Origin of the sequence: Pandoraea sp. (assembly GCF_041919235.1) — a bacterium.
GTDB lineage: Bacteria > Pseudomonadota > Gammaproteobacteria > Burkholderiales > Burkholderiaceae > Pandoraea.
The window spans coordinates 1-115,343 of sequence record NZ_JAYRUC010000019.1; the positions used below are offsets into that span (position 1 = coordinate 1).

At 64.7% G+C, this 115,343-nt stretch carries 93 protein-coding genes and 2 pseudogenes (1 of these 95 running past the window's edge); 49 read left to right on the forward strand and 46 right to left on the reverse strand.

The features are described from left to right. The 7 genes and pseudogenes from ACE3UG_RS15765 to ACE3UG_RS15795 form a co-directional block, all read right to left on the reverse strand. A pseudogene (locus tag ACE3UG_RS15765) lies at nucleotides 1–180 on the reverse strand (electron transfer flavoprotein subunit alpha/FixB family protein); the annotation flags it as partial. Between the two features lie 13 nt (nucleotides 181–193). Next, nucleotides 194–943 carry an electron transfer flavoprotein subunit beta/FixA family protein gene (locus ACE3UG_RS15770; RefSeq protein WP_374625505.1) on the reverse strand — a complete coding sequence of 250 codons (750 nt, stop codon included), beginning with the start codon at nucleotides 941–943 and terminating at the stop codon, nucleotides 194–196. Between the two features lie 78 nt (nucleotides 944–1,021). Next, nucleotides 1,022–2,251 (reverse strand): MFS transporter, encoded by a 1,230-nt coding sequence (locus ACE3UG_RS15775; RefSeq protein WP_374625507.1) that lies wholly within the window; start codon nucleotides 2,249–2,251, stop codon nucleotides 1,022–1,024. 80 nt (nucleotides 2,252–2,331) lie between these two features. Further along, nucleotides 2,332–3,222 carry an amidohydrolase gene (locus ACE3UG_RS15780; protein WP_374625509.1) on the reverse strand — a complete coding sequence of 297 codons (891 nt, stop codon included), beginning with the start codon at nucleotides 3,220–3,222 and terminating at the stop codon, nucleotides 2,332–2,334. A gap of 107 nt (nucleotides 3,223–3,329) precedes the next feature. Beyond that, nucleotides 3,330–4,742: an FAD-binding oxidoreductase gene (locus ACE3UG_RS15785; RefSeq protein WP_374625511.1), complete on the reverse strand. Its 1,413-nt coding sequence runs from the start codon at nucleotides 4,740–4,742 to the stop codon at nucleotides 3,330–3,332. Nucleotides 4,743–4,793: 51 nt separating this feature from the next. Continuing rightward, a complete protein-coding gene (locus ACE3UG_RS15790; RefSeq protein ID WP_374625513.1) occupies nucleotides 4,794–5,525 on the reverse strand; it encodes a FadR/GntR family transcriptional regulator in 732 nt (243 codons plus the stop codon). A gap of 172 nt (nucleotides 5,526–5,697) precedes the next feature. Further along, nucleotides 5,698–5,997, reverse strand: coding sequence for an antibiotic biosynthesis monooxygenase (locus tag ACE3UG_RS15795; RefSeq protein ID WP_374625515.1), 300 nt, complete (start codon nucleotides 5,995–5,997; stop codon nucleotides 5,698–5,700). Between the two features lie 382 nt (nucleotides 5,998–6,379). Here ACE3UG_RS15795 and ACE3UG_RS15800 point away from each other — a divergent pair, with 382 nt between their 5' ends. Then, nucleotides 6,380–7,582 carry an ammonium transporter gene (locus tag ACE3UG_RS15800; protein ID WP_374625517.1) on the forward strand — a complete coding sequence of 401 codons (1,203 nt, stop codon included), beginning with the start codon at nucleotides 6,380–6,382 and terminating at the stop codon, nucleotides 7,580–7,582. An 18-nt stretch (nucleotides 7,583–7,600) separates the two neighbouring features. On the opposite strand, the gene ACE3UG_RS15805 is transcribed toward ACE3UG_RS15800, so the two are convergent. Then, nucleotides 7,601–9,007: a hypothetical protein gene (locus ACE3UG_RS15805; protein ID WP_374625519.1), complete on the reverse strand. Its 1,407-nt coding sequence runs from the start codon at nucleotides 9,005–9,007 to the stop codon at nucleotides 7,601–7,603. Nucleotides 9,008–9,720: 713 nt separating this feature from the next. Here ACE3UG_RS15805 and ACE3UG_RS15810 point away from each other — a divergent pair. After that, nucleotides 9,721–10,665: a flagellar brake protein gene (locus ACE3UG_RS15810; RefSeq protein ID WP_374625521.1), complete on the forward strand. Its 945-nt coding sequence runs from the start codon at nucleotides 9,721–9,723 to the stop codon at nucleotides 10,663–10,665. After that, nucleotides 10,665–11,459, forward strand: a complete 795-nt coding sequence (locus tag ACE3UG_RS15815) for an IclR family transcriptional regulator (RefSeq protein WP_374625523.1) — start codon at nucleotides 10,665–10,667, stop codon at nucleotides 11,457–11,459. Before ACE3UG_RS15810 ends, ACE3UG_RS15815 begins: the two co-directional genes overlap by 1 nt. 221 nt (nucleotides 11,460–11,680) lie before the next feature. On the opposite strand, the gene dmpG is transcribed toward ACE3UG_RS15815, so the two are convergent. Both dmpG and ACE3UG_RS15825 read right to left on the reverse strand, forming a co-directional pair. Next, nucleotides 11,681–12,700 carry a 4-hydroxy-2-oxovalerate aldolase gene (gene dmpG, locus ACE3UG_RS15820; RefSeq protein ID WP_374625525.1) on the reverse strand — a complete coding sequence of 340 codons (1,020 nt, stop codon included), beginning with the start codon at nucleotides 12,698–12,700 and terminating at the stop codon, nucleotides 11,681–11,683. A gap of 34 nt (nucleotides 12,701–12,734) precedes the next feature. Beyond that, nucleotides 12,735–13,679, reverse strand: coding sequence for an acetaldehyde dehydrogenase (acetylating) (locus tag ACE3UG_RS15825; protein WP_374625527.1), 945 nt, complete (start codon nucleotides 13,677–13,679; stop codon nucleotides 12,735–12,737). Between the two features lie 779 nt (nucleotides 13,680–14,458). On the opposite strand from ACE3UG_RS15825, the gene pagP reads away from it, so the two are divergent. Further along, the gene (gene pagP / locus ACE3UG_RS15830) at nucleotides 14,459–15,121 is read left to right on the forward strand and encodes a lipid IV(A) palmitoyltransferase PagP (RefSeq protein WP_374625529.1); all 663 of its coding nucleotides are present in this window, start codon (nucleotides 14,459–14,461) and stop codon (nucleotides 15,119–15,121) included. 78 nt (nucleotides 15,122–15,199) lie between these two features. Here the strand turns inward: pagP and ACE3UG_RS15835 are convergent, their stop codons facing one another. Next, nucleotides 15,200–16,420 carry a sugar MFS transporter gene (locus tag ACE3UG_RS15835; RefSeq protein WP_374625531.1) on the reverse strand — a complete coding sequence of 407 codons (1,221 nt, stop codon included), beginning with the start codon at nucleotides 16,418–16,420 and terminating at the stop codon, nucleotides 15,200–15,202. Nucleotides 16,421–16,890: 470 nt separating this feature from the next. Between ACE3UG_RS15835 and ACE3UG_RS15840 the strand changes: the two genes are divergently transcribed. The 7 genes from ACE3UG_RS15840 to ACE3UG_RS15870 all read left to right on the forward strand — a co-directional run bounded on the left by ACE3UG_RS15840 (nucleotide 16,891) and on the right by ACE3UG_RS15870 (nucleotide 22,743). Next, entirely contained in the window at nucleotides 16,891–17,799 is a 909-nt protein-coding gene (locus ACE3UG_RS15840) for a hypothetical protein (RefSeq protein ID WP_374625533.1), read from the forward strand. Between the two features lie 309 nt (nucleotides 17,800–18,108). Further along, nucleotides 18,109–18,555, forward strand: coding sequence for an HU family DNA-binding protein (locus tag ACE3UG_RS15845; protein WP_374625535.1), 447 nt, complete (start codon nucleotides 18,109–18,111; stop codon nucleotides 18,553–18,555). Nucleotides 18,556–19,026: 471 nt separating this feature from the next. Beyond that, nucleotides 19,027–19,824, forward strand: a complete 798-nt coding sequence (locus ACE3UG_RS15850) for a transporter substrate-binding domain-containing protein (RefSeq protein WP_374625697.1) — start codon at nucleotides 19,027–19,029, stop codon at nucleotides 19,822–19,824. A 526-nt stretch (nucleotides 19,825–20,350) separates the two neighbouring features. Next, on the forward strand, nucleotides 20,351–20,989 hold the full coding sequence (locus tag ACE3UG_RS15855; RefSeq protein WP_374625537.1) for a PadR family transcriptional regulator: 639 nt from the start codon (nucleotides 20,351–20,353) through the stop codon (nucleotides 20,987–20,989). Continuing rightward, nucleotides 20,989–21,828 carry a siderophore-interacting protein gene (locus ACE3UG_RS15860; protein ID WP_374625540.1) on the forward strand — a complete coding sequence of 280 codons (840 nt, stop codon included), beginning with the start codon at nucleotides 20,989–20,991 and terminating at the stop codon, nucleotides 21,826–21,828. The genes ACE3UG_RS15855 and ACE3UG_RS15860 overlap by 1 nt, the downstream gene beginning before the upstream one ends. Nucleotides 21,829–21,887: 59 nt before the next feature. Next, nucleotides 21,888–22,238 (forward strand): cupin, encoded by a 351-nt coding sequence (locus ACE3UG_RS15865; RefSeq protein ID WP_374625542.1) that lies wholly within the window; start codon nucleotides 21,888–21,890, stop codon nucleotides 22,236–22,238. Nucleotides 22,239–22,395: 157 nt separating this feature from the next. Next, nucleotides 22,396–22,743: a hypothetical protein gene (locus tag ACE3UG_RS15870; protein ID WP_017233744.1), complete on the forward strand. Its 348-nt coding sequence runs from the start codon at nucleotides 22,396–22,398 to the stop codon at nucleotides 22,741–22,743. 125 nt (nucleotides 22,744–22,868) lie between these two features. On the opposite strand, the gene ACE3UG_RS15875 is transcribed toward ACE3UG_RS15870, so the two are convergent. Further along, the gene (locus ACE3UG_RS15875; RefSeq protein WP_374625544.1) at nucleotides 22,869–23,624 is read right to left on the reverse strand and encodes an SDR family oxidoreductase; all 756 of its coding nucleotides are present in this window, start codon (nucleotides 23,622–23,624) and stop codon (nucleotides 22,869–22,871) included. Between the two features lie 419 nt (nucleotides 23,625–24,043). On the opposite strand from ACE3UG_RS15875, the pseudogene ACE3UG_RS15880 reads away from it, so the two are divergent. The 8 genes and pseudogenes from ACE3UG_RS15880 to dxs form a co-directional block, all read left to right on the forward strand. Beyond that, nucleotides 24,044–24,544: pseudogene (locus ACE3UG_RS15880) on the forward strand (CDP-alcohol phosphatidyltransferase family protein); the annotation flags it as partial. A gap of 174 nt (nucleotides 24,545–24,718) precedes the next feature. After that, complete coding sequence (locus ACE3UG_RS15885; RefSeq protein ID WP_374625699.1) at nucleotides 24,719–25,552, forward strand: 2OG-Fe(II) oxygenase; 834 nt, start codon at nucleotides 24,719–24,721, stop codon at nucleotides 25,550–25,552. Further along, nucleotides 25,553–26,575, forward strand: coding sequence for a flippase-like domain-containing protein (locus ACE3UG_RS15890; protein ID WP_374625546.1), 1,023 nt, complete (start codon nucleotides 25,553–25,555; stop codon nucleotides 26,573–26,575). Nucleotides 26,576–26,590: 15 nt separating this feature from the next. Beyond that, nucleotides 26,591–27,355, forward strand: coding sequence for an NTP transferase domain-containing protein (locus ACE3UG_RS15895; protein ID WP_374625548.1), 765 nt, complete (start codon nucleotides 26,591–26,593; stop codon nucleotides 27,353–27,355). Next, the gene (gene aepX, locus ACE3UG_RS15900; RefSeq protein WP_374625550.1) at nucleotides 27,352–29,052 is read left to right on the forward strand and encodes a phosphoenolpyruvate mutase; all 1,701 of its coding nucleotides are present in this window, start codon (nucleotides 27,352–27,354) and stop codon (nucleotides 29,050–29,052) included. The genes ACE3UG_RS15895 and aepX overlap by 4 nt, the downstream gene beginning before the upstream one ends. Further along, complete coding sequence (aepY, locus tag ACE3UG_RS15905) at nucleotides 29,045–30,238, forward strand: phosphonopyruvate decarboxylase (protein ID WP_374625553.1); 1,194 nt, start codon at nucleotides 29,045–29,047, stop codon at nucleotides 30,236–30,238. The genes aepX and aepY overlap by 8 nt, the downstream gene beginning before the upstream one ends. Nucleotides 30,239–30,279: 41 nt before the next feature. Then, a complete protein-coding gene (locus ACE3UG_RS15910; RefSeq protein WP_374625555.1) occupies nucleotides 30,280–31,353 on the forward strand; it encodes a 2-aminoethylphosphonate aminotransferase in 1,074 nt (357 codons plus the stop codon). A gap of 22 nt (nucleotides 31,354–31,375) precedes the next feature. Beyond that, on the forward strand, nucleotides 31,376–33,292 hold the full coding sequence (dxs, locus tag ACE3UG_RS15915; protein ID WP_374625557.1) for a 1-deoxy-D-xylulose-5-phosphate synthase: 1,917 nt from the start codon (nucleotides 31,376–31,378) through the stop codon (nucleotides 33,290–33,292). 80 nt (nucleotides 33,293–33,372) lie between these two features. Here dxs and ACE3UG_RS15920 read toward each other — a convergent pair whose 3' ends face one another. Continuing rightward, nucleotides 33,373–36,015: an MMPL family transporter gene (locus tag ACE3UG_RS15920; RefSeq protein ID WP_374625559.1), complete on the reverse strand. Its 2,643-nt coding sequence runs from the start codon at nucleotides 36,013–36,015 to the stop codon at nucleotides 33,373–33,375. A gap of 238 nt (nucleotides 36,016–36,253) precedes the next feature. On the opposite strand from ACE3UG_RS15920, the gene ACE3UG_RS15925 reads away from it, so the two are divergent. The 5 genes from ACE3UG_RS15925 (at nucleotide 36,254) to ACE3UG_RS15945 (ending at nucleotide 41,486) form a co-directional block, all read left to right on the forward strand. Next, the gene (locus tag ACE3UG_RS15925) at nucleotides 36,254–36,901 is read left to right on the forward strand and encodes a phospholipid-binding protein MlaC (protein WP_374625561.1); all 648 of its coding nucleotides are present in this window, start codon (nucleotides 36,254–36,256) and stop codon (nucleotides 36,899–36,901) included. 285 nt (nucleotides 36,902–37,186) lie between these two features. Next, entirely contained in the window at nucleotides 37,187–38,146 is a 960-nt protein-coding gene (gene ispH / locus ACE3UG_RS15930; RefSeq protein WP_374625563.1) for a 4-hydroxy-3-methylbut-2-enyl diphosphate reductase, read from the forward strand. Nucleotides 38,147–38,169: 23 nt separating this feature from the next. Continuing rightward, nucleotides 38,170–39,291, forward strand: coding sequence for an adenosyl-hopene transferase HpnH (gene hpnH / locus ACE3UG_RS15935; protein ID WP_374625565.1), 1,122 nt, complete (start codon nucleotides 38,170–38,172; stop codon nucleotides 39,289–39,291). Next, entirely contained in the window at nucleotides 39,292–40,287 is a 996-nt protein-coding gene (gene hpnA / locus ACE3UG_RS15940; protein WP_374625567.1) for a hopanoid-associated sugar epimerase, read from the forward strand. Then, nucleotides 40,284–41,486 carry a glycosyltransferase gene (locus tag ACE3UG_RS15945; protein WP_374625569.1) on the forward strand — a complete coding sequence of 401 codons (1,203 nt, stop codon included), beginning with the start codon at nucleotides 40,284–40,286 and terminating at the stop codon, nucleotides 41,484–41,486. Before hpnA ends, ACE3UG_RS15945 begins: the two co-directional genes overlap by 4 nt. A gap of 123 nt (nucleotides 41,487–41,609) precedes the next feature. On the opposite strand, the gene ACE3UG_RS15950 is transcribed toward ACE3UG_RS15945, so the two are convergent. From ACE3UG_RS15950 to hpnD, 4 genes are all read right to left on the reverse strand, one after another. Beyond that, a complete protein-coding gene (locus ACE3UG_RS15950; RefSeq protein ID WP_374625571.1) occupies nucleotides 41,610–42,305 on the reverse strand; it encodes a hypothetical protein in 696 nt (231 codons plus the stop codon). Nucleotides 42,306–42,321: 16 nt separating this feature from the next. Beyond that, nucleotides 42,322–44,394: a squalene--hopene cyclase gene (shc, locus tag ACE3UG_RS15955; RefSeq protein WP_374625573.1), complete on the reverse strand. Its 2,073-nt coding sequence runs from the start codon at nucleotides 44,392–44,394 to the stop codon at nucleotides 42,322–42,324. Nucleotides 44,395–44,573: 179 nt separating this feature from the next. Next, nucleotides 44,574–45,827, reverse strand: coding sequence for a hydroxysqualene dehydroxylase HpnE (gene hpnE, locus ACE3UG_RS15960; RefSeq protein WP_374625575.1), 1,254 nt, complete (start codon nucleotides 45,825–45,827; stop codon nucleotides 44,574–44,576). After that, nucleotides 45,827–46,675, reverse strand: a complete 849-nt coding sequence (hpnD, locus tag ACE3UG_RS15965; protein WP_374625577.1) for a presqualene diphosphate synthase HpnD — start codon at nucleotides 46,673–46,675, stop codon at nucleotides 45,827–45,829. Before hpnD ends, hpnE begins: the two co-directional genes overlap by 1 nt. A gap of 336 nt (nucleotides 46,676–47,011) precedes the next feature. Between hpnD and hpnC the strand changes: the two genes are divergently transcribed. After that, nucleotides 47,012–47,875: a squalene synthase HpnC gene (hpnC, locus tag ACE3UG_RS15970; RefSeq protein ID WP_374625579.1), complete on the forward strand. Its 864-nt coding sequence runs from the start codon at nucleotides 47,012–47,014 to the stop codon at nucleotides 47,873–47,875. A 213-nt stretch (nucleotides 47,876–48,088) separates the two neighbouring features. After that, nucleotides 48,089–49,255 (forward strand): NAD(P)H-dependent flavin oxidoreductase, encoded by a 1,167-nt coding sequence (locus ACE3UG_RS15975; protein ID WP_374625582.1) that lies wholly within the window; start codon nucleotides 48,089–48,091, stop codon nucleotides 49,253–49,255. A 6-nt stretch (nucleotides 49,256–49,261) separates the two neighbouring features. Here ACE3UG_RS15975 and ACE3UG_RS15980 read toward each other — a convergent pair whose 3' ends face one another. Beyond that, on the reverse strand, nucleotides 49,262–49,921 hold the full coding sequence (locus ACE3UG_RS15980) for a hypothetical protein (RefSeq protein WP_374625584.1): 660 nt from the start codon (nucleotides 49,919–49,921) through the stop codon (nucleotides 49,262–49,264). A 574-nt stretch (nucleotides 49,922–50,495) separates the two neighbouring features. Here ACE3UG_RS15980 and ACE3UG_RS15985 point away from each other — a divergent pair. Next, the gene (locus ACE3UG_RS15985) at nucleotides 50,496–51,131 is read left to right on the forward strand and encodes a trimeric intracellular cation channel family protein (RefSeq protein WP_374625588.1); all 636 of its coding nucleotides are present in this window, start codon (nucleotides 50,496–50,498) and stop codon (nucleotides 51,129–51,131) included. 115 nt (nucleotides 51,132–51,246) lie between these two features. On the opposite strand, the gene ACE3UG_RS15990 is transcribed toward ACE3UG_RS15985, so the two are convergent. Next, the gene (locus tag ACE3UG_RS15990) at nucleotides 51,247–51,966 is read right to left on the reverse strand and encodes an SDR family oxidoreductase (RefSeq protein ID WP_374625590.1); all 720 of its coding nucleotides are present in this window, start codon (nucleotides 51,964–51,966) and stop codon (nucleotides 51,247–51,249) included. Between the two features lie 169 nt (nucleotides 51,967–52,135). On the opposite strand from ACE3UG_RS15990, the gene ACE3UG_RS15995 reads away from it, so the two are divergent. Next, nucleotides 52,136–53,089: a LysR family transcriptional regulator gene (locus ACE3UG_RS15995; RefSeq protein ID WP_374625592.1), complete on the forward strand. Its 954-nt coding sequence runs from the start codon at nucleotides 52,136–52,138 to the stop codon at nucleotides 53,087–53,089. 21 nt (nucleotides 53,090–53,110) lie between these two features. Here ACE3UG_RS15995 and ACE3UG_RS16000 read toward each other — a convergent pair whose 3' ends face one another. After that, nucleotides 53,111–53,539, reverse strand: a complete 429-nt coding sequence (locus tag ACE3UG_RS16000; RefSeq protein WP_374625594.1) for a hypothetical protein — start codon at nucleotides 53,537–53,539, stop codon at nucleotides 53,111–53,113. Nucleotides 53,540–53,840: 301 nt separating this feature from the next. On the opposite strand from ACE3UG_RS16000, the gene ACE3UG_RS16005 reads away from it, so the two are divergent. Further along, the gene (locus tag ACE3UG_RS16005; RefSeq protein WP_374625596.1) at nucleotides 53,841–54,566 is read left to right on the forward strand and encodes an ABC transporter substrate-binding protein; all 726 of its coding nucleotides are present in this window, start codon (nucleotides 53,841–53,843) and stop codon (nucleotides 54,564–54,566) included. A gap of 72 nt (nucleotides 54,567–54,638) precedes the next feature. Here the strand turns inward: ACE3UG_RS16005 and ACE3UG_RS16010 are convergent, their stop codons facing one another. Further along, nucleotides 54,639–55,565, reverse strand: coding sequence for a PhzF family phenazine biosynthesis protein (locus ACE3UG_RS16010; RefSeq protein ID WP_374625598.1), 927 nt, complete (start codon nucleotides 55,563–55,565; stop codon nucleotides 54,639–54,641). Between the two features lie 309 nt (nucleotides 55,566–55,874). On the opposite strand from ACE3UG_RS16010, the gene ACE3UG_RS16015 reads away from it, so the two are divergent. Both ACE3UG_RS16015 and ACE3UG_RS16020 read left to right on the forward strand, forming a co-directional pair. After that, nucleotides 55,875–56,747: a helix-turn-helix domain-containing protein gene (locus tag ACE3UG_RS16015; RefSeq protein ID WP_374625600.1), complete on the forward strand. Its 873-nt coding sequence runs from the start codon at nucleotides 55,875–55,877 to the stop codon at nucleotides 56,745–56,747. 130 nt (nucleotides 56,748–56,877) lie between these two features. After that, nucleotides 56,878–57,969: a diguanylate cyclase gene (locus ACE3UG_RS16020; RefSeq protein ID WP_374625602.1), complete on the forward strand. Its 1,092-nt coding sequence runs from the start codon at nucleotides 56,878–56,880 to the stop codon at nucleotides 57,967–57,969. Nucleotides 57,970–58,112: 143 nt separating this feature from the next. On the opposite strand, the gene ACE3UG_RS16025 is transcribed toward ACE3UG_RS16020, so the two are convergent. From ACE3UG_RS16025 to ACE3UG_RS16045, 5 genes are all read right to left on the reverse strand, one after another. Continuing rightward, nucleotides 58,113–59,585, reverse strand: coding sequence for an NAD-dependent succinate-semialdehyde dehydrogenase (locus tag ACE3UG_RS16025; RefSeq protein ID WP_374625604.1), 1,473 nt, complete (start codon nucleotides 59,583–59,585; stop codon nucleotides 58,113–58,115). An 84-nt stretch (nucleotides 59,586–59,669) separates the two neighbouring features. Beyond that, the gene (locus ACE3UG_RS16030) at nucleotides 59,670–60,164 is read right to left on the reverse strand and encodes an Lrp/AsnC family transcriptional regulator (protein WP_374625606.1); all 495 of its coding nucleotides are present in this window, start codon (nucleotides 60,162–60,164) and stop codon (nucleotides 59,670–59,672) included. Nucleotides 60,165–60,283: 119 nt separating this feature from the next. Next, a complete protein-coding gene (locus tag ACE3UG_RS16035; RefSeq protein ID WP_374625608.1) occupies nucleotides 60,284–61,690 on the reverse strand; it encodes an aminotransferase class III-fold pyridoxal phosphate-dependent enzyme in 1,407 nt (468 codons plus the stop codon). Between the two features lie 161 nt (nucleotides 61,691–61,851). Beyond that, nucleotides 61,852–62,778: a 2-hydroxyacid dehydrogenase gene (locus tag ACE3UG_RS16040; protein WP_374625610.1), complete on the reverse strand. Its 927-nt coding sequence runs from the start codon at nucleotides 62,776–62,778 to the stop codon at nucleotides 61,852–61,854. Between the two features lie 15 nt (nucleotides 62,779–62,793). Next, the gene (locus ACE3UG_RS16045) at nucleotides 62,794–63,675 is read right to left on the reverse strand and encodes a GNAT family N-acetyltransferase (RefSeq protein ID WP_374625612.1); all 882 of its coding nucleotides are present in this window, start codon (nucleotides 63,673–63,675) and stop codon (nucleotides 62,794–62,796) included. Between the two features lie 338 nt (nucleotides 63,676–64,013). On the opposite strand from ACE3UG_RS16045, the gene ACE3UG_RS16050 reads away from it, so the two are divergent. From ACE3UG_RS16050 to ACE3UG_RS16100, 11 genes are all read left to right on the forward strand, one after another. Further along, nucleotides 64,014–65,492 (forward strand): aldehyde dehydrogenase, encoded by a 1,479-nt coding sequence (locus tag ACE3UG_RS16050; protein WP_374625614.1) that lies wholly within the window; start codon nucleotides 64,014–64,016, stop codon nucleotides 65,490–65,492. A gap of 312 nt (nucleotides 65,493–65,804) precedes the next feature. After that, entirely contained in the window at nucleotides 65,805–66,473 is a 669-nt protein-coding gene (locus tag ACE3UG_RS16055) for a haloacid dehalogenase type II (protein WP_374625616.1), read from the forward strand. Nucleotides 66,474–66,521: 48 nt separating this feature from the next. Beyond that, nucleotides 66,522–67,799: an NAD(P)/FAD-dependent oxidoreductase gene (locus ACE3UG_RS16060; protein WP_374625618.1), complete on the forward strand. Its 1,278-nt coding sequence runs from the start codon at nucleotides 66,522–66,524 to the stop codon at nucleotides 67,797–67,799. Between the two features lie 74 nt (nucleotides 67,800–67,873). Further along, the gene (locus tag ACE3UG_RS16065) at nucleotides 67,874–69,487 is read left to right on the forward strand and encodes an ABC transporter substrate-binding protein (RefSeq protein ID WP_374625620.1); all 1,614 of its coding nucleotides are present in this window, start codon (nucleotides 67,874–67,876) and stop codon (nucleotides 69,485–69,487) included. Nucleotides 69,488–69,641: 154 nt separating this feature from the next. Next, nucleotides 69,642–70,598 (forward strand): ABC transporter permease, encoded by a 957-nt coding sequence (locus ACE3UG_RS16070; RefSeq protein WP_374625622.1) that lies wholly within the window; start codon nucleotides 69,642–69,644, stop codon nucleotides 70,596–70,598. Beyond that, entirely contained in the window at nucleotides 70,595–71,539 is a 945-nt protein-coding gene (locus tag ACE3UG_RS16075; RefSeq protein WP_374625624.1) for an ABC transporter permease, read from the forward strand. Before ACE3UG_RS16070 ends, ACE3UG_RS16075 begins: the two co-directional genes overlap by 4 nt. Then, nucleotides 71,536–73,422, forward strand: coding sequence for an ABC transporter ATP-binding protein (locus tag ACE3UG_RS16080; RefSeq protein WP_374625626.1), 1,887 nt, complete (start codon nucleotides 71,536–71,538; stop codon nucleotides 73,420–73,422). Before ACE3UG_RS16075 ends, ACE3UG_RS16080 begins: the two co-directional genes overlap by 4 nt. Next, the gene (locus ACE3UG_RS16085) at nucleotides 73,419–73,808 is read left to right on the forward strand and encodes a (2Fe-2S)-binding protein (protein WP_374625628.1); all 390 of its coding nucleotides are present in this window, start codon (nucleotides 73,419–73,421) and stop codon (nucleotides 73,806–73,808) included. The genes ACE3UG_RS16080 and ACE3UG_RS16085 overlap by 4 nt, the downstream gene beginning before the upstream one ends. Then, nucleotides 73,793–75,232, forward strand: coding sequence for an FAD-dependent oxidoreductase (locus ACE3UG_RS16090; RefSeq protein ID WP_374625630.1), 1,440 nt, complete (start codon nucleotides 73,793–73,795; stop codon nucleotides 75,230–75,232). The genes ACE3UG_RS16085 and ACE3UG_RS16090 overlap by 16 nt, the downstream gene beginning before the upstream one ends. Next, entirely contained in the window at nucleotides 75,229–76,446 is a 1,218-nt protein-coding gene (locus ACE3UG_RS16095; RefSeq protein ID WP_374625632.1) for an NAD(P)/FAD-dependent oxidoreductase, read from the forward strand. The genes ACE3UG_RS16090 and ACE3UG_RS16095 overlap by 4 nt, the downstream gene beginning before the upstream one ends. Before the next feature lie 92 nt (nucleotides 76,447–76,538). Continuing rightward, complete coding sequence (locus tag ACE3UG_RS16100; protein ID WP_374625701.1) at nucleotides 76,539–76,901, forward strand: helix-turn-helix transcriptional regulator; 363 nt, start codon at nucleotides 76,539–76,541, stop codon at nucleotides 76,899–76,901. A 112-nt stretch (nucleotides 76,902–77,013) separates the two neighbouring features. Here the strand turns inward: ACE3UG_RS16100 and ACE3UG_RS16105 are convergent, their stop codons facing one another. From ACE3UG_RS16105 to ACE3UG_RS16115, 3 genes are all read right to left on the reverse strand, one after another. Further along, entirely contained in the window at nucleotides 77,014–78,390 is a 1,377-nt protein-coding gene (locus ACE3UG_RS16105; RefSeq protein WP_374625634.1) for an MFS transporter, read from the reverse strand. 112 nt (nucleotides 78,391–78,502) lie between these two features. Beyond that, nucleotides 78,503–80,161 carry an AMP-binding protein gene (locus tag ACE3UG_RS16110; RefSeq protein ID WP_374625636.1) on the reverse strand — a complete coding sequence of 553 codons (1,659 nt, stop codon included), beginning with the start codon at nucleotides 80,159–80,161 and terminating at the stop codon, nucleotides 78,503–78,505. 8 nt (nucleotides 80,162–80,169) lie between these two features. Next, the gene (locus ACE3UG_RS16115) at nucleotides 80,170–81,630 is read right to left on the reverse strand and encodes an aldehyde dehydrogenase family protein (RefSeq protein WP_374625638.1); all 1,461 of its coding nucleotides are present in this window, start codon (nucleotides 81,628–81,630) and stop codon (nucleotides 80,170–80,172) included. 284 nt (nucleotides 81,631–81,914) lie between these two features. Between ACE3UG_RS16115 and ACE3UG_RS16120 the strand changes: the two genes are divergently transcribed. Beyond that, on the forward strand, nucleotides 81,915–82,679 hold the full coding sequence (locus ACE3UG_RS16120; protein WP_374625641.1) for an IclR family transcriptional regulator: 765 nt from the start codon (nucleotides 81,915–81,917) through the stop codon (nucleotides 82,677–82,679). Between the two features lie 16 nt (nucleotides 82,680–82,695). Here the strand turns inward: ACE3UG_RS16120 and ACE3UG_RS16125 are convergent, their stop codons facing one another. From ACE3UG_RS16125 to ACE3UG_RS16150, 6 genes are all read right to left on the reverse strand, one after another. After that, on the reverse strand, nucleotides 82,696–84,033 hold the full coding sequence (locus tag ACE3UG_RS16125) for a four-carbon acid sugar kinase family protein (protein ID WP_374625643.1): 1,338 nt from the start codon (nucleotides 84,031–84,033) through the stop codon (nucleotides 82,696–82,698). 35 nt (nucleotides 84,034–84,068) lie between these two features. Next, nucleotides 84,069–85,349: a ribulose-bisphosphate carboxylase large subunit family protein gene (locus tag ACE3UG_RS16130; protein ID WP_374625645.1), complete on the reverse strand. Its 1,281-nt coding sequence runs from the start codon at nucleotides 85,347–85,349 to the stop codon at nucleotides 84,069–84,071. After that, nucleotides 85,346–85,900, reverse strand: a complete 555-nt coding sequence (locus tag ACE3UG_RS16135) for a VOC family protein (protein ID WP_374625647.1) — start codon at nucleotides 85,898–85,900, stop codon at nucleotides 85,346–85,348. Before ACE3UG_RS16135 ends, ACE3UG_RS16130 begins: the two co-directional genes overlap by 4 nt. Nucleotides 85,901–86,065: 165 nt before the next feature. Then, nucleotides 86,066–87,910 carry a TRAP transporter large permease subunit gene (locus tag ACE3UG_RS16140; protein ID WP_374625703.1) on the reverse strand — a complete coding sequence of 615 codons (1,845 nt, stop codon included), beginning with the start codon at nucleotides 87,908–87,910 and terminating at the stop codon, nucleotides 86,066–86,068. Nucleotides 87,911–87,986: 76 nt separating this feature from the next. Next, entirely contained in the window at nucleotides 87,987–89,048 is a 1,062-nt protein-coding gene (locus ACE3UG_RS16145) for a TRAP transporter substrate-binding protein (RefSeq protein WP_374625649.1), read from the reverse strand. Nucleotides 89,049–89,160: 112 nt separating this feature from the next. Continuing rightward, on the reverse strand, nucleotides 89,161–89,976 hold the full coding sequence (locus ACE3UG_RS16150) for an SDR family NAD(P)-dependent oxidoreductase (protein ID WP_374625651.1): 816 nt from the start codon (nucleotides 89,974–89,976) through the stop codon (nucleotides 89,161–89,163). 216 nt (nucleotides 89,977–90,192) lie between these two features. On the opposite strand from ACE3UG_RS16150, the gene ACE3UG_RS16155 reads away from it, so the two are divergent. Continuing rightward, nucleotides 90,193–91,215: a LacI family DNA-binding transcriptional regulator gene (locus tag ACE3UG_RS16155; protein WP_374625653.1), complete on the forward strand. Its 1,023-nt coding sequence runs from the start codon at nucleotides 90,193–90,195 to the stop codon at nucleotides 91,213–91,215. A 157-nt stretch (nucleotides 91,216–91,372) separates the two neighbouring features. Here the strand turns inward: ACE3UG_RS16155 and galE are convergent, their stop codons facing one another. From galE to ACE3UG_RS16210, 11 genes are all read right to left on the reverse strand, one after another. Further along, entirely contained in the window at nucleotides 91,373–92,395 is a 1,023-nt protein-coding gene (galE, locus tag ACE3UG_RS16160; RefSeq protein ID WP_374625655.1) for a UDP-glucose 4-epimerase GalE, read from the reverse strand. A 30-nt stretch (nucleotides 92,396–92,425) separates the two neighbouring features. Then, the gene (glmS, locus tag ACE3UG_RS16165; protein WP_374625657.1) at nucleotides 92,426–94,258 is read right to left on the reverse strand and encodes a glutamine--fructose-6-phosphate transaminase (isomerizing); all 1,833 of its coding nucleotides are present in this window, start codon (nucleotides 94,256–94,258) and stop codon (nucleotides 92,426–92,428) included. 162 nt (nucleotides 94,259–94,420) lie between these two features. Further along, a complete protein-coding gene (locus ACE3UG_RS16170; protein WP_374625659.1) occupies nucleotides 94,421–95,323 on the reverse strand; it encodes an endo alpha-1,4 polygalactosaminidase in 903 nt (300 codons plus the stop codon). A gap of 20 nt (nucleotides 95,324–95,343) precedes the next feature. Next, nucleotides 95,344–96,723, reverse strand: coding sequence for an exopolysaccharide Pel transporter PelG (gene pelG / locus ACE3UG_RS16175; RefSeq protein WP_374625661.1), 1,380 nt, complete (start codon nucleotides 96,721–96,723; stop codon nucleotides 95,344–95,346). Continuing rightward, entirely contained in the window at nucleotides 96,723–98,270 is a 1,548-nt protein-coding gene (gene pelF / locus ACE3UG_RS16180) for a GT4 family glycosyltransferase PelF (protein WP_374625663.1), read from the reverse strand. Before pelF ends, pelG begins: the two co-directional genes overlap by 1 nt. Further along, nucleotides 98,270–99,271, reverse strand: a complete 1,002-nt coding sequence (locus ACE3UG_RS16185) for a hypothetical protein (RefSeq protein ID WP_374625665.1) — start codon at nucleotides 99,269–99,271, stop codon at nucleotides 98,270–98,272. Before ACE3UG_RS16185 ends, pelF begins: the two co-directional genes overlap by 1 nt. Then, nucleotides 99,264–100,676, reverse strand: coding sequence for a PelD GGDEF domain-containing protein (locus ACE3UG_RS16190; RefSeq protein ID WP_374625668.1), 1,413 nt, complete (start codon nucleotides 100,674–100,676; stop codon nucleotides 99,264–99,266). The genes ACE3UG_RS16185 and ACE3UG_RS16190 overlap by 8 nt, the downstream gene beginning before the upstream one ends. Nucleotides 100,677–100,686: 10 nt before the next feature. After that, nucleotides 100,687–101,232 (reverse strand): penicillin-binding protein activator LpoB, encoded by a 546-nt coding sequence (locus ACE3UG_RS16195; RefSeq protein WP_374625672.1) that lies wholly within the window; start codon nucleotides 101,230–101,232, stop codon nucleotides 100,687–100,689. A gap of 30 nt (nucleotides 101,233–101,262) precedes the next feature. Then, the gene (locus tag ACE3UG_RS16200) at nucleotides 101,263–105,399 is read right to left on the reverse strand and encodes a tetratricopeptide repeat protein (protein WP_374625674.1); all 4,137 of its coding nucleotides are present in this window, start codon (nucleotides 105,397–105,399) and stop codon (nucleotides 101,263–101,265) included. A gap of 22 nt (nucleotides 105,400–105,421) precedes the next feature. Beyond that, nucleotides 105,422–108,334, reverse strand: a complete 2,913-nt coding sequence (locus ACE3UG_RS16205; RefSeq protein ID WP_374625677.1) for a sugar ABC transporter — start codon at nucleotides 108,332–108,334, stop codon at nucleotides 105,422–105,424. A gap of 996 nt (nucleotides 108,335–109,330) precedes the next feature. Further along, nucleotides 109,331–109,633, reverse strand: coding sequence for a hypothetical protein (locus ACE3UG_RS16210; protein WP_374625679.1), 303 nt, complete (start codon nucleotides 109,631–109,633; stop codon nucleotides 109,331–109,333). A 1,061-nt stretch (nucleotides 109,634–110,694) separates the two neighbouring features. Between ACE3UG_RS16210 and ACE3UG_RS16215 the strand changes: the two genes are divergently transcribed. The 5 genes from ACE3UG_RS16215 to ACE3UG_RS16235 all read left to right on the forward strand — a co-directional run. After that, entirely contained in the window at nucleotides 110,695–112,080 is a 1,386-nt protein-coding gene (locus ACE3UG_RS16215; protein WP_374625681.1) for an outer membrane beta-barrel protein, read from the forward strand. Nucleotides 112,081–112,286: 206 nt separating this feature from the next. Next, on the forward strand, nucleotides 112,287–113,195 hold the full coding sequence (locus ACE3UG_RS16220) for a hypothetical protein (protein WP_374625683.1): 909 nt from the start codon (nucleotides 112,287–112,289) through the stop codon (nucleotides 113,193–113,195). Between the two features lie 68 nt (nucleotides 113,196–113,263). Beyond that, entirely contained in the window at nucleotides 113,264–114,259 is a 996-nt protein-coding gene (locus ACE3UG_RS16225; RefSeq protein WP_374625685.1) for a hypothetical protein, read from the forward strand. A 2-nt stretch (nucleotides 114,260–114,261) separates the two neighbouring features. Further along, complete coding sequence (locus ACE3UG_RS16230) at nucleotides 114,262–115,023, forward strand: hypothetical protein (protein ID WP_374625687.1); 762 nt, start codon at nucleotides 114,262–114,264, stop codon at nucleotides 115,021–115,023. Nucleotides 115,024–115,095: 72 nt separating this feature from the next. Continuing rightward, a protein-coding gene (locus tag ACE3UG_RS16235) for a hypothetical protein (RefSeq protein WP_374625689.1) crosses the window boundary here: on the forward strand, nucleotides 115,096–115,343 show its start. Its footprint extends 295 nt past the window's final position; the window shows 248 of its 543 coding nt (coding positions 1–248); it begins with the start codon at nucleotides 115,096–115,098; the stop codon falls past the right edge of the window.

The window sequence follows — 115,343 nt, forward strand, 5'->3', positions numbered from 1 at the left end:
GGCCAGCAACACCTTCTTCACACCCGCGATCTGCGCGGCCGCATCGGCCGCTGCCTTCGCGTTGCTGCCCGCAACCAGCACATGCACGTCGTCGCCGCATTGCAGCGCCGCCGCCACCGTGCTGAGCGTTGCCGCCTTGATCGATTGGTTGTCGTGTTCTGCAATTACCAGAATGCTCATCTCGTCGTCTCCCTTAGATGACCTTCGCCTCAAGCTTGAGCTTCTCGACGAGCGCTGCCACGTCCGCCACCTTCACCCCTGCGCTGCGCTTGGGCGGCTCGGCCACCTTCAGCGTCTTCAGACGCGGGCTCACATCCACCCCAAGATCCGCAGGCTTGACGCTCTCCAGCGGCTTCTTCTTCGCCTTCATGATGTTGGGCAGCGTCACGTAACGCGGCTCGTTCAGACGCAAATCCGTCGTGATCACCGCCGGCAGCGACAGCGATACCGTCTCGAGCCCCCCATCCACCTCTCGCGTGACCTGCGCCCGGTTGTCCGCCACCGTCACCTTCGAGGCGAACGTCGCCTGCGGCAGCTTCGCCAGCGCCGCGAGCATCTGACCGGTCTGATTGGCGTCGTCGTCGATCGCCTGCTTGCCCAGGATCACCAGTTGCGGCTGCTCCTTGTCGACGATCGCCTTGAGCAGCTTGGCTACCGCCAGCGGCTGCAGCTCTTCGTCCGACTCGATCAGGATCGCGCGATCCGCGCCAATGGCCAGCGCCGTGCGCAGTGTCTCCTGCGATTGCGCCACCCCCGCAGACACCACCACCACTTCCGTCGCCACGCCCGCTTCCTTCAGGCGCACCGCCTCTTCCACCGCGATTTCGTCGAACGGATTCATCGACATCTTCACGTTCGCAATGTCGACGCCACTGCCGTCGCTCTTCACACGAACCTTTACGTTGTAATCCACTACCCGTTTGACCGGTACAAGGATCTTCATGCAGCACTCCCTCGATTCAGAAAAGCCAAGGGGGCGAGCCACGACTTCGGCGCTCGCCCCCTCGGTGAACGTACGAACTTACTCGATCTCGCGCCCTTTCGTCTCAGGCAACAAGAGGGCGGTGATCAGCACGACAAGATAGGCCCCCCCGGCAAACATGCCGATGGCGGCGCCAAGACCACTGGATTTGGCCAGATACCCGACCAGACTCGGGAACAGCGCACCGAAGCCGCGCCCGAAGTTGTACGTGAAGCCTTGCCCGTTGGCACGCACCGCCGACGGAAACAGTTCGGTCAGATAGGCCCCCATGCCGCTGAAAATGCCCGAAGCCGCGAAGCCCAGCGGGAAGCCAAGGATCAGCATCTGGTCGTTGCTAAGCTGGAGTTGCGTATAAGCGAAGATGGTCACGCCCGACAGCACCGCAAAAATCAGCAGGTTGGCGCGACGCCCCAGACGATCGGTCAGATACGCGCCCGTCAGATAGCCGATGAACGAGCCCAGAATGATCACGAGCAGATAACCGCCGGTTCCGATGACCGACAGATGACGCTCGGTCTTGAGGAACGTCGGCAGCCAGGTCGTCACGGCATAGTACCCACCCTGCACGCCGGTGCACAGCAGTGCCGCGAGCGCGGTGGTCTTGATGAGCGACGGCGAGAAAATCGCCCACGCCGACGTGCGCGTGGCGGCTGCGGCCTCCTGTTTGCGCGTGCGCTCGAACAGCGCCGGCTCAGGCACGTGCTTACGAATGAAGAGCACGAACAGCGCCGGGATCACGCCGATCCAGAACAACGCACGCCAGGCATACGCCTCCGGCAGGAACGAGAACGAAACCGTGTAGGCCAGCGCCGCCACCGCCCAACCGATCGCCCAGCCGCTTTGTACCGTGCCGACGGCACGTCCGCGATACTCGGTGCGAACGATCTCGCCCATGAGCACCGATCCCACGGCCCACTCGCCGCCGAAGCCCAGCCCCTGCAAGGCACGCAGCACGAAGATCTGCTCGAAGTTCTGCGCGAAGCCGATCAGGATCGTGCAGACGGAGAACCACAGAATCGTTCCTTGCAGGATGCGCACCCGTCCAAAGCGATCGGCGAGTATGCCCGCGAGCCAACCGCCAATGGCCGAGAACAACAACGTCACCGTGGCCAGCATGCCGGCCTGCGCCTTGTCGATGTTGAATACAGTAATCAGGGTGGTGATCACGAACGTGAACACCATGAAGTCGAGCGCGTCGAGCGCCCAGCCGCCGAACGCCGCAATAAACGTGCGCCGCTCGGTCTTGTTCATTTGGCGATACCAGTCCATCTTGTCTCCTCTTGTCGTCTTGAAGTGTGAGTCACGCTAGCGTGCATCGCGCGCCCGAAAGGGGCGACGATGCCGGGGCATCACGTCGTTGCCGGAAAACCATAGAGACGCGCCGGGTTGTCCACGAGAATGCGGCGGCGCGTGTCGGCGTCGGGTGCCCACAGCGGCAGCAGATTGCGCAGCGCGCCGGTGTTCGGCATACGCGTGAGCGATACATGCGGCCAGTCGCTGCCCCACACCATGCGCTCGGGTGCGTCTTCGATCAGCGTCTGCGCGAAGGGTGTCACGTCGTCGAAGGTCGGGAAACGCTCGCTGATACGATAGGCGCCCGAGAGCTTGACCCAGTAGCCGTGGTCGCGCACGAGCGAGCGCAGCGCGGAGAAGCCGGGGGCTTCGAGCCCCTGTGCCACCGGCGTGTGCCCCATGTGATCGACGATGCCGGGCACCGGCAGCTTCGTCATGCGCGGCATGAGTTCGGGCAACGCGTTCACGTCCATCAGGAACTGCATATGCCAGCCCATATCCTTGATGCGATGCGCGAGTGTTTCCATCGCGGTGAAGCCGATGCCGCCGCCGAACAGCACGTTGATACGCAACCCGCGAACACCCGCCGCGTGCATCGCCTCGAGTTCTGCATCGGTCACCTCGGGCGAGACCACGGCGATGCCGCGCAGACGATCGGGATGACGGCGCAGCGTCTCGAGCATGTAGCGGTTATCCGTTCCGTAGACGCTGATCTGCACCAGCACGCCATAGGTCATGCCGGTCGCATCGAGCATGGCGAGGTATCGGTCTTCCGGGGCCGGCGGCGGCGTGTAGCTGCGCTCGCGCACCATGGGGTACGCGTCGCTGGCGGCCACCACGTGCGCGTGAGTGTCGACAGCGCCGAACGGCACCTCGAACGTCGGCGGATCGATCTCCGGCAGCGGGCCAAGGCACAGCGGCGCTGCGGCGGCGGGGGGTGCGGTCATGTGGACTCCTCAGGTGGCGCGAGGTCGAGCGTTGCAACGTCAGGCTCGCACCATGGCAGAACAGATCGGGCCCCAGCCATGCTGGTGCCCGTCAAGAAGGCAGGCGCTTAGAGCAGCTTGCCCGGATTCATGATGCCGGCCGGATCGAACACGGCCTTGATCTCGCGCATCAGGCGCAATTCCAGCGGCGACTTGTACTTCGCGAAGGACGCGCGCTTGAGCTGCCCGATGCCATGCTCGGCGCTGATGCTGCCCCCGTAACGCACCACTTCGTCGAGCACTTCGGCGGTGATCGCCTCGCCATGCTTCGCCATGAAGTCGGTTGCCTCTCCGGCCGGGCGCGACAGGTTGTAATGCAGATTGCCGTCGCCAAAATGCCCGAAGATGAAGGGACGCACCTGCGGACACACGCGCCGCACGCGCGCCTCGGCGCTCGTCATGAAATCCGGAATGGCCTCGATGGGCAGCGAGATGTCGTGCTTCAGATGCGGTCCGTCTGCGCGTTGCGCCTCGGAAATCTCTTCGCGCAACTTCCACATGTCTTCGACCTGACCGAGGGTGGACGACACCACCGCGTCGGCGCACAGATCGCGCTCGATGGCCGCTTCGATCACGCGTTCGAGCAAGGCAGTCAACGCGGGTTCGTCGTCGGTGTCGGCAAGTTCGACCAGCACATAGCCGGGGTGGCGCTCGCCAAACGGCGCGCGCACGCCGGGCACGTGGGCCATCACCAGATCGACGCACTCGCCTGTGAAGAATTCGAATGCCTGCATGCGCGGGCCGCACGCCGCGAACAGCAATTCATAAAGCGCCAGCGCCTGACGCGGCGACGTCACGGCGGCAATCACCACCTGACGCACCGGCGTCGGCGCATAAAGGCGCAACGCCGCCGCGGTGATGACGCCCAGCGTGCCCTCCGAGCCGATGAGCAACTGCTTGAGGTCGTAACCGGTGTTGTCCTTGCGCAGTGTGCGCAGGGCATGCAGGATTTCTCCGTTCGGCAGCACTGCTTCGACCCCGAGCACCAGTTCGCGCGTCATGCCGTAACGCACGACGTTCACACCGCCGGCATTCGTCGCGAGGTTGCCGCCGAGCTGACACGAGCCCTCGGCGGCCAGACTGAGCGGCAGCAGCCGATTCGCGTCACGCGCGGCGCGTTGCAGGTCTTCGAGAATGCAGCCGGCCTCGGCCACCAGGGTGTTGGCAATGGTGTCCAGACCGCGCACGGCATTCATGCGATCGAGACTGAGCACCACGTTCTGCGCGCAGGCATCGGGCGTTGCACCGCCGCACAGGCCCGTGTTGCCGCCACGCGGCACGACCGGCGTGGCCGTGCCCTGGCATAGCGCGAGTATCGTTGCGACATCCGCCGTCGTACGCGGACGCACGACCGCCTGGGCATTGCCGCGATACATGCCACGCCAGTCGGCGAGCCACGGCGCGATGTCGTCGGGCGAAGTGAAGACGCTGTCGGCACCGACGGCGTCGATGAGGCGTTGCGCAAAAGCGGTGATGGTCATAGGTTTACGCGTCGGGGGTTACGGTGCGGGCGGTGGTGCCTTTCGACGGGCTTACGCGCCGGTCGGCGCGATGGCGCCGGTGATGATGTCTCGCCCGGGCAGCGTCAGCCCGAGACGCGCCGAAGCCCGCAGCAGATGCGAGAGCGAGGCCGCACGCGCGAGCAGCGGATCGCGCGCCTTGATGGCGTTGAATACGGCCACATGCTCCTGATGCACCTGCGCGGCGAGGCCTTCGTGACGCAACGTGTTCGTGCGCGCTGCCTGCACGACCTGCCGAATTTGCAGGTTCAGATATTGCAGCAGATCGGCGTAGTAGCGATTGTGCGTCGCGCGCGCAATCGCGGCGTGGAACGCCGTGTCGTACTCCACGCCGTTTTCCGCGTGATAAAGATTCGTCTCGAGCTTCTCGAGAATTTCGGCGAGTCGGCGAATATCCTCGTCGGTGTGCCGAACGGCGGCCAGCGCAGCGGCCGTGCTCTCCAGATCGAGACGTAGCTCGTAGACGCTGGCCAGATCGGCAGCGTCTTGACCGACCGGCACCTGAAAACCGCTCGATGGCGTGCGCGCCTTCACCGTCACACCTGCCCCCTGCCGGCTGTCGATCAGCCCCTGCGCGCGCAGTCGCTCAGTCACTTCGCGGATCACCGCCTGACTCACGCCGTACGTCTCGGAAAGCTGCTTGCCCGTCGGCAGCTTGGTGCCAATGGGATAGACACCCTGCCGGATCGCGTCCTGTAGCTGTTGCGCGACCTGCTCGGTCAAGGTCTTGGGTTTGGTCGTCATCCGCTCACGCCGTCTCAAATTTTTCTGGTTTGCATGTTATATGAAAACTTAGATCCTTCTACTCCGAGTTAACCCTTGGTAATGGCGTTCTTTTCCGTCGAATGAAAAAGCGAAGGCGGTGGGGGAGACTCGCTCCGCCACCGCCTGATTTGCTACGTTGTCTGTGTCGAGTTCAGAAGCCGATCAGCGCTTCCGTGACGTGGCCCACATTCGGCGGCACCGCAAAGCAGTCGCTCACCAAGGCGCGCCATTGCTGGAACGCGTCCGAGTTGCGGAAGTGAACGGTGTGGTCTTCCAGCGTTTCCCACGTCACGACAAGGCTGTAATGCGTCGGCTGTTCGATGGACTTGAGCAAGCGCATGCCGTGGCAGCCTTTCGAGGCCTTGAACAGCGACGCCGCCTTTGCGACACCTTGTTCGAACGCGGCTTCGGTGCCGGGCTTCACTTCGATCTGGGCAATTTCAAAGATCATCGGGTTTCCTCAGTGATTGACGTGTGGTTGCGCTGTTGTCGATTCGGTCGTCGTCACGCGATGGCGCTGCGCGCGAAGCGGGATCGCCGGTGCCGGGCGATCGGCACGACACCGCGAAAACGCTCGATTCTATACCGCGCATCCGCGTGACGCATCGTGCGCAACGGCACCTCGCCTTTCAGTACTTTTCAGCCGCTTCGGCTCGCGCTCATGCACGGACTTCGCTCACGCTTGCGCCTCCCAGCACCAGGAACGTGCAACACGATGGGGGCATATCGGATCACCAGACGAAACGTCGATAAAAATCAATGTATTGAAAAATGCTGGCATTGCTCTTGCATATCATCGTTCTTCCTCACGTTTGCACCAAAAGAGCACATTCATGCCCAATTCCAATACACCCGGCGACGTGCTGTTCCTTCTGCTCGGCGCGATCCTGGTGCTTGCCATGCATGCGGGGTTTGCGTTTCTCGAACTCGGCACCGTGCGCAAGAAGAATCAGGTCAACGCCCTCGTCAAGATCCTGACGGATTTCGCCGTCTCGGGGCTCGCTTACTTTTTCATTGGCTATCCGCTCGCCTATGGCGTCGATTTCTGGTCGAGCGCCACGGTGCTCGCCGAGCACAATGGCTACGCGCTGATTCGCTTTTTCTTCCTGCTCACGTTCGCGGCGGCCATTCCCGCCATCGTCTCGGGCGGCATCGCGGAGCGTGCCAAGTTTCATCCGCAGTCGGTCGCGACGTTCTTCCTCGTCGGCGTGATCTATCCGTTCTTCGAGGGCATCGCCTGGAACGGTCATCTCGGCGTTCAGGATTGGCTCACTCGTGTGTTCGGCGCCCCGTTTCACGATTTCGCAGGCTCGGTGGTCGTGCACGCGGTCGGGGGCTGGATCGGGCTGGCCGCAGTGCTGCACCTCGGCGCACGCCGGGGTCGCTACAACGGACAGGGTCAGGTTGCCGCGCATCCGCCGTCATCGATTCCGTTCCTTGCACTCGGCGCATGGATTCTGATCGTGGGCTGGTTCGGCTTCAACGTGATGAGCGCGCAGCGGGTGGGGGGCATCTCGGGGCTGGTCGCCGTCAACTCGCTCATGGCCATGGTCGGCGGGACGCTGGTCGCCATGTGGGTGGGCAAGGACGACCCGGGCTTCATCCACAACGGTCCGCTCGCGGGGCTGGTTGCCGTGTGTGCGGGTTCGGATGTCATGCACCCGCTCGGCGCACTTGTCGTGGGCGCCGTCGCGGGGGGGCTGTTCGTATGGCTCTTCACGGTGACGCAGAACCGTTTGCGCATCGACGATGTGCTTGGCGTGTGGCCGTTACACGGTGTTTGCGGTGTCTGGGGCGGCTTGGCGGCAGGCCTCTTCGGGCAGAAGGCACTCGGCGGATTGGGCGGTGTGAGCTTCATCTCACAAACCCTTGGAACGGTCATGGGCGTAGCGATCGCTTTCGCCGGGGGCTATCTCGTCTACGGCGTCATCAAACGCTTCGTCGGCCTGCGGCTCGACGACGAACAGGAATACTACGGCGCCGACCTCTCGATCCATAAGATCACCGCGACGCCGGAACGTGAGACGAATTGGTGACGACGCCGCAGCGCAGGTTCACACCCGCGTCGACTCGATATCGACATGCACCGCGCCGGAGCGTGTGCGCGCCATGCCCAGCGGCTCGTTCGGCGCGGGCGCGGGCGTCGGGCTTGTGCAGGGCGACGACACCACGCGCTCGAGCAATGCCGCGCTCCAATGCTGATACAGCAACAGCAGACGATACGACGCGCGCACCGGCGTTGCGCCGCCGCATTGCCACGCGTCTGCCGTCCATCGATGCCCCCACGGACTCTCCGCCGGATTCAGGCTCAGATAGTGGTGCCCGTCAACGCACGACGCGTTGCAAGGTACTTGAAGTTGCTCGCAAGCATCGGCAATCTCGCTCGCCGTCAACGAATCGGTTGAAGCAAGCAAGCGTTCGCGCAAAACGTCATGCGACGCGATTGCGCCGAGCAGCGGCGTATCGCAATGCGTGGAGAGTTGCGTCACCCGCTCGACCCGATCCAGTACCCTGGCCCGGTCGTCCGCGGACACACTCGCGAGCTTCTCGCATAGCGTCTGCCATCGCTGCGTCAAGTCTCGCGCGTCGAGTGTGAACGCGGCGTTGCGCGCCCATGTGCCGAGCAAACTCGTCACCGCACGGCAGGAGTCGAGCATGAGACCCGCCACCCGCAATATGCCGCGATAGCCATCGGTGTCGATTGACGGACTCGTGAACCACGATGGCGCCCAGAGACCCAGCCGAGCGGGCGGTACCGCCGTATTGGCGAACGTAAAGACGGTGGCGACGTCGCGCGAGCGCGTGAGCGTGCCCAGCACGCTGCGCCTCAACGACGGCGCCGCAGGCGCTTGAGCCTCTTGAGGCGTTTGAGGCGTTTGAGACATTACGCAAGCTTCGAGTAGCCGGCATCCTGCGTCCATGCGTTTGAGCACCTCATCGACCGCATGATGACGAATCAACGTCGGCGAGCCGAGCGACTGCGTTATCACCCCCTTCACGCCCTCGAACGCCAGCAGCGTCCAGTCGGCCCAGGGCACCCCAAATGGGGTGTTCGCCGCCGCAGCACCGCGAGCGCCGTCAGCCTCCCCGTCCTCCCCCGTTGCCCCCTCCTGATGGAAGCAAGCCGCAATGATCGCAAGTAGCGATAAATTGCCCACAAGCGACATGGCGTCGCGCGCCGCACGGAAGTGCCATCCCCGGTCGCCGGTTGCGGCAATCGTTTCGAGCCACCGCGCAATGTCGTGGGATACCGGATCGGTGAAGACATCGGCGGGCCAAGGGACACCCCCACCTTGCGTGGTCACCAACATCGTCTCGACCTGCGTCAGGTTATGGGCCAGACGCGTATCGCGCTTGTGCGCAAGGTCGAACTCCTTGCGATAGAAGTGCTGGCACGGCCCGGTCATCACCCACAATCCTGCCCACGCGTTGGCAAACGCCCGCGCAAGTTCAGGGTCCACGCGGCGCGCCATCTCCTGCGCATTGCGCCGTGCATCGGACGCTGAGTTTGGGGCTGAGTCGGACGCCACGTCGGACGCTGCGTTTGCCGCTGCGTTTGCCGCTGCGTTCGGTGCTGCGTTCGGTGCTGCGTTGGGGGCTGCGTGACACGCTGAGTTCGACGCCACGTTCGAGGCCTGAGCAAGGCCTTCGCCCAAATCGGCGCGCGCAGTGCGGCGCAATGCCAACGCCTCGGGCATGCCCTCCACCTCGACGCCCCGTGCCGCGCCCCCACCTGCGCCCCAGCCGATAGCGCCTGCACACTGTTGGTACCACATCGCTCCCCCCACATGTTCGTCGCCGGGCGCGCCGGCAAACCGTCGACTATAAGCAGACGGCCTCGAACACGCGGCACCTCGTCGAGCGGACACGCACGCATGCCACGCAACTCGGTGCCGACGGCAATCGACGTCGCGCCCACGGCATCCCCCAGCGAGTGCCCACTTACGCAGCTTGCGATAAAAAGAGAATATGTCTCCTCTCGCCAAGTGCCGATGCGTCGCGGTAGACTTTCGGACACCTGATGTCTGCGGTCGTCCCCAGCGCGCAGGCGAGCGCCCACTTCGCTGCCATGGCGGCGAAGTGGGTTTGTCATCGCCGCGCCTGCCGGACGACCAACGATCCACGCCCTTTCGACGCCGAACGCGAGCGCGCACGCTGCGCGCACCGAACCCATATGTCCACCACCCCATCTCCGGCGTCTGCCGCGCCCCTCACCGCGCTTGTCGTTGTCCCGCTCACGCCCGACGAGATTCCCCTGGGCGAAGCCCTGCCCTGGGCGGTCGTCGACCGCAATGGCGAGCTGCTGCTGGCCGCCGGCGATATCGTCCCCACGCAAGCCGGACGCGACTGGTTGTTCTCGTCCTTCGAGCCCCACCGGGTCGCCGATCTCGGCGCAGACGATGCCGCACTGCAGAACGTTACCGCCCCATCGCCCACCGATCGCGCAGCGCCAGACGGCGCCGGCGCACCCCAACCGCAGTACGGACTCACTGACCTGAATCTGCGCCCCGGTGACTGGCTGCAGATCCAGTTGCCGCCGGGCGCCGGGTCGCAACGGGTGCGCACGCGCGTGATCGGTCACGCACCGAATCAGATGCTGTTCGTCACCGCCCCGACAGGCCGTGCCGCACCGCCGACCCTGCAACCCAGCGAGCGGCTTGAACTTTGGACATTTTCCGGCGAAGACATCTACCACTTCGTTTGTACGGTGGAGCGTGTCGAGCGCGTGCCGATCGATTACGCCGTGCTCTCGGCACCCGCGCAGATTCGCCGCAAAGTGCTGCGCCGATCGCAGCGTGTGCCCGCCAGGCTGGTCGTGTCGGTGAGTGTGGGCGACGCGTGGCACCTTGCGCTGCTGCAAGACGTGAGCGCCGAGGGCGTCTCGCTGCTGGCAGACACCGTGCTCGGCGCGATCGGCGACAGCATGCATCTGGCGTTCCGCGTACGGGTCGGTGACATCGACATGCCCATCGAAGCCACTGGCACGATCCGCAGCGTGCAGACGGGCGACGACGGCAACCATCTGCACGGCATCGAATTGCCCGTGCTCGCCCCCGCCCACTACGTCGCGCTCAAGTGCTACGTGTACGAGCGCCTGCTCGCCATCGGAGGGGCCTGATGGCAAAGCCGAAACCGTCAGAGGCCGAGCGCCCCCGCACGCTCGCCAGTCAAACCCTCTTCCGTGGCCTCGATATCGTGGAAGCCGTTGCCGCCGGCATCGACACCGTGCCGGCACTCTCGGCGCACACCGGCATCACCCCGTCGACCACGCATCGCATTGCATCGGCGCTCGTCCACGCCGGGTATTTGCGATTCGAGCCACGCCGCGGCTATCGGCTGGGCAACAAGCTCATCGAACTGGGGTTTCTCGCCTATCGCCAGATCGACTTGCCACGCGTTGCACGGCCGACGCTGGAAACGCTGGCCAACGAGACGCAGGACACCGTGCATCTGGCAGTGGCCGACGGCTGGGAAGTGATGTACCTCGACAAGCTGCCCGGACAGCGCGCCGTGGAAATCAGCTCGCGTATCGGCGGGCGCAAGCCGATCTGCGTCACCGGCGTGGGCAAGGCACTGCTGCTCGATCAGGATGAAACGCAATGGCGGGCGCAGCTCGACCACTATCTGGCGCGAGCGGCCTCACATCCCATCGATGCGGCAACGTGGCTCGCGCGCATGCATGACTATGCCCGGCTCGGTTACGCCTTCGACCTGGAAGACGACACGCCGCAGATTCGCTGCGTGGCCGCACCGATCTATGACGCAAGCCAACGTATCGTGGCCGCCATCAGCGTATCGAGCACGACCAAGTACATGAACCGCGAGCGCATGCAGGAACTCGTGCCCCGCGTGAAGGACGCCGCTGCACAGATCAGTCGCCAACTCGGCTGGTCTGGCAATGGACGTGGATGAACCGCATCGACACACGAAAAAATGCCGGCCCTTTCTGCAAATTCAGCGAATTCTGCGAAAGCGGCCGGCATCGGCATAGCGGCAGAGAAGCCGCAGCCGGGGAGATGCGTCGGGTGATGCGTCGAAGGATGCGTTGAATGGTGCGTTGACGAGCGCGTCGACGAGTGGGCCGGGCGGTGCCTGGGGCGTGCTCCCGGTGGGCGCGTCGACGCGTCGGTACGTTATGCGGCGCGACGCTTGAGCAGATCGAGTGCGACGTCGACGATCATGTCCTCCTGACCACCCACCATGCGGCGCTGCCCCAGCTCGACAAGAATATCGACGGTCTTGAGGTCGTAGCGCGCCGCTGCGGCCTCGGCGTGACGCAGGAAGCTCGAATACACCCCGGCGTAGCCGAGTGCCAGCGTCTCGCGATCCACGCGCACGGCACGATCCTGCAACGGTCGCACGATGTCGTCGGCAGCATCCATCAGCGTGTACAGGTCGCAACCATGATGCCAGCCCAAGCGCGACGCCGCTGCGATGAACACTTCCAGCGGCGCATTGCCTGCGCCTGCGCCCATGCCCGCCAGACTCGCGTCGATGCGGTCGCAGCCCTCCTCCACCGCGACGATGGAGTTCGCCACGCCAAGGCTGAGGTTGTGGTGCGCGTGCATGCCGGTGAGCGTCTCGGGCTTGAGCACGTCCTTGAACGCACGAAAGCGCTCGCGCACGTCGTTCATGCCCAGTGCCCCGCCCGAATCCACCACATAAATACATGTCGCGCCGTACGACTCCATCAACTTGGCCTGCTCGGCGAGATGCTGCGGCGTGGTCATGTGGCTCATCATCAGAAAGCCGACAGTATCCATGCCCAGTTCCCGCGCATAGGCGATGTGCTGACGGGAAACATCGGCCTCCGTGCAGTGCGTCGCGATGCGCACCACACGAGCCCCCGCGTCATAGGCTTCACGCAGGTCGTGAACGGTGCCCACTCCCGGCAGAAGCAGCGTGGCCACCTTGGCGTGCGTGACGGTTTCGGCCACGGCGGCGATCCACTCGAGATCGGTATGCGCGCCGAACCCATAGTTGAAGCTCGAACCGGCAAGGCCGTCGCCGTGGGCGACTTCAATGGAGTCGACGTGTGCGGCGTCAAGCGCTGCGGCAATCGCCTTCACGTTGGCGATGCTGTACTGGTGACGAATCGCGTGGCTGCCGTCGCGCAGCGTCACGTCGGAGATATAGAGCTTTTTCTGCGTCATGATGAGATGTGTCTCGTGATAGCGCGTGCGACGCTCAGGCGGCGAGCGCCAGGCGGGTGGCGGCGATACGGTCGGCGCACGCGAGCGCGGCGCTGGTCATGATGTCGAGGTTGCCCGCATAGGCCGGAAGATAGTGCGCGGCGCCTTCGACCTCGAGGAAGACCGACGTCTTCAGGCCCGTGAGCTTGCCCAGCCCCGGCACATTGAGCGGGCGCGACGCGTCGAACAGCTCGAACTGCACCTGTTGCTTGAGCCGATAGCCCGGCACGTAGGCATGCACCTTGTCGACCATCGCCTGAATGCTCGCCGAGATGGCCGCCTGATCGCCCGGCTCGGAGAGCACAAACACCGTGTCGCGCATGATGAGCGGCGGCTCCGCCGGGTTCAGCACGATGATCGCCTTGCCTCGCGATGCGCCACCCAGCACTTCGATCGCCTTCGATGTGGTTTCCGTGAACTCGTCGATATTGGCGCGTGTGCCCGGGCCGGCAGACTTGCTCGAGATCGACGCCACGATCTCCGCGTAATGCACCTTCGCCACCTGCGAGATGGCCGCGACCATGGGAATCGTCGCCTGACCGCCGCACGTCACCATGTTGATGTTGCGCGCGTCCAGATGCGCGTCGAGGTTGATCGACGGAATGACGTACGGGCCGATGGCGGCCGGCGTCAGATCGATCACCTGTACGCCGCGCGCTTGCAGCAGTTCATTGTGATGCGCGTGCGCTTTGGCCGACGTGGCATCGAACGCAATGCGAATGTCTTCGAAACCCGGCATCGCCAGCAAACCGTCGATACCTTCGGCAGTCACCGGCACCCCCAGGCGCTGCGCGCGGGCCAGTCCGTCGGAGGCCGGATCGATGCCGACCATCGCGCCCATTTCCAGATGCTCGCTATTGCGCATCACCTTGATCATCAGGTCGGTGCCGATGTTGCCCGAGCCAATGATCGCTACCTTCTGTTTGCGTCGTTCCGTCACCGTCGTCTCCTGTACGTGTCCGTCCACCGGTATGAGGCGCATCGTAATTCCGCGACGACTTAAATGTCAATATGTAAACATTGGTCCCATATATTGAGATTAACGAGAGCACGCCGCTTATCCACACATTTTGTTCACAAGCCGGTTGATAACTTGCGGAAAAGCATGGCAAGTGACTGATTCGAAGGGAAACAATGGTCGCGCGCGAAAGTTGTGCCCGGTGCGGGAAAACGAGGCGTAGTGCGGGGCTTCTGGGAAGTTCGTTATCCACAGAATCTGTTTGCAAGCCGGTGGACAACTCGCGCATAGCTGCCTCAAGCCCTTGATCGGATGGAGAAAAAATGTGGCGCGCAATTCCTGCGCCATGGCAGCGTCTCGTGAACGGCCCATGCGCATGTGGCAAGTGCCGGGCACTGCCCGTCGGCCGCGTCGCCGTGTTATCCACAGAAAATGTTCACAACCCGGTGAATAACACGTCGATATCCGCGATATCCCCTTGACGCAGAAGGACTTCTTCGTCGCGCAGCGCGTTTGATCGACCGATGCTTCGCCCGTGGGCAATCGCGTAAAAAGCCCACCGTTCGAACTTTCTCGACGCGCGCGCGGTCTAGAAAGACGGGAATGCCCTTCGCTCGGCGCGTCAGCGATCCGTCTCGTGTTCGCGACGCCCCTGTTTGTCGGCACAACGAAGGCGCAACGCAGATACAACGCCGACACAACGCCGACACAACGCCGGCCATCACGATAGACCCGTTTCTCGCAACAAGACGCACTCAACCATGATTACGACCCCCCAAATCACCGGGCGGCTCGCGCCATCGATTCGACTCGCACCGCTTGCCCCGCCCGCCCGGATTTCACCGTTCTCGCGCCGCTGCGCCGTTCTCGCGATGAGTGCCGCATTGACATTCGTGTTGCCACAGGCCGCGCTTGCCGACGATGCCCCAGGCGGTATATCGACGTGGACCGGCGCTATCGTCGACGAAGTTCGCGATGTTGCCACGCAGGGTGCGAGCGAACTCTACGTGCCACTGCATACGCATCATCTGCGCTTCGCGTACCCGCGGGAAAAGATCGATCAATACAACGAGAACCCATGGGGCCTGGGCTATGGACGTGTGCTGTCCGATGGCAGGAACGGCTCGCGCATGCTCTACGCAATGGCGTTCAAGGACTCGCATAACGACTGGTCGCCGATGGCGGGCTACGGACGTATCTGGAACATTGCGAACGCCGGCCCCGTGCGGCTCGGTCTGGGCTATACCGTCTTTCTCATGTCACGCTCCGACACGCTCGGTGGCGTGCCCTTCCCCGGCGCGCTGCCCCTCGCCGAAATCGGCGTCGGGCGCGCATCGGTGGCGACCGCGTACGTGCCCGGCGGCAAGGGCAACGGCAACGTGCTGTTCATCTTCGGACGCTATACCTTCGGCAAGCCGGGCTGATCGCCGGACGTTACCCCGCCGCGCCCCTTCCGAGACTGGGCCGCCGTCGCTTTACTGTCGCCTGCTTATCGCCTACGCCTATTTGTCGCGGACATCGAACGCTGGTTCGGTGCGTGCGCACCACGCACCGAACCCGGCGATATAGCCATAGGCGAGCGCGGGTACGAGAAATGACAGCACGATGCCAGCCCCGTCCGCCAGCGCCCCCTGCAGGTAAGGCAGCACGGCACCGCCCACGATCGCCATGCAGATCAACCCTCCGCCCTCACTCACGCGCGCGCCCAGACCGCCCACCGAAAGCGAGAAAATCGTCGGAAACATGATCGCGTTGCCAAGGCCGCACGCCAGCAGCAACCACATCGCGAACGATACGGGCAACGTGAACGACACGAGAATCAGCGTCAGGTTGTAGAGCGCGCACAGGCTCAGCATCCGTCCCGGCGACACCTTGCGCAGCAGCCACGCGCCAACGAATCTCCCCACCATCGCCCCGCCCCAGTAAAGCGCCAGATAACGGCTCGCATGCGCGTGATCGACGATCCCCGTGCCCGGATTCGTTAGATAAACAATCAGAAAACTCCCGATACTGACTTCCGCGCCGACATAAAGAAACAGCGCCACGATGCCGTAGCGCAAGGGCCGATGGGCCAGCAGACTGCGTACGTTGCCGAGCACACCGGGGGGTGATGCGGTGCTTGCGCGTTGTTCCGGTAACGTCAGGCGCCAAAGCACCACGCCCCCGATGGCCAGCGCCGCCGCGAGCAGACCGTAGGGGCCGCGCACGCTATCCACGGCGTGCCCGGTGCCCGTCACCGCCTGAGGCGCGAGAATCCAGAGCGCGGCGAGCGGCGGCCCGACGGTCGTGCCCAACGAATTGAACGCTTGCACCAGCGTGAGACGACTTGCCGCGGCCCCTCGCGTGCCCAACGTCTCGACGTAGGCGTTCACCGCCACTTGCAGCAACGTAATGCCGCTCGCCAGGACGAAGAGCGCTGCGAGAAAGCAGGGATAAGACATGAGCGCTGCGGCGGGAAAGAACAACGCGCAGCCGACGCCGGCCAGCCACAGCGAACTCGCGAGCGCTCGACGGTATCCCATGCGCGCGGTGTATTGCCCCGCCGGGTACGACACCACGAAATACGCGGCGAAGAAACTCGATTGGATGAGTGCCGCATCGCGATAGGTCAGGTCGAACGCGGCCTTGAAGTGAGGCACCAGAATATCGTTCAGCGACGTAATCAGCCCCATGGCGAAGAAGAGCGTCGCGAGCATCGCGAGTATGCGATTGGCGGAAGGCATGGGAGACGCCGGGGCATCGTTGGGCATGGAACAATCGGAACGGCCGGGGGCATTCGTGCGGTCGACGAGCATGCATGTCTCCAGTGGACAACGGGCGTTTGCGCGCTGAAAGAGGGGCCAGAACTCGCAGTGTAGAACGCGCTATCGATATCGGGATACGGGCGAAATCTCATAATTGCGTGACGCTCAGACGCCCTGCGACGCATCGTCGACCGCCGCTTTCCCGTCGCGTGCTTGCCGCCTACCTCGCCCCTCTCGCCCCTCTCGCCCCTCTCGCCCCTCTCGCCTCCCTCGCCTCCCTCGTCTCCCTCGTCTCCCTCGTCTCCTCGCCTCCCTCACCTCCCTCGCCACTCCCCCGTCCTCGGCGATTTCTACGCTCGTGGCTTTCGTGGCTTCCGGAGCTTGTCAGCCGACGTCTTTTCATTGACTATCCGCAGCATAGGATAGACCGTCAATTTCGGGGAAACATCATGCGGAATTTCAGTTCGTTGCGAATCGCGGCGGGATGGCTCGTCGCGAGCATGCTCAGCATCGCCGGACACGCACAGGCACAGACCGGCGGCGGCTGCAATTGCGCGCAGATCGTCGCCGATTGTTCTGCATCGGTGTCGGTGCTTCCGATACACGCGGACAACGGCGCCTTCTCTGCCGACGTCACGTTGCAAACCAATGCCTCCGCGTGCGCGAAGGTCGCGTACGCGCTCGACGACACGCCATACGTCACGGTGCTGCACGATGGCGTCGGGCGTGGACAGCGTCTGTACGGTACGCGCGCGCTAACGCGCAACAGCCTGTCGCATATGTCGTGTCAGGTGTGCGCGGCGGCAACGGCCCCCGTGCCGAATGATGGTCTGCCCGCCGACCTGGCCCCTGTCGACGGCGCCCCTGGCACCTACAGCGCCGTGCCCGCCGGCGCGGCCGAAGCCCCGGTTGCAAGCCCGGGAGCCTACACGCCACCGGCATCCGCGGTCCCAACGTCGGCCATCGTCGCCGCAGCACCGCAGGCAAGTACACGGCCCGATGCGCCAGGCGCCACCGCGCCCGCAGGCGCACCCGCTGCGTTGCGCGTGTTCAACCCCTCGGGACGCTGGCGCGGTTTGTGCACGAACGCGCCGCCGTGGTGGGGTTTTTCCGGCTCGCCGATGACGCGACTCATGGCGCTCGCGCTCAATGGCGCACAGGTTACCGGCAGCGTCGACGACGTCGAACCCAACGTTCACACCACCGTGCAAGGCACGCTTGCAGGCGCGCGTTTGCAACTCGCAGGCAGCTACGGCGCGAAGCATGACATCACGCTCAGCGCCGACGGCACCACGCTTACCGACGCCTGGTGCAATGGCGATGGCCGTTGCGAGACCTGCAAAATGCAGCGCTTTTGAGGGTTCCGGACGATCGCGCCGGCGAGCCGGGGGCGCGCGCATGTAAAGTTCGCGCAATCGGCAGCGACGAGCGCGACGCATGAACCAAGAAGACGATTCTTGACGGCGGGGGCAAATCGGCGCGGCGCGAATGAAACGAATCGAAATGCAGCGCGATCGCCGCTCAGCCTTATGCGGCAAGCGCGCAACATAATTGGCGCACGACTCGCACAAAGCGATTTCTTAGGTAGAATCGTCGGCGCAGCAAGACGTATCATTCGGGTGGCCGTTCTCCGACGGCACTTTCTTATTCTCATCGATTGGATCGATATGGCAACGGCAAAGAAAGCAGCAGCAAAGAAGGCCCCTGTGGCGAAAAAAGCTCCGGCAGCTAAGAAGGCTCCGGTCGCGAAAAAGGCGGCTCCGAAGGCCGCGCCGAAGGCAGCCGCCAGCGGCAAGGTTTCGCCGATCAAGGAATCGCTCAACAAGACCCAGCTCGCAGCACACCTCGCCGAACATTCGGCGGTCGCCGTGAAGGAAGTCAAGGCAGTGCTGGCCGCGCTCGAGAACACCATCATCAGCTCGCTGCACAAGAAGGGTGCCGGCGAATTCACGCTGCATGGTCTGTTCAAGGTCACGTCGCAACAAATCGCCGCCAAGGCGAAGCGTTTCGGCAAAGACCCGTTCACGGGTCAGGAGCGTTGGTTCCCGGCCAAGCCGGCTTCGGTGCGCGTGAAGGTTCGCCCGCTGAAGAAGGTGAAGGACGCCGCCCAGTAAGTCTTGCCGTCGCACCGCCGTGGCATCTCACGGCAACGCGATTTGCAAGCGAGTGGCAGGCAGTGCCTGGAGACGGTGCCGATTTTCGGCACCGTTTTTTTTCCCCTTTTTCCAGTTCGCGCGCCCTGCCTGCGACTGACTTCGTCGTCCTCATCACTTTCGCGTTGCCGTCAGACGTCCAAAACCTAGGGTTTTCGCTGGGGTTTGTGCGGAGTGGACGCGTTCGGTGCCGACCGCTACCATCGCTCGGGTTAGCCGTCGGCCAGCGCCAAGACGCGCGCCTTGCGCCCTGCACTGGCAGTTTGACGATGTCGTCGCGGCCTCAGGAGACCTAACATGACTCGCAAGTTTTCGCGTCACCCTGCGCCCGTTCGGCACGCAACGTCACATCCGGCGAGCCGGCAAATCGCTCCTGGCGCACTGGACCTAAGCTCGCGTCGCGGTTTTCTCGCAACGCTCGGCGTTGCGGCCATGCCAGCCGGCTTCGTCGGATCGCTCGGCGGCACGCTCGGCAGTGTGCTCACCAGTACCCTGACGCTGTTTTCCACACCCGCCCACGCGCAGACCGTTGCCGAGATCAGGAAAAAAGGCACGCTCAACGTCGGTATGCTCATCGACTTTCCGCCCTACGGCACGACGAACGCGCAGATGCAGCCCGACGGCTACGACGCCGACGTCGCCAAGCTGCTGGCACAGGATCTTGGCGTGAAGGCCCACCTGATGCCGGTGACGGGACCGAACCGCATTCCGTACCTGCTCAGCGGCAAGGTCGATGTACTCGTCGCCTCTCTCGCGATTACGCCGGAGCGCGCCAAACAGGTGCAGTTCTCCAAACCCTATGCCGCCGCGACCATCGTGCTGCTCGGCAAAACCGGGACCTCCATCAAGTCCGCCGCAGATCTGAAAGGGCTGCGTGTGAGCGTTGCCCGCGCCAGCACGCAGGACATGGCCGTGACGAAGACAGCCCCCGAGGGCACCGAAATCCGTCGCTTCGACGATGACGCCTCCGCCATGCAGGCACTGCTCACCGGACAGGTCGACACCATCGGTTGCTCGGTGACGGTCGCGAATGCGATTCGTCAGCGTGCACCGGGCCAGTTCGAACCGAAATTCAATCTGCTGCAGCAGGCAATGGGCATCGCATTGCGCCCCAATCAGCCGGAGCTGCTCGCGGCGGTCAACGACTTCGTCACGCGCAATACCGCCAACGGCGAGTTGAACAAGCGCTATCGCAAGTGGCTCGGAACCGACCTGCCGAAGCTGTCTTGAGTGCTGCGTGCCGCCGTCCGGATGGCACGCATACCCCGCGCCGATGCGTGCGGCCACGCATCGATGACGCCTTGACCCGGCGTTAGGCAACGCCAGTCGCGTGGCGTGGCGTGGCGTCGCGATTCGATTCGATTCGATTCCGGCGACTCGCACAGCCCATGCGTGGCCCCTCTGCGCGTGCGTGTCTCATGCCGCCGCACCTGCCTCCTCTGCCTCTGCCTCTGCCTCTGCCTCTGCCTCTGCCTCTGCCTCTGCCTCTGCCTCTGCCTCTGCCTCCGGGATTCTAGATTTTCCGGGGCTGGGGGGGCGGAACCGCGTGTGCCCGGCGCCACGTCGACCTATCGAAATGTTCACTCGCCATCCCCCGCACATCGCGCGACAGGCCTCCCTTGCCCCCGCCGCCTCCCCCCGGTTCCGCGCTAGTTCTCTCCGCCCAACTCAGGAATGTCGCAAAAATAATTTTGCTTTCGATGTAATTTAGATATATCGTAAACATGTCTCAACTACATCGAAGAGGAGTCGCATCATGCGTGGATCACGTGGCGATTTCATGGGCCGAGGCCCGCTGGACCTGGACAAAATAGATTTTGGCGACGAACGGCGCGGTGGGCGTCATGGTCGGCGCGGCATGGGCGAAGGGCTGGGTGACGGCCGCTTCGGGCGCGGCGACGAAGGACGCGGTGAACGCGGCGGGCGCGGTGGCGGCCGACTCTTCAGCCACGGCGGCCTGCGGCTCGTGCTGCTGCATCTGATCGCGCAACAACCGCGTCACGGTTACGAACTCATCAAAGCCATCGAAGCGAGTGTGAACGGAACGTACAGCCCAAGCGCGGGCGTGGTCTACCCAACGCTCACGCTGCTGGAGGAAATGGGCTACATCCGTGTGCAGGAAGGCACCGGCGACAGCCAACGCAAGTCTTACGAAATCACGGACACCGGCCGCGAATATCTGGCTGAAAACGAAGACGCGGTCACGGAACTGCTCGCTCGGCTCGCTACTCGCCGCGAGCGTTCCGAAGACATGCCGCCGCAGGTCATGCGTGCGCTGCACAACTTCAAATACGCCGTGCATTTGCGTCTGGGCGGCGAGCCGCTCACGAGCGAACAAGCCAATGCGTTCGCGGCCATTCTCGACGCGGCCGCGCAACAACTGGAGCGACTCTGATGCAAGGCAACGCTACACCGACCGTCGTGCCCGATCGTACGCCGCAACGGGTGCGCCACGCCCTTCGCCTGCGCGTGCTGGAAGTGCGCAACGTCGAGCCGCTCACACCGCACATGCTGCGCGTGACGCTGGGTGACGACGACCTCGAAGGCTTCACCAGCCCCGGCTTCGACGATCACGTCAAATTGTTCTTTCCCAACCCCGAGACCGGCGAGTTGGCACTGCCACAGCTCGATGCGCAAGGTGTCGCAAATCCGGCGCCCGGCGATTCGCCGCGACGCATGCGCGATTACACACCGCGCCGCTACGATGAAGCGTCGAACACGCTCGTGATCGATTTCGCGATGCACGACGCCGGCCCTGCCACGCAATGGGCACGCGAGGCCAAACCAGGCGACCGGATCGGCGTTGGCGGCCCGCGCGGCTCGTTCGTCATTCCCATGAACTTCGACGGCTACGTGTTGATCGGCGACGATACCGCGCTGCCCGCCATCTCCCGGCGTCTGGCCGAACTGCCGGCAGGCGCGCCGGCATTCGTCTTTGCGGAAATCGACAGTCCCGCCGGCCGACTTCGCTTCGCGAGCGATGCCGATGTCGTGGTCGAATGGATCTTCCGCGAGGGCACCCCCGCAGGCGAGAGCACCGCGCTGCTGGACGCGCTTCAGGTCGCCACCCTGCCCGCTGGCGATGTCCACGCATGGATCGCCGCCGAAGCGGGCGTTGCCAAGGCCGTGCGCCGCCATCTCGTCGAAACCCGTGGCCTCAACCCGAAATGGGTGAAGGCGGCCGCCTACTGGCGACGCGGCGACCCGGCCGTGCACGAAAATCTCGACGATTGAGTGCGGAGCGGCGCGTGTATGCTTTCTATCCCTCACCGCAAATAGACCGCACAGTACGTATGGACACACCGCCGCTTCCCGACACGAATCTGTTTGCCGGCCTGCCTTCGTATCCCGATCCGGAGGCCGCCGAGCAATTCACTACGTTACTTGCGCGCCCCGGCATCCGCGTCGAGCGTATCGTCTCGTCCGGACAGGCGTCTCCCCCAGGTTTTTGGTACGACCAGCCGCAGCACGAGTGGGTGGTGTTGCTCAGGGGCAACGCGGGCTTGGCCTTCGCCGACACCCCAGGTTTGATACTCACGCTGAACCCGGGCGACGCCGTCACGATCGCGGCGCACCGGCGGCACCGCGTGGAATGGACCACACAGGCTGAAACCACCGTCTGGCTTGCGATTCACTACGATTGACGACGTGTGACGCCGCCCCCTTTGGAGAAATTCCCTGCCGTCTTTCGGAATTGCCTGATAGAAATGCCAGGAACAAATTCCGACTATGAAAACGCGTCCCGGGGATGTCGAATCTCGGCACCCGAAGGGCGGTTCACCCAAAAGGGGGTACGACGACATGGAGCAACGCAAACGACACGACGGCTTCGAGCGTTGGGCAGCGGGCGCAACTGCGCGTCAGGCGGCTCGAGACGACGCCCGCTGGCGCGTGTTTCGCGCACCGGAGCAGGCAGACTTTCACGGATTCGTCGTCTGGTGTTACACGCAGGGCGTATTTCTCGGTCAGGAATTCGACCGGCGCACCGACACCATCACGCACTGTTACGTGCGCAACGGTGCTTGGGCCGTGCAGTTCGATTCCTACGGAGAGGCTTGTGAGCGCGCCTTCGACATTCACGCGCCAACGCTGATCTTGTACGCACCGGAACGCAACGGCAGCGTATTCATCACCAGCACCGAGCAGTAGGCGGCAGGTCGCACCCCCGTGTGCGGCCAGAGGACGGCACCGGCCGGCAACACGCCGGCCGGTGCCGCTTTTCCTTGAACGTGCGCCAAGCAGCAACCTCGGACGGTTGCCGCCCCCGGCCCGGATCAGGCGTAATTGCGAATGTCGTCGATCTCGGTCTGGCCGAAATCGTCACGCTCGGTCAGCGCCAGGATGCGTTGCGCCACATCCGCAGGCGACGCAAGCTTGCCGCTCGTCTTGAGATCCTGGAAACGGGCGAGTCCCGGGAAGCTCTCCACGCCGCTGCTGCGGATGGTTTCCTGCATGCCGGTATCGACCACGCCAGGCGCCAACGACACGGCCTGCACACCGTGCTCGCGATGCTCCGCGTTGACCACCCGCGTGTACATATCGAGCGCCGCCTTGGTGGCGCAGTACACCGCCCAGCCGGCGGTCGGCTGACGGCCCGCTCCCGACGAAATGTTCACGATCTGGCGCTTGGCGGCGAGTCCCTGCGTGGTCGCGAGAAAGCGTGCCGTGAGCAGCATGACCGATGTGACGTTCAGCGCAAATGCCGCGCCGATGGCAGCCGGGTCCGTGAGGCCCGAGGCGTTGGCCACCGGATTGACCGTGCCGGCGTTATTGATCAGCAGATATCGGGCGGCGTCGCGTGGCAGCGCGGCACAAACGCGCTCGGCCACCTGTGCGGCCGCATTCGCGTCGGCCAGATCCACGGAAATTTGTTCGAGCTTGACGCCCTGTGCGCTGGCGAGCGCCGTGAGCTCGTCGTCGGTGCGTCGGGCCAGGGTCACGAGTTGGGTGCCGGGGGCAAGCAGCGCGCGTGCGAGCGCCGCACCGAGGCCGCGGGATGCACCGGTCAGGATGGCAATGGTTTGGGACATGAGCGAAGTGCGGCCGCGGAAGACCGCAAAGAGGACCAACGGGACCGTCATTATCCGCGTATCCCCCGTAGGCTGCTATCCAGACCGCCTATCGGTTCCAACGGCCTCCAACGGCCCAAAAGTGCACACGAACGCTTGCCCCCTGCCCCGCCTGCGCCGCCGCTGCGACAACGCAATGCCGGACACCTCGAAAGCGAAATGGCGTGCTGCGGAATATACTTGCGAACTTCAGGGCGCTTATAACCTAAGGTAGTAACGACGCATGTGGCGAGACGCCTGGGAAAGCTCGACACATCGGCGCGGCGCACGGATTGTCGCGCGCCAACGTCCTGAGTCGTCAAGGGTGCAGCCGTCTGTCCCGGCGTTCCGGGTGCACTGCACACTACCGCCGTATGGGTATATATTCCCCCCTCATGGAAATGATACCGAGAACTATTTCGACGCCTGACGCGGCGTCGGGCACCCACCCAACCGAACGCCCCGTGCCACCCCGTCCGCGTCAATACGATGCGCGGCTCGCGCGTTGGCTGGTCACACCGCTGGTCGACACACGCGTTACGCCGAACCATCTCACCACGCTCCGATTGATTGTCGGGCTGGCCTGCGCCTGGGCGTTCGCGCAAGGGGGCTATGCCATGGCGAACCTCGGGGCCGTGCTGCTCGTGCTGTCGAACTTCATCGACCACACCGATGGCGAGCTGGCGCGCATCAGCGGGAAGACCAGCCGCATCGGTCACTTTTACGATCTCGCCTCGGACGCCTTCGTCACCGTGCTGTTGTTCGGCGGCATTGGCATGGGCGTGGCGGCCGTCTCCCGTGAGCCATTCCCGCTGCCCGTGGCGGTGTCGGCATCGGTGCTCGGATGGATGGCCGGCATTGCCGTAGCCCTGATTTTCTTTCTGCGCATGCGCATCGAAGCGCGCGTCGGCAAGGTCGGCACGAAGCAAGCGTCTGTCGGCGGCTTCGAGACCGAAGACGTGCTTTATCTGATGCCGCTCGTCACATTGTTCGACGGCACGCGCGGATTTCTGATCGCCGCCGCCATCGGCGCACCGCTCTTTGCCCTGCTGGTCGTGGCCGACTACATCCGTGTGATGCGCCGCCCGCTTCCGGCCGAGACGCGCGAGCCGGGCGCTTCGGCGGGCGCGCCAAGTGCGGGGGATGCCTCGGTCGAGCCGCTGGCGCCCGCCGCATTCGCGGCAGACGCCGAAATCGAGCGTGCGTTGGGCGCCCTCGACCTCGACGCCGTCACGCGCGAATTCAAATCGCAGGACGCCTTCATCTATCTCGAGACGTTTCTGCCGCCGAGCGTGACGCAGCAGTTGATCGACGCGGCGCGTGCGGTGACGCCAGACGTGAACCGTAACTATCTGCCGGGTCACAAGCAGGGCGGGAGCGTCAGCCGTCATACGCTCGACGAGCGTGCCCCATTTGTGGCGGACTTGTACCGCTCGCCCGCGCTGATGCGTTTTCTGGCGCGCCTGGCGGGTGAAAAGCTGCTCCCGTCGCCCCAGGACGACCCGCACGCCTACGCCCTTTATTACTACACGCGTCCGGGCGATCACATTGGCTGGCACTACGACACGTCGTACTACAAGGGTCGCCGCTACACGCTGCTGCTTGGCGTGGTCGACCGATCGAGCTGCAAGCTCGAATACCGGCTTCACACGCGCAATCCCGGCGTGCCGCAGGTCGACGGCGCGGTGGCGTATCCGCCCGGCGCGCTGGTGTTCTTCGACGGGGACAAACTGCATCACCGGATCACGCCGCTTGGAGAGAACGAGGAGCGGATTTCGCTGACGTTCGAGTATGTGACCGACCCGCGCATGGGCCCGTGGCAGCGCTTCATTTCGAACATGAAGGACGCGATCGCCTATTTCGGTTTCCGCCAGGTGTTTCGTCAGCTATCGGGACGGGCGAAACGCTAAATGAATCGGGCCGCCATCGTATCTCTCACTCTTGGTTTCGCCCTCTTCGTCGCCTTGCTGATCTGGCAGGGCGCGGGATCGGTGATGTCCACCCTGGCGGTCGCCGGATGGGGGCTGCTGCCCATCGCTGCGTTCCATCTCGTGCCGTTGGTGCTCGACGCCGCAGCCATCCAGGTGCTGGTGGCCAAATCCTGTTCGCTGCGCCGCGCCACCCTCACGCGCTGGGTCGGCGAATCGGTCAACAGCCTGCTGCCGGCCGGCCAGATCGGCGGGCCGATCGCGATGGTGCGTCAAATGAAACAACGCGGGATGGCCGGCCGCGAAGCCGCAGCGGCCATTACCGTCAGCACGACGCTGCAAGCCGTGGCGCAGATCGTGTTTGCGTTGCTCGGACTCGCCGTCTTCGGCATCAGTGCCACGCAGCACGCCAATGACAGCCTGTGGCTGCCCATGCTGCTCGCCACAGCGCTCATTTCAGTCTTGCTCTATGCGTTCTACGTGGCGCAGCGGCGCGGTCTCTTCGGCTGGGCGTTCCGCAGGCTCGCCGGCATGTCGTCCAAGCGCGACTGGTCGTCGCTGCTCGAGCGGGCCGACGCCGTCGACGAGATCGTGCAACACATGTACGGCCAGCGCCGTCAGGTCCTCGCGAGCTTCATGCTCAGCCTGGTAGGGTGGATTGTCGGCACCGCCGAAGTCTGGCTGATTCTGCAATGCATTGGGTACCCGGTGAGCTGGGTCGACGCGCTGCTGCTCGAAAGTCTCGGCCAGGCGATTCGCGGTGCTGCGTTCTTCGTGCCGGGTTCGCTCGGCGTGCAGGAAGGCGGCTACCTGCTGCTCGCCCCGCTCGTGGGTCTGCCGGCCGACGCCGCTCTGGCCGTGTCGCTCGCCAAACGTACGCGCGAGTTGCTGCTCGGCGTGCCGGGCCTCGTCTATCTGCATTTCTCCGAACGTGGCTGGCGCCGCCGGCGCGCAGCGCAACAAAGTGCGCCCGTGCCTGCCGCCACGGATACTGCACCGCTCTAAAGAAGGATATCGACCATGCGGGCCATTATTCTCGCAGCAGGCATGGGCCTGCGTTTGCTCCAGCCCGAAGACAAGCAGTCGCCCAAGTGCCTGCTCGAGTTCGACGGCATGTCGTTGCTGGAGCGTCACCTGCGCATGCTGGCGGCGGCCGGCATCACCGACGTCGTCCTGGCGCTCGGCTTCCATCACGAGCAAGTGAGCGAGGCCATCGAGCGTCTTGACTGGACGCCACGTCCGCAGATCCGTCTCAATCCGGCGTTCCATCTGGGCAGCGTGCTCACATTGCACACGGCCGCCGACGCGATGACCGCGGGCGGCGACGTCCTCGTCATGGACGCCGACGTGCTCTACGACCAGCGTATCTTCAACGCCCTGGTCGCAGGCGAGACGGCGAACCGCCTGCTCATCGACCGCGACTTCGAAGCGGGCGACGAGCCGGTCAAGCTGTGCCTGCGCAATGGCGTACCGGTCGAGCTGCGCAAGCAGGTCATGGCCGGACTCGACTACGACACCGTTGGCGAATCGGTTGGCTTCTTCCGCTTCAATGAAGCGACGGCCACGCGCCTCGCGCAAATCTCGCGCCACTACGTCGAATCGGACCGCGCCAAGCTGCCTCACGAGGAAGCCGTGCGCGATCTGCTGCTCGAGCGCGGCGCGCAATTCGAGACGGCCGACGTCACCGGCTTCCCGTGGATCGAAATCGACTACCCTGAAGATGTGAAATGCGCCGCCGATCAGGTGTTGCCGCAACTTGAACCGCTCACGATGGTGCCCGCATGAACGCCCCCGACACATTCACGCTTCCGCCGACCGCCACGCGCGCGTCGCAACTGCGCGCCATGTTGCACAGCCACGCCCTCGAATTCCTGATGGAAGCGCACAACGGCCTGTCGGCACGCATTGTGCGCGAGGCCGGCTTCAAGGGCATCTGGGCGTCCGGACTTGCCATTTCGGCGCAGTTCGGCGTGCGCGACAACAATGAGGCGAGCTGGACGCAGGTTGTCGACAATCTCGAATTCATGGCCGATGCGAGCGACCTGCCGATCCTGCTCGACGGCGACACCGGCTACGGCAACTTCAACAACATGCGACGCCTCGTGCGCAAGCTCGAGCAGCGCGGCGTGGCGGGCGTGTGCATCGAAGACAAGGTGTTCCCGAAGACCAACAGCTTCATCGGCGGCGAACGTCAGCCGCTTGCGGATATCGACGAGTTCTGCGGCAAGATCAAGGCCGGCAAGGACTCCCAGGCCGACGACGATTTCTCCATCGTGGCGCGGGTCGAAGCGCTGATCGCCGGCTGGGGCATGGAAGAAGCACTGCGTCGTGCCGAGGCCTATCGCCAGGCCGGCGCGGACGCCATCCTGATTCACAGCAAGCTCGGGCGGGCCGACGAGATCGTACAGTTCGCGCGCGAGTGGAACCGGCGCTGCCCGCTGGTGATCGTGCCCACCAAGTACTACAGCACGCCGACCGACGTGTTCCGCGAAGCGGGCATCAGCGTCGTGATCTGGGCGAACCATCTGATTCGCTCGGCCACGTCCGCCATGCAGGCCGTCGCGGCCGAGATCCACCGCAGCGAGACGCTCGTCAATGTCGAAGACCGAATCGCGACCGTCGACGAGATCTTCCGTCTGCAAGACGCGAACGAATACGCCGAAGCCGAAGACCGTTACCTGTCGGCGGCGAACGCACCGCGCTCGGCCATCGTGCTGGCCGCGAGCCGTGGCAAGAACCTCGAGAGCGTGACGACCGACCGCCCGAAGGTGATGCTGCCCGTTGCGGGCAAGCCGTTGCTGCGCTGGCTGGTCGATGGCTTCAAGAAGCAGAACGTGAACGACATCACGGTCGTGGGCGGCTATCGCGCCGATGCGATCGACATGGCGGGCATCACGCTCGCCATCAACGAGCGACACGCCGAGACCGGCGAACTTGCCTCGCTCGCCCGCGTGGCCAACGCCTTCGCGCACGACACGGTGATCTCCTACGGCGATCTGCTGTTTCGCAGCTACATCGTGCGCGATCTGGTCGAGAGCGACGCCGCGTTCACCGTCGTGGTCGATTCGACCGCGACCGACACCGCCAATGCCAGCGTGCGCGACTTCGCGTATTGCTCGGCCGGCGACGACCGTGGTCTGTTTGGCCAGCAGGTGTTGCTCGAGAAGATCAGCAGCGACGCCACGCTCGGCGGACGTGCCCCGAACGGCCGCTGGATCGGCTTGCTGGGCGTGCGCACCGACGAAGGCCGCGCACAGGCGCAGCGAGTCTTCACGGCCCTGCAGGCGCGTTCCGACTTCGACCAGCTCGGCGTGCCCGAACTGATCAACGCCCTCGCGGCGGATGGGGCAAAGATCGAAGTGCAGTACGTTCATGGTCACTGGCGCGGCGTGAACGACATGGACGAGTTCCGCCGTGCGGCAGACTTCGCCCATGGTCAGACCCCATTCAGCGGCGCCGCCCCGGAGGCCCAAGGTGATTGAGGCTGGACAGTTTGTCGAAGCCGCGCGCAAGCACGGCTTCGCGTGGTACACGGGCGTGCCGTGTTCGTTCCTCACGCCGTTCATCAACTACGTGCTGCAGGACCCGACGCTGCACTATCTGTCGGCGGCCAACGAAGGCGATGCGGTCGCCATCGCGGCGGGGGCAACGCTCGGTGAAGGCGCGGGCGCGGGCGCACGCGCGGTCACGATGATGCAGAACTCGGGACTCGGCAACGCCGTGAGCCCGCTGACGTCGCTCACGTGGACCTTCCGTCTGCCGCAGTTGTTGATCGTGACCTGGCGTGGCCAGCCGGGCATCACCGACGAGCCGCAACACGCCCTCATGGGCCCGATCACGCCGGCGATGCTCGATCTGATGGAAGTGCCCTGGGAATTGTTCCCGACCGAACCCGAAGCCATTGCCCCGGCGCTGGCGCGCGCGGTGCGTCACATGGACGAGACCGGACGCCCCTACGCCCTCGTGATGCAAAAGGGCAGCGTTGCGCCCTACCCCTTGCAACCGGCCGAGCGCCCCATGCGGCCGGCACAACCCGCGCCGGTGGCGCTCACGCGAGGTGTGGCGCCGTCGGCGCTGCCCACACGCCGCGACGCCCTGGCGCGCGTTATTGCGCACACGCCGCTCGAAGGCACGGTCGTGCTGGCGTCGACCGGCTTCTGCGGGCGCGAACTGTACGCGCTCGATGACCGCGCCAACCAGCTTTACATGGTCGGTTCGATGGGGTGCGTGACGACGCTGGCGCTGGGCCTTGCGTTGGCACGCCCCGACCTGCGCGTGGTGGCGCTCGACGGGGATGGCGCCGCCCTGATGCGCATGGGAGCGTTCGCAACCCTCGGCGCCTACGGGCCATCGAATCTCCTGCATCTGCTGCTCGACAACGCGTCGCATGACTCCACCGGCGCGCAGGCCACGGTCTCGCCGACGGTCTCGTTCGCGGGCGTCGCGGCCGCCAGCGGTTACGCGCTCGCGCTCGAAGGGGACACCCTCGAAGTCGTCGAGCAACTGTTCGACGGGCGCACCGCCAGCCTGAACGACGGCCCGCGCTTCGCGTGCCTCACGACGCGCCCCGGAACGCCCGACGGACTGCCGCGCCCGAAGGTCACCCCAGAAGCGGTCAAGTCGCGCCTCATGGACCACATCGCACAACGCGAGCGGGCTTCTGCCTGAGCGTTTCTCCCATTCACGAAATCTGCCGAGGAAGCTTCGCCATGCTGTTACTGAATCCAGGCCCCGTCACCCTGACCGAGCGCGTCCGCAATAGCTTGCTGCAACCCGATCTGTGCCATCGCGAGCCCGAATTCTTCGACCTGCAGGATGAAGCCCGCGCACGCCTCACCGCTGTGTATGGCCTCGATCCGGCCGTTTGGACGCCGGTGCTGATGACCGGCTCGGGCACCGCCGCCGTCGAGAGCATGATCGCGGGCCTCGTGCCGGAAGGGGGTCGCCTGTTGATCGTCGAGAACGGTGTCTATGGCGAGCGCATCTCGCAGATTGCGAAGCAGTACCGCATCGATCACGACGTCGTTCATTTCGAGTGGATGCAGGCACCCGATCTCGCGCAGATCGTCGACAGGCTCGACACGGCGGGTGATCGTCCGTACACGAACGTGGCGATCATCCACCACGAGACGACGACGGGCCGTCTGAACGATCTGGCCGGTCTTGCCCGCGCGTGCCGGGAGCGCGGCATCGGCCTGCTGGTCGACGGCGTGAGCAGCTTTGCCGCCGAAGCCATCGACTTCGACGACGCCGGTATCGTGGCCGTGGCCGCTACCGCGAACAAGTGCGTGCACGGCGTGCCGGGCGTGTCGTTCGTGATGGTGCGCAAGCATGCCCTCGCCACGGCGGCGAGCCGCACGTACTACCTCGACATCGCGCGCCTGGCGAAGCTGCAGGCCGAGCGCAACACGCCGTTCACGCCGTCCGTACATGCCTACTATGCGCTTGTCGAAGCGCTGCGCGAACTCCACGACGCCGGGGGCTGGCAAGCGCGCCATGCGCACTACGGCGCACTCGCCGAGCAGGCGCGTGCCGGTCTGGCCGCGCTGGGCATCGACAGCGTACTGCCGCCGGGCGAGTCGTCGGTGGTGCTGCGATCCTACAAGTTGCCCATCGGGGTCGACTATGCGCGTTTGCACGACGGGCTCAAGGCTGACGGCTTTGTGATCTACGCGGGTCAGGGCGGCTTGTCCAAGGAACTGTTCCGCATCTCGACGATGGGCAACCTCACGGCCGCCGACATCGACCGCCTGCTGGCCGCGTTCGCACGGCTGGCGAAGTGAGCGCGGGAACGCACGTGCAGCCATGACCGATTTGCTAGCCGGCATCCACTCACCGACCGACCTGCGCGCCCTCTCGCGTGCCGATTTGCCGCGCCTGGCCGACGCGTTGCGCGCCTGCATACTCGATAACGTCTCGCGCACGGGCGGCCATTTGTCGTCGAATCTGGGCACGGTCGAACTCACGATCGCGCTGCACTATGTCTTCGACACGCCCAACGACCGGATCGTGTGGGACGTCGGTCATCAAACCTACGCGCACAAGATCCTGACGGGGCGTCGCGAAGCGATGCCCACGCTGCGGCAATGGCACGGACTGTCGGGCTTTCCGAAGCGCGACGAGTCGCCGTACGATACCTTCGGCACGGCCCATTCGAGCACGTCGATTTCGGCCGCCCTCGGCATGGCGCTGGCCAGCAAGGTCAAGGGCGAGAAGCGGCACGCCATTGCCGTGATCGGCGACGGCGCGATGACCGCCGGCGAAGCGTTCGAGGCGCTCAACAATGCAGGCGTCCACGACGACCTGCCGTTCCTCGTCGTACTCAACGACAACGACATGTCGATCTCGCCGCCGGTCGGCGCACTCAATCGCTACCTCACGCGGCTGATGTCCGGGCGGTTCTACTCGGCCGGCAAGGAGAGCGTGCGGCATCTGCTGCGCAACGCACCCGCGCCGATGCGCGAGCTGGCACACCGGATCGAGGAGCACGCCAAGGCCATCGTCTCGCCAACGGGCACGATGTTCGAGGAATTCGGCTTCAACTACCTGGGCCCTATCGACGGCCACGATCTTGACGCGCTGATCCCCGCGCTGGAGAACATCAAGGCACTCCGAGGCCCGCAGTTCCTGCACGTCGTCACCCGCAAGGGACGCGGCTACAAGCTCGCCGAGGCCGATCCGGTGCTGTATCACGGCCCCGGCAAGTTCAATCCGAGCGAAGGGATTCGCCCCGCCGCACCGGACGCCGTGTCGGCCAAAACCTATACGCAGGTCTTCGGCGAATGGCTGTGCGACGCGGCGGCCGCCGACAAGCGCGTGATCGGCATCACGCCGGCCATGCGCGAAGGCTCCGGACTCGTGGCGTTCGAGAAGCGCTTCCCAGAGCGCTACTACGACGTCGGCATTGCCGAACAGCATGCCGTGACTTTCGCGGGCGGCTTGGCCACCGAGGGGCTCAAGCCTGTCGTGGCCATCTATTCGACGTTCCTGCAACGCGGTTACGACCAGTTGATCCACGACGTGGCGTTGCAGAACCTGCCAGTCGTCTTCGCGATCGATCGCGGCGGGTTGGTCGGCGCGGATGGGGCGACCCATGCGGGCGCCTACGACCTCGCCTTCCTGCGCTGCATTCCGAACATGGTCGTGATGGCCCCCGCCGACGAGAACGAATGCCGTCGGATGCTGCAAACCGCGCTCGCGATCGATGGCCCCAGCGCCGTGCGATATCCCCGTGGCGCCGGCCCTGGCGTGACGCCTGAGGCCGGTTTGGCAACACTGCCCGTGGGGCGTGCCCAGACGCGTCGCCGGAGCGCCGCCCCTGCGGGTCGTCGCGTGGCGATTCTGGCCTTCGGCGCGATGGTCGCACCGGCCGAACAGGTTGCCGTCGAGTTCGACGCGAGCGTCGTCAACATGCGCTTCGTCAAGCCGCTCGACGACGCGACGCTGCTCGACATGGCGCGCACGCACGACCTCGTCGTCACGCTCGAAGAAGGCGCGACGATGGGCGGCGCGGGATCGGCTTGTGTCGAAGCGCTCAACGCGCACGGCGTCCAAATCCCGGTACTGCAATTAGGCTTGCCCGACACGTACATCGATCAGGGCACCCCCGTGCAGCAGCTTGCGTCGGTCGGGCTCGATGCACCGGGTATCGCGGCGTCGATTCGCCGGGCGCTCGCCGAGCGTCTCGGCGGCAAGGTCGAGGCGGTGCCGCCAGCGCCCTGAGCGCAGCGTGTCCCCAGGTCTCCATGGAAAAACGGCACCTGCTCGGTGCCGTTTTTTCATGTTTCATTGCCCCAGTGCCATCAGGTTCGGGGCGGCGGCACACCCTTCTCGCGGGGCTTGCCCATGAGCACCGGCTGGAAGAACACGGCGCCGATCAGCGTACATACGAGCGAGAGCGCCAGCAGTTTGCCCATGCTCGACGTGCCAGGGTGATGCGAAAGCCACAGACTGCCGAACGCGATGCCCGTGGTCGCCGCCGAGAGCACGATGGCCTGCGTCAGCCCCGAGGCCAACAGGCGAGTCTGCCCGTGACGCCACGCGATCACGTAGTAGATCTTGAACGCCACGCCTACGCCCAGCAGCAACGGCAGCGCGATGATGTTCGCAAAATTCAGCGGCAGACCGATCAGGACGGTAACTTCGAGCGTGACGGCTGCCGAGACCAGCAGCGGCACCAGCGTGCGCAGCACGTCGCCAAAGTTGCGCAGCGCGAGCCACAACAACACGGCGATCGAGAGCAACGCGAGAATTCCCGCTTCGATGAACGCACGGATGATCGTGTCCGCCGAGCGCAGAATCGAGATCGGACCGCCAACGGCGTCCGGCGTGGTGGCAAGCACGGCTGCGCTGAACTTGCGCAACATGGCGTCGTCGCTCGGATCGGCGCCCTTCGCCACGCGCGGGGAGATGTTCACGAGCGCGCGCCCGTTGGCGGCGACCCATTGCGAGACGAGGTCCTTGGGGAGCGATTCGCGCGTGATGGCATGCGGCTGGAGGGCGTCGCGCAACTGGCCGAGCGCAAGCTTCAACGGCTCGGCAATCGCCCGGTCGGCGCGATCACGGGTTGCCGCATCGGCCGCCGCCAGCTTGCGCAATGCAGCCGCCAGGCGCTGCGCTTGGGGTGCGCCAGCGCCTGGATGGTCGAGCGCGGCGTCTTCCAATTGGCCGGCAGCCGTCTTGAGCGCCGACACGCGCGCCGCGTCGGCCACTGGCGCCAACGGCGTTTGGGAGAGCGCCGGGAGCAGCGATGCGGCGGCCGCGCCGATCTGCGCGAGCTTGGCGGGCTGCTCCGCCGGCAGGAAGGTCGTGAGCGTCACCACGCGCCCGACCTCCGGCACGGCACGCAGCCTGGCGGCTTCGGCGTCGGCAGCGTCGAGGTTCGGAGCGAGCCACTGCACATCGTTGACGCCCGCTTCCGGCGAATTGGCCAGATCCGTGAGCGTCGCCATCGACTCCGTGTTCGGGTCCTTCAAATGCAACGGGTTGAAATCGAAGTGCAGATGCGTGAGCAGCGGCAGGCCCGCGACCACGAGCGCGATCGTGCCGTAGAGCAACGGCTTGCGGTACTTCTCGGTGAAATCGTCAACCGGACCGAGGCTGCGAAAGCCCGGCGGGCTCGGTTCGCCCTTCGGCTTGAACACGCTGATGAGCGCCGGCAGCAACGTAATGGCCGACGGAAATGCCACGCACAAAATGCCCACGCCCGCAATAAGTCCCAGCTCGGACACACCGCGATAATCGGTCGGCAGGAACGAGAAGAAGCTCGCGGCCGTTGCCGCAGCGGCGAGCGACAGCGGCATCGCAATGGCCTTGCCGGCGTTCGCGAGCGCGCCGTGGAGCGCCGCATCGCGCATGGCGGCATCGGCCGCGCCGCCATCGAGACGATAGCGCTCCTCGCGGTAGCGCACGCCGAACTGAATGCCGAAGTCAACGCCAATACCGACGAACAGCACCGCGAACGCCACCGAGATCATATTCAGCGCGCCGACCATCATCAGTCCGAGCGCAAACGTGACGGCCAGACCGGCAAGCAGGGTGATGAACACGGCAAGAATCATCTTGCCCGAGCGCACCGCCAGCCACAGCACCACGAGCACGGCCAGCAACGTGATGACGGCGTTCGGCCCGGCGTCCTGACGCACCGACGCGAACTCCTCGTCGGAGAGCGGGCGCGGCCCCGTCAAACGTACGGTCGCGCCGTAGCGCTCACCGAGCTTCAGATCGGCCACTGCCGCCCGAATGCGCGTCGCGGCGTTCGCCCCGGCTTCGAGCGCTGCGTAATCCAGCACGGGCTGCACCTGAACGAAGCTGCGTGCCACGGTGTCCGGCGCGACGAGCGCACGCCACGACATCGCCGCCGGACGGCCTGCCAGCACCGCCTCGGTCGTATCGGCGGCGGCGCCGAGCAATCGCGCCATGTCCGGCAGCTTCACCTGGCCCGTGAGCAATGGCGTCTGCAATGTGACCGACAACAGGTTCGACAAACCCGTCAGGCTTGGGTCCTGGGCCAGACGATTGACGAGGGGTTTCGCGTCTTCGAGCCGGCGCGTGAGCGACGTGACGTCGTCGAGCGACGCGAAGAGCAGCGCGTTATGGGCAAAAAACTCGCCCGAGCCCGGACGGCTCACCGCACGAAATACGTCCGTCTCGGTCGCCAGCTTCGCGGCCAACTCGGCGGCGGCCTGGTCGGCGAACTCTGCGGCCGGGGCCTGCACCACGGCCAGCGTGAGGTCGGACTTCTGCGGGAAGGCACGATCGATGTCGCGGCCACGCTCGGCGGCGGGCGTGTTGGCGTCGATCAGGCTCGAGATATCGGTGTTGATCGCAAAGTGCTTCGCGACATACACGCAGCTCGCTATCACGAGCAGTAGCGAAGCGAAGATGACCGGGTACGCGTGCTTCGCCGAAAATCGGACGATGCGCACCACGAGCGAAGTCAGCATGTAGCGGTTCCGGAACAGAGTAGAGATCTCCCCGCCCCGGCCGCCGCAGCCCCAAAGGGCGCGAAACGTCATGTCACAGGCGCTGCCGGGGAACCAATCGGGGACGATATCCGTCGATCAGTCCATGGAAAACGAGGAAACGGTGAATTTAGGAAATCGCAGCAGTATACAAGGCCACGTGCACTACACTACCGCCTACCCGATTTAAACCGACGCAGACGAGCTGGGTTTTTTACGTATGAACAAATTTCTCGTGACGGCGTTCGCCGCCGTCGCATTGAGCGGCATCAGTGGCGCAACGAGCGCCTGGGCACAGGCAGGCAGCGCCAATCCGAACGACATGGTGAAGACGGCGGTCGAGACGGTCGTCAAGGCGGCCAAGGCCGACGCGGCCGCGCGCGACGGCGACGTCACGGCGACGGCCCGTGTCGTGGCCCGCGATTTCCTGCCTTATACCGATTTCCATCGAACCACGCGCTACGCCGTCGGTCCGAAGGCTTTCGACGCCGCCACACCGGCCCAGCAGCAGCAGGTCTTCGAGCAGTTTCAACAATTGCTCGTGAACACTTTCGCGTTGCAACTCTCGCAGGTGCGCGGCACCCAGATCTCGTTCAGGTTCACCCCGGCCAAACTCACGGCGAACAGCACCGACGTGGTGGTGGGCGCCTCGGTCGTCGGCACGGGCGACAATCTGTCGGTGGCCTATCGTCTGGCCAGGACCGACAAGGGCTGGAAGATCTACGACATCAACATGATGGGCGAGAACGTGGCCGACGCGTGGCTCATTCAGTTGTATCAGCCGCAGTTCAAAGCACGCATCGCTCAGGGGGGCATCGACGGCCTGATCGCCTATTTGCGTGACAAGAACGCGCGTTTCGGCAAATGAAATCACCCACTTGACGGCGGAATCGGCGCAGATCCCAGCCGGATACCCACCGATTCATTCAGATTTTCGCAACATCCGCTGGCATCTTCCCACCGGGGGTCGTCAGCAATATTTGGCGGCGGCGGTTACAATCGTCGCTTGTCAAAAGACCGGACGGCGGTCCCCCTGCGGGTGCGCGCGAATTGCCATCGAAACTGGCGCCGCGCGGTCCATGAGGCCATGGTTTCACGACATGGACACCCGAATTGAAACCGCCATCCCGGCCGACCCAAGCCGGAGAGCTGAATGCAAGTCTTCCTTGCCCAACCCCGTGGTTTTTGCGCCGGTGTCATACGCGCCATCGAGATTGTCGAGCGTGCCCTGGAAAAGTACGGCGCCCCGGTCTACGTGCGCCACGAGATTGTCCACAACAAGCATGTGGTCGATTCGCTCAAGGCCAAGGGTGCGCGTTTTATCGACGAGTTGTCCGAAGCCCCTGCGGGCGCGGTCACCATTTTCAGCGCCCATGGCGTCGCACGCGTCGTCGAACAGGAAGCGCAGACGCGCGGTTTGAAGGTGCTCAATGCCACCTGCCCGCTCGTCACCAAAGTGCACATTCAGGGCAAGAATTATGTGTCCGCGGGCCGTGAAGTCATTCTGATCGGGCACGCCGGTCACCCGGAAGTCGAGGGGACGATGGGCCAGATCGACGGCCCCGTGCATCTCGTGCAGACCGAGGACGATGTCGACGCACTTCCGCTTGCCATCGACACGCCGGTATCGTATGTAACGCAGACCACGCTCTCGGTCGACGAGACTCGCGGTATCATTGCTGCGCTGCAACGTCGCTTTACCGATATCGTCGGCCCGGACACCAAGGACATTTGCTACGCCACGCAGAACCGGCAGACCGCCGTGCGCGAGCTGTGCGAGCGTGTGGACGTGCTGCTCGTGGTGGGCGCGACGAACAGCTCGAACTCGAACCGGCTGCGTGAAATTGGCTCTGAAATGGGGCTGCCGAGTTATCTCGTGGCCGATGGCTCCGAGGTCAATCCGGAATGGGTGCGCACACAGGCGCGCATCGGCATTACCGCAGGGGCGTCCGCGCCCGAACGCATGGTCGAAGACGTGATCGACGCGCTGCGTCGCATCGACACCGTCGAAGTGACTCTCATGGACGGCATCGAGGAAACTATCCAGTTCCGCTTGCCGTCGGAATTGATCAAAATCGAGCCGGTCGCCGCACATTGCGCGGTCGCTGGCTAACGCAACACGAACAGGAGCCGAACTTGGCCATCCCCTTCCTGCAACAGGCGTATGTTGGCGCCTACTTGATGAAGCAACGTCTCAAGGGCAACAAGCGCTACCCGCTGGTGCTGATGCTCGAACCGTTGTTCCGCTGCAATCTCGCATGCTCGGGCTGCGGCAAGATCGACTATCCGGACCCCATTCTGAACCAGCGCGTCTCGCTCAAGGACTCGCTCGACGCCGTGGACGAATGCGGCGCGCCGGTGGTCTCGATCGCCGGTGGCGAGCCGCTGCTGCACAAGGAAATGCCGCAGATCGTCAAAGGCATCATCGCGCGCAAGAAGTTCGTCTATCTGTGCACGAACGCGCTGCTGCTCGAGAAAAAGATCGACGACTACGAGCCGAGTCCGTTCTTCGTATGGTCGATTCACCTCGACGGCGATCGTGAAATGCACGACGCGGCCGTGTCGCAGGAAGGTGTGTACGAGCGCGCCGTGGCCGCCATCAAGTTGGCCAAGTCACGCGGCTTCCGTGTGAACATCAACTGCACGCTGTTCAACAATGCCGATCCGGAAAAGGTCGCCAGATTCTTCGATTCGACGAAGGAAATGGGCCTTGACGGCATTACCGTCTCGCCCGGCTATGCCTACGAACGCGCCCCGGATCAGCAACACTTCCTGAACCGCTCGAAGACCAAGCAACTGTTTCGCGACATTCTCAAGCGCGGCGACGGCGGCAAGCGCTGGACATTCAGCCAGTCGAGCCTGTTCCTGGACTTCCTCGCCGGGAATCGCTCGTACCACTGCACGCCGTGGGGCAACCCGACGCGCACCGTGTTCGGCTGGCAGCGTCCGTGCTATCTGCTGGGCGAAGGCTATGCCAAGTCGTACACCGAGTTGATGGAAACCACCGACTGGGACAAGTACGGTGTGGGCAACTACGAGAAGTGCGCCGACTGCATGGTGCACAGCGGTTTCGAAGCCACGGCCGTGAACGAGACGCTCACGCGTCCGCTGCGCGCGCTGGGTGTGGCGCTCAAGGGCGTGCGCACCGACGGCCCGATGGCCGAGGACGTCTCGTTCGCCAAGCAGCGTCCGGCCGAGTTCGTGTTCTCGAAGCACGTCGAGATCAAGCTCGACGAGCTGCGCCGGGCCAAGGCGTAAATGCCGTCGCGTGTGCTGGTCACCGGCGCCTCCGGGTTCGTCGGTTCTGCGGTCGCACGCACGGCGCTCGCGCGCGGTCATGAGGTTCGCCTGCTGGTGCGCGGCACCAGCCCGCGCGCGAACCTCGCCGATCTGCCCGTCGAAGTCGTGGAGGGCGACATGCGCGACGCCGCGTCGATGCAGCGCGCGCTCGCCGGGGTAGACGCCCTGCTCCACGTCGCCGCCGACTACCGGCTCTGGGCGAAAGATCCCAACGACATCATGCGAGCCAACATCGATGGCACGCGCACGGTGATGCAAGCCGCGCTGCGTGCAGGCGTCGAGCGAGTGGTATACACCAGCAGCGTCGCCACGCTGCGGGTGCACGACGCCGCCGGCCCGGTCGACGAAAGCGCACCGAACGAGGAAGCCACGACCATCGGCGTGTACAAGCGCAGCAAGGTCGCGGCCGAACGCCTGGTCGAGCAGATGATTGCACGCGACGGCCTGCCCGCCGTGATCGTCAATCCGTCCACCCCCATCGGTCCGCGCGACATCAAGCCCACGCCCACGGGTCGCATCATCGTCGAGGCGGCGCAGGGCAAGATTCCCGCGTTCGTCGACACGGGCCTGAACCTGGTGCACGTCGACGACTGCGCCGAAGGCCATCTGCTCGCACTCGAGCGCGGCCGCATCGGTGAGCGCTACATTCTCGGCGGCGACGACGTGCTGCTGCGCGACATGCTCGCGGCCATCACAGGCATGGCGGGTCGCCGCGCCCCGAAGATTGCGCTGCCGCGCTGGCCGCTCTACCCGCTGGCCATGGCGGCGCAAGGCGTCGCGCGCTTCACCGGCAAGGAGCCGTTCGTGACAGTCGATGGCCTGAAGATGTCGCGCTATCGCATGTTCTTCTCCTCAGAGAAGGCCAGGCGCGAACTCGGCTACACCGCCCGCCCCTATGCCGAAGGCCTGCGCGACGCGCTCGCCTGGTTCGGTTCTGCCGGATATTTGTCATGACGGTTTTGGCCTGGATCGCCGCGTTGTCGCTGGCCATCTGGATCTATCTGCTGAGTTCGCAGGGGGGCTTCTGGCGTGCGCGCGAGCGCGACGATCGAGACGAAGATCGTCTGCCTGCGCCCGACGTCTGGCCCGCAGTGGCCGTCGTCATTCCCGCGCGCAACGAGGCGGAATCGATCGGGCAGGTCGTCGCGTCGTTGTGCCGTCAGGACTATGCCGGACGCCTGCGCATCGTGGTCGTCGACGACCAAAGCAGCGACGGCACGGCCGGCCTTGCCCGCGAAGCGGCTGCCCAGGCTGCCGCCGACGGCTTCACGCGTCGCGTGGACGTGCTCGGCGGCCAGCCGCTGCCCGGCGGCTGGACCGGCAAGATGTGGGCGGTTCACCAGGGCGTCGCGTTCGCGAGCGACCCCGGCACGAACGACGATGGCATCGCCCCCGACTATCTGCTGCACACCGATGCCGACATCGCGCATTCGCCTGAGAACGTACGCCGTCTGGTCGTGCGTGCCACGAGCGAGCGTCGCGTGCTCGTCTCGCTCATGGCGAAGCTTCGATGCACGGCATGGTTCGAGCGCACGCTGATCCCCGCGTTCGTGCTGTTCTTCCAGATGCTGTACCCGTTCGCGTGGGTCAACGATCCGAAGAAACGCATGGCGGCGGCGGCAGGCGGCTGCATGCTGATCCATCGCGCGTCGCTCGAAGCCGGGGGCGGCATCGAAGCCATTCGCGACGAGATCATCGACGACTGCGCCATGGGACGCCTGCTCAAGCGGCAAGGTGCGATCTGGCTGGGGCTGACGGAGCGCGCGGTGAGCGTGCGTCCGTACGATAACCTCGGCGAGATTCGCAAGATGGTGTCGCGCACGGCGTACGCACAATTGCAGTACTCGCCGTTGCTGCTTGCGGGGACCCTCGTTTCGCTGCTGCTCACGTTCATCGTGCCGCCGGTCATGACGATCTTCGCGTCGGGCATTGCGCAGTGGCTGGGACTCTTCGCCTGGATCGCGATGACGCTGTCGTACCTGCCGATGCTGCGCTTCTACCGTCAGCCGTCGAGCTTCGGGCCGCTGTTGCCGCTCGTCGCCGCGCTCTATACCGTCTTCACGTTCGACTCGGCGCTGCAACACTGGCGGGGTCGCGGCGGCATGTGGAAGGGCCGCGCCCAGGCCCGAGGCCAGCAATCGTCAGACGCATGAACTGAAGGCTGAAGTCACCCCGCGCTCGGTCACCCCCGGAATGCCAGCCCGTCTGCAACGACGCGCTGGCATTTTTGCTGGATGCGGCGTCTCTTCGATGAGGCCGCTTGCGAAGCGACGCGATCAGATGCCTGCGGCTGCCGCACCGAATCCGTCACCCAGTTGGAGGGCGATGATACGGCGACCGCGACGCATGGCCCGTTGGGCACGGCCGGCGTCTTGCCCGACGCGCAACAACGCGGGCAGTTGCCGCGGATCGGCGGCGAGCGAACGCAGCACGCCGAGGATATCGGTGGAACCATCGCTGCGAAGCCCGGCGAGCGCCGCCGCAGGGAGCGAGCGTTCTGCCGGGTCGATCACGACCCGTGCGGCGACGAACGGCAGCCCGTGCGCCAGCGCCACCCGCGCGACGATGTGCGACTCCATATCCGCTGCGGCCGCCCCGCTCTCGCAAAACAGCGCGGCCTTGTCTTCGGCACGCACGACGGGGGCGGTCACACCGGCCAGATCGGCGAGCAACGCGTCGGGCATTGCGCGATGCAACGCATCGGCCCAGGCCACGGACGACACATACTCGCGTGCCCGCTGCGGCATATCCAGCACCCGGCGCGCAATCACCCACTGACCGGCGCTCACGCCATGGATCAACCCACCGGCAGTGCCGAAGCTCACCAGCCCGCGCGCGCCGTCGTGCGCCATCGCGGCCACGAGGTCTTCGGCGAGGGTGTCGTTCTGCGCGCAGACCACACGTACCCCGTCGCCGCGCGCGATGCGGGCTTCAAAGGGCATGCCAGTCACAACGATGATGGGCGCTTGCATGGCGTGGCGTTCGCGATTACATGCCGCAAGGCACCGGGCAATCGTTGCGTACCGTCAGGTTACGGTAACGCGCGAGCGCCCAGAGCGGGAAGAACTTGCGATAGCCGTGATAACGCAGGTAGAACACGCGCGGGAAGCCCGTCGCCGTGTAGAGCGCTTCGTCCCACAGTCCTTCGTCGTTCTGCGTGTCGAGCAGATAGTCGATGCCGCGCTTGAGCGCCGGATCGTGGGCCTTGCCTGCCGCCATCAGGCCAAGCAGCGCCCAGGCGGTCTGCGACGCCGTGCTCGGTGCCGGCTCGTAGCCCTTGTACTCGAGCTTGTAGCTGTCGCCGTCCTCGCCCCAGCCGCCGTCGGCGTTCTGGATCGAGAGCAGCCACTGCGCGGCACGCGCCATGGCCGGATGCTCCGGCGGCAAACCCGCCGCCTGCAAACCGCACATGGCCGACCATGTCCCATACACGAAATTCATGCCCCAGCGGCCGTACCAGCTACCGTCGGCTTCCTGATCGTCGAGGATGTATTTCAACGCCAGATCGGCAGACGCCTTGCGCTGCGGCGACGTCGGCAACTGCGCCAGCATCGACAGACACCGCGCGGAGACGTCCACCGTCGGCGGATCGAGCAGCGCACCGTGATCGGAGAAAGGAATGCTGTTCAGATACAGATGGGTGTTCTCCGGCTCGAACGCGCCCCAGCCGCCATTACTGCTCTGCATGCCGATGACCCACTCCGTACCGCGATCGATCGCATGACGCATGGCTCGCTGACTTGCGTCGACCTTGTCGTTCTCGAACGCCCCCGCCAGTTTTTCATAGCGATCCATCGCCATGGCGACCACGGCGGTGTCGTCGACATCCGGATAGTGGGGGTTGGCAAACTGGAACGCCCAGCCGCCCGGACGCACGTTCGGGCGGCGCGAAATCCAGTCGCCGCGCACGTCCAGAATCTGCAGCGGAATCAGCCACGCCAGGCCTTTGCCCGCGCATTCGATGGCGCGCTTGTCGCCGGTTTCCAGCAATGCGTGCGCCGACAGGGCGGTGTCCCACACCGGCGAGAGGCACGGCTGCACATAGGTCTCGTGATCGGCGGGCGTCACCAGCTTCTCGATCGACCTGCGCGCCATTGCGCGACTCGGATGATCCTCCGGATAGCCGAGTACGTCGTACATCATGACCGCGTTGGCCATGGCCGGATAGATCGCGCCCAGGCCGTCTTCGCCATTGAGGCGTTCGTCGACGAACGCGACGGCGCGCTTGACCGACTTCTCGCGCAGCGCCTTGGGGAAGAACGGATCGAGCGCACGCAGTACATGATCGACGCCGGAGAAACACGCGAACCAGAAGCGGCTCTGGTGCGGCGCCCGCTTCGGAGGACCGACGTCTTTGGGGCTGCCGATGAACAACTCGTCGATGCCGACGCCCTTCGGATTGCGTGCGAGCGGACGCTTGGCCTGCAGCACGAGCAGCGGCACGATCACGGTGCGCGCCCAGTACGACACCTTCGACAGGTGGAAAGGGAACCACTGCGGCAACAGCATGATCTCGACGGGCATCATCGGCACGGCACGCCAGGAGAGCACGCCATAGAGCGCCAGCAGAATGCGCGTGAAGACGTTCGAATTCTGCGCACCGCCGCGCGAGAGAATGGCCTCGCGGGCCCGCACCATGTGCGGGGCATCGATGGGTTCGCCGATCATCTTGAGCGCGAAGTACGCCTTCACGCTCGCGCTCATGTCGAACTTGCCCTGGTGGAACAACGGCCAGCCGCCGTCGTCGCCCTGGATGCGACGCAGATACGCTGCGATCTTCGCTTCGAGTTCGGCGTCGACCGGCTCACCGAGATGGTGACGAAGCAAGACGTACTCGGCGGGAATCGTCGCGTCGGCTTCCAGCTCGAAGAGCCAGTGGCCGTCGTCCTGTTGCAGATCGAGCAGCGCCTTGATCGAACGGTCGATCCCCGTCTCGAGCGTCTGAGTCGCCATTGCCGTACTCACCTTATGCGCAAGCTCGGTATGCAGTTTGAGATCCACGGCCGTGGCGGTGGCCGTGCGTCGTGCTTCCTTTTCGGAAGCCTCGCGTATCGTATCCATGGCGTTCTTGCCTACTCAAAGGCGTATGAGCGGCGCGCAACACGCACCGGTTAAACATTGACACTTGCAATGACGCCCGCTGTTTCCGGTCGCTTTCCGCACGCTTTCCGCCGGCTTCCGACCCTCGCTTCCGACCCTCGCTTCCGGCTCGGTACCTGCGCACGACGCTCCGGCAGCGCTCAGGCGGGACACAGCACATCGGCCGCCCGGTTGCCGCTGCGCAGCGCGCCTTCGATGGTGGCGGGCAGTCCCGTGGCGGTCCAGTCTCCGGCCAGCGCGAGATTGCGCCAGCGGGTCTGCGCGCCGGGGCGACGCTTGTCCTGCGCCGGGGTCGCCGCAAACGTGGCCCGCTTCTCGCGCACCAATTGCCACACCGGCATCGGCGTGGACGGAAGTCGACACGCACGTGCGACCTCTTCCCAAATGCGCAGCGCGAGCGATTCCCGCGATTCGTCCAGCAGATGGTCTGCGCCGCTGATCGTCACCGACAAACGGCCGTCGAAGGCGAAGATCCAGTCGCTCACGCCGTTCACCACACCGATCATCGGCGGGCAGCCCGGCGGCGGCGGCACCTGAAAATGCGCGTTGACGATGGCCCGGTATTCGTCGGGCGTGGTCAGGTCCGGCACCAGCGCCGCCGCCACGTTCGGCGGTACCGCGAGCACCACGGCATCTGCGGCGGCCAAGGCCTGCGGCCCGTCGCCAAAGTCGATCGATTCGACACGGCTGCCGTCCGGCGCAAAGCCCAACGCGCGCACGCGGTGCTGCATCAGCACACGCGCACCTTTCGCTTCCAGGAACGCCAGCGCAGGCGTGACGAACGACACGTCCAGACCGTCGCACGCAATCAACGGATGGCAGGCCTTGCCGCCCGCCGCGAGCGTTTCACGAATGACGGCGGCGGCCATCTGCGCCGAGCCCTCGGCCGGATCGGCGTTGAGCACGGCGAGAAACAGCGGGTGAATGAGCCGGTGATAGAGCGTGGGCGGACAATTCATCGCGTCGGTCATCGTTGCGTCGGGCCCGGCGCGCAGCAGCGGCGCCAGCGACAGATAGTCCGACCAACGGGTGCCTGGCACGCGGGCATTTTTGTCGAAGATCCACCACGGCAGCCGCCCTTCCGACAGACGCACTGTCCAGCGCTCGTCGCTATCGAGATCGACGAACGCGAACTCGGCGCGACCGGGGCCGGTGAGCGTATGCGCGGAGCCGATGGTGCGCGTGAATTCGCGCATCGTCGAATTGCCCGAGAGCACCAGATGATTGCCGTTGTCGATCACGGCGTTCAACTGCCGATCGAAATAGGAGCGGCACCGCCCGCCCGCCTGCGGTGCGGCCTCGTGCAGCACGACCGGCACGCCGCGCGTGACAAGCCTCACCGCGGCGGCCAGACCTGCAAGGCCGGCGCCGATGACGTGAACCGTGCCCGCCATCAGAAGACCATCTGCCGCAGCAGCATCAGAATAAGACGCCAGCGCGGCACCCGCACGCGCTCGCGAGGCACGGCAAAGCCGCGCGCAACGAGCTTGTCGAGAATGGCGCCGTAGGCTTTGGCCATCACGGCGGGCGCGACGATCACGCGGCGCGGATATCGCGCCATGATCGCGCGCGCCTTCGTGTAGTGCTCACGCGCCTGCGCAACGAGCGGCGCACAGGCGCGGTCGAGCGTGGCGGCGGCGACACGCTCCGGCGTGGCCGCCACGATACCGGCGTCGGCGAGCACTTCGCGCGGCAGGTAGACACGGCCGATGCCGGCATCTTCGTCGATATCGCGCAGAATGTTCGTCAGTTGGAGGGCTCGACCGAGATGATGGGACAGATCGATGCCGTCCTCCTCGGGCATGCCGAACACCTTGACCGACAGACGGCCGACGGCGCTCGCCACGCGATCGCAATACAGATCGAGCGTGGGCAGATCGGGCGCAACGATGGGGCCGCAGGCATCCATTTCCATGCCATCGATCACGGCGAGAAAGTCGTCGTGCTTCAGGCCGAACTGATGGACGACGCGCGCGAGGTTCGTGAGCGACGGCGCAGGGCGTCCGTCGTACAGATCGGCCAGATCGCGCCGCCACCGGGCCAGACGCGCCATACGGCTCGCCGACGTATCTTCGCCGTCGTCGGCAATGTCGTCCACGGCGCGGCAAAAGGCATAGATCTCGAACATGCCTTCACGCTGCGCGGACGGCAGAATGCGCATGGCCGCGTAAAAACTGCTGCCCGACGCCACGCGTGCGCTGCTCTGCTCAGGCGAAATTTCGATCGGTTCGGCGACGCTCACGAGGCTCCTCGTCGTGCAGGGGAACAGGGTGACACCACGGAAAAAACTCAGGGGATTCTTGCAAGGAGGGAAGTATACCGGGGATTGGCGCGACTTTCCCGCCAGGATTCGGAACGATAGCATAGAATCTCGGGGCGCTCGGCGCAGCGCCGGCCAGCTTTCCCGGCGCCTCTGCGGGCCTTCGCGAGCGCTTTGCCCCGTATATTTCCGCCGCCGCGCCGCCTGCCGTGGCGACGGCGACAGGTTCCGGTTCGTCCCGGTTTTCACGATCCACGCCGCTCACGGCCATGCCTGGCCGGATGCGAGCGACATTGCCCCATTGACCTCACCCGCCCGATGACTTCCGACGCCAAGATCGAGCACTACGAGAACTTCCCGGTCGCCAGTATCCTGCTGCCGCGCGAGATGCGCGCGCCGGTGGGCGTGATCTATAACTTCGCGCGCACGGCCGACGACATTGCCGATGAGGGCAACGCGCCCAACGCCGAGCGCCACGCCAGCCTCGCGGCGTATCGCGCGGAACTCGACAAAATTGCCGCCGGGCAGCCGACGTCGCCCGACAAGCCGCTGTTCGCCGCCCTTGCGCGCGTCATTGCCGAGCATCGGCTTGCTGTCGAGCCTTTTGCCGATCTGCTCAGCGCGTTCGATCAGGATATCGAGATCAAGCGTTACGCGACGTTTGCCGAACTGCGCGACTACACGCGGCGCTCGGCCGATCCGGTCGGGCGCATCATGCTCGCCCTGTTCAAGCTCGACACGCCCGAGAACATCGCCTGCTCGGACGACATCTGCTCCGCCCTGCAACTCATCAACTTCTGGCAGGACGTGGAAGTCGACTGGCGAAAGGCGCGCGTGTATCTGCCGCAGGACGACATGGCCCGCTTCGGTGTGACCGACGCCGACATTGGTGCGCAGACCTTCGACGATCGCTGGCGCGCGCTCATGCGCTACGAAGTCGACTTCGCCCGGCAAATGATGCTGCGTGGCGCGCCGCTCGCCAACCGGGTACCGGGCCGCTTCGGGCTTGAACTGTGCTGCGTGGTGCAAGGCGGCCTGCGCATTCTCGATCTGATCGAAGCCGTCGACTACGACGTCTTCCGTCATCGCCCGCAACTGGGCAAGACGGACGCGCTGCGCGTGTTCCTGAGCGGCCTCGGCATGAAGCTGCGCGGCACGCCGCCGAAGACTCGCGCCGGCTAGGGAGCCGGTTCGTCCGAGCGCCGTTCGATCTCGTCGCGGGACCGGCCGCCGGGCGCTGCGACGTCATGCCGCACGGAAAACACCGGTTGGGCGCGCCCGCGCTTGACCCATCGCAAGAATCGTTCGCCGAGTCGAGGTCAGACTGCCTGTTCGCGTACGCGAGTCCACGTGGGGCACGCCCCGCGCGAGACAACTTCGACGAACGGAACTGATATGAACGAGCAATGGTTGACGCTGGCCGGCCGCCGGCTGGTGCCGGTGGTGCAGGGTGGCATGGGAATCGGCATCTCCGCGCACCGCCTGGCGGGCACGGTGGCGCGGCACAACGGCATGGGCACGATCGCCAGTATCGACCTGCGCCATCACCACCCCGACCTGCTCGCTCAAGTCGACGGTACACGCGACAAAGCGGCCATCGAGGCCGTCAATCTGATCGCGCTGGATCGCGAAGTTCGCGCTGCGAAGGCGATTGCCGACGGAAACGGGCTCGTAGCGGTCAACGTCATGAAGGCGGTGAGTGCGCACGCGTCGCTGGTGCGGCAGGCGTGCGAGAGCGGCGCCGACGCCATCGTCATGGGCGCCGGACTGCCGCTCGATCTGCCGGAGCTCACCGCTGCCCACCCTCACGTGGCCCTCATCCCGATTCTCTCGGACGCACGCGGCGTGAGTCTCGTGCTGCGCAAGTGGATGAAGAAGGGCCGTCTGCCGGACGCCATCGTCATTGAACATCCGGCGCATGCGGGCGGGCATCTCGGCGCGTCGCGTCTCGAGGATCTGGGCGACGCGCGCTTTTCATTCGATCATGTCCTCACGCAGTGCCGGGAGATCTATGCCACGCTTGGTATCGACTGGACCCGTGTGCCGCTGATCGTGGCGGGCGGTATCCATCGTCACGAGCAGGTCCGGCATTGGCTCGGCCAGGGCGCGGCGGGCGTGCAATTGGGCACGGCCTTTGCCGTCACCGAGGAATCGGACGCCCACCCGGCGTTCAAGGAAGTGTTGGCGCGCGCACGGCCTGAAGACATCGCGGAATTCACCAGCGTGGCCGGGTTGCCCGCGCGTGCCGTGCTGACGCCGTGGCTGAGGAAGTATCTGTCGCGCGAGACCGCCCTGCAGGCGAAGGCCAAAGTGCGGCAATGCCTGGAGGGATTCGATTGCCTGCAGGCATGCGGGCTGCGCGATGGCGTGGCACGCGTCGGGCAGTTCTGTATCGATCTGAAACTCGCGCAGGCCGTGCGGGGCGATGTGGCGCGCGGACTCTTCTTTCGCGGCCGCGATCCGTTGCCGTTTGGCGAGCGCATTCGCCCGGTGGCCGACCTCATGCGCTACTTGCTCACGGGTGAGCTGCCGGATGACGGCAACACGCCCGCGACGGCGTAGCCGCGCCTACTTCTGCGTGGGCGGCGGCGCGGGCGGCGGCGTGGGTAGGGATGACGGACCTGCTGCGCCCTCCGCACCTGCGTTTGGAGGGCTGTCGCTGCCGGCATTGCCCGCGCTCGCGGGTGCTGCGCGCGCGGCAATTCGCCGGTCGAGGTAGGCGGCAAGCGCAGGGTCGTTGACGCTGAGGTCGAACTGGCGGTCGTCGACGGCTGAGAAATAGCTGTCGCACAATGCCGCTTTCGCGGGCTCGGTCGTCTGGTCGTCGATGCTGCGCGAGTAGACGACGAACTGGCGCTCGACGAGCATCGGAAATTGCGTCTGCAACAGGTCGTTGAAACGCGCTCGTTCCTGGGGATCGGTGTAGACCGATTGCAACTCGGCCCGCACGCGCCGCCCCTCATCGAGATAATCGCGATGACGCACCTGCCAGGCTCGCAATACCGCATTGCCGTGCGTTCGGGTCGCCGCGCTGTAGAGCCCGCATTTCTGCACAAGCCGCGCCAGCACCTGACCGACGCCTTCGGGCGACGCAATCGCCGCGCCCATGAGCTCGGCATCCGTTTTGTACTGGGGCGGCTGCGCCAGAGCGGCAGTTGCCCACACGGCGCCCGCGCCCACGAACGCTCGGGCGAAAAGTCGTCGCCAACCGTTGCCACGTAGCTTCATTGCCAGATTGTCGGAATGGCGGGCTCGGACGGCCACGCTCTCGGAGATATCGCATCGGCCACGACGTCGATGCCTGCATCTTAGCCGAAGTGGCGATCCGACAATCTGCTGGATCATCACGACGCGCCAAAGCAGACCGCAGCTCACGTGCAGGCCGTGTGTTCCGACAAGGAGGGAGCCAACGCCATGCGAGGCCGCGTTCCTCGTCGTTCCAATGCTGTTCGAACGAGTCGATGTGCCGCACACGCGCCACGTTGTAGCCTTCCCCCCGCACCGCCCCGCAAACCTCCCTCGCCTCCCCCCCCTTCAGTTCTTACATCCTCTACGGCACCGGACCGAAGCCCCTTTCCGCCACTCAGACAATGACCCAACTCGTGGCAGAAAGGGGCTCCGGTCCGGCCAGCTATTTCCCCAACCCCAACCCCACTCCCACTCCCGCTCCCCACTCTCTGTCGCGCTCAGCGGAATCACTCCCTCCGTCCACCAAACTCATCAGTCGGTAGCGCGGATACGCTTCCTATCCAGAGAAAATTTCATGAAGTGATATATTTCCACCCGCACTCGATGGGACCTTATGAAAACGGAAATCTTCTACGCGCTCTACCTGATCGCCATCGTGACCGAAGCAATGTCAGGCGCAATCATGGGCATGCAACGCGGCATGGACCGCTTCGGACTCGCCTTCGTCGGCATGGTGACAGCCCTCGGCGGCGGCACCATCCGCGACGTCCTCTTCGGCCGCCACCCCCTCGTTTGGATCGCACACCCAGAGTACCTGCTCCTCACGCTGGGCGCCGCCACACTCACCTCGATCGTCGCGCGACACGTCCACCGACTACGCATGACCTTCATCACCGTCGACGCCATCGGACTCGCCGCATTCACCATTCTCGGCTGCGACGTCGGCATGACGGTCAGCTCAAGCCCCATCATCGTTGTGCTCGCCGGCGTGCTCACCGGCATCGGCGGCGGTATGCTGCGCGACCTCCTCTGCGGCCAAGTGCCGCTCGTGTTGCGCCGGGAGATGTATGCAAGCGTGGCCTGTATCGCAGGCGCACTCTATGTCGCCATGCTGCATTGGGGTGTATCGAACGGCATTGCCACAACCATCGGCTGCCTGACCGGCTTCGTCGTCCGAATGCTGGCAGTCTGGTTCGGCTGGCGCCTTCGCACCTTTGAAAACGACGCCCCCTCCGATCCGCTGCACTGATTTCATCCAGTCGCCCCGAACGACGCTGCCGCCACAGGTCCGCCAAATCCATATTTCGCGCGCGGACGCAGCATGAAAGGCCTCGGTGCAACCCGCTCGGCGCACGCACCGCCGATCACCACGGCACCGTTCGGCCAAGATAGTCGACATAGTGCAATCCCGGGCGGCCGTCGTGCGCCGTGATGGTGTCGATCAGGTTGGGAATGCTCTGCTCGATGCTCAAGCGCGCATCCGCCCCACCCATATCCGTACGCACCCATCCGGGCGCCATCAGCAACATCGTGCGCGTATCGTCGCGATGACGCGCCGCGAAGCTGCGCATCAACATGTTCAACGCCGCCTTGCTGCCCCGGTAGACCTCGTATTTGCCATGGGTATTGTTCGTGAGACTACCCTGCCCCGACGACATCACACCGAGCGTGCCGCCAGCCGGCACCAGCCCCTCGAACGCCTCAATCACGCGCATCGGACTCAGCGCATTCGTCACCATGACGCGCACGAACTCTTCGGTCGATACGTCCGCAATCGTCTCCCTGTCGTCGTTCTTCACCCCCGCATTCACGAAGAGAAGATCGATCCGACAGTCGGCCAATCGCTCGCGCAACGCGGCCACCTGCGCCGCAACCGTGATATCGACGATTTCAACCTCGAGCGCGCCGCCGACGGTCGCCGCCAATGCAGCGAGCCTCCCCGACGACCCCGCCCGCGCCGTGGCAATGACACGCCAGCCACGCCTGAGATACTCCTCAGCCATCGCGTAGCCCAAACCCCGCGATGCGCCAATCAAAAGGACAGTTTTTTGCGTCGAAACATGGGGGACTATTGCGTTCTGCATGCTGCACTCCTCATCTCAAACGCCACTCACGAATCCTCGGCAGATTGCCGAGCAACGATGTGACGTAACCTGTCAGGGAATGTAAGGTGATGAGACGCATGGCGGAAGACGCAGCATCTGCACTGATAACATGCACGGAACGCCATGTCTCGTCTCGCGGGAAATGCCCATGACCGACCCCGACCTGAACCTGCTTGTTGCGCTGGACGCCCTGCTCGCCGAAGCCAGCGTGGCCGGGGCCGCACGACGTTTGAACCTGAGCGCGTCGGCGATGAGCCGAACGCTAAGCCGCTTGCGAGACACCACCGGCGATCCATTGCTCGTCCGCGCAGGCCGCCGCATGGTGCTCACCCCGCATGCGGAGCGACTGCACGCGCGCAGCCGGGAGGCCGTGGACGAGGCACGCGCACTGCTCACCCCCGCCACATCCTCACCTGACTTCGCCACGTTGCGCCGCACGTTCACCCTTCGCACCAACGATGGCTTCGTGGAGGCCTTCGGCGCCTCGCTGATTGCCGCAGTCACCGAGGTGGCGCCCCTCGTCAGCCTGCGCTTTCTGCCCAAGGCGGAAAAGACGGCTGCGCCCTTGCGCGACGGACGAGCCGATCTTGAAATAGGTGTGCTCGGCGAGATCGGAGCGGCAAGCAACATGGGCCCGGAGATCCGCGTGCAGACGTTGTTCCGCGATCACTTCGTGGGCGCCGTACGCTCCGGCCATCCACTCGACGCGAGCGGTGCGCCGGACGCCAGGCGATATGTCGCCTTTGGTCACGTCGTGGCGTCGCGGCACGGCACCGGCAAAGGACCGGTCGACGATGCGCTCGAGGCATTGGGCCTGCACCGGGACATCGTCGCGGTGGTGCCCAGCTTTCCGGCGGCGTTGTCCGTGGCGCAGGCGTCCGATCTGATTGCGCTGGTGCCGGCCTCGCTCATGACGCAACGCGCCGTACGGCATGCTTCGATCTCACCCGCGTCGTTTCACGTTTTCGATCTGCCCGTGCCGACCGAACAGATCGCCGTATCGTTGATGTGGCATCCGCGCATGGAGGCGGACCCAGTGCATCGCTGGCTGAGGCAACGCGTGCTTTCGGTGTGCCGCGCTTGCGCCGCAACGTCTCTATAAGGCAACGCCGCAAGCGTTCGCTTATCGAGACGTGGACGCCCCGCATTGCACCTGTCCCGACACCGGATCTCTCGTGCAAGCCGTCGGCCCCTGCTCGTCAAAGTAGACGGCACCCTGCGCGTTCACGGTCGTGCCCGGATAACGGCCTTGCGGCGCGCGTTGCGAATCGGTCAGATTTTTCATCTGCATATCGCTCATGGCGGACGCCTCACGCTGGCGCTGCGCCTGTCGCTCGGCCTGCGCCATGCCCTGACTGAACTGCGCACCGATACCGCTCGCGTTGTCCCGCCGAGGTGCCGACGGCTGGAGCGATATTCCCGGCGCCGCTGGGTTCGATTGGCGAATGCTGTTGAGGTCACCGCTCTGCAAGTACGACTGCGCGGCGACGGCGCCGGACATCACTATCCCCGCAGTGACCACGCAGGCGATAAGCAACGTTCTGACTGACATGTTTCGAATCCTCCGCGAGGTCCACCAGGTTGATGAGATTGTCGGCGCACAGTGTAGCGTCATTCTCAACGGACTTCGACATCCGAAGTTCATGCAATGATGCCCTTTGCCAAAGATATGACTGCCGATTCGGCCGTGCGCCGGTCATGCGCCGGCCGCGCTGTACACTGTGCCCGCACGAGCGCGGTCGACGTTTTCACGAGTCTCCGCTCGACGCCTCCGGTAAAATTGTCGTCGCGAAATCTCCCTCAGCAAACCTGACCGGCCGCACTTCGGCAGGACACCACGGATCCTCCCCATTGTGACGCTCGCCCCTTCCCTAGTTGCCGCGCTGGCGCCGACCGGCACGCTACGCGCCTGCATCAATCTGGGCAACCCTGTTCTCGCAGGACTCGACGAACAGTCAACGCCGCGCGGTATCTCGGTGGACCTGGCCACGGCGCTTGCGCAGCGGTTGGACGTCGCCCTCGAGCTGATCTCGGTCGATACGGCAGCCAAATCGGTCGACGTCGTTTCCGCCGAAGCGGCGGACGTCGGCTTTTTCGCCGTCGATCCGCGACGCGCCACGACAATTACCTTCACCGCTCCCTATGTGCTGATCGAAGGCTACTATCTCGTGCCGCAAACGTCTGCGGTAACGATCAACGCCGATGTCGATCAGGCAGGCACGCGTGTCGTGGTTGGGCGAGGCAGCGCCTACGATCTCTTCCTCACGCGGGAATTGCAGCATGCGGAAATCGTGCGAGCGCCAACCTCGCCGAGCGTGGTGACGACATTCCTCGAAGGCGGCTACGAGGTCGCGGCAGGCGTGAAACAACAGCTCGAAGCCGATATCGCCAGCACCGCCGGTTACCGGCTGTTGAACGAGCGCTTCATGGTGATCCGCCAGGCGATGGGGCTGCCGATTGCGCGCAGTGCAAACGCCCACGCATTTCTGGCAGCGTTCGTCGAGGAAATGAAAGCGTCCGGTTTCGTCGCCGATGCCTTGCGTCGACACGGTATTTCGGGGGCAGAAGTCGCGCCGTGACGCTCAGCGGCCACAATGGCCGTGGCACCGCTTCATCCGCCAACTGCCAACAGCCAACATGGCTCAAGGTCGTCATGCCCGAGGCTCGAGCATCGCGAACTCGACGGCGCCACTGATCCAGCAACCCGCGTCGAGGCGATCGGCGTCGCGCAACGCCACGCGTATGCACGACGGCCGCCCCATTGCGAAGCCCTGATAAACCCGCATCGTCGATTCGCCTGCGGCAAGCAATCCATAGTGAAGCGCGCCATAGAGCGACGCCGCAGCGGCAATGCCGGTGGCGGCGTCTTCCGGATAGCCCGAGGAGCGCGGAAACTGGCGCGCATGCAACTCGAGCGGCCGTGCTCGCTCGACCGCGAACGGATAGAGCCCCGTCGACTCGAGTGCATCACACAACGCGCGGACATCGCCAAGCGCCGGGGTCAGGGCGTTGAGCGCCGGAACAGAGCGAAGGGGAATCAGCGTCTTCGTGCGACTCGTTCCTGCATTGACGACGCCCAACGGCGCAAGGTCGCCCGGACGCAGTCGCAGCACCTGACATACGGCCTCCACCCGCGACGGATCGTCGATCGGTGCGACAACGCCGCGCGGCTGGCCAACATCGATACGCCGCGTCGCTTCGTCATAACGCACATCGACGAGGCCGCTCAGCGTCTCCACTGTGGCACCCGTCGTCGTCCACCGACCGGCCTGGCGCAATAGCCACATCGCCCCAAGCGTGGCATGCCCGCACATCTCCATCTCGTGCGCGGGCACGAAGAAGCGCAGCCGAGCGGTGTGGCGCGGATCACTGGCTTTGCACACGAATGCGCTTTCGTGACCATAGCGCGCCGAAATTGCCATCATTTCAGTTGACGACAAGCCATCCGCGTCGAACACAACGGGCGCAGGATTACCCCCGCCGGCCCCCGCAGAAAATACATTGACGAATCGCACATCGGGCGCACTGAGGCCGCGCACGGCAACCCCGGCGGACGGGATACTGTTTTCAAAGGTCATACGAGCGCTCCGAGGGACAAGTGATCCAAGCATGCCGAAGATGCAAGCGTGCGTCGCGCCCGATCGGGCCACCCAGCGCACCCGATCAGGCCAATCGCGCGCAAGGCCCATGCTTGCGACGGCGAGCATCGGCAGCGTTTTCCCGAAAAGGCGGCGGTGCCCCCGCGCCCGCAAAGCACGTCGCGGCCGTCGCTCGTCGTGCGCCACCACGGGCTATACTGATAACCGACCGCCTCGACGCCGCCGGCTGGTTGCGCGCAAGGCCGTCCGCGCGGGCCGCGATTGGCCCGTCACGCCAAGGACAGCATCTTGAAGCCTTATCCGACCGCCCCTCGCCACCTCTGCGGCGACCGCATCGCCGATGTCCGGCATGTTGCGGTCGGCGAATATCGCACGCAGCCGCACAGGCACGACGACGAGTTCATGTTCTTGCTCCCCCGAACCGGACAACTCGTCCTCAACGTCGAGTCGAATGCCGCCCCCGTGCGTGTCACACCGAAATCGTTCGTCGTCGTGCCGCCGCAGCGGCTGCACGACACGCGAGGCTATCGTCCAGGACAGGCCCATGTGGCGGTCTACGTCGCCAGCGATTTCGTCACCTTTTGCGAACGCAAGGCACGACGCAAGCTTTCTTATGCACGCATCTCGATATGGTCGGCACCGTTGCTGTTGCTCGACGCGGTGCGCGTCGCCACGGGAATGGCCCGAGCCGCAGAAATGCCCTCGACCGAGCTTGCCGTCTTGCGCGCAGACCTCGCCGCACGCACGCTGGCGGCGAGTTGCGTGGAAGCGGGCCTCACGGCAGCCGTATTGCCGCCGAACCCGCGAGATGCCCGTGCCGAGATCGTGCGGGATATCTGCGCGTTTCTCGACGCGACGCTCGACCGGCCGGTCCCCCTTGAGCGTATCGCCTACGAATTCGGAATGTCGCGTCGCGCATTGACGCGGGTCTTTCGCGACGTCACCGGCGAGTCCGTCGTTGAATATCAGTCGCGGCGACGCGTGGAAGTCGCATTGACGCTGCTGAACTCGCCGGGCATGACCGTCCTCGCCGCAGCCGCCGCCGTCGGCATCGAATCGCCATCGTATCTGGCACGGCTGTTCAAGCGGTATGGTTATGCACCGCCCAATGTTCATAAGGGCGCATCAACGCGCGCTGACCCGTCGCCCTTCGGGCGATAGACGCCGACAACGCCAGGAGCACGCACTTGACCTCAGTCGTTCGTTCGATGGTCGGGCAACGGGCAGCGGTCACTCCGCGCATTGCCTGGTCGTCCCTGCACATGCAGGCAACCCCGGGTTTGGAGCACTGATGGAGTCACGGTTCGATAAGGGGCGTCGCTTTTCGCGACGGGTTCTCGCACTGCGTTCGCTGGGATGCGCGCTCAGCGCAATTCTCATATTCGCCACCGTTTATCCGGCCGGTGCGAGTCACGTTGTGCTTTCCATCTGGGCGATCAATGCGTTCATCTGGCCAACCCTGGCGCATATGCTGGCCATGCGTGCGCCGGACCCGGTCGCTGCGGAACGCCGGAACCTGCTCCTCGATTCAATCGCTGGTGGCGCATGGGCCGCCGCCATGCACTTTTCCGCCGCACCGTCCGCGGTTCTGATTTCGATGCTTCTCATGCACAATGCCGCCGCCGGCGGCGTTCGACTGTTGTGGCAAGGGTCCATTGCCGTATTGCTCGGCGCATGCCTGGCGGGTGTGCTGACCGGATTCGCACTGAATCCGGCTTCCGACGTGCTGAGCGTTGCCGCCTGCCTTCCCCTGCTCATGCTCTACCCGACGCTGGTCGCCCTCTCAACCTACACGCTCGCCCAACAACTCTCTCAAAGCAAGAAAGAGATTCGCGAAATGAGTGGCCATGACGATCTGACCACCTTGAGAAACCGGCGATTCTGGATGAAGGCGGTCATAGAATCGTTCGAAAAGAAATCGCGAATGCCCGATGGGATTGCCTATGTGGCCCTTATCGACATCGATAGCTTCAAACAGGTCAACGACACCTATGGTCACCTGCGCGGCGACACGCTGATTCGCGCGGCCGGCACGATCTTGCGCGAAACCCTTACGTCGTCCGATGTTGCCGGCCGTTATGGCGGCGACGAGTTTGCCGTGCTGTTCGAAGGCGAGCCGCTCGCCAGCGTCCTGGCCAAGCTCAATGCTGTCAGCGTGAAGTTCGCACGCGCCGCAAACGCCGACGTTGGCGCTTCCGGCGTGACGCTCAGCATCGGCGTGGCAGCGTTGGACAAAACATTCAGATCGGTCACCGATTGGCTGGCCGCGTCGGATGCAGCGCTCTATGCAGCAAAGCGCGGGGGAAAGAACAAAATGGCCGTCTGGGGCCGGGCCGACATGCACTCGCTTCACGAAGTGCATGGGGTCGATCAGGACGTGTGACGGACATCGGTGTGCAAAGCACACTACTCTGCATACCGAATCACCTTCAACAATGTTTCGCCGGACGCCCCATGGCTTGGAATCGGCCTCGCCGCACCGCCCAGCTCACCACTCGCCACTCCCAGCGTTGCAACCGCGAGCCGTCAGCCCAGATTACCCTGGCACAGATACTTGATGGCGAGATAGTCGTCCAGACCGTACTTCGACCCTTCCCGCCCGTACCCCGACTCCTTGATGCCACCGAACGGGGCCGCCTCGCTCGCCAACGCACCCTCGTTGATTCCGACGATCCCGGCCTCAAGCGCCGATGCCACGCGCTCTATGCGCCGCAGGTTCTCGCTGTAGAAGTAGGACGCCAGGCCGAACGGCGTGTCGTTGGCGCGTTCAATGGCTTCAGCTTCGGTCTCGAACCGGAAGAGCGCCGCCACCGGGCCGAACGTCTCCTCGCACGACAGCGCCATGCCCTCGTGCGCCTCGGACAAGACGGTAGGCGCATAGTAGTTCGGCCCCAGCGCGTCGAGCCGGCACCCACCGGTCAACACGCGCGCGCCCAAGGCGACGGCATCGTCCACGTGACGCGCGATCTTCTCGACCGCGCGCGTATTGATCATCGGACCGATCTGCGCCAGCGCATCGGTGGCAGGGGCAACCCTGAGCGAGGCCACCGCCTCGCTCAGCAACCCGGCAAATCGCTCGTAGACCCCCGTCTGGACATAGATCCGATTGGGACACACGCACGTCTGGCCGCCATTGCGGAATTTGGCCGCCATCAAGCCGGCGACCGCCGCAGGCAGGTCAGCATCGTCAAAAACGATAAATGGCGCATTGCCGCCCAACTCCAGCGACAACTTCTTGAGCGTCGCCGCCGACTCTCGCGCCAGATGCTTGCCCACCGGCGTCGACCCCGTGAATGTCACTTTGCGCACACGGGGATCGCCAAGCCACTGCGCGACCGCGCTCACGCCCTGCGCGCGCGATGCAGCAATCATGTTGAGTACTCCGGGGGGCAGTCCGGCCTCTTGTGCAAGATATGCCAACGCAAGCGCGGTGAGCGGCGTGTCCTCGGCAGGCTTTGCAACCACCGTGCAACCGACGGCAAGCGCCGGGGCAATCTTCCTTGCAATCATCGCAAGCGGAAAATTCCAGGGCGTGACCGCCGCCACGATGCCGATCGGCTCTTTGACGGCGCTCATGCGCTTGCCGCGCGTCTGCGCCGGGATGATGTCGCCATAGATACGCGTTGCCTCGTCGGCAAACCACGCGACATATGACGCACCATAGTTGACCTCGCCCAGCGCTTCGGTCAACGGCTTGCCCTGCTCCCGGGAAATGAGTCGTGCGAGATCGTCGCGATGCGCCAGGATCGCGGCATGCCAGCGCCGCAGAAACGCCGCACGCTCGGCGGGCAACGCCCCGCGCCAACCCGGCAGTGCGCGCTCGGCGGCATCGACCGCGGCTCGCGCATCGGCCGGCGCAGCGTCGGCCACCATTGCAATGAACTCGCCCGTCGCCGGGTCGGTCACGGCAAAACGCTGTTGCACCGTGGCATCTCGCCATTCGCCATCGATCAGGTTTTGCGTACGCAGCAGAGGGCCACGCGTGAGGTCAAGCGTCATGATTCGGTGCTCCGGTTTGCGCGATAGGGTCGTACACCCGCCGCCCCGCCTTGGGGGCGATGGAGAATGCCCGCGCGCACAGCGTCAGCCCTGCGGCGGAAACAGCGTCTCCAGCGGATAGTGTGTTTTGACGAAGGGTGACTTGATGATCACGTAGCTGAAGTATTTCTCGATGCCAATGTCGCGTTCGAGCAACCCTTCGATGATGCTTTGATAATGACTCACGCTGCGCGTGACAAACTTGAGCAGGTAGTCGTAGCCGCCGCTGGCAAGATGACATTCGACAATTTCGTCGATGTCGCGAATGGCGTCGACAAAGCGAATGAAATCCTCCCGCCGATGGTCGGCGAGCGTGACCTCCGTGAAGACGATCTGAATGTCGCCCAGCTTCTCGAGCTGAATCTGCGCGCCATAGCCTGCGATGTAACCCGCTTTCTCCAGGCGCTTGACACGAATCAGGCACGGGCTGGGTGACAGGCCCACGGCGTCCGCGAGTTCCACGTTTGTGATGCGACCGCGCTTTTGCAGTTGACAAAGAATGCGCAGGTCGATGCGGTCGAGTTTGCTGTCCGTGCCCATCGTCGTTTCGTGGCGCCAACCGGGGCGCGGTCAATCGTGGATCGTGAAGGATCTTAACACAGCGAAATCGCCCGAAAAGCCCAATTCCAACGGCACCGGCGCTCATCTCGCCCCCCTGTTCATGCGGCTTTGCGGCCACCTTGCGCGGCGCTTCGGGCAGCGCTTACCGCGTCGTCGGCCAGCACTTCGTCGAGCGTGGCCCGCACCCGATCGACCATGAGCGCGACGTCGGTTTCGGTAAAGCACAGCGCTGGCGCAAAGCCCAGGATGTTGTCGGCAAAGGCACGGAAAATCACCCCGTTTCGGTAAGCGATCGCCGAGATCTTGTCGGCGAGCCGCAGCGACGGATCGAAACGCGCCTTGCTCTCCTTGTCCGCGACCAACTCCACCGCACCGAGCAGACCGCGATGCCGCGCGTCGCCCGCGAGCGGATGATCGAGCAGCGAATCGAGTCCCGCCCCGAATGCCTTCGCCACGGCTTGCCCATTGGCGAGCAGCCCCCCCTCCTCGTACAGGCGAATCACTTCGAGGGCCACGGCAGCACTCACCGGATGCGCGGAGTACGTCTGTCCGTGCCCCACCACCTGACCCTGCTCGCCATCGGCGATCGCCTGATAAATGGCGTCGCTCATGAGCACCGCGCCCATCGGCGCATATCCTGAGGTCAACCCCTTGGCGAGGGTCATCATGTCGGGTTCTACGTTCTCCGCCTCGCACGCGAACATCGGTCCGGTACGGCCGAAACCGGTAATGACCTCATCGGCGACGAACAGGATGTCCAGCCGGCGGCACGCGTCGCGCATCGCCTTGAGCCACCCGCAGGGCGGTACGATCACGCCACCGGATCCCTGCACTGGCTCGCAGAAGAATGCCGCGACGTGGTCGCTGCCCCCCAGCGCCGCAACCTTCGCCTCGAGCGCCGCGACACCGGCCGCGATCAACGCCTGTGGATCGCGTCCGAGCGGGTCGCGGTAAGCGTACGGAGACGGAAGATAATGCTGCGTCGGCAGCGGCACGTCGAAGCCACGATGAAACGAACCGAGTGCTGTCAGGCCGGCGCCAACGGACGACGAACCGTGATAGCCGCGCTCGAGCGAAATGAAGTGCTTCTTGTCCGGGCGGCCCGTCACGTTGCAGTAATGCGTGATGAAGCGCAGTGCCGCGTCGACGGCATCCGAGCCGCCGAGCGAGAAATACACGTGCTGCAAGGAACGCGGCGTGATCGACACCAGCTTCTCTGCGAGTCGCGCCGCCGGCGCGCTGCCGAAGTGAAAGTAGGTGGTTGCATAAGGAAGCTTCGCCATTTGTGCAGCCGCGACGTCGACCACGCTTTGCTGCCCGTATCCCACGTTCACGCACCACAGCCCTGCAAAGGCGTCGAGCAGCTCTTTTCCGTCGATATCGCGCAGGTAAGCGCCGTGCCCGGATTCGAGCAAGGTCGCACCCTGCCGTTCGTGGGCGCGATAGCTGACGACGGGATGGATGAGATGCCGGCGGTCGGCATCGAGAAGTGCTTGCTTTGACATGGGGTCTCTCGGCTTGTCGAATGGGACGGGAATGAACCTGTATCCATACTAAAGACCGGTCGACGCACATGCGTCGCCAAATTAAGCCGTAAAGAAAGCGTGCGCCGCGAAATTGCAGTGCTCGCAGCATTTTGTGCTGCCGGGCACGGTGCCCGGCGCGCTCAATAGCCCTGCGTGCGATCGATCTGACCGATCATCGGCAAACCCGCGCGGTGCCTGCGCAGGTTTTCGAGCACCATCTCCACGGCCGTCTCCGGCCGCGTGGCGCTGGCGATATGCGGCGTGATACGAACCGTGGGATGCGTCCACAGCGGGTGCGAAGGCGGCAACGGCTCCGGATCGGTCACGTCGAGAATCGCCCCGGACAGATGGCCGCCGTCGAGCAACTCGAGAAGGTCGTACTGATTGAGATGGGGGCCTCGGCCTACATTGACCAACCATGCGCCGCGCGGCAAGCCGCCAAGCAGTCGCTTATCGAGAATACCGCGCGTGGCCGACGTGAGCGGCAACAGGCAGATGAGGACGTCGGTACGGGCGAGGAAGGCGTCGAGCGACTCGTAGCCCGCATAGCAGCGTACGCCATCGATCTGGCGCGGTGTGCGGCTCCAGCCCGCGCAGTCGAACCCGAACGCACTCAGGCGCGCCAGGACGGCCTGACCGAGCATGCCCAGACCGAGCACGCCGACACGTCGGTCGCTGGCCGGCACGACCGTCAGCGCGGCCCACTCGCGCACTGCTTGCTGACGTGCGTAGGCGAAGATATCTCGGTGAATGGAGAGCACTGCCTGCGTCACATATTCGACCATGCCCTCGACGATGCCGGGCTCGATCATGCGAACGACGGGAATATGGTCGGGCACCCTCGACAGATCGAACTGATCGATGCCCGCCCCCGTCGAAAACACGACTTCAAGGTTCGGCAGCAACGTATGCAGATCGTCCGGCGGCGTCCAGGCGGCGAGGTAGCGCACCTCGCGCGCATCGCCGACGTTGGGCCACATGCGAAATGCCGTTCGCGGCGCTCTCTGTGCGAACAAACGCGCCCACACGGCGCCACGCGCCGGGTCGGCTTTGTAAAGAAACGACATCCGAGAACTCCAGCGTCAGCCCATGGCTTGATTGATGATGGCGAATTGTCGAAACTCCGCGTCGGTCAGCGGCGCGCCGTTGCGAGCCATCTTCACGACCGTGTCGACGCGCTTGAGCTCGAGCGCTTCGAGCCAGTCGGTGAGCCCGCTGTCGGAGGGCACATCGATACGCACGAACCGGCCTTCATGCAGTGTGAGCCAGTGCGCGATCATAGCCTGCGCTCGTTGCTGGGCCATCGCGTCGCCACCCTCGCGGCTCACCACGAGCGGGCCAATGGCAAATCCCCGGCCGAATCGCCTGAACAGCGAAAACCCGAGCAACTCGCCGTCGCGCTCGATCGCAATGCCGTCCGCGACTTCGAGCAATGCCGGCATAACGCGCCCCCGGTCAAGGCCACTGGCGCGACTGGCGAGCGCGATAAGCCGCTCGGGATCGTTGGTGCTCAGCGGCCGCAAACGCTCGCCGGGCGGCAACTCCATGAGGGCCGGACGGCGCGCGTTACCCTGATGTTGATCGATACTGCCCACGACATTGAACCCGAGCTTCTCATAAAGCGGCTGCCCGGCCGGCGTGGCATGCAACACCGTCATGCGCGCCCCCAGCTTGTCGAGCATGCGCTCCATAAGCGTGCGCCCGATGCCGCGCCCTTGCTGGTCAGGTGAAACGATCACCATGCCCAGCGAGCCACCGGCCTCGCCATATTGCCAATAGAGCGCGGTCCCCACGACCTCGTCTCCGTCCAACGCGACGAAGCCCTGCCCCAGGCGTGACAGGAGACGCCAGTCATCAGGTTTGTGGGGCCAGCGCACCACGCTGGACAGACGATGACCCGCCGCAACGTCGGTTGCGGTAAACGGCCGGTAGACGAGTTGGGAAGATGCATGGAATTCGGACACGCCGAGCCTCCTTGGGGCATTGCCGGATGCGAAGCGGTGAGCCACGCCCACCATGGCGTCACTATGGCGACCCGCGCCGCCACTGCATAGGATGATTCTATTGTTTGCCCGCAGGATCGCGCGCTGCGAGACGAATGCTGCATTCATGCCGCCGCCGCGCGCAAAACGGTGGTCGCATGCGGTCTGCGCATTTGTTTCGATGCAATCTGCCACCGCGCCGCACCTACCATGAAGGGCGCCGCCCCCACGATCCGGCGGCCGCGCGCTCGCGCGCCCCCTCCCCCTTTTAGTCGCTTGCCGCCCCGGTACGTGCGCCGTGGCGGCGCCGGAGAATCATCATGGACAGTTTCGATCCTGCGCAGGTCGGCATTCCCGCCGGACACTTCATCGACGGCAAGCGGGTCGACGCCGATGGCACGACGCTCGAGGTGATTTGCCCGTCCAGCGGCCGCCCCTACGCCGAGCTTGCGTTGGCCTGCCCTGACACGGTTGCCCGCGCGGCAGACGGCGCCTGGCAAGCCTTTCGTCGCAGCGGCTGGGCCACGTGCGCACCGCGCGAGCGGGCACGTGTCCTGCGCCGCTTCGCCGACCTCGTCGAGTCCGACGTGCACACGCTGGCGCCGCTCGAGGCCATTGGCTCGACGCGTCCCGTGCGCGAGGCCGCCGGTTGGGACGTACCCTATACCGCCGAATGCCTGCGCTTCTACGCGGAGCACGCCGATAAGCACGGCGGCGAACTGGCGGCGACCGATCCGTCGCTCCTCGGCATGACGATCACCGAACCGATCGGCGTTGTGGCGGCCATTGCGCCGTGGAACTTCCCGCTGGTCATGGCCATCTGGAAAATCGCCCCGGCGCTTGCCGCCGGAAATGCCGTGGTGCTCAAGCCATCGGAGATGACACCGTTCTCGGTCCTGCGTCTGGCCGAGCTGGCCATTCAGGCGGGTGTCCCGGCCAATCTGTTCAACGTCGTGCAAGGCGATGGCAAGACGACCGGCGACGCACTGGTGCGCCATCCGCGCGTCGGCAAGGTCACCTTTACCGGCTCCACGCAGACCGGCGCCGCGATCATGACGGCCTGCGCCCAGACAGGAACAAAGCCCGTAACGCTCGAACTCGGCGGCAAGAGCCCCCAGGTGGTCTTCGCCGACGTGCCGGATCTGGACGCCGTTGCGCGACGCATTGCCATGGGCATCACCGGCAATGCGGGTCAGGTGTGCAATGCAGGCTCGCGTCTCGTGGTCGAATCGAGCGTGGCCGAGGCACTGCTCGAAAAGCTGCGGGCCATCTTCGCGTCGCTTAAGCCGGGCGCGACATGGTCGGCCGGCACCACGCTCTCCCCCATCGTCAGCCATGCCCAGGCGCACCGCATCGACGCCCTCGTCGCGCGCGCCCGCGATGCGGGCGCCAATGTGTATTGCGGCGCCGAGCGCGTCAGCGCGCATCAGGACGGCGCCTGGTACGCCCCCACCATACTGACCCACATTCAGACGCACGCCGAGATCGTGCGCGAGGAGGTGTTCGGCCCCGTGCTGACAGTGCAGACCTTCACTTCGGAAGCCGAGGCGCTGCAACTGGCGCAGCACGACGACTATGCGCTCGCGGCAGGGGTTCACACCGCCAACCTTGGCCGTGCCATGCGCATGATGCGCGGCATCGACGCAGGTAACGTCTGGGTCAACCGCTACGGCCGCTCATCGGATTTCGTGCTGCCGACGGGGGGATTCAAGCGATCGGGACTCGGCAAAGATCTGGGACGCCAGGCGTTCGAGGCCAACCTGCGAAGCAAATCGGTACTCATCGACCTCAATGGATGAGCGTATCGCGTTCGTGTTTCCCGCAGGCGCTTTTCACGGTGTCATTGATGCGGGTTAACGCGGCCTCGGAAAATGGCGAAGCATTTCGTGCTGTTCGTGCCCCTCAAAACGCATGGAATTCTATTTTTGCCCCGAGCATTTCAACGCCAAGCCGAGATTTTGACCTGATTTAATTTTTCATCAGGATGTCGCGAATCACGCGTTCGGTCGAAAACCCCGGTAGCCATTTTCGACCGTCGTTCGACTGCTTTCGATGCCCCCCTTTTCGCCCAAGAATCCCTCGGGGTTCGCTTTTCACCAAGGACAGAAATCATGATCGACTTCGAGCCGAAATTCATCACCTTCGATTGCTATGGCACGCTGGTCAAATTCCGCATGGCCGATCTGGCCCGCGAAATCTACGGCAACCGTCTGCAAGGCGAAGCGATGGATAACTTCGTGAAGTTTTTTGCCGCCTACCGCCGCGACGAAGTGCTTGGCGCATGGAAGCCGTATCGCGATGTGGTCGTCAATTCGGTACGCCGTACCTGCGAACGAACGGGCGTGGCGTTCAACGCCGCCGAAGCCGAACAGTTCTACCTGGCCGTACCGACGTGGGGCCCGCACCCGGACGTCCCCGAAGGTCTCTCGCGCCTGGCCAAGAAGTACAAGCTGGTGGGCCTGACAAACGCTGCCGACGAGCAGATCATGAGCAATATCGAAATGCTCGGCGCACCGTTCCACGCGGTGATCACCGCGGAAGAGGTCGGCGCTTACAAGCCACGCATGCAGGGTTTCGAATACATGTTCAAAAAGCTCGGCGTGCAGCCGGACGAGATTCTGCATGTCTCGTCGAGCCCGCGCTATGACTTGATGACGGCCCACGACCTCGGCATCAAGCACAAGGCGATGGTGATGCGCGGTCATGAGCCCGAAGCACCGTTCTACGAATACACGCCAGTCAAGGACATCATCGATCTCGCCGTGCAACTCGGGCTGTAATCGGTCATTCCTGCGCCCATCCCTACGGCCCTCGACCTGCCCCCTGACATGAAACTCGACTCGTACTGGCTCGACACCGTTGCGCGATTTACCGGCACTCAGGAAGGTCCCGTGGAGGGCCGCACCGACGTTGCCGTGATCGGCGCGGGCTTCACGGGTCTGTCCGCCGCGCTGGCGCTGGGCAAGCGCGGCGCGTCAGTGACCGTGCTCGATGCCGGGGCTGTCGGCGCGGGTGCATCGGGTCGCAACGGCGGGCACTGCAACACCGGGGTGGCGCAGGATTACGCGGCGCTCACGGCACAACTCGGCGCCGATCGCGCGCGCGCCTGTTACCGCGCCTATGCGGCGGCAGTCGACACGGTGGAACGTGTCGTCCGAGAGGAAGGCATCGACTGCGATTACAGCCGTCGCGGCAAACTGAAGCTCGCCGCCAAGCCTCACCACATGGCGCAGTTGGCAGCCACCGCCGAGTTGATCGCCCGCGACGTCGATCCCGACGTTCAACTGATCGACCGCGCCGGCATCGGTGCCGAAATAGCGTCCGAGGCCTTCCACGGCGGCCTGCTGCAACGTCACGGCGGACAGATGCACATGGGCAAGTTTGCCGTCGGTCTGGCATCGGCGGCGGTGCGCTACGGCGCTCGCATCTATGAGCATGCGCCTGTGACGCAAATTGCGCGTCAGGGCGATGGTACCTACCGGGTGAAATCGGCGCGGGGTGAGGTCGTCGCAACGCAAGTGCTCGTCGCTACCGGCCCCTCGCGTCACGGCCCGTTCGGCTGGTATCGCCGCCGCATGGCACCGATTGGCTCGTTCATCATCGTGACCGAACCGCTCGGCGCCGACACGCTCGACCGGCTCCTGCCCAACCGCAGGGCCTACGTTACCAGCCGGTTGATGCACAACTATTTCCGGACCACCCCGGATCATCGGCTCGTCCTCGGCGGGCGGGCGCGCTTCACGGCGTCGGAGCATCCGTCGGACGAGCGCAGCGGGCGAATTCTGCGCGCCAACCTCGCGGCACTGTTCCCCTCGCTCGCCCAGGCCCGTGTCGACTACTGCTGGGGCGGACTGGTCGACATCACCGCCGACAGGCTGCCTCGGGCCGGCCAGCACGACGGCATTTTTTACTCCATGGGGTACAGCGGCCACGGCACGCAGATGGCCACGCACATGGGGCAAATCATGTCCGAGGTGATGAACGGCCAAGTCGAGGCCAACCCGTGGCGCGATTTCGACTGGCCCGCGATTCCCGGGCACACCGGAAAACCTTGGTTCCTGCCGCTCGTCGGCGCGTACTTCCGCGTCAAAGACGTATTTTATTGATTCACCCGGCGCTTACCCGCCGATTGAGGCGGGCAATCCTGATCCCTCGGCAACCCCACAAGTGGAGATGTGCAATGAATTCAGATAAATCGGTCAACGGTGTCGACCTGTGCGCAGCACCGGATGAGCGCCTGGGTCAGCGTGGCGCCCAGCGCCGGGATCTGCTGCGCGCCATGGCCGCCAGCGGGCTGCTAACCCTGACGGGCACGGGTCTGCTGAGCGTGAGCGGTCAGGCCTTTGCCCAGACGCCGAAGCGCGGCGGCAAGATTCGCGTGGCCACGCAATCGGCATCGGCAGCCGATACGCTCGATCCGGCCAAGGGCGCGCTGGCGACCGACTATGTGCGGGCCAATATGTTCTACAACGGGCTGACCGAGCTCGACTCGAAGCTCGGTGCGAAACTCGCGCTGGCGCAGTCGATCGACACCACCGACGCGAAGGTCTGGGTCATCAAACTGCGCAGCGGCATTGAGTTCCACGACGGCAAGGCCCTCACGCCTGCCGACGTGACGTATTCGATCCTGCGCCACAAGGACCCGGCCACGGCGTCCAAGGCGAAGACGCTGGCCGACCAGATCAAGGACGCGAAGGCGACCGGACCGCACGAGGTGACCATCACGCTCGAAGGCCCGAACGCCGACCTGCCGGTGATTCTCGCCACGTCGCACTTCCTCATCATCAAGGACGGCACCAAGGACTTCAAGACCGCAGTGGGCACGGGCCCGTTCAAGGTGAAGGAGTTCTCACCCGGCGTGCGCACCGTCGGCGTGCGCAACGAGAAGTACTGGAAGTCGGGACAACCGTATCTCGACGAGATCGAGCTGATCGGCATCGGCGACGAATCGGCGCGCGTGAACGCTCTGCTCTCCGGCGATGTCCAGTTGATCAATGCGGTGAACCCGCGCTCGACCGAGCGTATCAAGACCACGCCGGGATACACCGTGCTCGAAACCAAGACGGGGCAATACACGGACCTCATCATGCGCGACGAGGGTGGCATCACCGGCAACGGCGATTTCCGCCGGGGCATGATGCATCTGTTCGATCGCGAGCAGATCAGGCGCACCGTGTTCCGAGGCTTCGGCGCGATCGGCAACGACCAGCCGATCGACCCGAGCAACAAGTACTATTTCGCGGGACTGCCACAACGCCCTTACGACCCGGAAAAGGCCACCTGGTACTTCAAGAAGGCCAACCTGTCCAGCGCGCCGCTGGAGGTCTACGCCAGCCCCGCCGCCGAGGGCTCCGTCGAAATGGCGATGATGCTCCAGCAGATCGGCCCGAAGGCCGGTCTGAATCTGAAGATCAACCGGGTGCCCGCCGACGGCTACTGGTCCAACCATTGGATGAAGCACCCGCTCACGTTCGGGTCGGTGAACGCCCGCCCCAGTGCCGACGTGCTGCTCACGCAATTCTTCCGCTCCGATGCACCGTGGAACGAAGCCAACTGGAAGAATCCGAAGTTCGATCAGTTGCTCGTGGCCGCACGCGGCGAGCCTGATGACACGAAACGCAAGGCGCTATATGGCGACATCCAGACGTTGATTCACCAGGATGGCGGGATCGGCATCCCCATGTTCCTCTCGTCGCTGGACGCCCACACCACCAAGCTCAAGGGGTTGGGGTCGATCCCGCTGGCCGGTCTCATGGGTTTCATGTTCGCAGAGCACGTCTGGCTCGAAGCCTGACGTTGCGGCAGGTCGCAGCACACGCCGTTGCGCGCCAACGCGCAACGGTCGCAGGAAGCAAGAAGCAGGCGATGCGCGCCGCCCGGCGTGGCGCGCATCGGTCTGACACCGTCGTCTCGTACGAACGGCGTCGAATTGACGGGAGAAGTTTCCAATGAAAGCCCAGGTGCAACGCCTTATCGCGGCACGCTTCGGCCTGGCCTTGCTGACACTGGTGCTGGTGTCGGCAATCGTATTCACGATCACGGCCCTGCTACCGGGCGATGCCGCTCAGATGGCGCTCGGCCAGGCGGCCACCCCCGAAGCCGTCACCGCACTGCGTCACCAACTCGGCCTCGATCAGCCCGCGATCACGCGCTACTTTCAGTGGCTCGTTCACATGAGTGCGGGCAACTTCGGCGAATCGATGTCGAACAATCTTCCGGTCTCGCAACTCATTGCAAGCCGCCTGCCCAACTCGCTCGTGCTGGCAGGCCTCACCACGCTGGTGTCGGTACCGCTCGCGCTGGCCATCGGCATTGCCGCCGCCATGTGGCGCGGTTCGCTGCTCGATCGTGTGCTCAATGTCCTGACACTCTCGGCGGTGGCCGTCCCGGAGTTTCTGGTTGCGACCATCGCGGTCCTGATCTTCGCTGTCAAGCTGCGCTGGCTTCCGGCACTGTCCTACCTGTCGTCCGTCAACTCGTTCGACGATCTGGCCCGTATTTATGCCATGCCCGTCATGACGCTGTGCTGCGTGATCGTCGCCCAGATGGCCCGGATGACACGCGCCGCCGTGATCGACCAGTTGAGTTCGTCGTACGTGGAGATGGCCATCCTCAAGGGCGCGTCGCCCATTCGCATCGTCTGGCGTCACGTGTTGCCGAACGCCGTGGGTCCGATCGCCAACGTCGTCGCGCTGAGCCTGTCGTATCTGTTCGGTGGCGTGGTGATCGTCGAGACGATCTTCAACTACCCGGGCCTCGCCAGCCTGCTGGTCGACGCCGTGACCAACCGCGACCTGCCGCTCGTGCAGGGCTGTGTGATGGTGTTCTGCGCGGCCTATCTTCTGCTCGTGCTGATCGCCGATCTGTGCGCAGTCGTCTCCAACCCGAGGTTGCGTCAACGATGAATCCGACTTCCCGCCCACCTGTGAGCACCGCCGAGGCCATCCCGCCCGCCATGCCCGTCGCCGTGGCCGCCGACACGCTCGCCTCACCCGGCGCTTCGCGCGCCGGTCGCTTCGCCGGCCTGCGCGAGCGCATCTCGTGGCTGGGCATGATCGGCGCGCTACTCGTGGTGTTCTGGCTGGTGATTGCCTGCATCGGCCCGTCGATCGCGCCCCATCCGGGCGGTGCCTTCACCTCGGCCGACGTCTTTGCAAGCTATAGCGCCGCCTACCCGCTCGGGACCGACTACCTCGGCCGTGACATCCTCAGCCGCATTCTGATCGGCACACGCTTTACGGTCGGCATCGCCCTGGTCGCCGCCGTGCTCGCCAGTGTGACCGGCACCTTCTTCGGCTTGTGCGCGGCGGTCGCGCCGCGGTGGGTGGACGAGGTGCTCTCGCGCCTGTTCGATGCGCTGATATCGATCCCGAGCAAAGTCCTGGCCCTGGTCGTCATCGCGGCCTTCGGCTCCGGCAACACGCTCCTGATTCTGGTCGTCGCGTTTGCCTACATCCCGGGCGCGTTCCGCATCTCGCGCTCGCTGGCGGTAAATCTCATGACGCTCGAATATGTCCAGGTCGCACGCGCTCGCGGCGAGAAGCTCCTCTACATCGCTCGCGTGGAAGTGCTGCCGAACATGATCCATCCCATGCTGGCCGACTTCGGACTGCGCTTCGTGTTCATCGTGCTCCTGCTCTCCGGCCTGTCGTTCCTCGGCCTCGGCGTGCAACCGCCGAATGCCGATTGGGGCTCGCTCGTGCGCGAGAACATCGGCGGTCTGGCCGAAGGCTCGCCGGCCGTACTCATGCCCGCCTTGGCCATCGCATCGCTGACCATCGGTGTAAACCTGCTGATCGACAATCTTCGCCGGCGCGGCGCATTCGGCAACGGAGGGGCGAAATGACCCGGCAGCACACGACAGGCACCCCGTGCCAACCCGTGATGATCGACGTGCGCGGACTGCGCGTGGTGGCCCGCAGCCGTGGTGTAACTTCGGAGATCGTGCGCGGAGTCGACTTCTCGGTGCGGCGCGGCGAAGTCCTCGCACTCATCGGTGAATCTGGGTCCGGCAAGACGACGATCGCGCTCGCATTGCTCGGGTACGCCCGAAACGGGTGCGAGATCGCGGGCGGGCAAATTCGGATCGGCGACATCGAGGTGCTCTCGCTCGACGACCGTGGCCGGCGCGCGCTGCGCGCACGCACCGTCGCGTACGTGGCGCAAAGCGCATCCGCCGGCTTCAACCCGGCGCGCACGATCATGGATCAGGTGATCGAGCCTGCCCTGCTGCACAAGACCGCCACCGCACCGCAGGCGCGCGTGAAGGCCGTGGCGCTGTTCCGGGCATTGGCGCTGCCGTCGCCGGAGCACATCGGTGAGCGCTATCCGCACCAGGTCTCGGGCGGCCAGTTGCAGCGCTTGATGGCCGCCATGGCGCTGATTACCGATCCGGCCGTGGTGGTATTCGACGAGCCGACGACCGCGCTCGACGTCACCACGCAGATCGAGGTGCTTGCCGCGTTCAAGAAGGTCGTGCGCGAATTGGGGACCACGGCGGTCTACGTGTCGCACGATCTCGCCGTTGTGGCGCAGATGGCCGACCAGATCGTCGTACTCAATGGCGGCGCCGTGCGCGAAATCGGCAGTACCGAAAAGGTACTGCGCAGCCCTGACGACGCCTACACCCGCGAGTTGCTCGCTGCACGCCGTCACGACGGTCTTCCGGGCGCGAGCGCCTCGCGCAGCGACACGCAGGCCCCGGCGCTACTCGAAATACGCGGGTTGCACGCCGGCTACGGCAATCGCGACCGGCACGGTCTGCCGGCGGTGCGCGTCCTTGACGATGTCAGTCTTCGCATTGCCAAAGGCAGTGCCCTGGGCGTGATCGGCGAGTCGGGCTCCGGCAAGACGACGTTGGCGCGCGTGGTGGCCGGCCTCGTGCCGCGCGCGCGCGGTGAGGTTTGGTTCGATGGCAAGCCGCTTCCCGATTCGTTGCGCGAGCGCAGCGCCGAGCACTATCGTCGCATTCAGATCGTGTTCCAAAACGCTGACACCGCGCTCAACCCGAGTCACACGATCGCCGACATTCTCGCGCGCCCGCTCAAGCTCTATCACGGCCTTCGCGGGAACGCCGCGAAGCAGCGAACGCTGGCGTTACTCGACCGCGTACGACTGCCGTCCACGCTGTTCGACCGAACACCAGGCGGCTTGTCCGGCGGGCAAAAGCAGCGCGTGAATCTGGCGCGTGCGCTTGCAGCAGAGCCTTCGCTGATTCTTTGCGACGAGGTCACCTCGGCGCTCGACACCGTCGTGGGTGCCGCCATCATCGATCTGCTCGCGGAACTGCGTCGGGATCTGGGCCTGTCATACATGTTCATCAGTCACGATATTTCAACGGTGCGCGCAATCTGTGACGAAGTGATGGTGCTTTACGCGGGACAGCGCGTGGAGTCCGGCGCACGCGAAGTCCTCAGCGCGCCGCCGTGGCATCCCTACACACGGCTCCTCGTCGAGTCCGTGCCGGCGTTGCGCCAGGGCTGGCTCGACGAACGCCGTGCCTGTGTCACGAATGCGCTCCCCCCCTTGGGGCCGAGCACCGAGGTGGCGGAACTGTGCGCGTTCCGCAGCCGCTGCCCGGTGCGCATCGACGGCAAGTGCAATGTCACCCCGCCGTCGCTCAAAACGCTCGATAACGGTGCCGCCATCCTCTGTCATCACGCGAGCGCCGATCTCGACAAGTTGCAGGCCACGCAATCCCCCCCGTGCGAACCGGAGTTGAGCGTATGACCCTGCCGCCAGCCGATGCGCGAGAACTTCCGAGCGCACGTTTCGTTCGCGTCGCCGAAACCGGGCGCGTGCGCGTGCCGTTGCACGTCGACGCCCTTCCTGTGCTCGCCTATGAAGGCGACACGCTCATGGTCGCCATCCTCACGACACAGGGCGGCCTTCGGGACGCCGAATTCGGCACCGAGCGCCGCGCCGGCTTCTGTGTCATGGGTGCTTGCCAGGACTGTTGGGTCTGGACACGCACCGGAGAAAGGCTGCGCGCGTGCACCACACCTGTCGCTGCAGGCATGGACATCGTCACCCGACTGACGCGCCGTGGCGACGACGAGGCCGCGCCGATGCAGGCATCGACCGGCGGCGAGGAGGCCATATGGCCGCTCGCGTGATCGTCATCGGCGCCGGGCCGGCCGGGGTTCGTGCGGCGCAAGCGCTGGTCGAGGCGGGCCTGCGGCCGCTCGTGATCGATGAAGGACGTCGCGATGGCGGACAAATATACCGCCGCCAGCCCGATGGCTTTCGCCGCACCTACGCCGCGCTTTACGGCACCGAAGCGGCACGCGCGCAGCACCTGCACAATTGCTTCGACGCGCTGCGTGCTCACATCGACTATCTGCCGGAAACGCTCGTATGGAATATCCGCGGTGGCGTCGTGCACCTGACCAATGCGCAAGGCGCAAGCAGCTTAGCGTTCGACGCGCTGCTGGTATGTACCGGTGCCACCGACCGGCTCATGCCGGTGCCCGGCTGGCAATATGCCGGCACGTACAGTCTCGGCGGCGCACAGGTCGCGCTCAAGTCACAGGGCTGCGTCATCGGTTCGCAAACGGTCATGCTCGGCACCGGGCCGCTGCTGTATCTGCTCGCCGCCCAATACGTGAAGGCCGGTGTGAAACCCGCGGCGGTGCTCGACACCTCTCCCGCGCATGCGCGGTTTCGCGCATTGCCGCAATTGCTCGCCAAACCGGCAGTGCTGCTCAAGGGGGCCGCGTTGCTGCACACGCTGCGCACGGCGGGCGTACCGATACATCGCGGCGTCACGCCCATACGCATCGACGGCGATGACGAACTGGGCGTGCGCGGCGTGCATGTGAAACTGGCCGACGACTCGGCACTGGCGGTGCCCGCCGACGCCGTCGCGATGGGCTTTCACCTGCGCCCCGAGACGCAGATCGCGGATCTGGCCGGGTGTGCCTTCACCTTCGACGACGCTGCGGCGCAGTGGCTGCCTGCGATCGACGAGAACGGTCGCAGTAGTGTGCCCGGCATCTATCTTGCCGGCGACGGGGCGCGCGTACGCGGGGCCGATGCCGCCGAGTGCGCAGGGCGGCTTGCTGCACTGGCAGCGCTGCGCGAGCTGGGTATCCCGCCAAGGCACGACGATTCGCACCGCCTGCGCGCGAGGCTTGCGCGCCTGTCGCGTTTTGCATCTGGGTTGCGTACCGCGTTTCCGTGGCCTGCGCATCATGCACGGCAATTGCCCGATACGGCGGTGGTCTGCCGCTGCGAGGGGATCACAGCGGGGGAGCTGCGCCGCGTGTGTACCGAACAGGGCGCCATGGAGGCCAATCGGGCGAAAGCTTTTTCGCGCGTCGGCATGGGACGGTGCCAGGGACGATTCTGTGCGCATGCGGGGACGGAAGTGATGGCCGCCGCGCTGGGGGTCCCGCTTGCCGCCGTTGGCCGATTGCGCGGCCAGGCGCCGGTCAAGCCGCTGGCCGTCGCGCTCGACGCAGCGGCGCAGGCGAAGGACACCGAGGCGACGCGAGACGCCGCGGCAAGTGCAACGCCTTACGGCACGGAGCTTGTATGAACACGCATGCTTCGCACAAAACCCACGCCGATGTCATCATCGTCGGTGGCGGCATCATGGGCTGCAGTACGGCCTTTTTCCTGCGCAAGCGGGGCCTGTCCGTGGTGCTGCTCGAGCGCAACATGACCGGACAGCAGGCCAGCGGCACCAACTTCGGCGGCGTACGTCGGCAGGGCCGGGCGCTGCCACAATTGGCGATGTCCAATCGGTCGCTACGGATATGGCGAGCCTCGCGCGAACTGCTCGGCAGCGATATCGAATTTCTTCCGTCCGGCCACACGCGCGTGGCCTACCACGCGCACGACGCCGAGTATTTCAGCGAATACGCTCGGCAGGCGCGCGACTATGGGCTGGACCTCGAGGTGTTGCAAGGTGCCGCCATGCGCCGCCGCTTTCCGTTTCTCGGTCCGGACGTACTCGCCGCCTCGATCTCGCCGCTCGACGGTCATGCCAACCCGCGTCTGGCCGCGCCTGCCTTTGCGCGCGCGGCGGCCGCATTGGGGGCCGACATCCGGGAGAACGCGCCGGTGCGCAGGGTCGAGCGAACCGCGACAGGATTTCGCGTCGAAACGCTCGACGGCGAGTCGTTGCTGGCAGAACGCCTCGCGATCTGCGCGGGCGCATGGTCCCAGGCACTGGCGGCGCAGTTCGGTGAAGCCGCGCCGCTGACGGTGCGCGGACCGCAAATGGCAGTCACCGAGCCGGTGCCGTATGTCTTTCGCTCGTCAATGGGCGTTTATACATCGATCAAGGAAGAGAGCATCTACTTCAGGCAAATCCCTCGCGGCAATCTGATTCTGGGGGGTGGCCCGCCGGGACCGGCCGACGCGGCGACATCGCGCGCCGCCGTGCTGCCGGAGAACACGCTCGCTCAGTTGCGGCAATTCCGGCGACTGGTGCCGGGCGTCGCACCACTGCATATCATTCGCGTCTGGAGCGGTGTGGAGAGCTATATGCCTGACGGTGAGCCCATCATCGGCAGGAGCGGCACGACCGATGGTCTCTATTATGCGTTTGGCTTCAGCGGCGCCGGTTTCCAAATCGGACCCGGCGTGGGCGAGACGATGGCGGAGTTGATCGCCACCGGCCGGTCGGAAATCGATCTTCAACCGTTCAGCATTGAGCGCTTCAATCTCGCCGGGACGCCTGCGCCGACACCGGCCCAGCGTTCGCCGCAAGGCGCCCCGCCCTCCCCCACGGCAGCCCAGTCATGAACACGACCGCCCCTGTGGGCTCATCGCGTGGCACGCCTGCGGCTGTGCGCCAAGGCGCCCCGACGGGCACGCTCGACGATGCACGCGCCTACATGGAATCGCATTTCGACGAAGCGCTCTCCGTGCCGCAGTTGGCACAAATGTGCGCGTTGTCGGTCTCGCGTTTCGCCACGGCATTTAGGCAGCGATTTGGAGAAGCGCCGCATCGCTACTTGTGCGGTGTGCGCGTCGCGGCGGCGCAGCGGCTCTTGCTCGCGGGCGTTCCCGGCTCGCATGTCGCGACCGACGTCGGATTCTTCGATCAGAGTCATCTGGCGCGCCACTTCAAGCGAATCTGCGGCGAGACCCCGAGTGAGTTCGTCGATCGCCATCGGCGTCCGGCCCGGCGTGCGCCCTGCGCGGACCGCCGTGCGGACCAGGGCGCCCGGGCAGCATGGGCAACCAATGTCCGGTGACGTAGCGTGCGAGCGTCTTCGCACTGTCTTCGCATGCGCCAACGCGAGCACGTTGCCGGCACGCGATGCGTATGCCCGCCGGATCGGCGGGCATACCCGTGTGCGGACGCGCCTACCGGCGCCAACGCAAGGGCCTGCGCAGCGGATGTCGCTGCGGTCCGGCCCCTGCCCACGCCGGCGTGGCCTCGACCATGGCACCGGCAGCCTCGCGCTGCGCGTCCGCCTCGTCTTTCTCGACGGTCTTGCTCGTGTCGATGAACAGCGCAGCGATTACCCCCACCCCAAGCAACCCCGCCGAGATGGCGAACGGCACGTTGTAGCTGCCGGTCGTCTCGATGAGATAACCGAATGCGACCGGCGAGATCATGCCGGCAAGACCGAACCCCGTGTTCATCATGCCGCCCGCCGTGCCGGCGTACTTGCCGGCGATATCGAGCGGCAATGTCCATAGCACCGGGTTGGTGATCTCGAGGAAGAAGAACGACGACGAGAGCAGAAATACGGCCACCATCGGATCGGACACCCTCGTCATGGGCAACAGGAAAGCAAGCGAGCCGCCCATGCCGACCACCATCACCGAGACGCGCGCAAAGCGCAGTCGGCCCGTCATCTTGTAGAGCTTGTCCGAGACCACGCCGCCGAGCGTGTCGCCAACGACGCCCGCCAATAGCGGCAGCGAAGTGAACAATGCGAGTTGCTTGAGATCGAAGCCTTGCGATTCACGCAGATACGACGGCATCCACGTCAGGTACACCCACAGCAGCCAGCCGTAGCAGAAGTCGACGAACGTCACGAGCCACATGCGGCGAATGAGCTTGCGCCACGGCGTCGACGCCTTTTTCGCGCGCTCGCAATCGCCCGGCCGGTAACCGATCTCGGCCGTCTCCTCGGGTGTGATGCGGCGGTGCTGCTCCGGCGTGTTGGTAAACACCTTCATGTACAGCAGCGTCCAGGCAAGACTCACCGCACCCAGAACGATGAACGCCTCACGCCAGCCGAAGGCCACGACAATCGCCAGAACCACGGGCGGCGTGATCGCGCCGCCCAGGCGCGCGAAGCTGTGGGTGATGCCCTGCGCAAAGCCGCGTTCGCCGACCGGCATCCAGTAGGTGAAGGCGCGCGTGGCCGTCGGAAACGCCCCGCCCTCGCCCACCCCCAGCACGAAGCGCAACGCCACCAACGTCACGATGCTGCCGGCAAATCCGGTGGCAAGGGTGGCGGCGCCCCAGATCAGCGAGAGCACGGTCAGCACCAACTTCGGCCCGTAGCGATCGGCGAGCCAGCCGCCGAAGATCTGCATCGCGGCGTACGGATACGCAAAGGCCGAAAACACAAGACCGAGTTGCACCGTCGTCAGCCCCATCTCCTGTCGGATGAACGGGCCGGCGACGGCGATGTTGACACGATCGATGTACGAGATGAAATACATCAGGCACATGACCGCCAATATGATGTGGCGCGTCTTCACGCGACCGGTGTGCTTGTCCATGTTGTCTCCTATGTATTTACGTCACACGCGTCTTGCGCATGCGATCGTGTCCTGCACGGTGAAGCGAAATGCCCTTGCGGGCCGTGGGCCGTGACCCGCTAGCCGCTAGCCGCTAGCCTGTCAGCAGCTTGAGGCGTTGCACCTTGCCCGACGGGCCACGAGGCAAGTCGCTCACGAAGCGAAACTCCTTCGGCGTCTTGTAGCGCCCGAGGGTCTGGAGGCAGTGCGCGCGCAGCGCCGCTGCGTCCGGCGGCGCGCAGTCGCCGCCGTTGGCGCCATTGTCATGCTCACGCACCACGACGAACGCCACGATGTCTTGTCCATAAGCCGGATCGGGCACGCCTACCGCAGCCGCCTCCAGTACGCCCGGATGGCGTAGCAAGGCTTCGTCGATTTCGCGCGGCGCGATGTTCTCGCCCCCCTTGATGATCAACTCTTTCGCACGGCCGGTGATGTAGAAGTACCCGTCGCTGTCGCAGTAGCCGAGATCGCCAGTGCGAAGCCAGCCGTCGGCCGTGAACGTAGCCGCAGTCTCGTCGGGGCGCTTGTAGTACCCGTGCATGACCTGTGCGCCGCGCAACACCAGTTCGCCGGTCTCACCCGACGCGGCGCGCGTGCCATCGCGCCGGACGACCCTCGCTTCGCCGCCCGACGGCAGGCCAATGCTGCCGATGCGCCGCCGGGCCGCATCGAACGGGTTGCTGAACATCGGTGCCGCCGTCTCCGTCATGCCCATCGTCTCGATGATGCCGATGCCGAAGCGGGCCTCGAAGGCGCGATGGTGATCGGCAGGCAGCGCCGCCGACGCGCTACGGCAGAAGCGCAGCGCCGCCAGGGCCGCCGGCGCCGGCACCTCGCCGTCGAGCAGATACGCGACGATGGTCGGTACGACATTGATCCATGTGCAATGCGTTGTCATGACGTCGCGCCAGAACGTGCGTGCCGAAAAGCGCGGGGCCATCACGACCGATCCTCCGTGGAAAAGCGGTGCGAGCAGCGTAACGACGAGTCCGTTGATGTGGTAGAGCGGCAGCGATGCAAGCACCCGGTCGTCCGGCGTCAGGCAATGCGCGGCGCTGATGAAGCCCGCGTTGGCCAGCAGGTTCCGATGCGTGAGCATGACCCCTTTCGGCACACCGGTCGTGCCCGACGTGTACATGAGCAGCGCCACGTCGCGCATCTCGGACGGCACGGGTGTGCCGGGTCCTCCCAGCGCTGGAATCTCCGGCAACGCCGTCGCCTCCGCTGCGGTGCAGACCACCGCCACCGGCCGCGTCATGCCTTGCGCGCGCGCCGTGTCGACGGCTTGCGCGAGCGCTGGCTGCATCGCCTCGGACACGAAGATCAGCCGCGTATCCGAGTGCTCGACGATGTACTGCAACTGCGAAGGCTGGCACAGCAGGTTGATGGGATTGACGATGAGACCGCTGTACATCGAGGCGAGAATCACGCGCGCCGTTTGCAGGCCGTTGCCCATGCACACGGACACGATGTCCCCTGGACACAGCCCGGCCTCGGCAAACCGCTGTGCGAGCGCGCGGCAGTCGTCGCGCAAGTCGCTGAAGGTGAGCGTGGGAGTGTCGTGCCCGCGATGGTCCGTGGCGCGCACACCCTGCACTTCGGCGCCCGATTCGATGGCCTCGCGCGTCGTGAGCAGGTAAGGCTTGTCGCCCAACGCAGCCGCCTGCGCATCGATCAGGTCGCGAAGCGTGCGCGCAGGCATCGTCAGGGGGGCGGGCGTCGCGACGTCGGCGATCAGGACGGATGTCATGGGCGCATTCATCGTCCGAACCTCTCGAAATAGTCCCCCAGAAAATCGTCGACGTCCGGCACGGTGCCCGCGATGGGGAAGGCCACCCGCGTCACGTTCAGATACTGACGAAAGCCGAGGTTATCGGTGAAATTGTTCTTCCCCCAGGTCCCGCACCCCATCGACAGGGAGAACGGCAGACCGTTGTCGAAATTTCCACCGGTCGCAAAGCAATGCGCCTGATTGACGATCACGCGCGCGACCGGCAATGTCTCGGCCAGCGTCACTGCCTGCGCCGGGTCAGTACCATGCAGGCCGACCGAATGGCCCGCGCCCATATAGGCATAAATGCGCTCGACGAGCGACGCCGCGTCGGCGAAGTCGCTCGCGCGATAGACACAGAGGACGGGCGAGAGCTTTTCACCCGAGAACGGGTGGTCTGCCCCCACGCCCGACTCCTCGACCATCAGAAACGCCGGTCGCAGTGCCGCCACGTCGTCAAGTCCGGCCAGTTGCGCGATCACATCGGCCGACTTCGCCGTGCATTGGCCGGCCAGCTTGCCATCCACCCACATGACCGCCTCGAGCGCCCGCTTCTGGTGGGCATCGAGCAGCACGCCTCCCACCGCACGCAGCGCGTCGATCATGGCGTCGTAGACGCGGCTCTCGATGACAACACTGTTCTCGGACGAACAACTCGTTGCGTTATCGAAGGTCTTGGAGCGCGCGATCTTGACGGCGGCGTCGGTCAGGTCGGCACTCTGCGTCACGATGGACGCCACGTTGCCCGCCCCGACACCGAACGCCGGGGTACCGCTCGTGTAGGCCATCCGCACATTCGCCTGAGAGCCGGTGGCGACGATCAGGTCCGCCTGACGCATCAGCGCGGCCGTCCCGGCCTTCGTGACCGGCTCGGGCAGCATCTGCACGAGATCCGGCGACAGGCCCGCCTTGAGGAACTCGGCATGAATGAACCGGAGCAGCAAGGCACACGCCGAATGCCCCTTGGGCGACGGTGCGACGATCACGGCATTGCCGCACTTGAGCGCGTTGACGATCTTGTTCGCGGGGGTGGCGGCCGGGTTTGTGGATGGCGTGATGGCCGCGACGACGCCGACCGGACGCGCGATCTCGACGATCCCCTTCGCCGGATCTTGCGCGATGACACCGTGGGTCTTGCGCCCATGCAGGTCGCGCAGCAAGCCGAGCGTCTTGCGGAAGTTCTTCTGGATCTTGTCGTCGACGTTCCCGAGTCCGGTCGCGCGGACCGCCAGTTCGGCCAATTGGCGGTTGCGCGACGGCTCCATGATCGCCCATGCCGCCGCGCTGGCCGCCGTGTCGAACGCCTGTTGGCCCGCCCGCTCGAAATCGCGCTGCGCCGCCCGCGCCCGGGCGACGAGTGTCGCGACCTGCGCGTCGACATCGTGTGCAGACGCTTGCGCCTGCATATCGACCGGTGAGATGACGGCGCCGAAAGCCCGTGAATTCATGTGATGTCTCCTGAGGCGCAAAGCGCCGGTTTTCGCTTGGGGTTGTGTCATCAATCTAGCTAACCGGGTTGCGTTGCAGGTCTCAAATTCCCGGACAAACCGGACACATCGAGGGGGTGTACAGGTCGTCTCGATATTCGGGACCGATGAAGTCCGCAAAAGTAATGAAAACGATGCAAAATCGCGTTAAACAGCGCCGACGATCCCGATCGATCGAGCGCGTGGCGAGTCGAGACAAGTTGCCGCGGCGCATGACCGCGGCGGACATCGCGTCAGGAGGCGACATGACGGCATCGAATCAATCGAACGCGGCCGCGGTGCGGGCGTTTCGCGTGCTCGAGACGCTGGCGGTGGCGGGCGGCCCACTCTCGATGACGGACCTCGTCAACGCGCTGGGCCTGCCGAAGCAGACGGTGCATCGCATCCTCACCCAGCTCAAGGACGCCTGGCTCATCACGCGCAGCGCCAACGACCGCCGCTACGAGTGCTCGCCACGGGTGCGCGCGCTGGCCATCAACGTATTGATGCAAACGGGCGTCGCCGCAGCGCGGCACGGCTTGCTCGAACAATTGGTCGCGCGCATCGGCGAGACATGCAACCTCACGATGCTCTCGGGCAACGATGTGATCTATGTGGACCGCGTCGAGACGGAGTGGCCGCTGCGCATGCACTTGCAGCCCGGTTCGCACGTGCCGATGCACTGCTCGGCCAGCGGCAAGCTGCTACTGAGTTTTTTGCCGAAGGAACGGCGTGATCGCCTGATCGAAACTCTCCCGTTGCGCAGATTCTCCGAGCAAACCTATACCGATCGGGGGGCGTTTCGCGCCGAACTCGAGCGCACACGGCGGCGCAAGATGGGCATCAGCAATCAGGAACACTTGCAGGGACTGATCGCGATTGCGGTGCCGGTCATGCTCAATCGCAATCGCGCCTGCGCAGCCATCGCGGTGCAGGCGCCCATCGGACGCCTCACGCTCGACGACCTGCTCGCGTTCGAACCGGAGTTGCGCTTCGCCGCCGAGGAAACGGCAAGAACGTTCAAGAACTAAGCGACGCAGCCTGGTGCTACGTCCCGTGCACCAGCCGCTCGAAGAGATCGACCCCGCCCATCTGCCCGCCCTTGAGCAGAATCTCCATGCCGTCGAGCGCCGGCACGTCGCTGCGAAGCCGGCACAGAGGTGCGCCCGGCGACACCCTCCCTGCGTAGTCGAGTCCCCAGGCATCGAGCGCGCGCACCCCGTGGCTCGATGTGTCGCCACCGGCAATCGCCATGCGTGCGACGGGGACTTCGTCCAGCACCTGTCTGAGCAGACGTCCGCCCGCCTGCGCCAATGCCAGGGCAGGCACTGCCGGACCCTGCGTCGCCGGGCCGTTCGACGGAACGGTACAGGCCAGTGTGTGGCGTCCGGCGCGAAGGTGCCTGGCCAGTTCGCCGGCCGCCCGGGCGCAGTAACGCCCGTTCGGCTCGATCAGTCTTGCGGCGTCGAGCCGAACGACCTCGAATGACGCCGCAGCCGCCACCTGCGCCGCAGTCACCGGCGAGAGACTACCCGCCAGAACCAACACCGGACCCTTCGCCGCCGGTACCTGCTCGCGCGGCACATCGCCGCGCCGCGACATCGCGCTCGCCAGCGCCTGCGTCACGCTGCTCGGCCCCACAACCAGCAACGGCGCGCGCCCCGCGTCATCCCAGAGCTGCGCGCCGATCTGCGGCAAATCGGCTTGCCTCGCCACGTCCCAGAGCACATTGACCGCGCCCTCGGCGCGAAGCGCTTCGACGCGTGCGGACACTGCACTCGGCGATGGTTCAACGCCACCGTCCGTCCCCGCCGACGACGCATAGCAGGTCCACGGGACAAGGCCGATGTCGCCCAGGCCCTGCTGCGCCAGATGCCGCCGAAGATCGGCTTCGTGCATCGGCGTCACCGGGTGACGGCGCATTGTGGGATGCCGGTCGATGCGAAAGATCTCACCGCCCGCGCCCGCCGCAGCAAACAGATTGCCGAAAAGGCAATAGCGTCCGAGATTCGGTTGTCCACCGACAATGGCGACTTGCGCGCCCGGCATCGACGGCGACAACATTCGAATCGCCTCGCCAATGCTGCCCACCTCCGGCGCGCTATCGAACGTCGAGCAGGTCTTGTAGTGCAGCACGCTCGGCTGCAATCGTCGCGCCAGTTCCGCTATCGGGGTCAGTTCCTCGCGCATGCGCGCCGGCGCGAGCGAGCGCGACACGCCTGCGATGCCCAGACAGTCGAGAGCTCCGAGGGTGGCAAGACGCGCTGCGTCAGGTGGCGCGAACAGCAGGACGCTGCGCAATCCGGCACTTGCCGCGCTCGCCAATGTGTCCGTAGCGCCGGTGAAGTCATCGCCGTAGTAAAGCACTTGCGGGCGATGCGTCATATCCGTTCGAGATTCGATAGGCATGGCCGCGACGCTCAATGTCCGAAGAAACGCAATGCGGCCGCCAGTGCGGGCGCTTCGCGAGACGCCTCCTCGAGCGACCGTCCGGCGCGCACCGCCTGCCAGGCGTCGCGCAGACTCTGTACGCCCGCCGCAGGGCCGTCCGGATGCGCCAGAATGCCCCCGCCGGCCATGAAGAGCAGATCGTCGCGGCCTACGGCGCGCCAGGTTGCAGGCACGGTGCCAGCCCACTGGCCCGACGAGAATGCCGGCATCACGCAATCGGCGGCTGCGCCGCTTTGCCCCGCATCGAACGCCAGCGGCGCGTAGCAGTCGTGCGCCGATTCGATGACCTCTTCATCGGATTGCGCGAATTTTCCTTGCAAGCCGTGAACATGCATGTGATCGACACCTGCGAGTCGCCAAAGCGTCTGGTATGCCTGGAAGCCAATGCCCAGCATCGGCTCGCGCGACATTGCACCGTAACCATTCCGATGCGCGTGGATCGCAAGGTCGGTGTGTCGATGCAGCGTCTGCACTGCGGAGAACCCGCACCAGTTCAGACTGACCATGACGCAATTGCCGCCTTCGCGCGCGACCAGGTCGGCATGGCGTCGCATCGCGTCGGTTTCGTCCGTGATGTTGAACGCGACCATGACCTGTTTGCCGGTGCGCGCGCGATGCTCGCGTACGGCGGCCATCACTGCGGGCACGCGCTGCGCCAGCGGCGCATGCACGGGGTTCGCGCAGACTTCGTCATCCTTGATGAAATCGACACCTGCGGCGCACAGCCGCTCGACCAGCGCCGCCGTCTCGCTCGCGCGCATGCCGACATTCGGCTTGAGGATCGTGCCGACCAAGGCGCCTTCGCGCACCCCCGTGGCCGCACGCGTGCCCGCGATACCGTAGCGAGGAAATGCGAACTGCTGGCGGTAGTGCGACGGCAGCGCAATGCGCTCGAGGCGGAGTCCGGTCACCTCGCCGAGGTCGAACAGGTTGCCAGCGAGCGTGGCCGCAAGCGTCGGCAGATTCGCGCCGACGTTATCGCAGGGAAACGCAATCCGCACCCGGGCACGGTGCCATGGGCCGTTCACGCCCTTACGCTCGAGGAAGGCATTCGGCAACGACGGCCGCGCGGCGTCGCCCAGGCGTTCGACCGCTTCGACGACGGCGCGCGCTCGCGCGCGCAGCGCGTCGGTCTCGCCCGCGACGCGGGTGAACGTGCCGCAGGACTGCTCGCCGGCCATGACTTCGGCCACCTTGCACGGATCGAGCGGCGTCTCGATCAGATACGTGGCTGACAGCATCGCGCTCATAGTGTCGTGAGATCCGGAAAGGCCCGCACGGGATCGGTGCCGTCCCATGCGGCGGCGGCCTCGCGAATCATCTTGAAGAGCTTGCCCTTCGGGCCCGCGACTTCGGACAGTTCGATCGTCGTGCCGGGATGACACCCGGGATCGTCGCTGCGGTCTTCGAAATAGACGAAGCGACCGTTCTCGCCTACCTCGCCGCTCATGCACACGTCGAACCCGGCGGCGCGCGCTCGCGCCAGATCTTCGTCGAAGTGTTCGGTCCAGTAGGCGACGTGCTGTGCCCCGCTGCGCCCAGCGGCGAGGAAGTCACGATACATCGAAGGTACGTCGTTGCGGATCTGCAGCAATTCGATCTGCAGGTTCCCCGCGTTCGCCAGCGCCACGGCGTTATGCGGCTCGAAGCGCTGACCGCGATACAGGTAGTTGCGGATCGGGACCTTGGGGTTGTAGTACCACGGCCCCACACCGAGCACGTTCGACCAATAGGTCATTGCCGCCTCGATATCGGGCACGAGGTATGCCACCTGGCGAATCTCGCCGAAGAATCTGCTCATGGGTTTTCCTGTTGTTGTCTGGTGCGCTGGGCACGGCCGTGCGGCGTCATTCGGGTCATGCGCGTCATGCTTGTCGGGGCGGCGTCGCGTGCCGCGCTCGCCTGTGGTGGTGATGAGTGCGCGCGTATTGCTGTCCTTGCCGCTTCGAGAGGCGCGTCCGGGTCGTCAGCGAAGGAAGCCGACCGAGATCCAGGGAATCGCCGCCACGCAGATCAAGCCGACGATAAGCGCCGCGAGATAGCCCCAGATCGCGCGCATGCCCTTTGCAGGATCGACTTTGCCGATGGCGCACGCCGCGTAGTACCCCACCCCGAACGGCGGCGCGAACAGGCCCAATCCCATCGAGAGGACCACGATCATGGCGTAATGCACCTCGTGCACGCCGACGGCGCGTGCGATCGGGAACATCAACGGCCCGAACAGGACGATGGCAGGTATGCCTTCGAGCACGCTGCCAAGCACGATGAATGCGGCAATCGAAACGACGATGAAGCCGGCGGCACCGCCGGGCACACGCTCCATCGCAGCGGCGAAGTCCTGCGCGAAGCCCGATTGCGTCAGCCCCCACGCCATGCCCGTCGCAGCGCCGATGATGAAGATGATCGCCCCCGACAGGGCTGCAGTCTCGATCAGCATCGGCAACAAGCGCCGTGTATCGAACCTGCGGTAGAGGAACAGACCGGCCAACACCGAATACGCGATCCCGATGGTCGACACTTCGGTCGCTGTCGCAATGCCTTCGACGACCGCCGCACGAATCACGAATGGCAGCGCGACCGCCGGTAATGCGTACATGAATGCGCGCAGCACCTCGCCTTTCGTCGCCTTCTTCACACCGGACAGGTCCTCGTGGCGATAACGCCACCACACCACGCTGCACAGCGCGACACCGAGGACCACGCCGGGCAACAAGCCGCCCGTGAACAGCGCTGAAATCGATACCCCGGTCACCGATCCGATGGTGATGAGCACGATCGATGGTGGAATGGTCTCGGTCTGCGCACCGGTCGTCGCCAGCAACGCCACGAGATCGCCCGGGTCGGCGCCCCGCTGCTTCATCTCGGGAAACAGCACAGGCGCGATAGCCGCCATATCGGCAGCCTTGGAGCCCGAGATCCCCGAGACCAGGTACATGCCGCCGATGAGCACATAGCTCAAGCCGCCGCGCACATGGCCGAGCAGGCTCGCGAGAAACTGCACCATCGCGCGCGCCATGCCTGTCATCTCGATCAGCAGCCCGAGGAAGACAAACAGCGGCACGGCGAGCAGGATCAGGTGCGACATGCCTTCGTCCATGCGCCCCACGAGCACGACCAGTGGCGTGCGCGTGGTCAGCGCCAGAAAGCCGAACGTGGCCAGGGCGAACGAGAACGCGATCGGTACCCCGGCGAACACGCACGCACCGACAACGCCCGCGAAGAAGATGACCAGATTCCAGCGCCCAAGCGGTTCGAGCACAGGCCCGAGCAACCAGAAGCCGACGCACACGGCCGCCACCAGCCCACCGGCCTGGATGACACGCCTGACTGGCGCAATGCGTAGCAGTCGAAACACGCTCACCACAAGCATGAGCCCCACGCCGACCGGCAACGCGGCAGCGCGCCAGGCGTTGCTGATCTCCATCGCGGGCGTGATCACGAACGCCTCCTCCGACGCATACTCGTAGGCCGGATGCGCGATCAGCACGAGGAACGCGAGGGCAGCGGCAATCGCGAGTACGTCCAGGAACGCCCGTGTGGAAGCAGACGCCTTGCCGACGAAGGCCGTCATGCGCATATGCTCGCCGCGCCGCAGCGCGACCACGGCACCGAGCATCGACATCCAGAGAAACAGGATGCCTGCCAGCTCGTCTCCCCAGACCAACGGCGCATGGAACACGTAGCGCGCGATCACACCGGCGAGCATGACGACGATGTCTGCGAGCACCAGCAATGCCGCCGGAATCTCAGTGAGCCAGCCCAACGCGCGGTCGAGTCCGCCGACGAACGCGCGCCAGCCATGCGCCGGCATGTCGGCGGCCCCACTCGCCGGCAATGGGTCCCCGGCGGATACGCCGTGCGAGGAATGCGCAGGACGGGGGTTCATGTCATGCCACCTTGCCGGCCGTCGCTTCGAGGAGCGCCCATGCTTCGGGTCCGAACTTCTTCTTCCACTCGGCGTAGTAGCCCGATTGTTGCAACTGCGTGCGGAAGGTCTCGGGCGCCGCGGCATTGAACGCGAGTCCCTTGCTCGATAGCTCGTTCTGCAGACCCGTGTTGAGCTTGTAGACGTCTTCACGCTGCTGCAGGGCCGCCTCGTTGAACGCGCGTGCGACGATGACCTTGAGGTCGTCCGGCAGTGCACGCCACGAACGGCCGTTCACGACAAGGTGATAGCCGTCCCAACTATGGTTCGTGATCGAGCAGAACTTCTGCACTTCGTAGAGCTTCGCCGTCTCCACGATGGCGAGCGGGTTCTCCTGTGCGTCGACGACGCGCGTCTGGAGTGCCGAGTAGACCTCGCTGAATTGAAGGCTGGTCGGCGACGCCTGCAACGACTTGAACAGCGAAATGCCCATCGGGCTCACGGGCACGCGAATCTTCATCCCCGCGAGGTCGGCCGCCTTCGCGATCGGCTTGTTGCCGCTCGTGATCTGACGGAAGCCGTTGTCCCACATCTTCTCGAAGGTATAGAGCCCCGTCTTCGCGAAGGCGTCGCGAATGGTGTTGCCAAGCTTGCCGTCGACCGCCTGCCATACCTGGTCGTAGCGGGAGAACGCAAAGCCGACTGCGGTAATCGCGCTGATCGGCGCGAGCGTTGCGATAACCATCGTGCCGGCATTGAAAATGTCGATGCCGCCATTGCGCACCTGCGCGAGCATGTCGGTGTCGCCGCCGAGCTGATTGTTCGGGAAGATGCGCAACGCCATGCGCCCCTTGCTCTCGGTGGCGATGCGCGCGGCGACCTCCTGTGCCCGAACGTTGAGCGGATGACTGACCGGCAGGTTGTTGCCGTACTTGAACACGTATTCCGGCGTCGCGGCACGCGCCGTGCGCGGCAGCAATCCGGTCACGCCGGTCACGCTGGCGACGCCCGCGACACCCAGTGCAGGCAAGGCAGAAAGCGCGCGCAAAACGTTGCGTCGGCCCTGAGAAGTTGAGTTGGTCATCCGCATGTCTCCTGATATTGTGGTTATTGCACAAGCGTCGGCGCGGCGGGAGGCGCGGCGGCGCGAAAAGTTGACACCCCGACAACCGGACGGTCCGCCCGATTGCGTGACGTCAATTGCAGCGTACGTGCATGCCGCCGTCGACGAGCAATTCCACGCCGTTGATATACCGAGCCTCGTCCGACGCCAGAAACACCGCCGCATTCGCAACGTCCCAGCCATCGCCCATGCGACCGGTCGGGGACAGCCGGTTACGCGCATCCACCATCTCCTGCGCGCTCGTGTAGAAGCCGGAAATCTGCTCGTAGATGTGTGGCGTGTCCATCACGCCCGGCAGAATGCAGTTCGCCCGGATGCCCTGCGCCGCATACTGCAGCGCCACGCTCTGTGTAAGGGAATTCACCGCGCCTTTGGATGCCGCATAGGCGCAATAGGCATAGCCCGTCCAGCGAACGCCGCCGAGGGCGCCAATGTTGACGATCGCGCCGCTGCCCTGCGCCTGCATGATCGGCAGCACGGCCTTGCACGTGAGGAACATGCTCTTGACGTTGACCGTCATTACGCGATCCCAGACTTCCTCCGTAGTCTCCACGGGACCGCCCTGGGAGGTGATGCCGACATTGTTGTGCAAGATGTCGATGCGACCGTATGCGTTCATCGCAGCCGCTACGGCCCGTTGCACATCAGCCCAACGAGTGACGTCTGCGGCGAGCGCAATGGCGTCGTTGCCTTCGCTGGCGACGACGTGACGGGTGATATCGGCGGCTTCCTGCTGAAGGTCGATGGCCACGACTCGCGCGCCGTTGCGGGCATAGGCGACGGCCGCCGCCTTGCCGTTGCCCCACCCGTCGCCGACCGATCCCGCGCCGAACACCAACGCAACCCGTCCCTCCAGCCGACGCGGCGCCAACTCGCTTGCTGCTGCCATCACGATGTCTCCTGTTCGTTCGCGTACCTGCTGGGTCCTGCATTCCGGCACGTCTTGAAGTCGTACGATAGGTCGCAAACCCGTAATCGACCAACCGGAATTCATGATGCGATTTGATGTAGTTTGATGAAGTATGCTGTGGTGACGGAGGCGACGGCGCGTGATGCGAATTCGTTGCCGCACGACACATCGAGGGGGGAGCGAATGCGACGAAACATGCCCAACCTGGCCGACATTGCGCGACTGGCGGGCGTCTCCACGGCAACGGTCGATCGGGTATTGCACCGCCGCGAGGGGGTGCGACAAACGACCGCGCAGCGCGTGCTGCATGCGGCGGGTGAACTGCAATACTTGCCCGAGCCGGCGCTTGAGGCGGTGCGCGCAACACCCCCGACACAGGTGTTGTTCGTGCTGCCCGATCGCAGCAGCAAGTTCCTTCGCATGCTCGGCGAATGGGTGCAGTGCTCGCAAAACCAATGGGCGCCTTACAACGTGAACTGTCGCGTGCAGTTCATCCAGGGATTCGATCCGGACGTATTGTCAGCCGCGCTGTTGCGGCGTGGACGTGGATGCAACGGGGTGGCGTTCATGCCGCTGGAGCATCCCAAGGTGCGTGAAGCCGTGAATACGCTGGCCGACGAGGGCGTGGCTGCCGTGACGCTGATCTCCGATCTGTCTCACTCGCGGCGCATCGCCTACGTGGGGCTGGACAACGGATCGGCCGGGCGAACGGCGGCGTACCTCATCGCGCGCTTCGTCGGGGCGAAGCGACACACGAAAGTGGCGCTCATTGCGGGGTCGCTCAGCTACAAGGCGCACGTCGAGCGTGAGGCCGGGTTTCTGCAACTCTTCGCGGAACAGTACCCGCATATGCAGGTCGTGGGGCTTCGGGAGGGGTATGACGATGAAGCGGTCAACTACCGGCAGACGCGGGCGTTGCTCGAGCAGCACCCCGATCTCGCTGCGATCTACAACATCGGTGGTGGCTCGGAAGGCGTCGGCCAGGCCCTCAGGGAGGCTGGCAAGCAGCACAGGATCGTATTCATCGGGCATGGCTTGACGCCCGATACCCGGGCGCTGCTGATCGACGGCTCGATGGACGCCGTCATCACCCAAAGCCCGCAGAGCGCCATCATGAACTGCGTGCGCATCTTCGCCAATCTGCGCGAGAAGCGCGAACTGACTGCCGGGATCGAGGCGAACCGCAGTCAGGTCATCTTCCGGGAGAATCTGCCGTAGATCCGTCCCCTACGGTGCGCACGCCCGCCGCGCCCTCGGACACCCGCCAACTTCCCCGGATGGCGCCTGAGAACAACGCAAACCGTTACGTCGGCGTCCTGTCCTCGAAAACGACCGCCGACGAGAAGGAAGACGAAGCGGACGTCATCGCTACGGTCTACCGGTAACCGTTCGGGTTCTGCATTTGCCAGCGCCAGTGATCGGCGCACATGCGATCGATGCCGAACTCGGCTTCCCAGCCGATCAGATCGCGTGCCAGGGCGGTCGCCGCATAGCAGTTGCCGATATCACCGGCGCGACGCTCGACGATCTCGTAAGACACCGGCCGGCCGCTCGCGGCTTCGAACGCTTTCACGATCTGCAGAACGGTGTAGCCGCGTCCGGTGCCCAGGTTGACCGTAAAGCCCCGGTCCAGTCGCTTGAGCGCGTCGAGCGCGGCCAAGTGCCCCCGGGCAAGATCCACCACGTGGATATAGTCGCGCATGCCCGTGCCGTCGGAGGTATTCCAGTCGCCACCGAAGACGCGCAGACGCGGGCGCTTGCCAACCGCGACTTGCGCCACGAACGGCATGAGGTTGTTCGGCACATCGGCCGGATCTTCGCCGATGCGTCCGCTCTCGTGCGCGCCCACCGGATTGAAGTAGCGCAGCAGCGCAATGCGCCAGCTCGGGTCCGACTTCGCGACGTCGTTCAGAATCGTCTCGGCCATGAGCTTGGTCTGACCATACGGATTCGTCGCCGATAGCGGGAACGACTCGTCGATGGGCACCGTGGCCGGATTGCCGTACACGGTGGCCGAGGAACTGAACACAAGATCCTTGACACCGTGGGACTGCATCGTCTCGACCAGCGTGAGCAGGCTGTCCACGTTGTTGCGATAGTAAGCGAGCGGCTTCTCGACCGACTCGCCCACCGCCTTGAGCGCGGCAAAGTGAATCGCGCCGGTAACGCCGAAGCGCGTAAACAGGTCATCCAGCACGGGTTTCGAGCACGCGTCGCCCTCGATGAAGACGGGAGCGCGGCCGGCTATTTCGCCGATCCGCCGAACCGCTTCGCGGTGACTGTTGACCAGATTATCGAGAATGACCACGTCATAGCCGTGGGCCAGCAGCTCGACGCACGTATGCGAGCCGATATAACCGGCGCCGCCGGTTACGAGGATAGTTCCGAGATTTTTCATGCTTTGCCTTTGAGGCCTTCCATCCGTTAGCTATTCGACGGTAACCGATTTCGCCAGATTACGTGGCTTGTCGACGTCGGCACCGCGGGCACACGCCGTATGATATGCCAACAGTTGCAGCGGCACGACGTGAAGCACGGGCGAGAGTTCGCCGTAATGTTCCGGCATCCGAATGACACGAATGCCGTCCGCGCTGGCAATCCGCATATCGCCATCGGCCAGCACGTAGAGTTCACCGCCCCGTGCACGCACCTCCTGCATATTCGACTTCAGCTTCTCCACCAGCACGTCGTTCGGCGCGACGGTGACCACGGGCATCTGCTCGCTCACCAGCGCCAGCGGTCCGTGCTTGAGCTCACCCGCGGGATACGCTTCGGCGTGAATATACGAGATCTCCTTGAGCTTGAGCGCTCCCTCCAGCGCGATCGGGTAATGCAGCCCGCGCCCGAGGAACAGGGCACTCGGAACATCGGCAAATTGCGAAGCCCAGGCGATGAGTTGGGGCTCGAGCGCAAGCACGCTCGTGAGGGCTGCCGGCAAATGACGCAACTGCGCGAGATGACGCGCAGCTTCGGCCGCATCGATCCGCTTGCGCTCGATGCCAAGCGTGACAGCGAGCATGAAGAGCGACACGAGTTGCGTGGTGAATGCCTTGGTCGACGCCACGCCGATTTCCGTACCCGCACGCGTGATGAACGACATCGCCGTTTGCCGCACCAGCGCACTCGTCGCGACGTTGCAGATCGCCAGCGTGTGATTGTGTCCAAGTTGCTGCGCATGCTTGAGCGCGGCGAGCGTGTCGGCCGTCTCCCCCGATTGCGAGATGGTGACGACCAGCGCCTGCGGATTGGGCACCGACTCGCGATAGCGATACTCGCTCGCGATCTCGACTTGCGTGGGAATGCCCGCCAGCGCCTCGAGCCAGTACTTGGCGGTGAGGCCCGCGTAATAGCTCGTACCGCATGCGAGGATCAGCACGCTGTTCACGCGCGGCAGGACCCCGATCGCGGCATCGCCGAACAATGCCGGGGAAAACGCGGTGACATCGGAAATCGTGTCCGCAATCGCGCGCGGCTGTTCGAAGATTTCCTTCTGCATGTAGTGCTGATACGGACCCAGGGCGACTTCGGACTGATACGTCGCCATCTCGCGCACGGCACGCTCGATAACCACGCCCTGCGCGTCGAACACCGTCACGCGATCGGGCGTGAGCAGCGCCACGTCGCCTTCCTCCAGATACATGAACCGGTCGCAGTGACCGGCAAGCGCCAACGCATCGGAAGCGAGGAAATGCCCATCCGCCGCAAAGCCGACCACGAGCGGCGATCCCTGACGCGCGCATACCATGCGCTCAGGTGCGTCCTTGCTGATGACCGCGATGGCGTACGCCCCCTGCAATTGCGCGATGGCCAGACGCACCGCGTGGACGAGGTCGCCGCCGTCGCTGGCCTGGCAATGGGCATCGACCAGATGGGCGATGACTTCCGTGTCGGTCTCGCTCGCGAATTCGTAACCTTGTGCACGCAGCGCGTCGCGCAGAACCTCGTGGTTCTCGATGATGCCGTTGTGCACGAGACCGATCCGCTCGCGCGAGAAGATCGGATGTGCGTTCTGCGTTGCAGGTGCGCCATGGGTGGCCCAACGCGTGTGGGCAATGCCCAGCGGCGCGCCCATGGCCGCTTCGGCGAGTTGCGCCTGCAACATGGCGACCCGGGACACGCTGCGCACGCGTGCGAGCCGGTGTCCAGCGTCGAGTACGGCGACACCACACGAGTCGTAGCCACGATATTCGAGACGGCGCAGCCCTTCGACCAGCACCGGTACCACGTCGCGACGTGCCACGCCGCCCACGATTCCACACATGACCTACCCTCCAAAGTCGATTGGACAAGCGCAGCGCGAGCGCATCCGCCGAGTGATCGGTTGCGCTCGCCTGGCGTTGTATCTGTCGGATTTCCGGCGTTGCTCCAACCGCTTGCCGGGATTGCTTTCTGCCTTGTTAGATCTGTCGCGCAATGCCGCTGGTCAGTCCTGCGCCGCAGCCGGATTGATGCGCATGAGGTGCCCGTCGCCCACATAGGGAATGAGGCCCTGCGCGCGGATCTGCGCCACGGTCTGCTGGGCGCACGCGAGATCGGCGGGCGCGCAGTAATCGATGGCGATGACCGGCAAGTCGTAGCGCTCGCGCACCTCACGGGCGCGCGCGAGCAACCAGGCACGCGCGTCTTCGGGCACCGCCACGTAGCGCTGATTCGCCTCGTCCCACCCGCGATAAAGCGACTCGAACGCCACGGCCGACACGTTGTCATGTACCTGCGGCATCAGCTCGAATCCGCGATTCAGAATGAGTTCCGCACGTGGGAAGCGCCGGTGAATCCGCTGGATGACGGCAACCAGGCCCGCTTGCTGACGCGCACGCTCGGCGTCGGTCTTCGCCATCAGTTGATACGAATCGAGCGTGTCGAGAAAGAATCCGCGATAGCCCTTGGCCCACAGTGGCGCGATCACCTTTTCCACAAAGAACTGGGGCCAACCGGGGGCGGCCTGATCGATCACTTCCGACTTCCAGTCGCCGTTGCGACCGATACGCCAGGCCTTGGGAATCGCAGCGTAGTAGTCGCGCGAGGGCAGCACTTCGCCCACGCTGACATACGCGATCCAGCGCATGCCACGCGGCTCGGTGCCGGCGGCCTCGGCGGCCTTGGGCACGAAGCCGTTGTCGGGCTCGACCACCACCTGATCGTAACCGGCGAGCGCTGCCGGATCGAGCGCTTCGCCGTAGAAAAAGGCGATGCGGCCCACCGCAGGCGGTTGCGCCGATGCCGTATTGAGAAAGAAGCCGGCGAAGACCCCCACCACACCGCCCATGAAGCGTGCCAATGGGCGGCGCCACCAGGCCGGGCGAGGCTGCATCGTTTTGTCAAACATAGCGATCCGAAGCGGTGTCGTCAGCGTTGCTGTTGCAGCATGTAGGTTTCGTATTCCAGCGCATCGAGCCGGCGATCGAGCAACTGCATCGCCACCATCACGACCAGCAGCAGCGCGAGCGCAAAACCGTACCCGTAGGTATTGGGTCCGAGCATCAGCGTGCCCCACGTGAATACGCCGTTGGCGACGACCATGGCCGCCGTGAGCCCCAGCACCGTCCAACGCCGGTCCAGATAGAAGAAGATGTTCAGAATGCCGAGGAACAGCACCTGCAGGCTCGCCGAAATGACATCGATATGCAGCAGCGGCAAATACAGTACCGAAATTCCGATCAGGCGCAACAACTTGTCGCCGAACGCGAAGATAACCAGCGTGACAACCGCTTGGATCTTCAGGATTTCGTACAGCCCGGTGCGTACCGAGCGCACCATCATGTCGCGCGATTCTTCAATGTACTTGAGCGTGCCGCCGGTGCGCACGGCGTTGAAGAACTGGTCGTAGTATTCGACGAAGTCCGTCTCGATACGCAGCAGGAACACCGCCATCCCCGGAATCACGCATAGGTACGAGATGAACACCGGCAGATCGTAAATCACCGATGCGCGCAGCGGGCCGATCACGTCCTGTCCCGTCACGGGGTAGAACCAGAACATCAGCTTGTCGAGCCAGATGCCCAGATTGAACAGGAAGCCCACGAACATGAGCGACGGGTACGAAAAGCGCCGCCTGAATACCTGCCAGAGCAAATAGTCGTCCGTGCGATAGTTACGATGAATCAGGCAGACCATGCCGAGCAGCAGGATCAGGTGACCGATGACAAAGCCACCGAGCAGTCCTTCGAGGCCGTAGCGGTTGAGCAACACCGCACTCACCACCGTCACGCCATAACCCACGAAGAAGATCGCCAGAATGGCGCGATACTGCTTCACGCTCGTGAGAAACAGCACGCCGATCCAGATGTTGCTCACGATCACGAAGCCCGTGAGCATGAGCAGCCGATAGCCTGTCGACAGGCCACGGAACGCGGTCAACGCGAGAATGAGGCCGAGCACCCCCGTGCCGACCGTCGTCACCAGCGCCACCGCGTTGTAGTTGGGCAGCACCAGATCGGGACGCCGCTCGAACAGCCGATCGCTCAGAAAGCGCGTGAACGAGAGTTGCAATATGCCGGTCACGATCAGGCTGAAGGCAATCAGATAAGTCACCGACACCTGAAACTGCACAATGAGTCCCGGCGGCTGCACCACCGTCAGGCTCATCAAGCCAATGAGCAGAATGCCGAGAATCGACAGAATCAGCGGACCCGCGCTGATGACCCCGGCGTAGCCGTAGGCCGCCAGTGTGCTGGTCAGCGTATCGCGCCGGAGAATCTTGCGCAGCTCGAAGCCAATGCCAGCCATCAGTGGTCTCCCGCAACCGCCCCGGCGGCGGGACGCGCCAGGAGTGTCTCGTACAGACTGCGATAGGCGTCCTGCATCTGGGTCATCGTGTAATAACGCTCCACACGGGTAATCGCCGCGCGCTGGGCCGCGTGCCACGTGGCCGGCTCCAGCATGTCCAGCAGCGCCTGGGCGAAGTGCTCCGGGTTGGCAATCTGCACCACCTTGCCGGCCGGCCCGATGGCGCGATCCTCGTCGCCCAGCCCCTCGACCAGTTGGCGGCACGAGCCGACATCGGTCGTCACCACCGGCACCCCTGCGGCATAGGCTTCGAGCACCACCAGCGGCAGCGCTTCGGAAATCGACGACAGCGCCATGAGACCGATCTGCGGCAGAATGTCCGACACTTTCTGGAAGCCCATGAACCGCAGATTGTCTTCCATGCCCAGACTCGTGGCGATGTCGCGACACTCCTGCGCGTAGGCCGGATCTTCGGCCTCGGGACCGACCACCCAGCCTTGCAGCCCGGGCATCTGCCGGCTCGCGATAAAAATCGCACGAATGAACGTCTTGATGTCCTTGATGGGCACCACCCGGCCGATCAAGGCCACGACCGGCGGGATATCGGCGGGCCGCTGCGCACGCAGCGGGGCAAAGCGCTCGACCGCAATGCCGTTGGGGGTGTTACGTGTCTTGTGCTCGGGCGCGCCGTCGGCGATCTGACGCAGACGGTTGCCTTCGAAGAGGGCGGTAATTTCATCGGCCGCCTCGTAGCACACGCGTCCCATCGCTTCGAAAAAGCGCACCCACAGGTTCTGAAAATAGCCGACCTGCGAAATGTCGCGCTCGAACAGCCCGCGATTGTCGCGAATCCATTGGCTCTGCAACAAATCGATCTTGCGTTCCTTGGTGTAGATGCCGTGCTCCGAGACCAGCAGCGGACGCTGGTGTTTGAAGCGCAGCAATGCCCCCAAAAAGCCCGCGTAACCGGTGGAAACCGTGTGGTAGACCTTGGCCGGAATCAGTTGATCGCAGATACGCGCGAGCTGCCACAGCGGCTTGTGCATGATTCTGACCGTCCAGAAATAGTCCGTGAACGATGGGTCCAGACAATATTTCTTGTAGCGATCGGTGATCATGTCCCACGAGCGCCGGCTGTGCAGGAAGTTGGCCTCGCTGATCTCGCCGTCTTCGGCGAGCATCGGAATCACGTCGTGAATCAGCTTGCCAATGCCTTGCAGGTCGTCGCGACGGCGCAGCATGTCATGCATCTTGTCCATCTGCGCGAACGCTTGCGCGTCGCCCTCCGTGCCGCGCACTGGTGCGGGCGGCTCGAATTCGTACAGATAATGGGCTTCGAAGTGCACGATGTTGTCGTGCAACGGGTAGACCATGTCGCCGTAATCGTCACGACGGCTGCCGATGAACACGACGGCGAACGTCAGGTCCGGGAACGCACGGATCATCTGATCCACCCAGGACGACACCCCGCCCCGCACATACGGGAAGGTGCCTTCGAGCAGCAAAGCGATGTCGGCCGAGTCGGCACGACGTTCGTTGGTATGCATTAGCGGGTCCAGAAACGCATGACGGGTTGCAGCGTCGGGGTGGCGCCGCCATTCCCGAGGCCGGCGAGCATCTGCCCGACCCGTCCGTATTGATGTTTGAGGAACGCGACTTCGGCAAGCCAGGGTACGAGCCGGTCCGCAGGAAATTGATAGGACTCGGCGCGCAGCAGACATCGCTCCGCTTGCTCCGGATCTTGGCGCAGCAGCGCACAACGGCCCAGCACGTACCACATGGCCGCGTCGCTCTCGCGATGCGCGAGTGCCTCGCGCGCGAAGTTCTCCACCCGCTCCATCGTGAATCGGTACACCTCGCCGCGCACCAGGTTCTGATAGATCAGCTCCCAGTACAACTCGGCGAGCCGATGGTTCGCGTCGGCGAGCTCATCGTCGTTGGTGGCACGCTCGCGCTGGGTTCGGGCATCGAAAATACGCTGCATGATCTGCTTTTCGACACCGTCGATAATTCCGTACGCAAGCAGCCGGATCTCTTCCACCGGATCGGCCAGCAGATCGCGCATGATCTCCCCGGTCGCGCGCGAAGGCAGCGCTTGCACCGACACCAGGGCGGCCACGCGATCCTCGCTCGACCCTTGCGTGTTGCGCAACCGCGCACGCAGTCGAGCGCCCGCGCCGTGCGTGACGCGCGAGACGAGGTAGGTCACGAACTCCGGACGGTCGACCGCCCCGGAGCGCGCGAGTTCTCGCGGCGCCGGGAATACGAAGCCGATCGCCATCACACCGAGAAACAGCAGCAGGCCGCCGACCGGCATGAACAGGCTGATCGCCAGGCTGTGCCAGAACGCGCCGGTGCGCCCGTGGTAATGCTCCGGCAGCACCGAGCGAACGAATGTCGCCGTGAGCACCGCCGTGAGCAATTGCCATCCGAAAAAGACCACGAGCGGGTCGATACTCCCGGCCGGCTCGAAGAGCGTGCGCACGGCCTGGGCCTGCGCAAGCAAGGCCAGCACACCGAGCACGAACGCCAGCAGTTTCTTAAGCATGATCGCGGCACCGCTCCAGCAGTTTGCTCAGTCCCTCGCCCGGCGCGCGCTCGTCCACGCTCGCGGAGTGCACCGCCACGTGACCGGTCTGGAAATCCAGTCCGTACTGCTGACGCAGTGCGCTCTCGATGCGGATGAGATAACCGTCGATCCCGCTCTCGTCGGTAATGGGCATGAGCGCAATGGCAATCTGCTGCCGGGGGGTCGATTGAATCCACAACGCGTCGAGGGCCCGACGCGAACGCACCGTCTGCTCGAACAGCGAGTCGCCGCTCGCCCCGCGCGGGAAGACGAGCGCCACCAGCGAGGACTGAATGCCGCTCTGGCGCTTCATGCGAGAAAGGCGGCCAAGCTCCAGAGCAAAGTCGTAGGGCACGCTCGGCACTTCCCGGCGTACGCTGGCCACCACGCCCTGCTGCGCCACACCGTCGGCGTAATAGGCCAGCAGCACCAGCAGCAGTTGCAGGTTGTCGTGGTTGAGCGCGAGGAACGACATGCGGCGCACGATCAACAGGCCATTGATGTTGCCGTCCGTGTCGGTGAGCGGCGCACACACGATATAGGCGCTGGCTTCGCCGACGCTCACGTCGTCTCGAACATGCGAGAGCGTGCCTTCGCGCAGACAGGTCTGCACGAGCGGATCGCCCTCTTCCGGCGCGAACGCTTCACCCACGCTCGCGACCGCCGTCGGGACGAGATGCCCCCGTCGCACCGGATAGACCGACGCCACTTCGATCTGACACGTCAGCGCTGCAAATTCCAGCATCGGCTGTGCATTCGGCAACTGCTCGCTCGCGGCGCTCACCTCGTCCGAGACGGTCAGCTCGCGCAGACGCATGATGGCGTCGCGCATCGTACTTGGCTTGGTGAGCAGATCACGCTCGAGCCGTTCGTGCGAGACACGCAACAGGTAATGATTGTTCGTGATGGCGACGAGGCGGTCGTTCAGATACGTGTTGATGCCGCGTGCACGTGTCGCACGATTGCCCCAGATGTCGCAGAAGTGTCCGCCAATGACGATCATCGTAAAGCCGCCAACGAAGAACGTCGCCGGGAACGGCTCGCCGAGACGGCCGTACAGACCGTACCAGACGCCTGCGAGCACGAGCCCCGCCACCACGCCAAGCAGCGCGCCGTAGCGCAGCGCCATGACCAGGGCGACGAGCCATATCCACGGAAATCCCAGCCCGATGAGCAGCGGATCGCCGGGGCGAAGCAGCCAGGCGATAGCCACCGCGAGCGCCATGCCCGTGATCACCTCGAACACCGCCACCGGGCGCGTCACTGCCGGCGCAATCAGGCGGCCATAGGTGCTCACGTTGCCGAACGGCGCCGAGTGTCGCACCTGTTCCGGGCCACCGGGCTTCGCGTCGATTGCAGCGTCCTGTTGAGTCGCGGTTTTCACGATGATTGCGTCACTGTTGTGCCAGCGGTGCCAGCAGATTGCGGATCAACGTCTGACCGACACCGGCCAGACTCGAACGGCTCCAGCCGCTGCGGCTGCCGGTCGCGCTCCAGACGATGCTTCCATTCGAGACATCGATGACGTCGAACGTCACACCGGCGACAGGCTCGCCATCGACGCCGACCTTGTAGCGCCATTCGGTCACAGCGCCCGACAATGCGTATTTGGCGCCCGTCTTGCGAGCCCATTCGAGCGCGCGGGCGCGTGCTTGCGCGTTGTTGCCGCCGACGAGCGAATCGCCGCCGTCCGGATCGCCCACATAACGGTGCAGGTCGGTGAAGCCGTTCTGCACCAGAATGCTCTGGGCAATGCTCTCGGCACGTTGGCCGGCATCGGGTGTCTCCGTCGTGTTCGCGATCGGCAGGATCGCCCACGCGGCGGTCTTCTGGAGCTTCGGCGCGTCGCCGACATTCATCGTCGAACAACCCGCCACCAGCACAGCCAGAACGGCAGCGCCGACGAAGCGGTGCCACATCTTACTCACGATTGTCTTCATGGTCTTGCTCTCCCTTGCGGATGCGAAATATCAGTAGAACAGCCGGTACGCGATGCCGACCTGCGTCGTGGCGACACCGGTACCGTTGGTGATGTCGTGCGAGTAATACACGCGCGCGTGATCGTTACCGAGCACCGAACCCGCGATGCCCAGGTTGACCTGCGGCCCCCAGCCCTGCTGGCTGTCATGGATGTAGCCGGCATCGACGTACGGACGCCACGCACGCCGGTAGGCGTTCTGGTAGTCCTGCCCGAAGCCCGCCATGACACCGTATTGTGTGGTCGTGATCGGCATGAACTCCGAGGCCACCGGCACCGTGCCGGCCGGCAGCAGGGCGGCGAGCGACGCAATCGTGGCCGTGCCCGCGGTATAGATGCCGCGCTCGGCCACCAGTCGAACATTCAGGTCCGGGTAATCGATGCGGATCTTGTATCCCAACTCGCCGCCGAAGCGCCAGCCGCGACCGAGGTAGGTGCGGTCTTGCGCGTGGAAACGGTCGTACTCGCCGGTCGCCTGACCGTACCAACGGCCGTCGCCGGCCCATAGCATCTGCACGCTGCCGAAGTCGCGCGTACCGGCGACCTGTGTGTTCGGCGAAATATCCGTGAACTGGTTATAGCCCGCCTGGAACGTCGTGGTCAGCGGGGTATTGCGATTGAACGCGGCCGACACCTTTCCGGTGAAGAAGCTGTTCAATTCGCTGCGATGCCCCACCGTCAATGCCAGATCCCGCTCCACGGTGCGATCGCGCACGGTGAAGTTGAAGATGCGGTCGTGCGCCGGCACCCAGGCCAGTTGCGACGTGTCGATGGTTCGTTGATTGCGCTGAATCGCCTCGACGGCCACGCCGATGCGGCTGGTGAGGTTGAGACTGCCGACCAGCGAACTCTCGAGATAGCTCAGCGGCGCCTGACGCGAGTAGAAGAGATCGAAGCCCGCATTCGAGCGATCTCGCAACATCGTGTCGGTCAACGTCGTGTGCACCGCGTCGTTATTGGGCGCGCCGTCCGCCGCACGCCATGCCAGTGTCTGGGCTTCGGGGGTGCGTCCCAGCCGCTCGTTCGCATCGATCTCGCTCTCGACGGGCATGCGGCCTTGTCGTCGGTCGAGCAGTTGGGCCATCTTGTCGCGGTCGTTGTTCTCGAGCGCGAGTGCAATCTCGGCATCGGCCGGGCGCAGCAGACGATTCGCATACTCGCGCGCCAGCCAGGCGCGCGCGAGATCGAAGTGTTCGCCGGAGAGCGCCCACGCCAGCCCGACATCGCGCGTGGTCGCACTGATCACGGCCTGCCGCGAGAGCAACGAGGCGTCGCGCGTCGCGGGCGAATCGGTCGCATCGCCCGCAGGTTTGAGCGGCGGCAGTTCGGCCGATTCTCCAAGCAGCGAGTCGGCCACCTTGGCGCTGTCGGCCGAGCGACGGTCCTGGCGCAGCAAATTCGCCAACAACCGGCGCGACGTGTCGCCGTTCGAGAACACCTGTGCCAGCGTGACGCGGGCCGCTTGCGCTTCGAGCACACCGTCGGTATCCGACGCCACGGCAGCCAGACGTTGCACCACCGCGCCCTGACGCCGACGCGGCGCGAAACGCAGTTGCCCCGTCTGCGCGCGCGTCTGCAAATCGTGCCAGGCACCGCGGCGAATCTTCCACGCCGTGCCGGCATCGCCGGCCGCTTCCTCGGCGTCGGCAAGCGAGAGCATCCACAGCGGATCGTCGTCCGAGAGCGAGGCTTGTTGGCGCAAGTACTTCAATGCCTCGCGCGGCTTGCCCACGCGCAGCAGACCGGCGCCGTACGCGCCCCAATAGTCGGCGTTGCCGGCCACGATGGCGCGATAGTCGTGCAGCGCCATCTGCAATTCGTCGTCGCTGCCGTAGTCGACCAGCGCCCACAGATAGGCGACCCGAACGTCGTCGCTGGCGTTGTCCAGCCTGGATGCCGCACGCAGGTCGGCAAGCGCCGCGTCCCAGCGCTGAATCTGCTGATAATAGGTGGCGCGCGTGGCGAGCAGCTCGCCCGACTTGGCGAAGCGATCGCGCTGCTCGGCGTCGAGACCGTCGATGAGCGCCTGCACCCGATCGTAGGCCCGCGCGATCGTGTAATTGTAGATCGCCGCCTGAAGCGCGAGATCCGAATCGTTCTGCCGGAATTCCGCTTCGGCCGTGCGGCCGGCGTCGAGCGGATATCCCTGATAGAAGTAAGTCATCGCGTTCAGATCGAGCGCCTCGGCCTTGCCCGTGCGCAACAGGCGCGGATAGGCGTAATTGGCGTCCGCGTCGCTCTGCGCCAGACGTGCCACCTCGGCATAGGTGCGCCAGTAGTTCGCATCGGCCGGCAACGTACCGGCGATGTCGCGCACCTTGCGCAACTCGGCCAGCGCTTGCGTCACGCGGCCTTTCTGATACATGAGACTGGCGATGCGCAGCGCGTAATTCGACGACGGGCCGAACTCCTTTTGCAGGGTCTCGAACGTCGCCAGCGCCTCGGCGTCTTGCCCGATGCGCTGGGCAACATCGCCCTCGCGCTCGAGCAGGGCGCGGCGCTGACTGCCCACCGCATGGCGCTTGAGATACGTCAGCGCCTCTTCCGGACGGCCGAGGCGTTCGTACGTATTGACGATATCGTCCTTCAGCTTGAGATCGTTCGGCTGGCGTTCGGCCTCGAAGATCTGCGAAGCCAGATATGCCTGATCGTCGTTGAGCTGCGGCGCGAGTTGATAGACGTTCTGCCAGGCCTCGGCGTTGCCGGTCGCCTCGGCATACTTGTGCCAGTACTTGAGCGCCACCGAGGGATGCCCGTTCCACTGCGCGACCTGCGCGAGACGACGTGTCCAGACGAGCGGGTCGAGCTTGCGCTCCAGCGCTTGCTGCGCGAGCTTCTCGGCGTCGTCGAGCTGACGCGCCTCGACGAATGCCTTGAAGGCCACGTCGTAATCGTCGGCCGTCACGCCGTTGGCGTTGGTGTTGGTGTTGGCATTGCCCGCCGCACGTTTCGCGGTGCCCGCCCCGCCTTCCCAATCGAACTTGCCGGGCGCTTCCGGTTTGACCGTCTTGAGGGTCTTGTCGGCCGCCTTCGATGCGTCGGGCGCCGCATCGGCGGCACTCGCGCCACGGGCAAGCCCAACGTCGGCCACACGAACGATGCGGAACTCGCCCATGCGCTGCCGTACACGTACACCGTCCGGGCCGTCGAGGTAGCGCAGCCGTGCACGGCCTGCGCCATCGAGACCTTGGCCGTCGGCCGTCACACCCGGCAACCACCCAACGAGTTGCGGGTGTGCGCCGTCAGGGTGCGGCGCAATGCTTGACAGCTTCGTCAGCGCGCGCGCGTACTTCGTCATCAGGTCGGTGCGACCGGCCTGACGCGCGACATCGAGCAGGTAGCGCAGCGTGACCGGATCGTTGGCCAGATCGCCGACGCGCTTCTCGCCTTCCGCGCAGGCACGCGAGATCTGGTTCGCCGAGACGAGCACACGCATGCCCGCGAGGAACAGACGGCGACGATCGTCGCGTGTGGTCGCTGCCGCCTGCGCCGCGAAATAGGCGTTGGCGGCATCGTCGTAGGCGGCCTGAGAGAACGCGGCGTCGGCGAGCCTTTCCTGCCATTGCGCGGCGTTCTTGGCATCGGCGGCGGCCAGCAGCCGATAGTCGCGCAGCATCAGATTGAGGGCGCCAGCGAGTCGCGCCTTCTCGGCGAGCATGCGCAGCGTCGGCACGTCCCACTGGTATTGCGACGTCGCGTCGAGCAATTCCAGATATTGCGCCATGCGTTCCGCGCGCTGCGGATCGTCGGGCGGCACTTCATAAGCGCGTTGCTCCATGGCCGCCAGCCCGAGCAGAATGCCGCGACGGCGGTCCTGCTCGTCGGACATGCCGCGCAGTTGCGTCGCGACCTTCATCGCGTCGTTCCACCGGCCCAGTCCCAAATATTGTTGCCCGAGCAAATCGAGATAGCGCGGCGCGCCGGGGTCGATGCGCAGCCACGCCTCGAGATACGCCACCGACAGTTCGCTGGGTGGTTGCGCGGCGAGCGCGTGCGTCTGGTCTTCGTCGCTCGGGTGAGCGGCAGCAAGCGCGAGCACGATGCCCGCGCCGATCGCCACCGTCAACCACAGCGGGCTGAGGCGCTCACGCTTTTCAAACGGCTTTCCGGTCACCGCGTCAGGAAGCATCTTGGGATCGGGGCGCGCGGCGTCACTCACATTCAACCCCTACCGTATGCATGACGACAGGCTTTTCTGCGATGCCCGAGACGTCGAAGCGCAGGCGGCCTGCGCCATCGGCGCGACCCTTTGCCACACCGTCGACGCTCGCGCGGCAACCCGCAGCGTTGACCACGCTCACGAAGGGTTTGTAGTAACCGCCAAAACGGAAGGTCATGCTGCGGCCCGTGCGTTTGAAGTCGCGGATGAACCCGGCGGCCTCATCGATGTATGGCGTGCGATCGCTCCCCTTTGGGGCAATCGCGAACTCGGCGGCGTCGCCCCCCATGTGGATGTAGAGTCCCCCGGGTCCCGGCAAATAGCCCGCGACGTCGTCGGACGCGCCGATCACGGGCACGCCGTCACCCGGCCAGCGAAGCTCGCGCAGGTCGGCACCGCTGCGAACGCGCCATCGCACGGCGGCTCCATCGGCGGCGGACTCTCGCGCCACGGCCACGCGACGCCAGTCCAGCACACGGCGAATGTATTCGGTGGTGAAGATCGGGAACACGGGCTGCTTGAGGACGGCGTTATAGACATCCTTGAGCGCATTGAGCGACGCGAGCTTCGTGCCCGAGTACATGTGGTAGTAGAGGTTGATCGCCTTGAAGCGGATCGGCTTGTCGGTCATCGCGAAGGTCTCGAGCACGCGCGTGTAGCCGTAGTACGGCCCGAGCCAATCGTTCGTGTAGACGTTCTCGTCCATCACGGCGGCATATATCTGGAACTCGGTGGGCAGGTTGCCCTTTGCCACGCCGTACGGAGCGATGTTGGTCCAACTGTTGTTCGTCTTCGTGATGATGGTGTCGCCACCGTTGATCGAGAGCACGCCGGCGGCCCACGCCTTGCGAATCGCGATGGCCGGCGCCTGTGCGTCGCCCGGCCATTGCAGCACCACGACCTTCTTTCCCGGGGGCGCGAGGCGGGCGTTGATATAGTCGATCGACCCCTGAATCTCGCGATCCAGGTTGAACTTGTAGTGCGGAATGTCGAGCGAGAAGGCGTCGTCGCCGCCCCACTCCTTGTTCGCCTTGCCGAAGATGCGCTCGCCCGTTTTCGGGTTGATCTGCTCCAGGTTGAACGGATGAGAAAAGGTATGTGTACCGATCTCGACGTTCGGGAGTGCAAACATCTTGCGCGCGATCTCCTCCAGGCGCGGCGAAATCTGCGGATACAAACCCTTCGGGCCGACTTCGCCTTCGATCACCGACAGCGTCGTGGGCAACGGATACTTGGTGTAGATCTGGTCGTACAGCGCCATTGCGCCGTAGTCGACGCCTGGGAATTCCGCACGCGAGGCGAAGCCGTCGCCGTCGACGTGGACGAACATCAGGCGGCGACCGTTTTCGGTGGTCACATCGGGCACCGGCATCTGAGGCAAGGCCAACGCCTGGCGCAGGAAGTCGATGGGCTGGATCGCCCAACGTTCCTGTTCGATACCGGCGAGCGACGTCACGCCGTAGGGGTTGAGCGTATAGCCCCCCCAGGGCAGCATGCCGGCCATGTCGTAGGTGTACGAGCCCGCCTGCAGACGCAGCAGCGGCTGGCCGGTCGGGCCGACGCGCACGCCGAGCGCGTCGCGCACGTCCGGCGTCGGCATGATCTCGAAGCCCATCATCGGCGCCTTGCTCACGACGCTCGGCACGACCGAGCCGGGGACGGTGCCTGCCACGCGCTCGAGTCCGAGCACCTGTGCCGTTTGCTGATCGATGGGGAAACCGAACTGTCCGATCACCGCCACGCGCACGCCGTCCCGGATTCGCGAGAGCAGCCAGCGGCGCCACGCACCGGCGTTGTTCACGTTGCGATCGATGGACACGACAATGCCCGCGTAGCGATCGGTGCGCACGTTGGCCGGCATCTGGCCCTTGTTGACGTCGACATACTGCACGTCGTAGCCAAGGTAATTCAGTGGCATCGAGATATCGCGCGCCCCGGTCGTCAGGTCGACAGGTTCGCCTTCGCCCGGCGCCTGAACCATCAACACCTTGCGTGGCATGACCTCGATGCGGCCGACGCCGACGGTCTGCACATCGGGATCGGTGACGAAGGCTCGCACCCCCATCCGATTGAGCGAGCGCGCCGTATCGCGACGGCAGGCCACATCGTCACTTGCGCAGTAGTCCATGGCGAACGTCGGCAGCCGGGATTGGGTGCGCAATGCCTGGAGCTGCTCAAGGGCCGCTTGCCGCGCGTCGGCCGGTGTGTCGATGAAAATCGACGCGCGCGCGTCATAACGATGGAGCAGTCCGTCGGCGAGTACGCCGGCGAGATCGGGGGCGAGCGAGGCCGCCATGCTCAGGTGGTTTCGCAGTACGACACGAGCATCGGCATAACGGGCGCGCACGGCTTTCACGCGCGCCGCAATGCGGGCGTCGCTGTCGGCATCGCCCGCAAGCGGTGCACCGTCGTCGATCAGGAAATTTCGATAGCCTTGCGCCCACAGCGGGGCCACGCGTGCGTCGACGAAAGCCTCCGGCGTCTGTGCCGTATCGCGCGCGTCCAGGCGGGCAAACCAGGTGGTGTGCGGGGTGAGCGACGCTTCGGGTAGCGAAGTTTGTGTCGGGTCGATGACAACCCAGTCGAACGCCTGCAGCGCGTCGACCGGCAAGTCGCTACCGTAGTACAGCGCGATATCGGGCACGGTGGCCGACGACGGCGCCAACGCCGGCACAGGTGCCGAAGCAGCCGTTACCGACGGCGTGGCCGCCATGGCCATCCCTGCCGGCGCGATTGCCGCCACCATGGCGAGCGCCCGCAGCGAACCGACGAATACGCGGCGCGTTCGGCGCAGCCAATGGCCGAGCGCATTGCCGCGTTCCCGTTTCCCCGTTGCGCAGCGGAAATCCGACGTCCCCACCACGAAATCCTGTCCCTTCGTTGCCATTAGCGTTTGAGCAATCATTGTTTTGCGATCGACCGTACCACGCGTCACGCGCACCGATCAATCGTTGAAATCGTTCCGTTGCGAAAACATCGGAAATGGAAGTTCGTGGTGATACGTTGGCCGCAGCCCCCCGGCGTCAATGACCCATTCGATGAAATGCGCGTCGTTACTGCAATCTACGACCGGATTATGTCTGGCGCATGCGCGCAAACACGGTCTCCGGCAACGGTTTGGCACCATCGCACGTATTGAACGACGAGACGGCTTTCGAGATGACTCGTTTCGTCCCCTGCGCTAGGGAAAGCGCGGATTCCGACGCGGGCGTTACCGTTATCTGGTGCGATTTTTTTATATCAACTTTTCGCAGCCACGAACTCTAATGGGCAACCGTCCCATTAGCGTCCCCCAGACAGTAATGCGAGACTGGCGGCGAGCGAACTACTGGACTGGCCTTGTCCGCCGGGCTTTGAGCTGGGGCGAACCTATGGCGGTGATGTGCGACGACCGATCGATGCGGTGCCAGGACCGGCGCTTTGTATGTTGACTGATGAAACACATCCAACGTTTTCTGGGACGTTGATTCAACCGCTGGACGTTTCAATCTGGAGCAATCTGGGTCGATCAGGGAAAACCAGGCTATCGCAAGTCACCGGCCGCAGCATTGCGGCCACGTGCACGGCGTCAAGGGCGGAGTGGCCTCAGGCCGAGCGCGACGCCTTGCGTCACGACGCCCATGGAATCAGACGTACCCGGCCAATGAGGCTGCCACGAGGCTTGGCTAGCTGGCACTGCACAGTATCACAGAGGGTCGAGGGGCGTGCAGCCAAATATTGGAAGGCAGCAACGCGCGCCCGCTCGTCAGCCTTCGCCAGGATCGTTTCGTATAGCGATCCGTATGAATACCGACGACATGCTGCGTGCGGAATCCCCCCCCTGCCTCGCCTTGTGCGTTTCGAGCGAGATGACAGGCCTTCGTGGCGCCGTTCGGTCTGGCGTGCGCCCCGATCGCTGCACCTAGACGGCGTCGGACGCCCTGCGCTGCGGCCCGCCATCGGAAATCGCCGGGACACTGCGAACCGAAGCGTCGGGCAAGCCGAGAATCACATCGATCGCCACCTGCCCGGCGATTTCGGCGACCAGATACGCCCAGCGACGAGAAAAGGGTCCATTGCGAATCTGTGTTGGTTTGCCAATTCCCAGTCGCCCCATCGGCCCCGCAAGGCCCGCTATGTGGAACTTGACGTCGAACATGTCTTTCGACGTCGGCGTGAGCTCCACGCAGATTTCATAGCCTCGGTACGCAATCGTTCTATTCATGGCGAAACCCGCTTACCGGAGTGAGGCGTTTTGCAAACGACCCTTTCGAATCACGCCCATGCCCATGGCATGGCAGGCGTGAATTGCCTCCACGTGAGTATTGAACCGAGTCTTCAGGCGGGGCCTGAACGATTGGAAGTCATCGTAGACGGCGCTGGGAAGCCGATACAAGCCAACAAACGAGTACAAATCGACGTCTGCCTTTCCGGGTTGACGCGTCACATAACCCCATATCTCGAATCCGTGGAAATCCTCACTGACCATTTCCCACATTCCCGTCTCCTGTCGCCCATCGATGCTCGTGCGCCCAGCTACGGCGAATCTCATACGACTCGGGAGGCAGAACCCGCATAGCGAACCGCTATGACAGACTGAAACCCTATGGCCGTTCAAGGACAGCACAGCGCTGCACAGGACTTACATGAGGTTCACGCAGTATGCGCTACTTATGAATAAACACAATCGGGCTTAACATCCAGGAACACTCAGCGCCACATAGCTCGGCGGCGGCACGGCCACGCGAATTCGAACAGCCTAATGGATGCCTCCGCCGAAGCCGAAGCCTGAGCCTTAGCCTGAGCCAGCGACGATGCTGACGACGGAACAGCGCATATGACGAAGCACACCCAACGGACGCACTGAGCGACGTTCAACGCGAAGACGGCGCCGGCCGTGCCCAAAGGCGGGCGAACATTGGCCGAGTTGGCGCAGCAATCCGATCCGATCCGAAGCCGATCCGAACCACATTACGCAATGGAAGCGGCCGTTGCACGAGCACGCCGAAAGCGGGTATGGCGCGAAAGAACCGCCGTCGAGCGAGCCCTCCGCCCCGTATCCTCAAGAAGTACAAACTGTTTGAAGAATGTCAAAGTCCCTCGCGCAAGCCGTGGTTATGCTCGCTCAAGCGTTGGATTCAGCATGCGCATGCCGGATCGCGCAAATGACCAGAACATAAGTGCAGCGAGGCAAAAATGCAAAAAGAGCGTGCAGGGACGACGGTTGTCAGGCCATCGCGGCGCGCCGGCGCGCCGCGGAGCGCTGCCGAGTCGGCGTGGTTACGTTTGCAAAACAGAACGTTGCTGTCTCTGGTCGCCTCGGCCCTGGTGGGGTCGGCCCCGGCGCTGGCTCAGGAGCAGGTGCCGCAGTCGCCCACCGCTGACCAGCCGTCGCCGACGGCGCAAGTTCCCGCCCTGCCACCGCAGGCCCCCATCGACAATGCCGTTCCCGGCAAGGCCCCGGATCGCGTCCCGACACCTGCCAGCCCAACGAGCGCCGTTGGCACACCGTTCTCGGTGGGCTCGTTCTTGATCTATCCGGAACTCGATACGTCGTGGATGTACGACAGCAACGTCTACTTTTTGTCGAACGACACGCGACTGAGCGACCGGGCCTGGATTTTCTCTCCGTCGATCCGGGCGCAGTCGAACTGGGTCAAGCACGAACTGGATTTTCATGCGTCGGTCGACAGCACACGCTATTCGACCTATACGTCAGAAAATTCGAATGACTTTCATTTGAGCACAGAAGGCCGCTACGATTTCAGCGCGGACACCAACGTCTACGGTGGCGTGCACTTCGCGCAAGAACACGAGGACCGCGAATCGCCCTCGGCGCGTAACGGCCTTACGCCGACGCAATACCATCAGTTGCGCCTGTATGGCGGCGTGTTTCATCAGTTCGGTCGCGTCTCGGTGCGCGTGGCCGGCACGGCGCAGCAACTCGTTTATAACAACGTCGATTTCCTCTCCAGCAGCGGCGCCGTCAACATCATCAACAACAGCGATCGCAACCGCTGGCAATACACCGGCGGCGTGCGCGTCGGGTACGAGATCACGCCACGCGTCGAGCCTTACATTCAGGTCGCATTCGATCGCCGGCGCTACGAAAGCATGCTCGACGACCTCGGCTATGAGCGCGACTCGAACGGCATGCGCTATCTGGCCGGCGTCAGGTGGAACATCCCCCGTGTATTGAAGCTCGATGCATTCGCCGGGTGGCTGCAACAGAACTATCGAGATCCGCGTTTCGTCGATGTCACCGCACCCGTGGTCGGCACTGCATTGCAATGGGCACCGACGGATCGCACCACGGTGTCCGCCTATCTCGATCGCACGGTCGAGGAAACCACCGTCACGTCGACACCGTCGCCCGACGTGCTGCTCGTGTCGTCGAGCTATTTGAACACTTACGCGTCGCTGGGCGTTGACCACCGGCTGACCGATAAGCTGACGCTCAGAGGCACTGGCTCGGTGTCCCACGTCGCCTACAAAGGTATCCCGCGTAGCGACGACTACTATGGGGCGACGATAGGGATGGTCTACCAGTTTCATCGAAACCTGTTTCTCGATCTGAGCGTCACGGCACGACGGCTCAATTCAGGCGTCCCGACCGAGAGTTTCAATCAGTACACCGTGATGGCGCGCGTCGCAATCCCGTTCTCGCACTAACCCTCCCGACCTGGGCATGCGCCGCCGGCATGGCTCGCGCCGACGCGCCGGCGCACCGAAGCACCGAAGCACCGAAGCACCGGCGCAATGCCTTGCATCGGTCTATCAAATATCACCGGCACGCCTCGGCCGCACCGCTCGTCAGCCTGCGAAACCCTTGATTCTTATCAATATGCCCACCTTGCAAGCTGCAAGAATGTAATCGAGTGAATTCGACCTTGATCTGCCTTTTCAGCGCACATCCAAACTCACGAACAGAGAGGAATTTCATGAGTACCAAGAACCTGCCCCTGAGCAGAATCGCCATTGCCACCGCAGCGTCTTTGGCCATGGCCATGAGTTTGAGCGGCACCGCGCCGACCTGGCTGGCGTCAATCGCACCGATATCCTCCGCGCACGCTCAAAGCGGCACACCGAAGGGTGCTGGCGGGCCAAGCGCCGATCACGGTAGCAAGGGCAAGCGTGGCGCGTCGGGCGATGCCGGCTCTAGCGGCTCGGGTCAAGGCGGCCCGAGCGCCGACAGCGACGCCAAAGGGCCGAAGTACGGTGGCGGCGGCTCCAAGCCCGCGCCCGGCACCCAAGGTGGCAAACCGGCCTGGGCGCAGGAAGGCGTCCCTTCGGATCTCGAACTGGGTCGTCTGAACGTGGCTCGCGCGCCGTCGCACGTATTGGAGCGCTCGCTGGCCGATGCACTCTCCAGCATGCAGCCGGCGTTTTATAACCAGGTGCTGGCCATTGCCGACAACACCGCGCTCACCATGGATCAGAAAGTCGCGGCACTGCAATCGCTGGTCAAGCTGACCTTTACCGACACTTCGGTGGTCATGGTCGACTCGCCGCTCCAAAACCTGGCGCTTTACAAGAATCTTTTGACCAGCGGCCAGATCGTCAGCAGTTCGGGAACTTACGACGCGAGCACGTCGGCCACCCGTGCCCTGCTGCTCGCTGCGGTGTTCATCGGCACGGCTTCCGACAAGACGCTTCCCGTCAGTACCGCGACCGTTGATGCCATCAATAAGATCATGGTACTGACGCTTCCTGCAGGTGTTTCGGATGCCGAACTTGGCGCCATCGCCGAAGCCGTGCGCGCCGCGATTGCGGAAGCACACGGCTGATCGCCCCGCCAGCAATGGTTCACGTCGCTTGCCATCGCGTGTTCGAGCTACGAAAAATGGGCGCCATCATGAAACATAAGGTCCGCTTCGCCGTGCTCGCCTTGGCGGCAATCGGTGCATCGATGCTCTCGCTGGAGCGCGTTGGCGTGACGATCATCCCCGGCGTGATCGGTATCGCCAACGCGCAAGACACGGGCGGAGGCGGCGGCCATGACAGCGGCAGCGGCGGCAGCGGCGGCAGCGGTGGCAGCGGTGGCAGCGGTGGTGGCCATGACGGCGGCGGCGGGCATGGGGGTGGCAGTAGCGGTGGCGGACATAATCCGGGTGGCGAGACCGGGGGGACGGTGGAAAAAGGGCATGGCACACGCTATGGCCACGAAGGCCACGAAAGCGGGCAACACGGGGGCGCCATCTCGCATCCCACGCCAGGCGCCGACCGCTTCGGCGGCGGCAGCGGCATACGTGGCAATGGGCAGGTGCCCGAGGGGGTCGGACGCTACGGCAGTGGTGCGACCAATCTGCAGGACGTGGGCCGCACGCGCCTACGTTATTGGGGCGGTTGGTCCAATCCGAGCGACCCATTGACGCCCCCCGACGACTCGGGCACCGAGACGACCGACCCGACGACAGGCGTCACGTCCGATTTCATTGCGGGTCCGGGTGGCGGTCCGGCGGTCAATGTGCGCAGTTCGCTCGACAGTTCGCCGCGCTGCCAAGGTGTGTCCCTGGGCATGACAGCCGCGCAGCAGTTCAGCGGCAGCAATTTGTTGCGCTTGAACGCGGCGCGCGGCGAGGTCGATCCGGTGCTGGCGGCCAGTGGCAAGATCGCCGCGCCCTATTTGATGGGCAACTTGCAAAACGAACTGATCAAGCCGACACCGAATCCCGAACTGGCTGGCACCTTGCTCGGTCTGGTGGCCAAGACGCCGGTCACGGCCGGAGCCGTCTTGAAAATCGGATTCCTGCTGTGCGCCAGAATGAACGACGCACAAGCCAACCAGATTGCTCAGATTGCGGAGCAACAAAGAACGGCGCTCGCCGCCGCGCCAATCCAGAGGAAGTAGACATGCGACATCTGGCCGACCCGAAGCGCTGGCAATCGATCTTGCCACTGGCCGTGCTGCTTGCCTTTGCGACGGCGACGCTGACCGATGCCAGCGCGCAAGGCCGGACCAGCACCGCCAACGGTCCTTCCGCCGGCACGATCGGCGGCGGGGCGAACGGTGCGTCGAATCGCGGTGGCGCGGGGGGCGTGAGCAACCCGAGTCCCGGCGGCAGCGCCGCCGCCAATGGTGGCGGCGCCACCGGACGCATGCCGCAGGCGACCGAATCGTCTCGGCAGGGATATCTGGGCGGACGCACCACGGCCCCCATCACCCCGCCAGAGACGACGCCGACGGCGTCGAACACGCTGCCGAGCACGCCGTTGACTGTGCTGCCGGCCAGCCAGTTCGGTGAATGTTCGCGCGCGACCACGCTCGCCGCGCCGCAGGCGCGACTTAGCGGTGCCAATCTCGTGCGCATCGACGCGCTTGCCGATGGGTTGATGCAAGGCGCCCCACAAAACGCACTGACCGCCCGCTATCTGTTGGCCGACATGCAAGCCGAACTGGAGAAGCCTGAGCCCGATCCATTGCTGGCGGGCACGTATCTCGGCATGGTTTCGGCGCGGCCCGTGACGACAGATCTGGTATCGGTGGTGAGCGAATCGCTTTGCGCGCCTCCCCTGCCGCAAGCCCGCGCGCATGCCATCGCTGCCGTCGCGGAAGCGCAGCGAATCCAACGGCAATCTCGATCTGGCGCGTCGGATGTCGCTCGGAAGCCGTAACTCACCGCAATCACATTGGTAATTTCGTAACCCTCGCAGGCATTACCCTGCATTCAACGATTGGAGAACACCATGAAATCGCGAAAATTGCTTGGCGCATTGGCCTTGTCCTCGACCCTCGCATTGCTACTGGGAGCGAACGTGGGTATCGCCACCGCCCAGGATCGGGTCCAGGATCAGACGAAAGACCAGTTGCAGGACAAGGATCGCCTGCAGGACAAAGATCAGCTTCAAGACCGAGACCGTCTTAAGGACAAAGATCTTCTGCAGGACCGAACCCGCGACCGGACGCAGACGCAGACGCGAGACACCATCTATGG

Excerpts from the sequence above, each read along its gene's own strand:
- ACE3UG_RS15770 (WP_374625505.1), bottom strand. The coding sequence starts at position 943 with ATGAAGATCCTTGTACCGGTCAAACGGGTAGTGGATTACAACGTAAAG.
- ACE3UG_RS15775 (WP_374625507.1), bottom strand. The coding sequence starts at position 2,251 with ATGGACTGGTATCGCCAAATGAACAAGACCGAGCGGCGCACGTTTATT.
- ACE3UG_RS15780 (WP_374625509.1), bottom strand. The coding sequence starts at position 3,222 with ATGACCGCACCCCCCGCCGCCGCAGCGCCGCTGTGCCTTGGCCCGCTG.
- ACE3UG_RS15785 (WP_374625511.1), bottom strand. The coding sequence starts at position 4,742 with ATGACCATCACCGCTTTTGCGCAACGCCTCATCGACGCCGTCGGTGCC.
- ACE3UG_RS15790 (WP_374625513.1), bottom strand. The coding sequence starts at position 5,525 with ATGACGACCAAACCCAAGACCTTGACCGAGCAGGTCGCGCAACAGCTA.
- ACE3UG_RS15795 (WP_374625515.1), bottom strand. The coding sequence starts at position 5,997 with ATGATCTTTGAAATTGCCCAGATCGAAGTGAAGCCCGGCACCGAAGCC.
- ACE3UG_RS15800 (WP_374625517.1), top strand. The coding sequence starts at position 6,380 with ATGCCCAATTCCAATACACCCGGCGACGTGCTGTTCCTTCTGCTCGGC.
- ACE3UG_RS15810 (WP_374625521.1), top strand. The coding sequence starts at position 9,721 with ATGTCCACCACCCCATCTCCGGCGTCTGCCGCGCCCCTCACCGCGCTT.
- ACE3UG_RS15815 (WP_374625523.1), top strand. The coding sequence starts at position 10,665 with ATGGCAAAGCCGAAACCGTCAGAGGCCGAGCGCCCCCGCACGCTCGCC.
- dmpG (WP_374625525.1), bottom strand. The coding sequence starts at position 12,700 with ATGACGCAGAAAAAGCTCTATATCTCCGACGTGACGCTGCGCGACGGC.
- pagP (WP_374625529.1), top strand. The coding sequence starts at position 14,459 with ATGATTACGACCCCCCAAATCACCGGGCGGCTCGCGCCATCGATTCGA.
- ACE3UG_RS15835 (WP_374625531.1), bottom strand. The coding sequence starts at position 16,420 with ATGCCTTCCGCCAATCGCATACTCGCGATGCTCGCGACGCTCTTCTTC.
- ACE3UG_RS15840 (WP_374625533.1), top strand. The coding sequence starts at position 16,891 with ATGCGGAATTTCAGTTCGTTGCGAATCGCGGCGGGATGGCTCGTCGCG.
- ACE3UG_RS15845 (WP_374625535.1), top strand. The coding sequence starts at position 18,109 with ATGGCAACGGCAAAGAAAGCAGCAGCAAAGAAGGCCCCTGTGGCGAAA.
- ACE3UG_RS15850 (WP_374625697.1), top strand. The coding sequence starts at position 19,027 with ATGCCAGCCGGCTTCGTCGGATCGCTCGGCGGCACGCTCGGCAGTGTG.
- ACE3UG_RS15855 (WP_374625537.1), top strand. The coding sequence starts at position 20,351 with ATGCGTGGATCACGTGGCGATTTCATGGGCCGAGGCCCGCTGGACCTG.
- ACE3UG_RS15860 (WP_374625540.1), top strand. The coding sequence starts at position 20,989 with ATGCAAGGCAACGCTACACCGACCGTCGTGCCCGATCGTACGCCGCAA.
- ACE3UG_RS15865 (WP_374625542.1), top strand. The coding sequence starts at position 21,888 with ATGGACACACCGCCGCTTCCCGACACGAATCTGTTTGCCGGCCTGCCT.
- ACE3UG_RS15870 (WP_017233744.1), top strand. The coding sequence starts at position 22,396 with ATGGAGCAACGCAAACGACACGACGGCTTCGAGCGTTGGGCAGCGGGC.
- ACE3UG_RS15875 (WP_374625544.1), bottom strand. The coding sequence starts at position 23,624 with ATGTCCCAAACCATTGCCATCCTGACCGGTGCATCCCGCGGCCTCGGT.
- ACE3UG_RS15885 (WP_374625699.1), top strand. The coding sequence starts at position 24,719 with ATGCGCCGCCCGCTTCCGGCCGAGACGCGCGAGCCGGGCGCTTCGGCG.
- ACE3UG_RS15890 (WP_374625546.1), top strand. The coding sequence starts at position 25,553 with ATGAATCGGGCCGCCATCGTATCTCTCACTCTTGGTTTCGCCCTCTTC.
- ACE3UG_RS15895 (WP_374625548.1), top strand. The coding sequence starts at position 26,591 with ATGCGGGCCATTATTCTCGCAGCAGGCATGGGCCTGCGTTTGCTCCAG.
- aepX (WP_374625550.1), top strand. The coding sequence starts at position 27,352 with ATGAACGCCCCCGACACATTCACGCTTCCGCCGACCGCCACGCGCGCG.
- ACE3UG_RS15910 (WP_374625555.1), top strand. The coding sequence starts at position 30,280 with ATGCTGTTACTGAATCCAGGCCCCGTCACCCTGACCGAGCGCGTCCGC.
- dxs (WP_374625557.1), top strand. The coding sequence starts at position 31,376 with ATGACCGATTTGCTAGCCGGCATCCACTCACCGACCGACCTGCGCGCC.
- ACE3UG_RS15920 (WP_374625559.1), bottom strand. The coding sequence starts at position 36,015 with ATGCTGACTTCGCTCGTGGTGCGCATCGTCCGATTTTCGGCGAAGCAC.
- ACE3UG_RS15925 (WP_374625561.1), top strand. The coding sequence starts at position 36,254 with ATGAACAAATTTCTCGTGACGGCGTTCGCCGCCGTCGCATTGAGCGGC.
- ispH (WP_374625563.1), top strand. The coding sequence starts at position 37,187 with ATGCAAGTCTTCCTTGCCCAACCCCGTGGTTTTTGCGCCGGTGTCATA.
- hpnA (WP_374625567.1), top strand. The coding sequence starts at position 39,292 with ATGCCGTCGCGTGTGCTGGTCACCGGCGCCTCCGGGTTCGTCGGTTCT.
- ACE3UG_RS15945 (WP_374625569.1), top strand. The coding sequence starts at position 40,284 with ATGACGGTTTTGGCCTGGATCGCCGCGTTGTCGCTGGCCATCTGGATC.
- ACE3UG_RS15950 (WP_374625571.1), bottom strand. The coding sequence starts at position 42,305 with ATGCAAGCGCCCATCATCGTTGTGACTGGCATGCCCTTTGAAGCCCGC.
- shc (WP_374625573.1), bottom strand. The coding sequence starts at position 44,394 with ATGGATACGATACGCGAGGCTTCCGAAAAGGAAGCACGACGCACGGCC.
- hpnE (WP_374625575.1), bottom strand. The coding sequence starts at position 45,827 with ATGGCGGGCACGGTTCACGTCATCGGCGCCGGCCTTGCAGGTCTGGCC.
- hpnC (WP_374625579.1), top strand. The coding sequence starts at position 47,012 with ATGACTTCCGACGCCAAGATCGAGCACTACGAGAACTTCCCGGTCGCC.
- ACE3UG_RS15975 (WP_374625582.1), top strand. The coding sequence starts at position 48,089 with ATGAACGAGCAATGGTTGACGCTGGCCGGCCGCCGGCTGGTGCCGGTG.
- ACE3UG_RS15980 (WP_374625584.1), bottom strand. The coding sequence starts at position 49,921 with ATGAAGCTACGTGGCAACGGTTGGCGACGACTTTTCGCCCGAGCGTTC.
- ACE3UG_RS15985 (WP_374625588.1), top strand. The coding sequence starts at position 50,496 with ATGAAAACGGAAATCTTCTACGCGCTCTACCTGATCGCCATCGTGACC.
- ACE3UG_RS15990 (WP_374625590.1), bottom strand. The coding sequence starts at position 51,966 with ATGCAGAACGCAATAGTCCCCCATGTTTCGACGCAAAAAACTGTCCTT.
- ACE3UG_RS15995 (WP_374625592.1), top strand. The coding sequence starts at position 52,136 with ATGACCGACCCCGACCTGAACCTGCTTGTTGCGCTGGACGCCCTGCTC.
- ACE3UG_RS16000 (WP_374625594.1), bottom strand. The coding sequence starts at position 53,539 with ATGTCAGTCAGAACGTTGCTTATCGCCTGCGTGGTCACTGCGGGGATA.
- ACE3UG_RS16010 (WP_374625598.1), bottom strand. The coding sequence starts at position 55,565 with ATGACCTTTGAAAACAGTATCCCGTCCGCCGGGGTTGCCGTGCGCGGC.
- ACE3UG_RS16020 (WP_374625602.1), top strand. The coding sequence starts at position 56,878 with ATGGAGTCACGGTTCGATAAGGGGCGTCGCTTTTCGCGACGGGTTCTC.
- ACE3UG_RS16025 (WP_374625604.1), bottom strand. The coding sequence starts at position 59,585 with ATGACGCTTGACCTCACGCGTGGCCCTCTGCTGCGTACGCAAAACCTG.
- ACE3UG_RS16030 (WP_374625606.1), bottom strand. The coding sequence starts at position 60,164 with ATGGGCACGGACAGCAAACTCGACCGCATCGACCTGCGCATTCTTTGT.
- ACE3UG_RS16035 (WP_374625608.1), bottom strand. The coding sequence starts at position 61,690 with ATGTCAAAGCAAGCACTTCTCGATGCCGACCGCCGGCATCTCATCCAT.
- ACE3UG_RS16040 (WP_374625610.1), bottom strand. The coding sequence starts at position 62,778 with ATGTCGTTTCTTTACAAAGCCGACCCGGCGCGTGGCGCCGTGTGGGCG.
- ACE3UG_RS16050 (WP_374625614.1), top strand. The coding sequence starts at position 64,014 with ATGGACAGTTTCGATCCTGCGCAGGTCGGCATTCCCGCCGGACACTTC.
- ACE3UG_RS16055 (WP_374625616.1), top strand. The coding sequence starts at position 65,805 with ATGATCGACTTCGAGCCGAAATTCATCACCTTCGATTGCTATGGCACG.
- ACE3UG_RS16060 (WP_374625618.1), top strand. The coding sequence starts at position 66,522 with ATGAAACTCGACTCGTACTGGCTCGACACCGTTGCGCGATTTACCGGC.
- ACE3UG_RS16065 (WP_374625620.1), top strand. The coding sequence starts at position 67,874 with ATGAATTCAGATAAATCGGTCAACGGTGTCGACCTGTGCGCAGCACCG.
- ACE3UG_RS16070 (WP_374625622.1), top strand. The coding sequence starts at position 69,642 with ATGAAAGCCCAGGTGCAACGCCTTATCGCGGCACGCTTCGGCCTGGCC.
- ACE3UG_RS16075 (WP_374625624.1), top strand. The coding sequence starts at position 70,595 with ATGAATCCGACTTCCCGCCCACCTGTGAGCACCGCCGAGGCCATCCCG.
- ACE3UG_RS16080 (WP_374625626.1), top strand. The coding sequence starts at position 71,536 with ATGACCCGGCAGCACACGACAGGCACCCCGTGCCAACCCGTGATGATC.
- ACE3UG_RS16085 (WP_374625628.1), top strand. The coding sequence starts at position 73,419 with ATGACCCTGCCGCCAGCCGATGCGCGAGAACTTCCGAGCGCACGTTTC.
- ACE3UG_RS16090 (WP_374625630.1), top strand. The coding sequence starts at position 73,793 with ATGGCCGCTCGCGTGATCGTCATCGGCGCCGGGCCGGCCGGGGTTCGT.
- ACE3UG_RS16095 (WP_374625632.1), top strand. The coding sequence starts at position 75,229 with ATGAACACGCATGCTTCGCACAAAACCCACGCCGATGTCATCATCGTC.
- ACE3UG_RS16100 (WP_374625701.1), top strand. The coding sequence starts at position 76,539 with ATGGAATCGCATTTCGACGAAGCGCTCTCCGTGCCGCAGTTGGCACAA.
- ACE3UG_RS16105 (WP_374625634.1), bottom strand. The coding sequence starts at position 78,390 with ATGGACAAGCACACCGGTCGCGTGAAGACGCGCCACATCATATTGGCG.
- ACE3UG_RS16110 (WP_374625636.1), bottom strand. The coding sequence starts at position 80,161 with ATGACATCCGTCCTGATCGCCGACGTCGCGACGCCCGCCCCCCTGACG.
- ACE3UG_RS16115 (WP_374625638.1), bottom strand. The coding sequence starts at position 81,630 with ATGAATTCACGGGCTTTCGGCGCCGTCATCTCACCGGTCGATATGCAG.
- ACE3UG_RS16120 (WP_374625641.1), top strand. The coding sequence starts at position 81,915 with ATGACGGCATCGAATCAATCGAACGCGGCCGCGGTGCGGGCGTTTCGC.
- ACE3UG_RS16125 (WP_374625643.1), bottom strand. The coding sequence starts at position 84,033 with ATGACGCATCGCCCGCAAGTGCTTTACTACGGCGATGACTTCACCGGC.
- ACE3UG_RS16130 (WP_374625645.1), bottom strand. The coding sequence starts at position 85,349 with ATGAGCGCGATGCTGTCAGCCACGTATCTGATCGAGACGCCGCTCGAT.
- ACE3UG_RS16135 (WP_374625647.1), bottom strand. The coding sequence starts at position 85,900 with ATGAGCAGATTCTTCGGCGAGATTCGCCAGGTGGCATACCTCGTGCCC.
- ACE3UG_RS16140 (WP_374625703.1), bottom strand. The coding sequence starts at position 87,910 with ATGCCGGCGCATGGCTGGCGCGCGTTCGTCGGCGGACTCGACCGCGCG.
- ACE3UG_RS16145 (WP_374625649.1), bottom strand. The coding sequence starts at position 89,048 with ATGACCAACTCAACTTCTCAGGGCCGACGCAACGTTTTGCGCGCGCTT.
- ACE3UG_RS16150 (WP_374625651.1), bottom strand. The coding sequence starts at position 89,976 with ATGGCAGCAGCAAGCGAGTTGGCGCCGCGTCGGCTGGAGGGACGGGTT.
- ACE3UG_RS16155 (WP_374625653.1), top strand. The coding sequence starts at position 90,193 with ATGCCCAACCTGGCCGACATTGCGCGACTGGCGGGCGTCTCCACGGCA.
- galE (WP_374625655.1), bottom strand. The coding sequence starts at position 92,395 with ATGAAAAATCTCGGAACTATCCTCGTAACCGGCGGCGCCGGTTATATC.
- glmS (WP_374625657.1), bottom strand. The coding sequence starts at position 94,258 with ATGTGTGGAATCGTGGGCGGCGTGGCACGTCGCGACGTGGTACCGGTG.
- ACE3UG_RS16170 (WP_374625659.1), bottom strand. The coding sequence starts at position 95,323 with ATGTTTGACAAAACGATGCAGCCTCGCCCGGCCTGGTGGCGCCGCCCA.
- pelG (WP_374625661.1), bottom strand. The coding sequence starts at position 96,723 with ATGGCTGGCATTGGCTTCGAGCTGCGCAAGATTCTCCGGCGCGATACG.
- pelF (WP_374625663.1), bottom strand. The coding sequence starts at position 98,270 with ATGCATACCAACGAACGTCGTGCCGACTCGGCCGACATCGCTTTGCTG.
- ACE3UG_RS16185 (WP_374625665.1), bottom strand. The coding sequence starts at position 99,271 with ATGCTTAAGAAACTGCTGGCGTTCGTGCTCGGTGTGCTGGCCTTGCTT.
- ACE3UG_RS16195 (WP_374625672.1), bottom strand. The coding sequence starts at position 101,232 with ATGAAGACAATCGTGAGTAAGATGTGGCACCGCTTCGTCGGCGCTGCC.
- ACE3UG_RS16200 (WP_374625674.1), bottom strand. The coding sequence starts at position 105,399 with ATGCTTCCTGACGCGGTGACCGGAAAGCCGTTTGAAAAGCGTGAGCGC.
- ACE3UG_RS16205 (WP_374625677.1), bottom strand. The coding sequence starts at position 108,334 with ATGATTGCTCAAACGCTAATGGCAACGAAGGGACAGGATTTCGTGGTG.
- ACE3UG_RS16210 (WP_374625679.1), bottom strand. The coding sequence starts at position 109,633 with ATGAATAGAACGATTGCGTACCGAGGCTATGAAATCTGCGTGGAGCTC.
- ACE3UG_RS16225 (WP_374625685.1), top strand. The coding sequence starts at position 113,264 with ATGAAACATAAGGTCCGCTTCGCCGTGCTCGCCTTGGCGGCAATCGGT.
- ACE3UG_RS16230 (WP_374625687.1), top strand. The coding sequence starts at position 114,262 with ATGCGACATCTGGCCGACCCGAAGCGCTGGCAATCGATCTTGCCACTG.